The following is a 109,369-nucleotide window of genomic DNA, read 5'->3' as shown; positions in this document are numbered from 1 at the left end:
TCGCCGCGGTCCAGGACCTGGTGCACAGTCTGCACGACGCGGCGCGCGCGGCGGTCCGGCCGGGCGCGCGGGCGGGCGACGTGTTCGCCGCGGCCAGCCGGATCTACGAGCAGGAGACCGGCACGCCCTACTTCCGACGGGCGGGGGATCGATGGGCCTCACGACGTTCGGTCTGGACCTCGTCGCGGGCAACGACGCGCAGCTTCAGGTCGGCACTCCGCTGTTGATCCAGACGCTGGTCACCGAGCCCTACCTGGTCTGCTGCGGCACTACCGTCCTGGTCGGCGAGGAGGGGTTCGAGGCGTTGACCCACCGGCCCGACGACCCGTTGCTCACCGAGAGGCCATGAGCGGCGTCACGGTGCTGCTGACCGGTGGGACGATCGGCCAGCGCAGCAGCGGCGGTGTCGCAGCGCCGGCTGCCGATGCCACCGCCGCGCTGGTCCAGCGCGTCTGCCCGGCCGGCATCGAGCTCGAGCTGGTGCGTGCCATGCAGCGCGACAGCCCGGACATCGGGCCGGCCGAGTGGGAGCAGTTGGCCCGCGAGGTCGCTCGCGCGGTGCGCCGCGGCGCGGATGGTGTGGTGGTGCTGCACGGCACCGACACGCTTGCCCACACAGCGGCCGCGCTCGCACTGGCGCTGCCCGGTATCGGCGTGCCCGTCGTCCTGACCGGCTCGATGAGACCTGGCAGCGACGACGATTCCGACGCCGAGTCCAATCTGCACAGCGCTTTCCTGGTCGCCACCTCGCCCCTGCGCGGGGTCGCGGTCGTCTTCACCTCCCCGGACGACGGCGCCACTGCCGACATCCTGAGAGGCACCCGGGCGGTCAAGCGCCGTACCAGCGAGGCGGCGGCGTTCGAGAGCGTGGGTGCACCGCTCTGGGGGCGGGTGGCCGATGACGAGGTGCGGTTGGACCGTGACGCGCCGCGACGCACCGCGGCGACGCTGCCCGACGGCGAGTGCGCCTTCAGTCCGCACGTCGACGTGGTGAAGGTGAGTCCGATGACCACCGGCGATCGGATGCGCCGGCTGCTCGCAGGCCTGCACGGCGTGGTCGTCGAGGGATTCGGCGCCGGGCACGTGCCCCGCGCAGCGCTCGACGCGCTCGCCGCGTTCGACGGCCCCGTCGTGGTCTGCTCGCAGGTCTCGACGGATCACGAACGGCTGGGCATGTACGCCTCGGACCGGCGTCTCACCGACATCCCCAGGTCATCCCTGCCGGGACGTTGACGAGCTCGACCGCGCTGGTGCAGCTGAGCTGGGCGCTCGGCCAGGGCGGCGACGTGCGTGCGAGCATGAGCGCCGACCGGGTGGAGGAGTGCGCTGCCGCGGACGTCCCTGGGTCCGAACGAAGCCGGACAGGGGTCTCCGGTGAGCGACGGGCCAGCAGTGCCGGCGCAGGGGCGTTCATCTCGCTGCTCGACCAGATCGAGCAGAACGTCGACCGGTACGGCGACCGGGTCGCCGTCGCCGACCCGGAGGGCTCGATGAGCTACCGGGAACTGTGGGACCGCGCCCTGGACGTCGCGGGTGGCCTGCGCCGCGACGGGTGCGTCCCGGGCAGCCGCGTGTGCGTGGACCTGCCCAACGGGTCGCGCTGGGTGCAGGCCTTCCTCGGCGCTGCCCTGGCGGGGGCGGTCGTGGTGCCGCTGGACCAGCGGACGTCCGCCGAGCACCGAGCGTTCATCCGGGAGGACGCCGGGGCACGCACGAGCATCACCGACGTGCTGCCCCGGCCCGCCGAGCCGGTGCGGCACCGGCCGGCACCCGACGATCTTGCGGTGCTGCTCTACACCAGTGGCACGACCGGGACGCCGAAGGGCGTGATGATCACCCATGCCAACGTGGCCGCCTACCGGGCGATCACGCGGGACTACCTGGGTGCCGAGCTGGCGGACGCGCCGTTCCGCAACCTGATCGCGATATCGCTGGCGCACTCGGCGGGCTGCAACACGCAGCTGTTGCCGACGCTCGCCCTCGGCGGGACCGCGGTCATCGCCGGCGGATCGGGCCCACCGAACGTGGTGAAGATGCTGGAGGCGTGGGAGCCCGAACTGATGTTCGCGGTGCCGGTCGTCTACAAGCGGCTCCTCGAGCACACGGCGGGCGACCGGTCGGTGCTGCGCTGCCTGCGCGACGTGCACTTCGGGGCGGCAGTGACCCCGAGCTCCCTGGTTCGCGAACTCCGGGAGGAGCTGCCGTGGGTCCGCCTGGGCAACGCCTTCGGTATGACGGAGATCAGCAACGTCGCGCTCTTCCTCCCTGACGAGCACATCGAGGCGTACGCCGGCAGCGTCGGCTTCCCGGTGGCGGGCGTGGAGTGCGAGATCCGCGATGCCGACGACAGCGGGCGGGGCGATCTCTACCTGCGCGGGCCCAACATGGCCCGCGGGTACTGGCGGCGCCCGGAGCTCACCGAGGAGGTGTTCGGCACCGGCTGGGTGCGCTCGGGCGACGTGGCGCACATCGGCCCGGACGGCGCGGTGTACCTGCACGACCGGAAGGACGACGTGATCAACCGCGGCGGTGAGAAGATCTACTCCACGGCTGTGGAGGATGCGCTGCTGGACCTGCCCGGCATCCGGGAGGCCGGCGTTGTCGGGGTCCCCGACGACGACCTGGGCGCCCGGGTGGGCGCGGTCGTCGTCACCGACCGCGCCTACGACCTGGGGAGCTCCGCGACCTGCTGGGTGCGCGGCTGCCCGCGCACTCCCTCCCCGAACGCCTGGTCGTGCAGACCGAGCGTCTGCCGCGCGGTTCGTCGGGCAAGGTGCTCAAGCGGCTGCTCGAGGAGCAGCTGGGCTACTTCCGGGAGAAACCTCGCCGTAGGGGTGGAGCTGTAACATGGCTGAGATGAACACGGGGTCCGCGACCGCCCTGGCTGCCGAGGGCGGCGTCTCCGTGGAGGCACCGAGCCCCCAGCGCGAACGAATCAGGCTCGCCGCGGTACAGCTGTTCACCCGGCAGGGATTCGCCGGGACGAGCATGAAGCAGCTCGCGCACGCCCTCGACATGGTTCCAGCCAATCTTTACAACTACTTCTCGAGCAAGGAAGCCATCCTCTTCGACGTCCTCCACCACCAGCTCTCGAAGCTGCACGAGCACACGATCCACGTGGTGAAGCGAGACGACCGGCCGAGCGCGCAGCTGCGCGCCTTGGCGGAGAACTTGGTGCTCAGCGACCTCAAGGACCCGATGGCTGCGTTCGTCGGCATCCAGGGCGTGAAGGGACTCTCCCACGGCAACCTGGAGGTCGTCTCTCAGCTCATGCGCGACGTCCGCATGGCCTGGGGCGGAGTGATCCAGCGCGGGGTGGACGAGAAGGAGTTCGACGTTCACGACGTCAAGCTGTGCACGTTGTCCATCCTGACCTTGTGCTCCTCGGTGGCCACCTGGTACCAGCCAGATGGGCCCTACAGCCCGGAGTACGTCGCGAGCGGAATCGCCGATTCCGCCCTGCGGATGGCCGGCGTCCGGATCTGACCCGCAGGCGGAAGGCTCGGCTCCGAGGAACTCCGCCCGTGGCCGGTCGGCACGCCGGTGTGGGTCAGCCTCCTCGGCGCTCGACGCGTCGGTCATCACGGTCGCTCGGCGCTGATGACCCGCTCGGAGCAGATCGACCCTGCCACCTTCCGACGCGAGCACCTGGCCCAGACAGGCCTGCCCCGCCGCATCAGATGCTGATCAGGTTCGTCAACACGTCGATGTCGGCGGAGGCCGACGTGGTCTGCGGCGCGACTGCGGCGAGCGCAGGGTCGAGTGGACCAACGCCGGCAAGGCTGCCGACACCGCGACGTCGAACCACGCCGACAGTCAGGGCCTCCTCGATCCCCGACTTCCGCCCCGGGTACTACTTCTCCGACGTGCAGCGGAGCGCAGCCGATGAGCGGGGCGGGGGTCGGTCACCGTGGTCGCGACCCGCTAGCTGCGCGGTGTCGACCCGGGGATGGAGAAGCTGGTGGAGTACCTGGGGATCATCCGACCGTGAAGCCGCAGGTGTCGGACATGGTCACGCGACGAGGGCGGCTCATCGGCGCCTCGCGCCGTCCTCGATGGCGAGGCAACAAGTCTATAACCGTTCATTGACCGTCCGCACGGGGCTGTGTATACAGATGTCCACATCCCGAGTGGGTGGCGAGAATGCCTCGCTGTCCCAAACGGACCGTGCCCCGGCTTATCCGGTGCCGACTTCGACAGGGGACTTCCATGCATCGGTTCGGCAAGCGGCACGCCACGGCGGCCCTCCTCGTCAGCGCACTCCTCGCAGCCGGCTGCGGCGACGACGGTGGCGATGGCGGTGGTGGCGGCGGCGGGAGTGAGGAGACGCTGAAGGTAGGGCTGTTCCTGCCCGAGGTAGGGCCGTTCGCGGGGAACGCCGATGCGCAGGAACAGGGCTTCCGGCACTACGTCGAGAACGTCAACGACGGCATGCTGTCCGGCTACGAGGTCGAGATCGTGACCGCCGACACGGCCAACGACCCGGCGGTCGCCCGGGAGAACGTGCAGCGGCTGGTCGAGCGCGACGAGGTCGACGTCATCGTCGGCGTGATCAGCAGCGCCGTCGCCTACGCGATCGCCCCGTACCTGGCCGAGTCGGGCGTGCCCACGATCTTCACCGCCACGGCGGCGGACGACCTGACCCAGCGCGACCACACACCGAACATCTTCCGCACCAGCACCGCGGCCTCCCAGATCATGCTGCCGGCGGGTACGTACGCCTGTGAGGTCCTAGGCTACGAGACGGCGGCGATGGTGAGCCTGGACTACGCGTTCGGCTACGAGTCGAACGGCGGGTTCGCGCGCGCGTTCGAGGACGCCGGTTGCGAGGTCGTCCAGGAGATCTACTCGCCGCTCGGCACCGCCGACTGGGGACCCGTGGTCCAGAACATCGACGAGAATGTCGACGTCATCGTGCAGACGACGTCCGGCTCCGACGCCGTGAAGCTGCTGCAGGCCTACCGGGACTTCGGCCTGACCGACATCCCGATGCTGGCCAACGGCTTCGGCACCGATCCCTCGACCCTGCCGGAGCAGGCCCAGCGCGAGTTGGCGACCGGCATCCAGAGCGTCCACTACTACTCCGAGGGTGCCGACACCCCTGCCAACCAGGAGTTCCAGGAGGGATTCCGCGAGGCCTACGGACAGACGGCAGGCGCGTACGCGGAGGCCACCTACGTCGCGGCCATGGTGCTGGAGGCCGCCTTGGCGGACATCGACGAGCTCAGCTACGAGTCCCTCATCGACGCGATGGCGGACGTGACGTTGGACGACGCCCCCGGGGAACGCTCGCGTTCGACGAGTACGGGCAGGCGATCTTCCCGGTGTCCCTGCGGGAGATGGCGCCGGGGGCGGACGACGAGCTGATGAACCAGACCGTCGAGACCATCGACGACGAGGTCAACCAGTTCTGGACGTACGAGCCCGAGGACTACTTGGAGAACGAGACGTACGTCGACCTCAAGGGCACCTGGGCGCAGTAACGCCGAAGGCAACTCACCAGCAGATCACGGGAGGAGGTGCCGCGGTGGATGTCACCGAGATCCTGGCGCGCGGGCTCAACGGGCTGTCGTTCGGCGCACTGCTGTTCCTGGTCGCCAGCGGACTGACGCTGACGTTCGGGCTCATGCGCACGTTGAACCTCGCGCACGGCGCCTTCTACCTGCTGGGCGGCTACATCGCACTGGATGTCCTGCGGCGCACCGACAGCTACTGGCTCGGCCTCGGGGCCGCGCTCGTGGCGGTCGGCCTGCTGGGGCTGATCTTCGAGCGGCTGCTGCTGCACAGGTTCATCGGGCGGGAGCTGCCACAGATCATCATGACGATCGGCTTGGCCTTCCTGATCTCGGATCTCGTCCTCGGTCACTACGGCGGCGCGCCTGCGACGCCGCCACGTCCACCGGGCCTGCAGGGAGCTTCACGGTCGCAGGGATCACGTTCCCGTGGTTCCGCCTCGGCCTGATCGTCATCGCTCTGCTGGTGTGGGCCGGCCTCTGGCTCCTCGTGAACCGAACTCGCACCGGTGCGGTCATCCGCGCCGCGGTGGACGACCAGGAGATGGCGAGAGCCATCGGTATCCGTGTGCCGCTCATCTTCATGGTCATGTTCGCGTTCGGGGCGGTCCTCGCCGCCTTCGCGGGTGTGTGGGGCGGCGCTTTCACCGGCCTCGCCCCGGGTGAGGAGTTCCAGATCCTCATCCTGGCCCTGGTCGTGGTCGTCGTCGGAGGGTTGGGGTCGGTCAACGGCGCACTGTTGGCGGCGGCGCTGGTCGGGCTGGTGGACGAGTTCGGCAGAGCCCTGTTTCCCGAGTTGGCGTTCTTCACCATCTTCGCGCCGGTGGCACTGCTCCTGGCCTTCCGGCCGCGAGGCCTGTTCGGAAAGGTTGCCTGATGGGGGAGCACGTCCTTCGGTACGTCCGGTCCCATCCGTTTGCCCTGGCACTCGGTGTGGTCGCCCTGGTCCTGCTCGTCGCGGCGCCGACGTTCTTGGCGACGTACTACGTGTCGGCGGCGACCCGGATCGTCATCATGGGGACCTTCGCAGTGGCCTTCGGCATCGTCTTCGGGCTCGGGGGATGCCGTCTCTCGGCCACGCGGCGTTCTTCGGGACGGGCGGCTACGTCGTGGCTCTCGGGCTCACGCGCTGGGACTGGGGCTTCGGGACGATCCTCTTGGTGGTCCTGCTGGGCGGTGCGGTGCTCGGGCTCGTGTTCGGCCTGCTCAGCCAGCGTCTGGACGGTATCTATCTGCTCCTCATGACCCTGGCGCTCGCTCAGGCCATCTGGGGGCTGGCCTTTCAGATGGTCGACGTCACCCGGGGCGACACGGGGATCAGCGGAGTCGACCGGGGCACCATCCCTTGCCGGTGGACGACCGCGACACCTTCCACTACTTCGCGCTCACCGTCTGCCTCATCATCGTCGCACTCCTGTGGTGGGTCACGAGGTCTCCGGTGGGCCGGGCGATCGACGGCATGCGCGCGAGCCCCACGCGCATGGCCGCGCTCGGATACAACATCGGTGCCTACAAGGTGAGCGCTTTCCTGATCTCCGGCGTGGCATCGGCGCTCACCGGAGCACTCTTCGCCTATCAGCAACAGTTCGTCGGCGTGGAGATGCTCGACTGGACCACCAGCGCCACGATCTTGCTGGCGGCCATCGTCGGCGGTGCCCGGCACTTCCTCGGACCGGCCCTGGGCATCGGGGTGCTCATCGCGGCCGAGACGGTGCTCGCCGAGTACACCGATCGCTGGACCGCGGTCCTCGGGCTCCTCTACATCCTCACCATCCTGCTGCTGCCCGAGGGCATCCTGGGTGTGAACCGTTGGTTCAGGCGACGCTCGCGACCTGACGAGTCGATGGCGGGGAGACCGGCGACGCACTCCCGGCGCGCGAGTCCCAGGCGGCGGGGAGCCCTCGTGGTTGAGCCGGCGATCGAGGTCGAGGACATCCGGGTCAACTTCCGCGGAGTGACGGCCCTGGACGGTGTCAGCCTCTCCGTGCCAGCAGGTCAACGCCGGGCTCTGATCGGTCCGAACGGCGCCGGGAAGACAACCTTGTTCAACGTCCTCTCCGGCAGCCTCAGGCCGACCACGGGGCGAGTGTCCCTGTTCGGCGAGGAGATGAGGCGGACGTCCGTCCAGGCCCGCGCCCGCAAAGGCCTGGCGCGGACCTTCCAGATCACCAACCTGCTGTCCGACCTCTCCGTGCGCGAGAACGTCCTGCTGGCAACCGCGGCGGTGAAGTCCTCGACGCGCATCACGTTCTGGCGGCCCCTGGTCACCATTCCGGGCGTCAGCGACAGGACCGAGGAACTGCTGCGGCGATGGGAACTCTGGTCCGTCCGGGACCGGACCGTGTCGGAGCTCGCCTATGGTCAGCAGCGGGTCCTCGAGATCGTGATGGCCCTGGCGAGCGATCCGAAGGTCCTGCTCCTGGACGAGCCGACGGCCGGGCTCTCCAAGAGGGACGCCGCCATGCTCACCGACGTGGCTGCGGCGCTTCCCGAGTCGCTCTCCCTGCTCGTGATCGAGCACGACATGGATGTCGCTTTCACCCTCGGTGAGGTCGTGACCGTACTGGCCGACGGCAAGGTGCTCGAGGAAGGGCCTCCGGACGCGATCCGGTCGTCGCCGGTCGTCATCGAGACGTATCTGGGAGAGCACGACGATGCTGCTTGAGGTCCGCGATGTCGACACGTTCTACGGCGACAGCCAGGCGCTGAACGGCGCGTCGATCGCCGTCCAGGAGGGCGAGCAGGTCGGAATCCTCGGCCGCAACGGCATGGGGAAGACGACGCTCGTGCACACGGTCATGGGCTTCCTGCGCCCTCGCCGGGGAGATCCGCTTCGACGGGCGCGGGATCTCCGGTTCCCCGCCGGAGAAGATCGCGCGACGCGGTGTCACCCTCGTTCCGCAAGGACGACGCGTGTTCGGGTCGCTGACAGTGGGTGAGACCCTGCGGGTCAGCTACCAGCAGCGCGGCGCCGAGCCGTGGACCGTGGACGAGGTCTGCCAGCGCCTGCCCATCCTGGGGGAGCGATGGAACCAGCAGGCGGGTTTGATGAGCGGGGGCCAGCGCCAGATGCTCGCGCTCGGTCGCGCCCTCGTGGGCAACGGTCGCTTGGTGATGATGGACGAGCCCAGTGAAGGGCTCGACCAGCACCACCTGGCCCTCGTGGTCGAGACGGTGCACGAACTGCGCCGCCGTGGGACTGCCGTGGTGGTGGTGGAACAGAAGCTGCGCTTCGTCCTGGATCTCGTCGACAGTCTGCACATCATGGTGCGGGGGCAGTTCGTGGAGTCCTTCTCTTCGGCCGACGTGCGCGGCAACCCGGCTCCGGTCCTCCGGGCTCTGGGGTTTGCAGGCGGAGACGCCGCGACCACCAACCGACCGTCCTGATCGCTCCTTCCACGAGCCGTGTGGCCGGCAGTCGTTGGGAGGGAAGCATCGATCGTGGTGTCCGGAATCGGCATGCGAGGGGTGCCGGCCGCTCTTCTTCTGCGTGGAGGAGGGACGGGTGCCATCGCTGCCGAGCCGGACGTGCCCGCTCGAGTGGTGGCGCGCGGCGATGCAGGTCGTCGAGTCGGGAACTGCGAACCATCGGGTGGTGTTGGAGCCCCGATCGTGACGGGCGTAGGGATCACAGGCAGCGCAGGATGTCGGCCAGCTCGTCCAGGCTTGCCAAGTTGTGGCCGCTCACGAATCGGTCGAGGTGGGGGAGCGCGGCCGCCATGCCGCGGGCCAGCGGCTGGTAGCGGCTGTCGCCCTTGAGCGGGTTCACCCACACCAGCCGGTAGGCGTAGCGGGCGGTGCGGGCCATCTCGTCGCGGATCTCTTGGGGATCACCGCGATCGAGTCCGTCCGAGCAGATGACCACGACTGCGCCGCGGAGCATCCCGCGCCGCCCGTACGAGCGGTTCAGCGTGGCCAGCGACCGGCCGATCAACGTGCCCCCGTCCCAGTCCACGACACGTTCGGCCGCGGCCGCGAGCGCCCGGTCCACATCGCGATCGGCCAGCTCGTCGGTGAGGTGGGTGAGACGGGTGCCGAATGCGAAGACCTCGACGTCCGCGGTGTTGAACCGCGCCGCGTAGGCGAAGTGGAGCAGGGCGCGTGAATACCCGGCCATCGAGCCGGACACGTCCAAGATCAGGACCAGCCTCCGGGGTCGCACCTTCCGTCGTCGGCGCGGGCGCCGCAGGAGCTCGCCGTCGGTCTGGATGGCCGCGCGCACCGAGCCGCGAAGATCGGTGATCGGTCCCCGGCGGGCCGGCCGCGTGCGCCGTGACAGCCGGTGCGGAACCGCGACCACGATGTTCCCCATGAGGTCACGGATGGCCTGCAGCTCGTCCTCGGTCGCCTCGCTGAACCGGCGCCGGCGCAGCGCCTCCACCGCGGAGGCGATCGCGCCGGCCAGGCTGTCGTCGGCCTCGCCGTCCACTTCGCCGGAAGGCTGGTCGACGCGTCTGCTGGCCTGGTGCTCGGCGGAGTCGTCCGAGTCCGCGCCCCCGCCTGACCGGCGGGTCCGGGCGACGGCGTCCGGCCGGGAGCCCCGGCGTGCCCGCCCGGCGGCGACTCGCGGGCCCCGGACGGTACGGCGTCCTCGGATGGCGTGCCGTCGGGCACGGTGTCGCCGGAGTCGGACGCGTGACTGGACAACCAGGCAGCGAAGCCGCGGTCGTAGGCCGGTAGGTGCTCGTGGTGGACGACGACCGTCGTGCGCCCGGCCCAGTAGAGGTCCCCGACGGTCGCGTGCGGACCGAGCTCCCGCAGCGAGGCCACCAGCGTGATCGCCTGGTGTGCGCCCACCTCCAGGCCGGAGCCGCGCAGCTGGTGGCAGAGTGCGGCGACCTCGTCTCGCAGGTCGGTCAGCGGCTCCGGATCACGCACCGAGGACGTCCCGCAGGGCCGACCTCACCCGTACGACGTCCTCGCGCTCCTTGACGATGGTGGTGAGGGTGTCCTGAGCGGTGGCGAGGTCGATGTCGTCGACGCCGAGCAGGTCCAAGGCCCGCGCCCACTCGATCGACTCGGCTACGGCCGGCGGCTTGAAGAGGTCCATGGCACGCAGCCTGGCGACGGTCTCGGCGACACGGCGGGTCAGCTGCGCGTCCACCTCGGGGGCCCGCATCCGGATGATGCGGCGTAGGCGGTCCACGCTCGGGTGCTCGATCCAGTAGTAGAGGCAGCGCCGGCGCAGCGCCTCGTGGATCTCCCGCGTGCGGTTCGACGTGAGGATCACCACGGGTGGTTCCTCAGCGGCGACGGTGCCGAACTCGGGGATGGAGACCTGGAAGTCCGCGAGGATCTCCAGGAGGAACGCCTCGAACTCATCGTCGGCGCGGTCGATCTCGTCGATGAGCAGGACGCCCCGGGAGCCGGCCCGGATGGCCTTGAGGAGCGGGCGCTCGAGAAGGAACTGCTCGGTGTACAGGTCCGGGGCGACCGGCTCCCCGGCGTGCGCGGATGCCTCGACCATGCGCAGGTGCAGGAGCTGGCGCGGATAATCCCATTCGTAGAGGGCCTGGCTGGCGTCGATGCCCTCGTAGCACTGCAGTCGAATGAGGGGGACACCGCGGAGGTCGGCGAGCACCTTCGCCATCTCGGTCTTGCCCACCCCGGCGTCGCCCTCCAGCAGCAGCGGGCGACCCAGGCGCAATGCCAGGTGGACGGCCATGCCGAGGCCTCTGTCGGCGATGTAGTTCCGCTCCTGGAGAGCAGCCAGGACGGCGTCCACCGTGTCGAATCCTGCCGTCTCCACAGAGTGCCCCTCGTCCGACCCGGACGTCTGCGATCCGATGCCCGGGAACGATGCTTCCTGGCGGGACCACCTGCCCGTCAGCGTGCAGGACACCTCTGCCCAGTGCAGCGGGAGGCGCGTGCGGCACCAGTATGGACAGCGATGTATGCGGACGTATACCTTTCTGTCGAGCCTGGGCCGGCTGCGGCCAGGGCCATGATCGACTCGCGAGGTGGGGCGTGCCCGAGATCACCGGAACGGACCTCGTCGGCGGCACGGGCAACGCTGCACGGTGTGCCGCGCTCGCCGCCCGCGAGAGCGGCGCCGAGGTCCGGGTGGTCGAGCGCGCCGACGAAGCGCAGCGCGGTCGGAACATCGCTTGCACGGCAGTGGCGCCGGCCCGGCCTCCGACTCGGTCTTCGCCCGCATCGCCAGTTCGCAGGCGGCCGCGCACGCGGCGGTCCGAGCCGCAAGGACCGACCATGAGACAGGGCGCGGTCGACACGCGCTCGGCCAGGTGAGAGGAGGTCCATGAAGCCGGCACCCTTCGAGTACGTTGCTCCGACGACACTCGCCGAGACCCTGGACCTTCTCGACGCGCACGGCGACGAGGCGAAGGTCCTGGCGGGCGGGCAGAGTCTGGGACCGCTGTTGAATCTGCGCCTGGCCGTTCCGTCGGTGCTGGTCGACATCAATCGTGTCCCCGGGCTCGACTACCTCGAGGCCGATGACGGGCACGTACGCCTGGGCGCGCTCGTCCGCCAGCGTGTGGCCGAGCGTTCCACAGTCCTCGTCGAGGCAGCGCCCATGGTCGTCGAGGCGTTGCACTCCGTCGGCCACATCGGGATCCGGAACCGGGGAACGCTTGCCGGCAGCATCGCGCACGCCGATCCCTCGGCCGAGATGCCGGCGGTCCTGACCGTGCTGGGCGGCTCGGTGCGGGCGGTGAGCCGGGACGGGGACCGCACCATTCCTGCCGCTTCCTTGTTCCAGACGTACTTCACCACGGTCCTCGAGCCCGAGGAGATGGTCGTCGAGGTACTGCTGCCCCGTCGGCCCGCGCGCACCGGCCATGCCTGGCTGGAGTTCGCACAGCGACACGGCGACTTCGCGATCGTCGGTGTGGGTGCCGTCGTGACCCTCGACGAGGACGGCAACTGCCTTGCCGGCCGTGTGGTCTGCACCGGCGTGGACAGCGTCCCGTACGACGCCAGCACGGTGGCGGCCGCGCTGGTCGGCTCCCCGTGGACGCCGACGCGTGTGCCGCGGTGGCCGACACCATCGCCAGGACGTGCGAGCCGGGGTCGGATGTGTTCGCGGACGCGTCCTACCGGCGGCGGCTCATCCGTTCCCTCGTGCCGCGTGCACTGCAAGCGGCGAGTCGACACGCCCGAGGAGGAGCAGGTGGAGAGTGAACGACTCGTACAGATCGAGGTGAACGGAGCGCCCTACCGATCCTCGGTCCCGGTGCGCACGAGTCTCGCCGACTTCCTGCGCGAGCATCTCGGGCTGACCGGTACCCATGTGGGGTGCGAGCAGGGGTGTGCGGCGCCTGCACCGTGCTGCTCGACGGGCGGAGCGTCCGTTCGTGCATCGTTCTCGCCATCGGCGCCGACGGATCTCGCGTGGAGACCGTCGAGGGTCTGGCCGGCGACGACGGGATGCATCCCCTGCAGGAGGCGTTCCAGCAACACCACGGTCTGCAATGCGGGTTCTGCACTCCGGGCTTCCTGATGACTCTCGTCGAGGTGCTCGGCGAGCGGCGCGGTCTGGCGGACGACGAGATCCGTGAGGCCATCTCCGGCAACGTCTGCCGCTGTACCGGGTACCAGGGCATCGTGGACGCCGCTCGGACCGCCGACCGGACCTGGGAGCGCCGAGTCGAAGGTGACCCGGAATGACCCCGAGACAGACCGCCGAGTCCATGCTCGGGGTCCAGCGTGGACGCGACCACGCTGTCGTGGGTGCCCGCATCCCGCGGCGGGAGGACCGACGCCTGCTCACCGGGGCCGGTCGCTACGTCGGCGACATCACCCTGCCGCGGATGTGCCATGCCGCATTCGTGCGCTCGTCACAGGCCCACGCATTGATCTCGGCCATCGACGTGGCGGATGCCCGAGCCGCGGACGGAGTCGTGGCCGTCCTCGCCGCGGCCGACATCGATCCGGTGACCTTCGTGGACTACGCGACGGCTCCGGCGTTGAAGAAGACGCCGCAACCCGTGCTCGCGTCCGAACGTGTCCGCTTCGTCGGCGAGCCCGTGGCCATCGTGATCGCAGAGACGCGCGCGCTCGCTGAGGACGCCGCGGAGCTGGTCGACGTGTCCTACGAGTCGCTCATCGCTCACGTCGACGTCGACCGTGCTGCCGTCTCGGCGGAGGACCCACTCTTCCCCGAGCTGGGCTCCAACGTGGTCTTCCACGAACACGTGGTGAACGGCGACCCTGCCACCGCCTTCGCCGAGGCCGCCCATGTGGTGACGGGCCGCTACCACGGCAACCGGTACGTGGCCGCCCCGATGGAGGGCGCCGGCATCGTCGCGAGCTATGACCGCGGGTCGGAAGAGCTGCAGGTGTGGGCGGGCACCCAGTCACCGCACGTCATGCGGAACCGCCTCGTGGACGCGACTGGACTCCCAGCTCACCGGGTTCGCGTCCAGGCGCCGGACGTCGGAGGTGCCTTCGGGCAGAAGATTCCGATTCGGGTGGAGGAGGCGGCGGTGTGTCTGGCCGCCATCCGGGTGGGGCGACCGGTGCGGTGGCTGGAGGACCGCTACGAGAACCTCGTCGCCGCGCCACACGGCAAGGAACAGGTCATCGATGTCGAGCTCGCGATGGCTGCCGACGGCACGTTCCTCGGGCTCCGATCCCGCATCGTCGGAGATGCCGGCGCCTACTCGCACAACAGCGCAAGTGCCCTGATCGAGCCGCTCTGGTCGTCTCGCCTCATGCCCGGTCCCTACCGGATCGCACACTACGAGTACGACATGAGCGCCGTCGTGACGAACAAGTCGCCGGTGGCGCCGTATCGCGGCGTGGGCATGACTGCCGGACACACCGCGCGTGAGCTCGTGGTCGAGCGCGCGGCGAGGCTCATCGGCCGGGACCCTGCTGATCTCCGGATGCAGAACCTCGTGCCGCCAGACGCCTTCCCGTACACCTCGTGCACCGGCATGGTCTACGACAGCGGCAGCTACCAGGAGTGCATGCAGACGGTGCTGGAGCGCATCGGGTACGAGGACTTCCGGAAGGAACAGCGAACCGCCCGGGCGGAGGGCCGCTATCTCGGGATCGGCGTCAGCCCGTATGTCGAACCGGGAGGGTTCGGGACCGAGGGCGCACGTCAGGTGGGATCGTCCTCCTTCCCCTCCCACGACTCCGCACGTGTCTCGATGGACCACACCGGCAAGGTCCTGATCGCCGCGGGCACACCGTCGCAGGGTCAGGGCCACGCCACGGCCCTCTGCCAGGTCGTCGCCGAGCAGCTGTCCGTCGACATCGACGACGTCGACCTGCTGCCGGTCGACACCGCCACCTCGCCGGTCAGCATGGCCGGTACGCGGGCCAGTCGCGTGGCCGTGGTCACCGGCGGAGCCCTCACCCTGGCTGCGTCTGATGTGAAGGACACGATCCTCGACCTCGCCGGCGCCATGCTGGAGGTGGACCCCGGCGACCTCCGGCTGGAGGACGGCAGGGTCAGCGTCGTCGGGGCGCCCGAGCACTCCGTCACCGTCCGTGATGTCGCTCATGCGGCGCACTTCAACCCTGAACTCCGCAGCACCGTGGCCGAACCGCAGCTGACGAGCACGCGGTTCTACGACCCCAAGGCGTCGTACAGCAACGGCTGCATCGCCGTGACGGTGGAAGTCGATCCAGAGACGGGCGAGGTGCGACTGCGTGACGTCGTCGCTGCCGAGGACTGCGGCACGGTGATCAATCCGCTGATCGTCGACGGACAGGTCCACGGCGCAGTCGTCCAGGGCATCGGCGGCGCCCTCTTCGAGCACCTGCTCTACGGCTCGGACGGGCAAGTCATCACCAGCACCCTCATGGACTACCTGCTGCCCACCGCTCCGGAAATACCCGACATCGACGTCGTGCACGTCGAGTCGCCGTCTCCCAACAGCATCGGCGGCGCCAAGGGCATGGCGGAGTCCGGGGCGGTCGCCACACCCGCTGCCGTGGCCAATGCCGTCGCCGATGCGCTGGCCCCCTTCGGTGTCGTGGTCGAGTCGCTGCCGCTGTCACCACAAGCCGTCGTCCGCCTTCTCGAGACGGCCGATCGAGAGAATCGGACATGATCGAGCTCCGGAACACCTCCATGTCCCCGCCCCGCAGGAGGAGGCGTGGCGACTCCTGATCGACATCGAGCGGATCGCACCGTGCGTACCCGGCGCGAAAAGGCCAGCGCCGTGCCGGATTCGTCTCCGTCGGCAGACGACGGTGGCCCGTCCGCTGGCCAGTCCCCACGGCTGAGTTCCCCGAGGTGGGACCGGAGGTCCCGTCCGATTCGTCGGCGGAACCCTCCCAACCGCTCCGACCGGCACGCGAGAGCGATGAGCCGATCGACCTCCTGGCCGTCGCCGGCGGGGCGGACGCAGACCGCGCGGGCGCCCTCGCGGGTCGGCCTGCTGCTCCTCGCGATCCGTGCCCTCAACGGCAGGTCCTCCACCGGTCGGCGCTCAGTGATGACTCGTGGGGGCTGCGGTGTCCTGCTCGTGCGGCCACGAGAGCCGGCTGCTCTGACGAGCGCAGGGGCAGCGCTCGTCACAGTCGGCGTCCTAGCGCTGCGCGACGACGGCACCCACGCGCACAGACCTGATCGTCGCGCCACTCGTGGGAGCCGCCACCTGCTGGCCGACCACGAAGTGGCCGGCGGCGGTCCGGGCGGCGTCCTCGCTCTCGAACAGGACGAACCCGACTGCCTCGTCGCCGTCGACGGTGACCCAGATCTCGCCTCGGATGTCCAGTCCCGGTGCGCGGCTCAGCAGGTCGTCAGGAAGCCGCCGAGCGGCATCGGCGTCGAGAGAGGTCACGTCGAGCTGGAGGCAGAGGGCGTACACGGGTCTCCTCTCGCAGTGGAGTGAGCAGCATCCCCTTCGCCCGGCGAACTCACAAGCGAGCGCCGGGACCGTACGCACTGCACGCGGAACCCGGGGTGACTCGCTGGCCGCCCGGATGACGCGTGCGCGACGGGCTGCCTTCGGCGCCACGCTGACGTTCGCCACGAGCACCCCCGATTCCTGACGCAGACGCGAGTGGAGATCAGCGACCCGCACAGATGAGCGACGTGGCGGTTCCGCGAACATCTCCGAGACGGGACGGGTGCCGGAGGAGGCGGGCGTCCGGCAGGCACCGTCCGGAGACATCTGCCGGTTCATCGGGCCGCTGGGAATCTTCGATGGGGCTGCGCCGGGACGACCTGACGGGGATCGGATGAGCGCCGAACGTGCGGGGACCGCGTCCGCGACCGACCCGCTGGGCCTCCGTGGCAAGGTCGCCGTCGTCACCGGCAGCACCAAGGGGATCGGCCGGGCCGTCGCCAGCCGACTGGCCGCCTTCGGCTGCCACGTGGTGGTGACGGGGCGCGACGAAGGCGTCGTCGCTCGGACCGTGGTGGAGCTGCGTGCGACGGGCGGCTCGGCAACCGGCATTCGCGTCGACGTCCGTGACGCCGAGGACGTGCGCGTCGCCTTCGCGCGCGCGGCCGAGGAGGTCGGCCCGGTCGACGTCCTGGTGAACAACGCGGGTGCCAGCTTCGGCGACGACTTCCGGCGCGGCCCGCTGCTCGAGCTCTCCGAAGAGGACCTGCTGGGGGCCTTCCGGATGAACGTCCTCACGGCCTTCCGCTGCAGCAGGGCCGTGGTGCCCGCCATGCTCGAGCGCGGGCAGGGGGCCATCCTGAACATCTCCTCGGTGGTGGTGAAGGCACCGATGAAGCAGTTCGGTGCGTACTCAGCGGCCAAGGCGGCGCTCACCAATCTCACGGAGGCCATGGCGCTGGAGTGGGCGCCGGCCGTACGGGTCAATTCCCTCCTGGTCGGGCACATCAGCACCGAGCGGGCCGACCTGAGCCGGTCACCGGAGGACGTCGCCCAGCTCGAGCGGCACATCATGCTCGGCCGGCTGGGCCTTCCTGAGGACGTCGCGACCGCGGCGGCCTTCCTGGTGTCCCCGGGAGCCCGGTGGGTGACCGGGACGGCGGTGAGCGTCGACGGCGGCGTGCGCAACGTCTGACATCGACGATCGAAGCGGTGGTCGAGGGCCTCCTGTATGCGAACTGCTGGCGCCCCTGCCGTCGCACGACCGCTGCTCACGGTCACGGCGGGACGGCCCGCGAGAGCATGCCACAGCCGGACATGACGACGGCGACTGGCACCAGGCCGGCCGATGCGGGATCCCCTCGTCGGCTGGTCAGCCGTGGCGCGCACGGCCATGTGCCGGCGGCCGTGGACGAGGTGGCGCGTGACCTCACGGCCGACAGCCGCGCGGCGGCAGCGGGCCTGCCGGTGCGGAGGACCACCTCGATGTGCTCGGTCGCTGCTCCGGCCCCATCACGCGAAAGGGGCGACCACCGCCCACTGGGCGGATTGACAACTGAATGTTCATAAGTAGGCTGGAAGTCGCGCTGCGGTCGGTGGGCGCCGTGCTCGAGCGAACGCAGCAAGAGTTCCGTGCGACCACAGCCGGGAGGACTCCGACGCATGGCCATGAGCGCGGGTGTGAGATCCACGCCGGCCGATCCGGAGGGGCCTCCCGCTGCCCGGCTCCCGCGTCGTGAACGACCCCGGACGCGCGCCGCGGTCCGCACCCTGCGAGGCGCCACCGCCAACTGGCCGGGAGTCGTGGTCGCACTCGTCCTGTGGGAGCTCCTGCCCCGGATCGGCGTCCTTCCTCCGGAGAACATCCCCCGGCCTCGGAGGTCCTTCCGCGATTCGCGGGTCTGCTCGGTGACACAGCCTTCTGGTCGGACGTCGGCTCCACCTTGCAGGGATGGGCGATCGGACTGGGCATCTCCATCCTGCTGGCCGCGCCGCTCGGCGTGCTCATCGGCAGCAACGCGTACCTGGACCGCGCGACGCGGGCGACGGTCGAGTTCCTGCGCCCGGTCCCGTCGGTGGCCCTGCTGCCCCTGGCAATCCTGGTCCTGGGCATCAGCATGGACATGAAGATCTTCCTCGTGGCATTCGCGACCTTCTGGCCGATCCTCGTCCAGGCCATCTACGGGGTGCAGGACGTCGACCCCGTGGCCCGGGACACCGCTCGGTCCTTCGGCGTGGGGCGCGTTGCCATCTTCTTCCGCGTGACGCTGCCCAGCGCAGCCCCTACCTGGCAACCGGCCTCCGTGTCGCCTCCGCGCTCGGCATCATCCTGGCGATCACCGCCGAGCTCGTCGCCGGCGTGCCCGGCCTGGGGCAGGCGATCCTGCTCGCGCAGAGCGGCGGTGCCAACGACCTCATGTACGCCCTCATCCTGGCCACCGGGCTGATCAGCCTCGGGCTCAGCGCGGCGTTGCGCCGGGGCGAGAGGCACGCCCTCCGGTGGCACGTCAGTCACCGGGAGGTGACGTCGGCATGAACCGCAAGATCGTCCTGCTCGCCATCGAGATCCTGTCTCCGCTCGTCCTGCTCACGCTCTGGTACGTCTGGTCCGCGAACTCCACGAGTTTCTACTTCCCACCTCTGTCGCTGATCCTCGAGCGCTTCGGCGAGGTCTGGCTGGGCGAGGGCCTGGTCGAGCACGCGCTTCCGAGTCTCGGTCGCATGGCCACCGGCTACTTCGTCGGCGCCGTCGTCGGCGTCGTGCTGGGAACCGCTCTCGGGCTCTCCACATGGGCGAGACGTCTGCTCGGGCCGACCGTCGAGTTCCTGCGCGCGCTGCCTGCGGTCGTGCTGATTCCCTTCGGCATCGTCGTGTTCGGCGTCGACACCACGATGAAGGTGTTCATCATCGCGCTGGGGTGCTGCTTCCCCGTAGTGCTCAACACGGCGGACGGCGTCCGGTCCGTGGAACCCACGCTGATGGACGTCTCGCGCAGCTTCGGCTTCACCAGGGCCGAGCGGCTCTGGCGGGTGACGCTGCCGTCGGCGAGTCCGCAGATCTTCGCCGGTCTCCGGACCAGTCTCGCCCTCGCCCTGATCCTGATGGTGGTCAGCGAGATGGTCGCCAGCACGAACGGGGTCGGCTACTCCATCCTGCAGGCGCAGCGGCTGTTCGCCACGGCGGACATGTGGGCCGGGATCCTGCTCCTGGGCCTCCTCGGCTACCTGATCAACCTCGTCCTGGTTCTCGTGGAGAGGCGCGTCCTCGCCTGGCACCGCGGCTTCCGGGGCAGCGAGCTGGGGTGGCGGCGCCGACCAAGGCGGCGCGGTCCCGCCGAACCTCGGCTGCCCGATAGGCAGACGGCGCCGGTCCTGCGGTTTCACTAGGAAGGAGTGTGCAGGTGATTCTGGAAGTCAGCGGGATCCGCAAGTCCTACGGTTCCGGCGAGACCGCCCACCTGGCCATCGCGGACGTGAGCTTCGCGGTGGAGCAGGGCGAGTTCCTCTGCATCGTGGGACCGTCCGGCTGCGGGAAGACGACGTTGCTGCGGTGTCTCTCCGGGCTCATGCCACCGACGAGCGGATCGGTCGAGCTCCAGGGCCGGGTGGTGCGCCAGCCCCCGAGGAGATGGCCCTGGTCTTCCAGGAGTACAACCGCTCGCTGTTCCCCTGGATGTCCGTGCGCGGGAACGTGGAGTTCCCTCTGAAGAAGAAGCTCAGGTCGAAGGCAGAGCGACGGGCCGCCGTGGAGGACGCGCTGGCTGCGGTGGGACTATCCGGTGCGGCGGACAAGTACCCATGGCAGTTGTCGGGGGCATGCAGCAGCGAGTCGCCATCGCGCGCGCGATCTCCTACCGGCCCGAGATCCTGCTCATGGACGAGCCCTTCGCGTCGGTCGACGCACAGACGCGCATCGAGCTCGAGGACCTGATCCTGAGGGTCCGCGACAGCTTCGGCATGACCGTCCTGTTCGTCACGCACGACATCGACGAGGCGGTCTACCTGGCGGACCGGGTGATCATCCTGACGCGCCCGCCGACGCGCGTGCAGGAGGTCCTGTCCGTGCCCCTGCCGAGGCCGCGCCACCAGACCACGACGAAGGAGCTGTCCGATTACGTGCGCCTCCGGGGCATGTCTTCCGGGCGATCATGGGCGCGGACGATCGCCCGGCCGAAAACGCGCAGGTCCGACGAGGTGCGGACGACTAGACCGCGCGCACTGACAGGTCGCGGCGCCGCCGCGGACCGATCATCCTCCAGAAGGGCGTGAGCCATGCGCAGCAACATCCCTCGTGGAACAGGTCGTGGTAGCCGTCGGTCGGATGTGGGCCGCAGCGCAGCTGCGTTGCTCCTCGTCGCAGCCCTGGCCGCGTGCGGTGGCGGGGACGGCGGCTCCACCGCATCCGAGGGGAGGAAGGCGGCGGCGGTGGAGAGCTGACCAAGCTCGACGTCGGCATCCTCCCCATCGTCACCCTCGCCCCCTCGCGCTCGGTGTCGACCAGGGCTTCTGCGAGGACGAAGGCCTCGACGTGGAGCTCCACCTGGCCCAGGGCGGATCCGCGCTGGTGCCGGCGGTGGCCAGCGGGCAGTACGGCTTCGGGTTCTCCAACAACCTGTCCCTGATGGTGGCACGAGGCCAGGGCCTGCCCTGCGCATCGTCGCCGCCGCCAGTCGCGAGACGCGGCCCCCGGACAGGTTCGTCGAGGCACTCGTGGTCGGGCCAGACAGCGACGTCCAGTCGCCGGCGGACCTGGCCAACTCGACCATTGCCGTGAACACGCTCAACAGCCTCCAGCAGGCCGCGGTGCAGGCGACGCTGGAGGAGGCCGGCGTCGATCTGTCGACCGTGGAGTTCGTGGAGATCGGGCTGCCCGACGTCCCCCTCGCCCTCCGCGAGGGACGGGTGGACGCGGGCCACACGGGCGAGCCGTTCGTGACGCTGGCGGAGCAGGACGGAAGCCGGGTCATCGCCGACTCCTATGAGGCCATCGAGGAGGGGCTGGACATCTCCTCCTGGTTCACGACCGACACGTTCTTGGAGCAGAGCCCCGATGTCACGGAGAGTTTCCTCGCCTGCATGGACACCGCCCGGGCGTACGCCGAGGAGAACCCCGACGAGGTCCGGTCCTTCCTGCCCGGCTTCATGAACGTGGATCCCGAGCTCGCCCAGGAGGTCCAGCTGGGGAGTGGCCCGAGGGCCTGCCCAAGGAGTCCTCGCTCCAGGGCATCTACGAGGCTGCGGTCAAGTACGGGATGCTCGAGCAGGACGCCCTCTCCGATCCCACGGAACTCCTCTACGAGCCGGAGGACTGAGGGCCGGGCCGGTTGGCTGGGCGTGTGCCTCGGAACATGACGACGGCGTGCACTGACCAGTCATTCACGAGGAGCGCGCTGGTGCGGCGACCGTCCAGGGCTGCCGAGCAAGTCCGCGGCCCCCTGCGAGCCGGAGGAAGTCCTTGATCGGTCATCGACGCCGCCCATGGCATGAGCTGCTCAGCCATCGGAGCACCAACACCCACGAACAGTGGGCCTCGACGCCCGTACCGCGACGCTCGGGGACCGCGGTGTCCGCCGCCCTGATCCATCCGCTTCTCCGGCCCGTCCTACCGACGGTTCACCGCGAGGCGCCCCATCCCTTCTCCCAGTGAGGACGTGACATGTCCGAAAGAACGCTCATCCGCAACGGTCAGGTGTACGAGCACGGCGGCGACGTGCACCGGCCACGCGTCGCCGACGTGCTCGTGGAGGACAGCAGGATCGTCGAGGTGGGGCCCCAACTGGTGGCCCCGGACGCCACCGTGGTCGACGCGTCGGGCAAGCTCCTCGTCCCCGGATTGATCAACTCCCACTACCACTCGCACGACACCTTGTGCCGCGGCATGTTCGAGGAGCAGACACTCGAGACGTGGTTGCTCTACACGTTGCCGATGGGAGCGGGACGCAGCCAGGAGGAGATCAGGGCGCGCACGCTGGTCGGGGCCCTGGAATGCCTCCGGTCGGGGATCACCACGGTCCAGGACATGCTGGGACTGGTCCCGCTGACCGAGGAGAGCGTCGACGTCGTCCTCTCGGCGTACCGGGAGGTCGGGATTCGCAGCGTGTTCTCGCCCATGGTCTGGGACATCCCGCCCGTGGCCATGGTCCGGCACCGGGACACGCTTCCCGAGGATGTGCAGGAGATGCTCGGTACGCGGGCCCAGCCCGCGAAGGAGCAGCTCGACTTCCTCCGGGCCCAGCTGGACCGGCGCCCGGCCGCCGGCGCGCATCACTGGGCGGTCGCGCCCTTCGCGCCGCAGCGGTGCACGCCGGAGCTCCTCGAGGGGTGCGCGGAGCTGTCGGCGGAGCGCGGCCTCCCGGTGTTCACGCACGTGTACGAGACGCGCGGCCAGGTGCTGATCGCACGTGAGCTGTTCGGGCAGCACGGCGGTTCCCTGGTGACCTTCCTCAGGGACGTCGGGCTGCTCAACCCACTGCTGAACATCGTGCACAGCGTGTGGATCTCGCGCGGGGAGATCGACCAGATGGCGGCGGCCGACGCTGGGATCGTGCTCAACTTCCTGAGCAATCTCAAATTGAAGAGCGGCGTCGCGCCGGTCCTCGACATGCGGGAGGCGGGAGTCCGCCTCGCGCTCGGGTGCGACAACTGCAGCGGGACGGACGTGCAGAACCTGTTCCAGGCGATGAAGCTGTTCTGCCTGTTCGCAGCGGTGAGCGACCCCGAGCCCGGGCCGCCCCTCGCACACGAGGCGCTCCGCCACGCGACCCTGGGCGGCGCTCGGGCGGTGGGGCTGGGTGACCGGATCGGGGCCATAGAGCAGGGGCGGGAGGCCGACATCGTCTTCGTCGACCTGGACGATGTCGCTTACCTGCCGTACAACAGCGCGGCCCGCCAGTTGGTCTACACCGAGACCGGCCGCGGCGTGGAGAGCGTCATGGTCGCCGGTCGCATGATCCTCGACCACGGCACGGTCACGACAGTGGACGAGCAGGCGCTGCGCGAGGAGGTGGCCGGCCTCATGCGCCACTTCGTGGACGACTACGAGCAGGTCGTGAAGTCCCGCGAGCGCGCGTTGCCGTACATGGCTGAGGCGCAGCGGCGGGTCTGGAGCCAGGACATCGGGATCGACCGCTTCCTCCAGCGCACGCGGACCTGACCCCGGTTCGATCCGGGCCGGCGTCTGCGGCGTCGAGCCGGATGCAGCGAGGAGCGCGGCGTCGGCGACCCCGTCGGGCGCTGGTCGCGGGCATCCGGGTCCGGTTGCGGCGCGCCTCGCAGGAGGGACCGCCGTTGCCGACGGGCAGGATCGTGCCGGTGACGTGGGTCGCCTCGCTGAGGCGCTGTTCTCGGGGGCCGGGCTGGAGTCCGCGTCACGACCCACGTGGCGTGCGCCGTGATCGGTGTGGCGGCCGTCCGGCAGCGTGGGCGTGGTCGTGCACGGTCCACCGATCGACCCAGCTCCGCAACGCCATCCGCCGAGCCGAAGCCATCGACGGGGCCGGGATTCCCCGGCCCCCGGCACCGGTTGACGCATGGACGTTCGTTCAGCAAGCTGTGTCATCCGTGGCTCGACATGTCGAGCATGCCGTCGGGCTGACGGGGGTGGTCGCGTGGACGGATGGCTTCGGGGCGGGACTGGAGGCAGAGGATCGTGGAACGAGCAGGGTCGTGGCGTCACGCACTGCCAGAAGCCGAGCGGCAGATCTACGCGAGCGCAGGATTCGGACAGCGAAGCGAGCTCAGCGGAGATCTGGCCGTGCTGGTCATCGACGTCACCTACGGCTTCACGGGGCAGCGAGGCATGAGCCCGGAGGAGTCGCGAGCGGTCTACCCCAACTCATGTGGTGACACCGCCTGGGCGGCGGTCGACGCCATTGCCGAGTTGACCGGAGCGGCCCGCGCTTCAGGACGACCGGTGATCTACTCCCGCGATGAGTCGGGCGACTTGGTCGGCGGCGGCGTGTGGCAGCACAAGCATGGCCGGTTGGATGCGCGGCCCGCTGACGACGCGCAGATCGTCGACGACATCTTCCCCTGGCAGGGGACGAGGTCGTCGTCAAATCAGCTCCGAGCGTCTTCTTCGAGGGAGACCTGGCCGAACGACTGAAATCTGCCGGTGTCCGGGATCTGCTGATCGCAGGGACGAGCACGAGCGGTTGCGTTCGCGCCAGCGTGGTCGACGCCTTCTCCCACGGCTTCGGCGTAGGCATCGTCGAGGAGTGTGTCTTCGATCGGGTTCCGACCAGCCATCGCGTGAGCCTGTTCGAGATGGACCAGAAGTACGGCAACGTCATCCCGTTGACGGAGGTGCTGGACCACCTCAGGACTGAGGGTTCCTCTCGCTGACCATCAGGCCTGCCGTGCGCCTGGTGCCACGGCCGTCATGGCCAGGCGGCGGCTCGGTGGCGTCGTCGAGGCGCGTCGGCACCGGCTTGTGCCCGTGACCGACGGCGGACGCTCCGGACGTGTGCGCGCCAGCCGCCGCCGTCGGGATGCCGGCCGGCTGCGTGGCGTCCGTGTGGACCAGCTCGCCGGGCACCGACTGCTGGCGCTCGACCGCGGGCACCTTCGAGCCCCGGATCAACGGTCCGGTCATCGGATCCACCGCCGTCAGGTCGCCCGAGGATCACGGGTGGCGCATCTACGTGGATGCCCGTTGTCGCGCACCAGCTTGGGTGGACGCTGCGAGCGAGGGCACGGAGCCGTTGACAGCTGACCGTTCATTCAGGCATGCTGTGGCACCCGTCACACGGTGCGACGTTTAGGTGGTCCAGTCGATGAAGACGCACTCCAAGTCCCTGATCGCGAGCGCCACATGCCTCGCCCTGGTCACCCTGGCTGCGTGCGGCGGTGATGATGCCGGGCCGGCAGACGCTGCAAGCGACGCTGGCGACTACGAGAGCGGCACGTTGGTCATCCAGGGCAGCTCGCCCGACATCAACTCCGCATGGCAGGCAAACGTCGACCGGCAGTTCACCGAACGTACCGGCGCGACGATCGAGTGGCTGCCGGGCGCGGCTCCGACGAATCTCACCAAGTTGCTGCAGTCGAAGGGCGGAGAGCCCCCGGCCGACGTGGTGTTCCTGGACACGCCTACCCAGACCCAGGCCATCGCGGCGGACTTGCTGGAGGAACTGGACCGCGACCTGCTCACGGAGTCGGGTGAGTTCCTACCCGATGAGGTCTACCCCAACGAAGGCTACGGGCCTGCCAACATCGTGATTCGTCTCGGAACGTGCGTGAACACGGAACGAATTCAGCAGGCAGGCATCCAGTTGCAGGGATCCATCGACGACTGGTTCGACCCCGCACTCGCGGGTCACTTCTCGATGCCCGACATCTCGACCTTCTATACGCAGGCCACACTTCCCGCGCTGGCGGCGCACTTCGACGTCGACTTCGATGACCCGGCCGGTCTCCTCGACAAGATCGAAGAGGCACAGCCGGTGTCCTTCTGGACCAGTACCGCCGACGTGCAGCAGAGCCTGCAATCGGGTGACGTGTGGGTGACGCCGATCCTGGATGGCAGGTGCCTCAACTTGACGCTCCAGGGGAGCCCATCGAGTTCCAGCCATTGAACGTGACCATCGACGGGGAGTCCTACCGTTACGTCGGCCTCTACGACACGTGGGACCTCGTGAAGGGAACTGACAAGCCGCAACTGGCGCATGCCTTCATCGATATCGCTGCCAATGAGGCCTCCATGTCGGAGTTGCAGGAACAGTTCGGCTACCTCCCCGCGCGAACTGATCTGCTCGAAAAGGCCAAGCAGGATCCTGAGCTCTCGGACATGGTCGGCGACTACAACCTCGAGGACCTCTACGTCCCCGATTATCGCGAGTGGTTCTCGACCTATGCCGCCCCGTGGGTGGATGCGTGGAACCAGCGCTTCAAGAACTGACCCGGCGTCCCGTGGAGGCTCCCGCGCTAGGAGAATCAGTGACATATCCGCGCCGCGCCCGCATAGGCATCAGCGATCTGACGGTCAAGTATGGCAACGTCGTGGCCGTCGATGATGTCTCGTTGGAGATCGAGCCGGGGAATTCGTCTCGCTGCTCGGACCCTCGGGGTCCGGTAAGACGACGATCCTGAAGACGGTGGCGGGATTCGAGTCTCCGGCCGTCGGCCGGGTCACCGTCGATGGAACTGTGATCAACGATCGGGCACCCCGCTTCCGGAACTTCGGGATGGTGTTCCAGAACTACGCTCTGTTCCCGCACATGAACATCGAACGCAACGTCGCCTTCGGGCTGCGAACCCGGAAGATGTCCAAGCGGGAAGCGCTCCTGGCCGTCGGCGAGATCCTGGAGCTCGTGGGTCTGACCGACTACGCCACGAGGTACCCCGATCAATTGAGCGGTGGCCAACAGCAACGAGTGGCGCTGGCGCGGGCGATCGTGATCCGACCGCAACTGTTGCTGATGGACGAGCCTCTGGCAGCGCTCGACCTCAAGCTGCGTCAGCAGCTCCAACTGGACATTCGGCGGATCCAGCAACAGCTCGGGATCAGCACGCTGTACGTCACTCACGACCAGGAGGAGGCGCTCACTCTCTCGGACAAGGTCGTGGTGATGGCTGACGGGCGTATCTCGAGCCAGGGGCGACCTCACGATGTGTACCACGAACCGACAACGCACTTCGTCGCGACCTTCGTCGGGAACAAGACCGTCATAGAGGTGGATCCGGACGCGGCGGCGTCGGGCCGCGCGTCTGGTCTGCCAGGTCAGCTCGGTACGGTCGAGCTCGGACGCGATACCACGCGCGGCCGAGTGTATGTGGTCCTTCAGCCCGAGGACATCGAATGCTCGCGTCACGAGGTCGAAGGGTCGGTCTCGGGAATCGTCACCGGCCGCCGCTTCCTGGGCAAGATGGGTCTGATCACGGTGGCGACCGAGCATCACGCATTCCATGTCAATGACCGTGAACTCGACGCCCAGCAGGGGAGACCGTCTACCTCGCATGGAGGTCCGACAACGCCCACGTGATCCACGAGGAGCGTTGAGTGCGCGAAGAAAGAATGCCTTCGCCGCAGTCACCAAGACGGCGGACGGCAGCCGGACGCCCAGACGGGGAGTGGTGCCGTCCGGCAGATGTGGTCGTGGAGGATCGCCGGCGTCAAGGTTGCGCCGTTGCTCCTGCTCTACTTGGTCTTCTTCGTCATCCCGCAGATATATTTCTTCAGGCTCGCGTTCTATCGGCCCGGCCTCTACGGCGAGGTGACCGGCCCGGTCGGGTTCGACACCTTCGCGGGAGTGCTCGGAAGCGAGTTCTACCGGTCAGCCATTGGGCAGACAATCCTGTTGTGTTCTCTCGTGACGGTATTCGCACTGCTGCTTGCTTATCCCGTCGCCTACCTCATCGTCCGCTTCAAACGCTTGGGTGGCTTCCTCTTCACGGTGACGGCCGCCACCATGTTCAGCAGCACGGTTGCCATGATTCTCGGATGGCGCGTCCTGTTGTCCAGAGACGGCCCGGTCAACACGCTCCTGGTGGGTTCCGGCCTCATAGACAGCCCCTGAACGTGAGCAACAACTTCACCGCGGTCGTGATCGGTACTGTCCACGCGGTTCTGCCGATCGCCGTGATCGGACTGATGCCTGTCATGCAGCGGGTGCCGGCGAGCCATGTCATGGCGGCGCGCAGCCTGGGTGCCAGTGAATGGACGACCTTCTTCCGCATCTTCCTGCCGCAGACCGTCAATGGGTGCGTGGCCGTCGGGATGCTCGCGTTCGCGACCACGGCGGGGGCGTTCACCACACCGGTGCTGCTCGGCGGTGGCCGCGTCGGTGTGCTCTCGATCCTCATGTACTCGGACGCCACCACGGCGCTGAACTATCCGCGCGCCGCGGTACTGGCGGTGATCCTCTTCGTGATCGTCCTCCTCACCGTGGCGGTATCCCTGGGCTACGCGCGGCTCAGAGTGGGAAGAAGGGAGAGGTCCTCGTGACCGCGACGGAGACAGGTGCTCGCCGCACGTTGCCGGGCGGCTCCACCGCGCTCGTCGGCGAGGTCCCCGAGCTCCGACCGGGTCGGGCCCAGTGGATTCTGGACCGTTTGTCCCACTCGGTGGTGTGGATCGCCGGCCTGCTGTCGGTGATCTTCTTGCTGGCACCCATGGTCATCATCGTCATCGCCTCCTTCAACCGGGCGCCGGCTCTCGACGTACCGCCACGGCAGTGGACTCTGTCCGCCTACGCGAACATCTCGCCGGCGTTGTACGAGGCCTTCGTGCTGAGCCTTCAGTTGGCCGCCATGGCGGCTGCGCTGAGTGTCGCACTCGCAGTGCCGGCAAGCTTCTGGGTGGCCCGGACCCGGGGGTGATGCCACGGATCGTGGACACCTTCTTCCGCAGCCCGCTGCAAGTCCCACAGATCATCCTCGGAATGGCCCTGTACCAGTCCTACGTGATGTACCAGGTGATCAGTGGGGCGTCTCTGCGTGGAACCTTCCTGGGGCTGCTGGCCGCCCACGTCATCCTGGTGACGCCCTATGTCATCGTCACGTGTGTCGCCAGCATCGAAGGACGTGGTCAGGACCTGGAGCTCGCGGCCGCCAGCCTCGGTGCCTCACCTTTCCGCGTCTTCGTCCAGATCAGTCTGCCCGTCATTCGGCAGGCACTCATCGCGTCCGCGGTGCTAGCCATTCTCATCAGCTTCGACAACGTGCCCCTGTCGCTCTTCTTGGCCGGCGGTGGTGTCACACCTTTGCCGGTCCAGCTGTTTGCACTCAGTGAGCAGAATCTGACACCGTCGCTCTACGCCGCCGCGACACTGACGGTCGCCTTCTCCATAGTCATCACCATTCTCCTGGAGAAGTTCGTCGGACTGCGCAAGGCGCTGCAGCGCTGACCCGTTCGTCTCCGCGAGGAGGGGCGGTCCTCAGCGAGCGGCTTACCACTCCGAGTCATCAACCGTCGTTGCCGGAGCCGCCACCGGCCGGCCGAAGCATGCCAGCGTCAGGAGAACGATTCATGAGTGAGTTGCAGGCAGCGATCGCGAACGGGGACGCAGATGCGGTCTCCATCGAGGCGCGGGCGGCCACGCTGCTGGGCGAGCAGCGCCGGCTGTTCATCGGTGGCGAACTGGAGGAGGCCAGCGGTGGACGTACGTTCTCCAGCATCAGTCCCTGGACCGAGGAGGAGATCGCTCGGGTTCCGGACGCCGATGCCGGCGATGCGACTCGGGTCGTGGACGCCGCTTCTGCCGCCGCGCCCGGCTGGCGTGCCGTGCCGGTTTCGGAGCGGGCCCACCTGGTGCAGCGGGCGGCCGATGTGCTGGAGGAGCGGCTGGACGACTTCGCCCTCCTGGACACCGCGGATGCCGGGTCGCCGATCACGCTGGCTCTACAGGACGGGTGTGCGGCCGTGAAAGCGATCCGGCGACTCGCCGGCATCGCGCCGGAAGTGCGCGGCGCCACGATCCCCGCAACGGGAAACCTGCACCTCACGGTCCGGGAGCCCTACGGGGTGACCCTGCGCATCGTGGCCTACAACCATCCGTTCATGTTCGCGGCTACCAAGATCGCGGCCCCGCTCCTGACCGGTAATACCGTCATCATCAAACCCTCGGAACTGGCGCCGCTCTCCGCGCTACTGATGGGCGAGGTGCTCAAGGACGTCTTTCCGCCCGGTGTCCTCTCGGTGGTGACCGGTCGGGATGCCGCACTCCCACGGGCGATGGTGCGTGACCCGAGAGTGCGGCGGATCGGCTTCATCGGGAGTGCACCCACAGGGCGGTCCATCCAGCGGGACGCCGCTGACGGGGCCGTCAAGCACGTGACCCTGGAACTGGGTGGCAAGAACGCGCTCATCGCCTATCCGGACGTGGACCCCGCCGAGGTCGCCCGCGCCGCGGTCGAGGGCATGAACTTCACGTGGTCGGGTCAGTCCTGCATGTCGACCTCCAGGCTGCTGGTGCACGAGTCCATCGCAGACGAGGTGGTGGCCCGTGCCGTGGACATCATCGAGGCACGCCGATCCGGCTCGCCGTTCGATCCCAGCAGTGAGCAGGGGACGATCGTCTCCCGCGGTCAGCACGACAAGATCCTCGATCTGATCGGACGCGGGGTCGCCGAAGGAGCCCACGTACGGACCGGCGGTCGGCGACCGGACGGCTGTGAGCAGGGGCTGGTCATCGCGCCCACGGTGTTGGACCACGTCCGTCCTGGCCAGATCATCGAGCAGACGGAGGTTTTCGGCCCGGTGCTGTCGGTGGTCCGGTGGGGGACGGCGATGATCCCGTGGCGATCGCTAACGGCGTCGAGTACGGACTGACGGCGAATGTCTGGACCAATGACGTGACCCGCGCGATCACCGTCGCCCGACAGCTCGACGTCGGATATGTCTGGATCAATGGCTGGCCGCGACTCTTTCCCGGTGTGCCCTACGGGGGCGTGAAGAATTCCGGGGTCGGCCTCGAAGACGGTCTCGAGGAGCTCGAGAGCTACACGACCTCGAAGGCGATCAACGTCATCCTCGGGAGAACGGCATGAGCTCTGAAGCGCAGGTCGAGTGGGGAGCGATGCCATCGCCGAGGCGCTGCGGCAGTCAGGGTGCCCTACATCACCCTCAACCCGGGGGCGAGCTTCCGCGGCCTGCACGACAGCCTCGTCAACCATCTCGGCAATCAGCAGCCGGAGATGCTGGTGTGCCTCCACGAGGAGCATGCCGTGGCCATCGCGCACGGGTACGCGAAGGTCACCGGCGAGCCCTCGGCGTCCTGCTCCACAGCAACGTGGGGCTCATGCACGCCTCGATGGCGATCTTCAACGGCTTCTGCGACCGAGTGCCCATGCTGTTGATCGGTGCCACCGGGCCGCTGGCGGCCGACAGCCGGCGGCCCTGGATCGACTGGATCCACACCGCCTCCGACATGCCGGCTCTCGTTCGGGATTTCGTCAAGTGGGACGATCAACCGACCACCGTCCGGGCGTCGGTCGACTCCATCTTGCGGGCCAACCAGTTGACCCGCGCCTATCCCCATGCGCCCACGTTCGTCTGTGTCGATGCTGCCGTGCAGGAGCAGCGGGTCGCCTCCTGGAAGTCCCGCGATGCCCGCAGGTATCGGCCCCCTCGCGATCCGCTCCGGACGCGGACGCGGTCGTCGAAGCGGCGGGTCTGTTGGCCCGCGCCTCCAGCCCGGTCATCCTGGCCGGGCGCGTGAGCCGTGACCCGGAGGCATGGCGGCGTCGGATCGAGCTTGCCGAGCGCATCGGGGCCCGGGTGGTCACCGATCTGAAGATGGCGGCCGCCTTCCCCACGGACCACGAGCTGCACGGGGGCAGCCCGGGCAACGTCCTGACCGGCTCCGATCGGGCGATGCTTTCCGCTGCCGATGTGCTGCTCGCGCTGGAGTGGGAGGACCTGGGCGGGACGCTGGCCACGGCGTTCGGCGATCGTGAGCCCGACGTCACGGTGATCGCCGCCGGCAGCGAGCATGAACTGTTCAACGGGTGGACGAAGAACGACTATGCGCTCGCCCCCGTCGACATCTCACTGAACTGTCATCCCGACGACGCGGTGCACGCCCTGGCCTGCGCGTTGCGCGTGGACACCGTTCCACGCGAGATGCCGCACGGCTCGCCGTCCGCGGAGCGGGCGCAGCCACCCTCCGACAGCGGCGGGCGCCGCGCTACGGTCGCCGAGTTGGGACAGCGCCTCCACGCCGCGGTGGGCCACCTGCCGACGACCCTGGCACACGTGCCGACATCCTGGCAGGCCGAGTACTGGCCGATGGGCGAGCCGCTCTCCTTCCTGGGTTCCGATGGTGGTGGTGGGATCGGGTCCGGACCCGGGATAGCTGTGGGGGCGGCCTTGGCGTTGAAGGGCAGTGGTCGCTTCACGATCGCGGTGCTGGGCGACGGCGACACCCTCATGGGACTCACTGCACTGTGGACCGCCGCGCGCTACGAGATCCCATTGTTGGTGGTGGTGGCGAACAACGGCTCCTACTTCAACGACGAGCTGCACCAGGACAGGATCGCGATGGTGCGGGGACGGCCGCGGGAGAACGCCCACATCGGCATGCGCACCGAGGAACCGCAACCGAACATCGCGGGTATGGCGGAATCCATGGGGCTCGTCGGTATCGGGCCTGTCGGCTCCCTGGACGAGGTCGACGAGGCCCTTGCCCGCGCGGTGGAGCAGGTCGAGGCAGGCCGACCCGCCGTGGTGGACGTCTTCGTCGGGCGCGGCTACCCCTCCCACGCCGGGGCCGGCGTGCTCAGCGAGCGCCCAGGCGTGAGCGGGTGACGGCTGGGCCGGCCGATCAGCGCGAAGCGCGAAGAATGGCGCCGCAGACGGGGCGCTCGACGAGCGCCCGAGCCGGTGTGCCGTTCGGGACCTCGGTGTCGGCCGAGCTGCTGACGTGGGCGGTCACGAATGACGAGGTCGCCTGTGGCCAGGCTTGATCGCTGTGCGAGCATCGATGATCTCCGGTCGCTGGCCGAGGCGCGCCTGCCGACGGGCATCTTCGAGTTCCTCGACCGAGGGCCGAGGACGAGATCGCGCTTCGGGAGAACCGACGTGCCTTCGAACGGGTCCGCCTCGAGCCGCGGTACCTGGTCGATCTGCGAGATCGCAGTCTGGGAACGAGCATCTTCGGTCTTCCCGTGGCGGCCCCTTCGGGATCGGGCCTACCGGGGCGGCTGGGCTGCTCTGGCGTCAGGGAGAACTCGCCTTGGCGGAAGCGGCCGCTGCCGCCGGTATTCCGTTCACGCTGGCTACTCCGTCGATGACGTCGATGGAGACCGTAGCCGCAGTCGGCGGCCGTCAGTGGTACCAGCTGTACCTCTGGGAGGAAGTCAGACACTCGTACGAACTCATCGCCCGCGCCCGGGACCTCGACTTCGAAGCGCTGGTGGTGACGATAGACCACGGGTTGGGGCATCTGCGGGAACACAATGTGCGCAACGGCTACCAGTTCCCGTTCCGCCCGAACGTGGTGGCCTTCCGGGACATGGCTCGCCATCCGCGCTGGCTCTACGACGTCATCCTGCGCGCCGGCTTGACGACGGGGTTGCCGGCGAACGTCAACTACCCCGAGGGGTATCGCCGCATCGTGGCCCTCGATACGGGGACGGCCCCGACTCCACCGATGAAGATCTCGATGACGTGGGGCGACCTGGAACGGATCCGCACCATGTGGCCCCGAAAGCTGGTGGTGAAGGGCGTGATGAACCTCGGTGACGCCCGACGCGCTGCGGCGCACGGAGCGGATGGGGTCGTCCTGTCCAACCATGGCGGTAGGGCGATGGACAGCTCGCGCGCCCCACTCGACGTGCTGCGCGAGGTGGCGCCTGAGCTGGGCGGGTCCGTGACGGTGATGGTGGACGGAGGTGTCCGTCGCGGTAGCGACGTGCTCAAGGCGTTGGCACTCGGCGCTGATTTCGTGCTGCTAGGACGAGCGACGCTGTACGGGCTGGCGGCCGCCGGCCGATCCGGTGTCGACAAGGCCATCGAGATCCTGGGCGACCAGTTCGAGAAGACGATGAGCTACGTGGGCTGCTGCCGGCCGACCGAGCTGGGCAGGCACGTTCTCGCAGAGTGAAGTTCCCTCGGGTCCTGCCCCTAGGAGTCCGCTGGCATCTCCGGGTCATTCCGACCCGTGGCGCAGGCGATCTGGCGCGACGATGAGGTCATGCTGGGCCTTCCCCGGGCCCAGCACGGGGGCGATGGACGCCGAGCAGTGGTCGGAAGGTCTGCCGTCAGGGCGTGGCTTCGTCGGCGATGGTGTTGCAGGCTGGACGCGGTGCCACGCAGGACGACGTGACCCGGTCGATCGCACCCATCCGCCGGGTCCACGGCGCAGCGCGGCCCGCGCGACCGCTTCGGCGTCGATCGGGAAGGACACGCCCGGTTGGCGGCCACCTCGGCAGGCGCCAGCCGGGAGGGCGTCGATCCGCTCTTCGAGATGGCACTCGTCCGCCGCAGGTCGCGGCTCCATCTCTCCAGTTCCGCGAGCCTGGCCCCATCAAGGGTCGTGGTGTCCGGCCGGCGGGCCACCTGATCCCGGCCTGGTCACTCAGGTGCGCCGCGTCCCGGGATCGATCCACAGCCGGTTTCGGACCCGCCCGGGCCCCTCCCGGCCGGGTTGCGCTCGCTGCCGCCATGGCGCACCTCCTCACCTGGATCGAGTGTCTCGAGCAGACCCGGGGCGGGACGCCCCGATCAGCGCCCGCTCGGTGCGGTGCGCCCACAGGGCCAGCGCCGCGGCTACCGCTGCTACGCCGGCAGCCGATCCCCAGGCGACCGTCTGTCCGGCGTGGTGGAGCACGAGGCCGAAGATCACCGGGCCCACTGTCGCGCCCGCTGAGGTGCCGGCTTGGACGGTCGCCGTGGCCCTTGTCGTCGCAGATCCTGCAACCCGGCCGACCACGTAGTGGACCAGCCCCGGAAAACCCCATGCGCCGCCGAACGCGAGCAGGCATCCGATCACGAACGTCAAGCGGGCGTGGTGGGCCATGGCGAGCAGGCCGACCGCCCCCGCGGCGAGCATGATCGAGACCATCCGCATCGAGCCGCCGATGCCTCGGTCCGCCGCCGCTCCGACCGCGAGACGACACGCGGCGCAGATGACGCTGCCCGCAGCGAGGAGCAGGCCGGCCTGGGCGGGCGGGATGTCGTGCGCCACCGCCGACAGCACGACGAAACCACCGATGGAAGTGTTCTGCGCCGCCGCCAGTCCGGTCGTCAGAGCCGTGATGCGCAGGAATCTGCGCAACAAGGGGGTAATGGGGCGGGTCGGTGCGCCCGTCGGGACGCCATAGGTCGCCTGTGCTGCCGTCCGCGATCGACTCCCCGCAGCATGAGTAGCGGGAGCAACGCCAGTACCGCCGCGGACACGAACGCCCACCGCCAACCCACGGTCACGGCAAGGGCGGGCACTGCGAGGCCCGCAAGCAGTGTGGCGAGGGGAATGGCTGCCTGTTTGATGCCGAATGCAAGGCCGCGCCGGCGGGTCGGCACAGCTTGTGTGAGCAACATGTTGCTGTACGGGTGGGCCGCCGCGTTGGCGACGCCGGCCACGGCCAGAGTCGACGCGAGCCACCACGCCGACCAGCCGAGCACCGCTGTACCCATCAGGCTGAGAGAAGCCAGCACGGCACAGAGGCCCAGGCCGGTGCGGACCCCGACGAGGTCGCCGAACCGTCCCGCGGCGACGGAGAACAACGCGGACGTCCCCCAGAAGGTCGCCACGATGGTCCCGATCGCGGCGCTCGAGAGGTCCAGGTCCCGCCCGATCTGCACGGACAGCGCGCCTACGAGGTAGACGGGAAGGGCGCCGACGGTGGTGGCACTGGCGGCCGCCCCGACGGCGTTCACTCCCCGCCGCCGATCGAGCAGGGAGCGGTCAGCCACTCGTGGCCCTTCTCGTCCGTTCTGTGCGTTGGCCGCCAGCCGAGGGCTTCTGGAGCACGGGGCGACGTGGCTCGCTGACCCTAGTCTGCAGTGCGGCGTCCCGATCAGCGATCCGGTCGACCCGGCTGCGCGGGAACACGCCGATGGCAGCTGCTGACGCGTTCTGTGGCGCCGACTACGGCACCTGAACGGCCGAGCGCACCAACACCCGAAACGGCCGCCAGGCTGCTGGAGCGCCGCCGCTGGCGCCGAGAGCGAACCGCTGTCGTCGCGATCTGGTTGCCTGCCCGGGGAGCGCCCGGCGGATGGCGGAGCTCGTCGAGTCTCTGGCAGCACGCGACTCCCGGAGTCGCAGGTCAGTGCGAGGACCGAGGATCTCGGCGCGCACGTCGTGGAGCTTCCGGCACCGGTAGCTGGGCGCCACTTCGTGGCTGATCGTCGCCGCGGACGCGCGCGTGCGCCAGGTGTCGGAGGGTGGCAGGTGATCAACGCGCTCGCGACGACGCGCGGGTGAACGGCGACGAGACTTGGGAGATCCTGGGTCTCCAGGTCACCTCCATCGCGGACGGTGCCGGGCCGGCCGGCATCCATCTGCGGGATGACCGCCCGCGGCCTCCCCGCGGCACGGTCCCTCCCGTTGACTTATGAACGATCATTCGTCAGTCTGGGATGCATCAGCGAGCAGAGCCGCCATGCTCAGCTGCTGGGCCGCGGCGACGTTCGGAAGTATGTGTTCCATCGTGACCGCGCTCCGCTCGAGAAGATCGTCGGGGCTCGCAACGCTCTTCCGCGTTGACCCGGTCACCTACCTGGGGAGACATTGCATGCGTCTGCATCTCACCTTCGCCAGCTCACGCAATCCGCGCGTCGCTGGTGTCCTGGACGACCTGTGCCCAGTCGAGGGTGTCGATCTGACTCCGTGCGAACTGCAGGCGCCGGACATCTTCTGGCGTCAGTTGCGTTTCGCCGAGTTCGACATCTCCGAGATGTCGCTGTCCTCGCTCCTGATGTTGCTGGACCGCGGCGACGACACGTGGGTAGCGCTCCCGGTCTTTCCGGACCGCCGCTTCTTCCACACGTTCGCCATGGTGCGCACCGACGCGGGAATCTCGGAGATCTCCGACCTCAAGGGTCGCCGGGTAGGTGTGCCCGACTACCAGCAGACTGCGGCGCTCTGGACGCGCTACGCCCTTTCGGCGTTCTATGGCGTCGAAGCCACGGACATGCAGTGGTTCATGGAGAGGACCCCAAGCTCAGCCACGCGGGCGGCGTCGGTTATACCGGCCCGGAGGGCGTGTCCATGGAGTTCATCCCCGAGGACGAGAGCATCGGCTCGCGGCTCACCGACGGCACGCTGGACGCCGCCATCGTCTACGAGCCGGCGCTCCTGTTCAACGACGAGCCGACTACGGTCGACCGCAGCCCGGTGACGTTGCCGCCCTCGGTGGCCACGTGGATGTTCCCGGACCGCGTGGCGGAGACGAGCCGCCGCTTCGACGAGGTCGGCTTCACTCCGGCCAACCACTGCATCGTCGTACGCCGTGCGCTGATCGATCGGCACCCCTGGTTGGCACTCAACCTCTTCGAGGCGTTCCGCGAGAGCAAGCGTCGCTACGAGGAGAGTCTGGTCGCCGGCCTGACCCTGCACACCTCGATGGGCTACGCGACGTTCATCCGTGACGGCGAGATCGTCGCGGACCTCTACCCCTACGGCGTCAGGCAGAACCGAGCGATGCTCGAGAAACTCGTGGCCGAGTCGCATCGGCAGGGGCTCAGCCGCGGGTCGGTGCCGTTGGAGCGCATCTTTGCGCCTGCCACCCTCGAGCTGTGACGCGAGCGTCGTTCGGTACGAGGCATGCCTGGACTCGACCGAGGTTCATGCGATGCTCACGGAGCCGCAGCCCCGTGGCGGAGCTCGTGATCGGCGGTCCAGGGCCGCAGCGGGACCCAGAGCGGCCGGCCCGTCCGTGTTGATCGACCTGCGGCGGGTGTCCGCGCTGACGGAGCCGGGGCACGTGCAGCGGGCCGTGCTCCGGACCACGGCGGCGCCACTCCCTCCGTCTTCCGCCACGTGCAGGCCAGCGTGACGTGACACCCGGGTATGGAAAGCGTCGCCCGGGGAGGCTGCCGGCGGCGAGAACAGGTTGCGGCTCGACGCGGCATCGCCAGCTCCAGCTCCGTCCGCGGCGTCGTGCGGCGAAGCTGCACGGCGTCGGGCTCGGCACCGGTGTGTCCGTCGACGAGGCAGTCACCGATGTCGGCCTGCACCAGGGCCGCACGGACTCGACGGAGACGTCGCACTCGGCGGCGACATCGGCCTGACTCCGGGCACCGCGGCGGGCGACCTCCACGACGTCACGCCTGAACTCCGGCGGGAACTCCTCTCGGTCACAGCGACATCCTCTCCGGGAGGAAGGAGCAGACCGAGTGTCGACCGATGTCGCAGCAGTCCCGTCTGATGGACGCCGAGGGCGTCCGCCGAGAAGCGAGTGGCACGGCGTCGACGAAGACACCTGGCCCGTCAACCAGGGAGTGTCTCGGAGAGGCTCGGGCAAGGACCCCGTCGGAAGTGGATGGTCATGTTCTCCAAGGTGTTGGTCGCGAACCGAGGCGAGATCGCGGTGCGGGCGTTCCGCGCGGCCTACGAGCTGGGCGCCGAGACGGTTGCAGTCTTCCCGTGGGAGGACCGCAACTCCGTGCACCGGCTCAAGGCCGACGAGAGCTACCCGATCGGTGAGGTGGGGCATCCGGTCAGGGCGTATCTGTCGGTCGACGAGATCATCGGTGCCGCCCGGCGGGCGGGCGCGGATGCCGTCTACCCGGGCTACGGCTTCCTGTCGGAGAATCCGGAGTTGGCCGAGGCGTGCGTGCGCGCGGGGATCACCTTCGTCGGCCCGCCCGCGAAGGTGCTGGAGCTGACCGGCAACAAGTCGCGGGCGATCACCGCGGCGCGGGAGGCTGGTCTGCCGGTGCTGGTGTCCAGCGAGCCGAGTGCTGACCTCGTCGCCCTGCTGGCCGCTGCGGAGTCGTTGCCCTTCCCGTTGTTCGTCAAGGCAGTCGCTGGCGGCGGGGGCGCGGCATGCGCCGAGTGGAGGATTCGGCGGAGCTGCCGACCGCGGTGCAGGCGGCGATGCGAGAGGCCGAGTCGGCGTTCGGCGACCCGACGGTGTTCCTGGAACAGGCCGTCGTCGAGCCGCGACACATCGAGGTGCAGGTCTTGGCCGACGGTAGCGGCGGGGTGGTGCACCTGTTCGAGCGCGACTGCTCGGTGCAGCGCCGGCACCAGAAGGTCGTCGAACTTGCCCCGGCGCCGAACCTGGATCCGGAGTTGCGCGAACGAATCTGTGCCGACGCGGTGGCGTTCGCTCGGGCCATCGGATACGTGAACGCCGGTACGGTGGAGTTCCTCCTCGACACCTCCGGCCGGCACGTGTTCATCGAGATGAACCCGCGGATCCAGGTCGAACACACGGTCACCGAGGAGGTCACGGACATCGACCTGGTCCAGTCGCAGCTGCGGATCGCCTCGGGAGAGACACTCGCCGACCTCGGCCTCGCGCAGGACAGCATCGTGCTGCGGGGTGCTGCTCTGCAGTGCCGGATCACCACCGAGGACCCGGCCAACGGCTTCCGTCCGGACACCGGCCGGATCACCACATACCGTTCGCCGGGCGGGGCAGGGATCCGGTTGGACGGCGGCTCGTCGCTCGGCGCGGAGGTCGGCGCGCACTTCGACTCGATGCTGGTGAAGCTGACCTGTCGTGGCCGGGATTTCGCCACCGCCATGACCCGGGCCCGGCGGGCGGTCGCCGAATTCCGCATCCGGGGCGTGGCCACCAACATCCCGTTCCTGCGGGCGCTGCTCGACGACCCAGACTTCGCCGCTGGGCGGGTCACCACTTCCTTCATCGATGAGCGACCGAACCTGCTGACCGCGCGCACCTCCGCCGACCGCGGCACCCGGCTGCTGACCTACCTGGCAGACGTCACGGTCAACCAGCCACACGGCGAGCCCCGCAGCGGGTCGACCCGGTCGACAAGCTGCCTGCCGTCGATCTCGCCACCGCACCACCGGACGGATCCCGCCAGCGACTCCTGGCCGTGGGGCCGGAGGCCTTCGCCGCCGAGCTGCGCGGCCAGACGGCGCTGGCGGTCACCGACACCACCTTCCGCGACGCGCACCAGTCGCTGCTGGCCACCCGCGTGCGCACCAAGGACCTGCTGGCGGTCGCCGGGCACGTCGCCCGCATCGCCCCGGAGTTGTTCAGCCTGGAGGCGTGGGGGAGCCACCTACGACGTTGCGCTGCGCTTTCTGCACGAGGACCCGTGGGACCGGCTCGCGGCCCTGCGCGAGGCGGTGCCGAACCTATGCCTGCAGATGCTGCTGCGCGGCCGCAACACCGTCGGATACACGGCCTACCCCCAGGCGGTCACCGACGCCTTCGTCCGCGAGGCCGCGACGTGCGGCATCGACGTCTTCCGGATCTTCGACGCGCTGAACGACGTCGCCCAGATGCGCCCGGCGATCGACGCCGTCCGCGCGACCGGGACGGCGGTCGCGGAGGTGGCGCTCTGCTACACCGGTGACCTGTCCGACCCGGGGAGGACCTCTACACACTGGACTACTACCTGCGCCTGGGCGAGCAGATCGTCGACGCCGGCGCACACGTGTTGGCCGTCAAGGACATGGCCGGCCTGCTGCGCCCGCCGGCGGCCGCGCGACTGGTGACGGCGCTGCGCGAGCGCTTCGACCTGCCGGTGCACCTGCACACCCACGACACTGCCGGGGGCAGCTCGCCACGCTGCTCGCAGCCTGGTCGGCCGGTGTCGACGCCGTGGACGGCGCCGTCGCGTCCATGGCCGGCACGACCAGCCAGCCGCCGCTGTCGGCGATCGTCGCCGCGACCGACGCCACCCCACGGGCCACCGGCCTGGACCTCGCCGCGATCAACGACCTGGAGCCCTACTGGGAGGCGGTACGCCGCCTGTACGCGCCGTTCGAGTCCGGGCTGCCGGCGCCCACTGGTCGGGTCTACACACACGAGATCCCCGGCGGGCAGCTGTCCAACCTGCGCCAGCAGGCCATTGCGCTGGGGCTCGGACAGCGGTTCGAGGAGGTCGAGAACGCCTACGCCGCCGTCGACCGCCTCCTCGGGCGGTTGGTCAAGGTCACCCCGTCGTCCAAGGTGGTCGGTGATCTGGCGCTACAGCTGGTGGGCTCGGGGGTGGACGTCGATGCCTTCGCCGCCGAGCCCGGCAAGTACGACCTGCCCGACTCGGTCATCGGGTTCCTCCGTGGCGATCTAGGGGATCCGCCGGGGGCTGGCCCGAGCCGTTCCGGAGCCGGGCGCTGGAGGGACGCCGTCCCGCCGAGCCGTCGGTGGAGCTTTCTGTGGACGACGAGCGCGGACTGGCCGAGCAGCCGCGGGCGACGCTCAACCGGCTGCTCTTCCCGGGTCCCGCCCGCGAGTACGACGCCCACCAGCACCAGTACGGCGACGTCTCTCTGCTGCCCACCAAGGAGTTCCTCTACGGGCTGGAGTCCGGCCTCGAGCACAGTGTCGATCTGGAGCCGGGCGTCACCCTGCTCATGGGCATCGAGGCCATCGGCGCCCCTGACGAGCGCGGCATCCGCTCTGTCATGTGCACGCTGAACGGGCAGCTGCGGCCGGTCTCAGTGCGCGACCGCTCGATCGATGCCGTGGTCAAGACCGCGGAGAGAGCAGACCCTGACCTGCCAGGCCAGGTTGCCGCACCCTTCGCCGGCGTGGTCACCCTGTTGGTCGGCGAAGACGACAGCGTGGACCCGGGGCAGGTGGTCGCCACCATCGAGGCCATGAAGATGGAGGCCTCGATCACCGCCCCGGTCGCCGGCACGGTCACGCGGCTGGCCATCGCCGGCGTCCAGCAGGTGGAAGGCGGTGACCTGCTCGTCGTCATAAGTTGACATCGCCTACACCAGTGCGCCCAAGGCGCGTCTCTTCACCCGCCTAGTGGTCCCCGTCGTTGGAACATCGGGGGTCGAGTTCGGGTCAGGCGGTCGGGTCGTTGAGGTAGAGGGGCTCTTCACGATCCAGGCCCTCGACCATGTCCAGAAGCCTGGCCGGCCCGGTGCCCTCGCGGATGCCGGTGAGGTCGATGATCACGGCGACGTACGTACTTGTCGCCGCGGCGGGTGTGGCGCCAGACGTGCTCGTCGACGCCGATCACCTTAGACGCCGTCGAACCGCGTGACGTCGTCGATGAGGACGCGCTGGCCCTCGGCGAGCACGGCGTCGTTGGCGGTGTTCCAAGCGACCCCGAGACCCTCGGCCACTCGGGCGGCCGTGAGGTGACCGACCCCGATCCCCTCGAGCGCCCACCGCAGGCCGCGGCGCGACAGCTTCGCCCGCGGCTGTGCAGCCTTGTTGGTGTCTTGGCGCCACACATGGCCGCATCCGGTACATCGGTAGCGGCGGACCCTGACCACCAGCAGGGTGGGTCGCCAGCCCAGCGGTTGTGCGCCAGCCCTCGGGTCACTGTGTCGCGCGGGACGCCTGCACAGCCGCAGCGGCGGCACCACTGGTCTGGCTCGACGACCCGGCACGCCAGGACCGATGGTCGACACCGCCACCGCCCGCCCGCGGGTCGGTGCGCACGGCTCACACGCCGGGCGCAGCTTCCGGGCCCGCAGCTGGCGGGTGAACGTCGAGTAGGCCCGGTCGTAGCCCAGCCCGACGACCTCGTCGAAGAGCGTCATCGCCCACAGGTGTGGGTCTTCGGTCAGCCGGGCCCGGCAGTAGTCGACGAACGGGTCGAACCCGTCCGCAGCGGCCGGGGCGCGGATCCCGGCATGGCGGCCGTTGAGGTAGGCGCGGATGGTCTTGCGGTCGCGACCCAGGTGCCGGGCGATCGCCGAGATCGTCCAGCCCTGGCGACGTAGCGCGTGCACGTCGATGTCGTCCTCCCGTGTGAGCATGAGAGGCAGGGCTCCTTCGAGGTGGTGCGGTGGTCAGAGACCGCCATCCTCGGAGGAGCCCCGCCGTCTCGGCGGAGCTCCACGAGTGGGGATTTTCAGTGAGCAGGTCTGGAGACTTTCAGCTGAGCGCCGTCACTAGTCCGTTCAGTAGGCACACACGTTCCCGGAGCCGCGTCCGGAGTCGTGGTCCATGCGTTCGACGGCAATACCTGTCACCTCTCCTGAGTGCTGTCACGCTACAGCCATGTGCGGCACTCGCCCCCGACTTGCGGGAAATTGCGGCGGTGCCGGTCGCGCGCTACAGTCCGCGCGTGCCCAACTTCTACGAATCGGTACTTCGCCCCACCCTTTTCCGGTTCGACCCCGAGCTGACGCACGCTGCCGCTTCCAAGGCGCTCCGTCTCCGCTCTGTCGGGAGGGCGCTCGGCGGTGTTACTCGATCCGATCCGCGACTCAAGGTGAGCGTCGGATCTCTCGAACTCCCGGGGCCCATCGGGCTTGCGCCCGGGTTCGACAAGTACGGGGATCTCATCAATGGCACGAGCCGTCTCGGCTTCGACTATCTGGTGCCCGGGACCATCATGGCTCGGCCTCAACCAAGCCATCGGCGCAGGGAGCTGGCACGTCTTGTCGATGAGCGAGCGCTCATCAATTGCCAGGGCCTACCGAGCAATGGCACGGAGTACAGTGCGCGGCGGATCGAACAGAGCCGAAGTCCTGTGCCGCTCATCATCAGCATAGGTGCGCATGACAAGGATGGATTCGTACAGGGCCTGTCGCGGATGGAGCCATTGGCGACTGCGGTCGAGCTGAACGTGCAATGTCATAACGAGGAGAAAGGCCCGTTGAGCGAAGCAGGTGCAATGGCTGATCTGCTGACCACGGTGATCGGGCTCGCACACAAGCCGATATTCCTCAAGATAAACGGTTACCAGTCCGAAGCGGATCGGAAGCAGCGACTGGGTCTCGTGGAGTACGCATATTCGATCGGCATCAGAGGGTTCAGCGCGACCGGCACAGCGATGACGCGTCGGGACCGACGGCTGGCAGCGGGCCACGGTACCGTCACCGGGCCACCGATCCGAGAGTACACGTTACGTGCGATCCGGGACATCTGGGACATCACCGAGGGCAAGGCGATGATCCGTGCCCGAGGTGGTATCTCGACCGGTGCCGACGTCTACAACGCGATCGCAGCCGGCGCAGCCAGCGTCGAGGTCTTCACGAGCTTCGTGTACCGGGGTTGGTCGGTAGCGCGCGCGCTGAGGACTGAACTGCTGGAAACGATGCGGCTCGAATCCGTTGCGTCGCTCGAGGACCTTCGCGGATCACGCAGACTGGTGCCCGTGCTCACCTGACAGGGCGGGGCGCCCCCGTCGAGGCGGACCGTCCCGCGGGTCCTGAACAGTCGCGATGGCGCCCCGAGCGCACGATCGGTCCGCTAATCGGCCAGCTCCACGACGACCGGGGCGTGGTCGCTGGCGCCCTTGCCCTTGCGTTCCTCCCGGTCGATGAGCGTCCCGGTGGTGCGCACGGCCAGGGCGGGGAGCCCAGGACGAAGTTGATCCGCATGCCCTCGCGGCGCGGGAACCGCAGCTGGGTGTAGTCCCAGTACATGCGGGTGGCGCCCGTTGGCCAGCGCGAAATCGTGAACTCTCGTTCAAGCGCGGCTTCGGGTTCCACCCGTTGTCGGCGTTCGTCGACCACGGCCCCGAGGGCAACGGGGAACCGCTGGCCGTTCAGCTGCGGGCCGGGAACGCCGGCTCCAACACCGCCGCCGACGACATCACGCTGATCCGCCAGGCGCGCTGGCCCAGCTGCCCGGCCACCGGCCGGGCACCCGGCCCGGCCGCAAGATCCTTATCCGCACCGACGGCGCCGGGACCGGGGCCAGCCACGCCTTCCTGACCTGGCTGCACGGCCGCCGGTTGTCCTACTCGATCGGCTTCGGCCTGCCGGCCGCCACCGCCGACCTGCTGAAGGAGATCCCCGACAACGTCTGGACGCCGGCCTACGACGCGAACGATCAGATCCGTGACGGCGCCTGGGTCGCCGAACTCACCGGCCTGCTGGACCTCACAGGCTGGCCGCCGGGGATGCGGGTGATCGCCCGCAAGGAACGCCCGCATCCCGGTGCGCAGTTGCGGATCGCCGACGCCGACCCGGCTGCGGGTCACCGCGTTCGCCACCAACAGCACTCGCGGACAACTGGCGGATCTGGAGCTGCGGCACCGCCGCAGGGCCCCGGGCCGAGGACCGGACCCGCTGCGCGAAGGACACCGGGCTGACCAACCTGCCGCTGCACGACTTCGCACAGAACCAGATCTGGTGTGCCCTCGTCACGCTGGCCTGTGAGCTCACCGCCTGGATGCAGACCCTCGCGCTGCACGGTCACCCCGCCCGGCGGTGGGAACCGAAACGGCTGCGGACCAGGCTGTTCACCGTCCCGGCGACGTTCGCCCGCACCGGGCGCCGACGGCTGCTGTACCTGGCCGCGCACCCACCCGTGGCCGCCGTCGTCCGCGACGCCGTCGCGCGGCTGCGCGACCTGGTCCCGAGACCGATAGCAGTCCCCGGCTGACCCAGGCACCTTCGTCCCGACGACCTGCACGACCCCGGACCGTGAAACCGGGGAACTGGCGCCCACCCGAGCGACATCGGACGAACCGTCACACCCCAATGCCAAGATCAGCCTCCGCAGCCCACCGAGGCGCATCCTGATGATCACTGGCGGGCGGACGAAAGATCCGGCTAGTCCGTTCAGTAGGCATCGCTCGGCTTGCGCCTGTCCGATAGCATGAATGAATGATCGTTGACCGAGCCGCGTTCGATGCCGGCGTTCCGGTTAACGATCAACTACAACTTGTCCTGGGAGACGACACGTGACCATTATCGAGAATTGCCGGCGCGACCTGGCCATCGCCAACCGTATCATGGCGCGGGAAGAGGTCGTAGATCATCTAGGTCATGTCAGTGCCCGTCACCCCGATAGGCCGGACCGCTTCCTCCTGTCGCAGTCTCGCAGCCCCGAATTAGTCACGCCGGGGGACATCAAGGAGTACGACCTGGCGGGAAGTCCGATCGAAGAAGCGCCTCACCCGATGTATGTCGAGCGCTTTATTCACGCCGCAATCTACCGGGCCCGGCCCGATGTCAACTCGGTGGCGCATAACCATGCCTACGACCTCCTGCCGTTCACCATCGCCTCTGACGTGAAGCTGAGGGCCGTCGTGCATCCGGCCTATGCCATCGGCACCGAAGCGCCGGTGTGGGACTTTCGCGACAAGTTCCCGACCGCTACGCCACTGGTGCTCGACATGGCGCAGGGCGACGATCTCGCCGCGATACTGGGCAACCACTCGGTGGCACTGATGCGCAACCACGGATGCGTGGTTGCCCTGGACTCGATCGTCAGCACGATCTACGCCTGTGTCTATGTGAAGGTGAACGCTCGCATCCAGAGCGAAGCCACGCGCTTCGGCGGTGACGTGTCCTATCTCAGCGCGGTGGAACTGGAAGCGATCGGCGCGCTCTACAACAATGCGCCGCACACCGTCGACCGGGCCTGGGAGTACTGGGTGCGCCGCGCCGATCTGAGCGGTATCTAACGCGGGGCTTTATAGGCTCTTCGCAGTTGAGGGTGTGGAGCCGGTCGGCGCGTCGGTCGCCGGATGAGGGTCGAGGTCTTCCGAAGATGGAAGGTCTCACGCTCCCCATCTGGAAGATCTCGACGTGCCCGACGCTACCTTCGTTCGCCCTGACCTGACCATGTTCGGTCTCGAAGTCGTTGGCCAGCGGCTCCGCCCCGACCGTGCGGTCCTGGCGTGCCGGGTCGTCGAGCCAGACCAGTGGTGCCGCCGCTGCGGCTGTGCAGGCGTCCCGCGCGACACAGTGACCCGAGGGCTGGCGCACAACCGCTGGGCTGGCGACCCACCCTGCTGGTGGTCAGGGTCCGCCGCTACCGATGTACCGGATGCGGCCATGTGTGGCGCCAAGACACCAACAAGGCTGCACAGCCGCGGGCGAAGCTGTCGCGCCGCGGCCTGCGGTGGGCGCTCGAGGGGATCGGGGTCGGTCACCTCACGGCCGCCCGAGTGGCCGAGGGTCTCGGGGTCGCTTGGAACACCGCCAACGACGCCGTGCTCGCCGAGGGCCAGCGCGTCCTCATCGACGACGTCACGCGGTTCGACGGCGTCTAAGGTGATCGGCGTCGACGAGCACGTCTGGCGCCACACCCGCCGCGGCGACAAGTACGTACGTCGCCGTGATCATCGACCTCACCGGCATCCGCGAGGGCACCGGGCCGGCCAGGCTTCTGGACATGGTCGAGGGCCTGGATCGTGAAGAGTCGGTAGAGGCCGCAGGCGGTGGCGAGGGCGTCCTCGGCTGTATCTGAGGGTGCGCCAGCCTCCGAAGTGCGCAGGCGCTGGCCATCACGGCCGTCGAGGACCACACTGCTCATCGCGGCCACCGCCATTCCTGCGAAGCGCCGGAACTCGAAGCGTCCTGCGGTGGCCGCCCTCATGTCAGCCGGTGTCAAGCCTATCCATCGGCGGCGACCTGGGCGCTGCACCCAACCTCAGAGGAAGAGACCCTCTGGCTTGGGCAGGGTGAGCAGCCACTCGAAGACGGCGTAGAGGACCACCCCGACCACGACGGCATAGGTGACGCTGAGCCGCCACGAGGCCCGCACGGTCAGGCGGAGGTAGGACACGGTGAACAGCGGGGCCGTCACGTATACGCCCAGCACGTAGAGGGCCAGGAAGAACGCCGCGATCCATGCCAGCGACACCGTCCATGCCCGCCGACCCGCCGTGGCGAAGGCGTAGTCGAGGGGATCGTCCTCGGCGTCGCTGATCGGCGCCACCCCGTGGTCGCCGGTGGCACCGCTGCCGGCACGCCACCGTGCGAGCAGCAGAATCAGGTGGAACAGCGCGAGAGCAAGCCCGAAAGCGGTCACCATCCGCGGGAAGAGCGCCGCCCGGAGGGACCACTCCGTCGAGGCCCAGAGCGCCCAGGCGAACAGGGCGACCAGGGCGACCGTGGCGACGAGATCCGCCATGGGCCATTTCCTGAGCGACCGCTCGCTGTCCGAAGTCACAGGCCGACCTCCTCATGGTTGGCGGGAGACTTCTTCGCTGTCCTGAATCGCCGCACCAACGGCTGAAGCAGTACGAGCAGCAGAAGAACACCTACGCCGACGACGATGGGCCGCGTCAGCCAGGACCAGCCGAACAGCGAGTACGACAAGAAAAGGTAGCGTTCGGCGATGCCCCTAGGACGACGGCGAGTAGGAACGGTACCCGCGGCCAATCCCACCGGAGGCAGGCCACCCCGATCGCTGCGGCGCCGAGCATGACGAACACGTCGCCGAAAGAATTGCTCGAACTGTAGGACCCTAGACCTAGTAAAAGCAACAAGAAAGGGACCAGGAGTGGTCCCGAAATGAAGGACAGACGCGTGAGAGGTCGGAGACACATAAATGCCACCGCTACGGCGATCGCGTTGGCGATGACGATGACCCACACCATGGAGAATGTGACGTCGAGATTTGTCGTCAGCATCTCCGGCCCAGGGTTCAGGCCTACGATCAGGAAGGCGCTCAGCAGGACGGCGGTCGAGGCGCCACCTGGAATGCCGAAGGCGATCGTGGGAATGAGGCTGGCGCCGTCCTTCGCGTTGTTGTTGGCCCCACTGGCGATGACGCCGTCGATGGCGCCCTTGCCGAACATCTCCGGGTTCTTGGAGGCCTGGCGCGCCTGCCCGTAGGCGATGAACTGCGAGACGGAGCCGCCGAGCCCGGGGATCATCCCGACGATGGCCCCGATGCTGCTCGCGCGGAGGACGACCCGCCAGTGGGTCAGGGTGTTCCGGATCCCCAGTCCGACCCCGACATCTTGGTCGGCACGTCGCTGCTGCCTCCGGCGATGCTCTTCTTGCTCAGCATCAGCTGGAGGAGCTCAGCGCCGCCGAAGAGACCGATCACCAGCGGGATGAGTCCGATGCCGTCCCACAGGTAGAGCTGATCGAACGTGTACCTCGGCACCCCTTCCTGGGCGTCGACTCCGATCAATGCCACGAAGAGACCGAGTGCCGCCATCAGGAAGCCCTTGAGCACCTGATTGCCCGATAGGGTTACGACGAACGTGAGGCCGAGGAGGGTGAGTGCGAAGAACTCGGGTGCGCTGAGCGCGAGCACCACCGGTCTCACCACGGGGATGGAGAGGGCCAGGATCACGGCGCCGAAGAGGGATCCCAGCGCCGAACTGAACAGAACAGCCCCGAGTGCGCGCCCCGACTCGCCACGCCGGGTCATCGGATAGCCGTCCAGTGCCGCCGCCGCCGATGTGGCCTCACCGGGGATGCCGAAGAGGACGGACGTGATGTCACCGGTCGTCGCCGTGACGACCAGCATGCCGAGCAAGAAGGCGAACGCCTCGATCGGTTCCATGCTGAAGGTGAAGGGCAGCATGAGCGCAAGGGTCACGGGCCCGCCCAGGCCCGGAAGAATGCCGACGACGAAGCCGATCGCCACGCCGAGGAGCATCAACACGAACGTCCCTGGCTCGAGGACCTGCATCAAGCCGGAGAGAAGAGCTTCTCCCACGCGCACTCCAAAAGTTGAGCTGTGTCTCCGGTCCTGGCGCACGTCGACGGGGAGCGAGGTCCGTCGCAGAGTCCCACCAGCATGCCTGGAGCGCAACGGCCGGTGGGACCTCTGACAGGCAAGCGTTCGACCTGCCGCGGCACCCTTGCAGGGTCGTGTACGACGGTATACCGTTCCGCCCCATCGACACCAGCGGTATCTCTGCGAAGCTAGCAGTCGCGTTCTGAATGATCAGTCGTTGACGTCGCACCAGCGTCGTCCGCGTCGCGTGTGACACCGATGAGAGCGGAGCCCGGGTGATGATGCAGGGCGGTAGGGCGGTAGGTAGGTCGATGTCCCGCGTGATCGGCGGTGGGGCACTGGCCGTCGCCCTCGCCGCGTGCGGCGGGGACGCGGAGGAGCAGGGCGGTCCTGGCTCGGGAGGTGAGGAGGCTGCGTCGTTCTACGCGAACGAGACGGTCGACCTGGTGGTTCCCTATGACCCGGGGGCGGCTTCGACGTCTACGCCCGAGCCATCGCTCCGTACCTGGGTGAGTGCCTGGACGCTCAGGTCGTGGTCAAGAACGAGCCGGGCGCCGGCGGCCTGCTGGCTACCAACGCGACGGCTGTCGCCGACGCGGACGAGCGCCGCATCATGATCATGAATACGGCGGGATTTGCTGCCGCGCAGATCGCCGGTGCGGACGGCGTCCAGTTCGACCTCCTCGAGTTCTCCCACGTCGGCCGCATCGCGGGCGCACCCACGGCCCTGGTCGTCGCGGCCGACAGCGACATCCAAACGTTCGACGACATCCTCGAGTCCGAGGATCCCGTGCGCTTCGTCGCGACCGGACCGGGCAGCGAGGGGTACATCGCGGCCACCGGGCTCGCGGAGGCTTACGACTTCCCTATCGAGGTCATCACGGGCTTCCCGGGTTCCGGCGAGGCGCGCACCGCCGTCGTGGCAGGGGACGCCGACGTCATGCCTCTGACCTTCGACAGCCTGCTCGGAGCCATCGAGGCCGGCGAGGTGCGTCCGGTGGTCCTGGTGGACGAGGAAGCGAACGAGCTGCTCCCGGACACTCCCCGATCACTGACTTCTCGGCACCGGACGACCGCGCGCAGGCTCTCGTGGAGAGCCTCGTCGAGCTGGGGAAGAGCGGCCGTTCCATCGCTGCGCCTCCCGGTCTGCCGGAAGAGCGGCTCAGCGAACTGCGGGACGCGTTCACGTGCGCGTTGGAGAACGAGGAACTCCTCGGGGAGTTCGAGTCCCAGAAGCGCCCGGTGGACGTCGTGGACGGCGAGGAGTACGCGCAGCAGGTGCAGGAGCTGCTCGACGCGTCCCCGAGTTCGAGGCAACTCTCAAGGAGTCGTTCTGAGCAGCTGATCGCGTGGTCTCGCAGTCGGCACCCCGTCGGTACGCGCCCGTATGCGTGCCACCTGTACATCAAGCGGAAGGACCTGGGCACATGGCGAAGTACGGGAACAACAGGCACCTCTCACGGCGTAAGGCGCTCGGCGTCGGCTCCGTGGTTCTCATCCTCGCAGCCTGCGGCGGCGGATCCGAAGGTGACGAGGGATCCGGTTCCGGGGAGTCCTTCTACGAGGGCGAGACGATCGACCTGGTTGTGCCGTACGACGCCGGCGGTGGCTACGACGTCTTCCTGCGGACCCTGGCCCCGTACCTGGGGACTGCCTCGGCGCCCAGATGGTCGTGCGGAACGAGCCCGGCGCCGGCAGCCTGCTGGCCACGAACGCGACGGCGAACGCCAGTCCCGATGAGCTCCGGGTGCAGATCGTCAACGTCGGAGGGACCGCAGCCGCCCAGATCGCCGAGGCGGAAGGCGTCCAGTACGACCTCGCGGAATTGTCCTGGATCGGTCGACTCGCCAACGCTCCCGACGTCGTCACCTCTGCGCCGGACGGGAACTACGCCACCTTCGAGGACATCCTCGACGCCACAGAGCCGGTGCGCTTCGTCTCCACGGGCCCCGGCAGTCAGGAGGGCATCGCCGCGAGCGTCCTGGCGGCGGCGTACGGCTTCCCGCTCGAGCTCATCACCGGCTTCGCCGGGTCCGGTGAGGCGCGCAACGCCGTCATCGCGGGCAACGCCGACGCCCATGCCCTTGTTCTTGACAGCGTGATCGCCAACATCGAGTCCGGCGAGGTGGAGCCGCTCGTGGTGGTCGACGACGAGGCGGCCGAGTCGTTGCCTGACGTCCCCCTGTCTCGGAGTTCGAGGCGCCGGATGCCGAGGGGAAGCGTTGGTGGAGAGCCTCATCAGCCTCGAGCAGCTCGGTCGCGCCCTGGCGGCGCCGCCCGGACTTCCTGAGGAGCAGCTGTCCGAACTCCGTGAGGCGTTCCAATGCGCCGTGGAGGACGAGGAGCTGCTCAGCGAGTACGAGTCCCAGCAGCGTCCCGTGAACATCCTGAGCGGTGCAGAGTTCGCCGAGCTGCTCGACGGCGTGCTGGATCCGTCGCCCGAGTTCGAGACGGCCGTCAAGGAGTCGTTCTAGCCGGCCGTCCCGCACCGGGAGAAGCGCTGACGGTACAGCCGTCTCACAGTTCGGTCCGGCACGAAGGTCGTCAGAGCGTGGAGGGTTCATGAGAGTGCAGTTCGGAACTATGTCAGGCCGGTCGTGGCCGCGGGCCATCGGAGGTGCGGCGATCGTCGTGGGGCTCGCTGCGTGCGGGGGGCTCCGGGGGCGAGAACGCTTCCGGCGAGACGGCCGCCGAGGAGGAGGGTTTCTACCAGGGGAGACCGTCGACCTGGTGGTTCCGTACGACCCAGGCGGTGGCTATGACGTCTACGCCCGGGCCTTGGCCCCTACCTGGGTGAGTGCCTCGGCGCGGACATCGTGGTGAAGAACTCACCAGGTGCCGGAGGGCTGCTGGCAACCAACGCGCTCGCTGTCGCCGACGCCGAGGAGCCGCAGTTGCTGATCACGAACACCGTGGGTTTCGCAGCCGCGCAGATCGCCGACGCCGAGGGAGTGCAGTTCGACCTGGCGGAGATGTCCTGGGTGGGTCGGGTTGCCGACGCGACGCCAGCGGTGACCGTCGGCGCCGATAGCGAGATCAGCGGGTTCGCCGACATCGTCGACGCTTCCGAGCCTGTTCGGTTCGTCGCCACCGGTCCAGGCGGCGACGACTACATCGTTCCCACGGTCCTGTCGGCCGCGTACGGCTTCCCCGTCAACGTGATCACGGGCTTCCCCGGTTCCGGGGAGGCACGGAACGCACTCGTGGCGGGTGATGCGGATGCTCAGTCGCTCTCCCTGACCAGCCAGGTCTCCTCCGTGCAATCCGGTGAGGTGCGGGCAATTCTCGTCATGGAGGAAGAGCCGAACGAGCTTCTGCCGGACGCTCCGCCGATCTCCGAGTTCCCCGCTCCCGATGAGGAGGCGCAGGAAGTCGTGGACAGCTTGGTGACCCTCGGTGCGAGCGGCCGCGCGATCGCCGCGCCCCCGGGTCTCCCGGAAGAGCGCCTGGCTGAGCTGCGTGAGGGCCTCGACTGCGCCTTGAGCAATGAGGCGCTTTGGAGGATCTCGGGCCCGATCGCCCGGTCAACCCGATGGGGGCGCCGAGTACGCCGAGGAGGTGGAGGCCCTGTTGGACGCCTCTCCCGGGTTCGAGGCGGCGATCAAGGCGTCGTTCTAGGACGCATGCCGACGCGGCGGCCATGGCGGCGGTCCGGCCGTCACCCATGCCCGCAGGACACGGACCGGCAAAGCGACATGCGCATGCGGGCTCCACTCCACGACCGACTGATCTCTGACGGAGGTTTCTATTCATGAGCAAGTTGAGCCTGTCCCTTGCCTGCTGGGACTATGACCGCACGCGCGCGCTCCAGGACGGTCGCGTCCAGCCGGAGGGCATCGACCTCAACTTCGTCCCGCTGAGGGTCGAGGAGATCTTCTTCCGCCAGCTCCGCCATGCGGAGTTCGACGTCGCTGAGATGTCGCTGTCGTCCTATGTGATGACGCTGAGCCAGGACGATCCGCCGTTCGTCGCGATCCCGATCTTCCCGTCGAAGTTCTTCCGCCACGGAAACATCTACATCAACGGCAACTCCGGCATCGAGAGCCCCTCAGACCTCGTGGGCAAGAAGGTCGGCGTCGCGGAGTTCCAGATGACCGCCGGCGTGTGGCAGCGCGGTGTGCTCGCCGAGGAGTACGGCGTCCCGGTCGACAGCGTGACCTACTGGACGGGCGGGGTCGAGGAGCCCGGCCGTATCGAGAAGCTGCCGCTGGACCTGCCGGACAACCTCAGCGTCACGCCCATCCCGACCGATCGGTCGCTCTCGGACATGCTGGAGAAGGGCGAGATCGACGCTCTCATGGCCGCTGTGGCGCCGTCGTCCTTCCTGCGCCGGAGCGAGGGCTCGCCGGTCACGCGGCTGTTCCCGAACTTCGTGGAGGTGGAAGCGGACTACTACCGGAGGACCGGGATCCACCACATCATGCACACCGTCGTCATCCGGCGGGACGTCTACGAGGCGAACCGGTGGATCGCGCAGTCCCTGGTCAAGGCGTTCGAGGCGGCCAAGAACATGGTCTACGCAGACCTGAGCGAGACAGGGGCGCTCAAGTACATGCTTCCCTGGGTCATCGCCGAGGCCGAGAAGACCCGCGAGATCTTCGGTACGGACGACTTCTGGTCCTACGGCCTCGAGCCCAACCGCAAGACGCTCGTGAAGTTCCTGGAATACTCGCAGGGGCAGGGCCTCGCCAAGCGTCACTACGAGCCGGAGGAGCTCTTCGCGCCGGAGTCGCTGGAATCGTGGAAGAAGTAGCCGGGCAGCGCAGCCGCGGCTCGGTGTCCCCGGCCGCCTCCCCGGGCGCGTTCCGCCCGGCCGCAGCGCACGAGGGGGTGTGCGCGGTGAAACCGGTGCCGTTCCGTTACCTGCGCCCGGACTCGCTGGAGGAAGTGCTCCGGATCCTGGCCGAGCACGGTGACGAAGCCAAGATCATGGCCGGCGGCCAGAGCCTCGGGCCGTTGCTGAACCTGCGGCTGGCGACCCCGGCGGTCATCGTCGACATCAACAAGGTCGCCGAGCTCGATGGCGCCCCCGCGAGGAGGGGAAGCCGTCACGCTGCCGTCGCTGACCCGCCAGCGGGACGCAGAGCGGTCCGCGCTCCTTGGCGACACCTGCCCCATGATCACCCAGGCGCTGCCGTACGTGGCCCACTCGACCATCCGGAACCGCGGCACGGTGGGTGGCAGCCTCGCCCACGCCGACCCGGCGGCGGAGCTTCCGGCCGTCGCCACCGCCCTCGGCGCGGAGTTCACCGTGCAGAGCGCTCGCGGGTCCAGGGTCATCGCCGCCGATGACTTCTTCGAGAGCTACTTCACCTCGGCCCTGGCCGAGGACGAGGTCCTCGTCTCCGTCACGTTTCCTTCGCTGAGGTCCGGAGAGGGCACGGCCTGGGAAGAGTTCGCCCCCGGCACGGTGACTTCGCGATCGTCGGTGTGGCAGCGACGATCTCGCTGGACCCCGAGGGCGTGGTGAGTGCGGCGCGCCTGGCCTGTTCGGGGTGGCCGAGAGCCCGCACCGGGCGGTCGAGGCAGAGCAGCTCCTGGTCGGGCAGCAGCCCACCGTCGAGGTCGCGGCAGCAGCGGGAGCGGCGGCTGCGGCGACCTGCCGTCCACCGGCCGACCTCGTCGGCTCGTCCCAGTACCGGCAGAACCTGATCAGCCTGTTGACGGCGCGTGCGCTGGCGAATGCGGCCGAGCGCGCGCAGAGGAGGATCGAATGACAGAGCCTGGCGAAGATGTGCGCATCGAGGTGACGGTCAACGGGAAGACCTACCGTCGCACTGTCGAAGCGCGGATGACGGCGTCGGACTTCCTGCGGGACGTCCTGCAGCTGACCGGTACGCACGTGGGCTGCGAGCACGGCGTCTGCGGAGCGTGCACCGTGCTCATCGACGGACGATCGGTCCGGTCGTGCATCGCGTTCGCGGGCCAGCTGGACGGTGCCACGGTCGAGACCGTGGAAGGACTGGCGGGGCCGGAGGGACTACACCCGCTGCAGGAGGCCTTCCGGCAGTGCCACGCCCTCCAGTGCGGGTTCTGCACCCCGGGCTTCCTGATGGTCGCCCAGGAGTACCTGCGCGAGGTGCGGGACCCCGGCGAGGAGGAGATCCGCGACGCCCTGTCGGGCAACATCTGCCGGTGCACCGGCTACCAGAGCATCGTGGACGCCGTGCAGCTGGCCGACCGCACCTGGCAACGCTGAGATGGGAGGGCACAGCCACCGCTGCCGAGCTCGACGACCGTCACGACTGGACGACGTCCCCACCGCCCGCGCGCAGCGGGAACGGAGCTCAGGACCGACGTCCACGGACAAGACCCCGATCTCGGAGGCGTGAAGCGATGAACCGGAGCGAGGCTGCCGGCCCGATCGGCACATCGGTCCTGCGAGCCGAAGATCCCCGGCTGCTGACCGGCCGCGGGCGATTCGTCGGTGACGTCACGCTCCCGCGCATGCTCGAGGCCGTCTTCGTGCGGTCCGGGCACGCCCATGCGCGGCTGCTCGGTGTCGACTCCGACGCCGCCCGCGGGATGCCCGGCGTGGATGCCGTGCTGGACGCCCGCGACCTACCCTCCGTCACCCTCAGCTCCAACCGCCATCCGGCGTTGCTCCAGACCCCACAGCCGGTGCTCGCGACCGACCGGGTCCGGTTCGTCGGTGAAGCGGTGGCAATCGTCCTCGCCGACAGCCGCTATGCGGCCGAGGACGCGGCTGAGTTGGTGGACGTGGACTACGAGGTGCTGTCCCCGTCGCTTTCTGCCGACCGTCAGGGCGAACCGCTCTTCGAGGACATCCCCGACAACGTGGTGTTCCGCGATCAGCAGGTCTACGGCGACGTGGAGGAGGCGTTCTCGCGTGCGACGACGGTTGTCACCAAGACCCTGCGTTTCCTCGGCAGTCCGCGTCACCGCTGGAGCCGCGCGGGTGTGTCGCCGACTACGACCCCTCGTCGCAGAAGCTGACGGTCTGGTCCTCCACGCAGGCTCCGCACCGCCTCGCACGGGATCTCTCTTCCGTGACCGGTCTGCCGGAGCACGCCATCCGTGTGGTCATGCACGACATCGGCGGCGGGTTCGGCCAGAAGATCCCGACCCAGCTGGAGGACGTCGCCGTCGTGTTGGCGTCCATGGCCTGCGGGCGTCCGGTCAGGTGGATCGAGGACCGGCAGGAGAACCTCATGGCGGCGCCGCACTCCCGCGACCAGGAGCTGGAGCTGGAGCTGGCGCTGGACGAGCAGATGCGGTTCACCGGGATGCGCGCACGAATCGTGGGGGATGCCGGTGCCTACAGTTTCAACGCCGCCAGCCCGCTGACGGAGGCCTACCGCGGGGCGAGATCTGTGCCCGGTGTGTATCGGATCGACAACTTCACCTATGACATCACGATCCGGCTGTCGAACAAGTCCCCGATCGCGCCCTACCGGGGCGTGGGACTCGTGGCGGCGCAGTGCGCCAGAGAGCTGCTCATCGACGAGGCCGCACGCCGTCTGGGAGTCGACCGGTTCGAGCTCAGGGCGCTGAACATCATCCAGGCGTCCGAGATGCCCTACACCACGTCCACGGGGTGGGTCTTCCAGGACATGAGCTTCCAGGAGACGCTGGACAAGGCGCGCGAGATCCTGACGGACGGCGCCACGGCCCCGCGGCCGGGGATGCTGCGCGGGGTGGGCATCAGCCCGTTCGCCGAACCTACGGGATTGGGTGGTTCGGGAGGCATGCAGCTGCACGGGTTCCTCTCGCCCTCGCACGACTCGGCCCGTGTGGTGGTCAACACGTCCGGCAAGGCGACCGTCAGCTTCGGGACGCCCTCGATGGGACAGGGCCTGGAGACCACCATGGCGCAGGTGGCGGCGGATGCCCTCGGGCTCCCCGTCGAGGACGTGTCGGTCACGTGGAGCGATACGTCGCAGGCGCCGATCAGCCTGACGGGGTCCAGAGCGAGCCGCGGAGCCGTGGTCAGCGGCGGAGCCGTCGGGCTGGCGGCGGGAGACGTGAAGAAGCAGCTCCTGGCGGTGGCCGCACGACTGCTGGAAGCCGACGAGCAGGACCTCGACGTCCGTGACGGTCAGGTGTGGGTGGCCGGCGAAACCGAACCCCGGCTGTCGGTACGCGAAACGGTCACTGCGGGCTTCGGCCGTGACGACCTCAGGAGTGCCGACCAGGAGCGCAGCTTCGAGGCGACCAGGCTCTACGACCCGCCGGCGAATTATTCGAACGCCTGCGTCGTCGCGGTCGTCGACGTCGACCCCGGTACCGGCGGCGTGGAGATCCAGCGGCTGATCGCCGCGGAGGACTGCGGGGTCATGATCAACCCGATGATCGTGGAAGGGCAGTTCCTGGGCGCGTCAGCGCAGGCCATCGGTGCTGCGCTGTTGGAGCAGGTGGTCTACAACGAGGACGGTCAGCCGATCACCTCCACCCTGGTGGACTACCTCCTCCCCACCGCGGGCGACACGGTCCGCGTGGAGCTCGAGCATGTCGAGACGCCGTCGACGGCGACGTGGGGCGGGCTCAAGGGCGTCGGGGAGTCGGGCGCGATCGGTTCGTTGGCTGCCGTCGTCGCCGCGGTGGCCGACGCAGTGGCCGTCCGAGGCGCTGTGGTCGAGAAGCTCCCGCTCCTGCCGGGGACCGTCTGGGCTCTGCTACAGGAGGCGGGTGAGGGGCATCCCGAGGACGCCCGCACGGCCGGAGGAGCTTCCGAGGCTGCCGACGCCTCCCCACGTAGGCCGGTTCCGGTCGTCACTCGCGAGCCGATGTACCCGGGCCATCCGGCCCTCGTGTCCAGGAGGACGCCATGGATGTACTGCACTCACACGTGATGCCGCCGAAGTCCGGCCACTCCGTCATCGTCAAGCGGGGCCAGCACCTCCGCGTGACGGATCTCGAGGGCAAGCAGGTGGTCGACATGGCGCTGTTCAACGCGGAGAACTACCGAGAGAAGTTGTCGACGTCCTACTCGCGGACGAGGTACACCCCAAGCCGGGGCAGCCCTACGTCCCGCGCGACGGCCTGACCGAGGGGACACCCTCATGTCGACGATCTGCCGGCCCATGATGACGATCGTGAAGGAGACACCAGAGCCGAAGGGCGTCCACGACGTGCACAACCGCATGTGCAACACGTGGAACTACGAGGCGTACGGCGTCGACTCCCGCGACGGGTGCCACGAGATCATCAGCAAGGCGGTCGCCGCGTACGGGATTCTCCCGGAGGACATCCCCGACACCATGGACCTCTTCATGAACTACCACCACGATTGCGAACGCAGGAGGTGGGTCACGGAGGAACCCGTCAGCAGGCCCGGCGACTACATCGAGTTCCGAGCCGAGATGGACTGCCTGGTGGGACTGTCGAACTGCCCCCAGGACGTCCTGAATCCGTGCAACGCCTACCACTGCACCCCGATGAGGATCGAGGTCTTCGCCGGCGCCGACGCCGGTTGACGAGGCGGATCGCGGTGTTCTCGCCTTCGGCCCGAGGGCCGATGCGGCGAACGTGCCCGCGCGCCGTGCACGGACGGAGGAGGAGCAGGTGACCGAGGATGCGCTGACCCGGCTACGCGCCGAGATCGACAGGTGCCCCTTCCACGACCTCCTGCGTCCCCAGGCGCTGCACGCGGACGCGGATGCGGGGACGGTACGGGTCGGACTGCCGTTCCGAACCGAACTGGGCATCCGGGAGGACGGTGACACCTTTCACGGAGGCGTCATTGCCTCCCTCGCCGACCTGGCGGGTCATGCCGCCGTCGCTGTTCGGACGGGGCGCGTGTCCCCGACCATCGACCTGCGCATCGACTACCTGCGTGCCGCGCGGGGCGAGGCGCTGGTGGCCACGGCCACCGTGCTCAGGGCCGGCCGCTCGATCGCTCGGGTGGATGTCCACATCCACGACCCCGGGGGTGCGCTGGTGGCGGTGGCTCGGGGACGTTCAGCACCGTCGCCTGACCCGACCCCGAGACCGGAGGCCCATCAGGCGGCGAAACGACCCTTGATGGGCGACAGCAGGCGGCGGTTGTCGACGGCGGGGACGTGGCGGTCCTCGACCGTCGGCTGGTACTCGGCCGACTCAACGAGGTAACGGTGCAGAACTTCGCGGCGCGCGGCGTCGGAGCCGGCGTTGTCATAGGCCCGTGCCGTGCGGACGGAGTGCAGCACCATGCCTCCGAAGTTCGCGATCATCCGGGTGAAGGTGGTCGTCACGTTCTTCTCTCTTCTCTGCGCGCGCGAGGCGTCTTTCTTTCGTTTCGATGACGTTAACGCGGTCGGGGCGCAACAGATGCCCATGATCGCTGTGACAACTGCCACGCGCCACGGGCGTTCCGCACGCAATCGGCGGCGCCGAGTGACCTACGTCGCAGGAGTCCTTCCAGGTAGGCAGTCTGCGGGCCGCAGTCCGGTCGAGGCGGGCGGTGACGCCTTTCCTTCCAGGAATGGCGTGAAATGACTCTGGTCATGCCGCCCTAAAAAATGAAAGTGGCCCTTTTTGGACCGGTGGGTCAGTTGCGAAGTAATGGGAACGACCCTGACGTGGGTCTACCGCTGGCGTTCCTGGTCGGTGACGGGCTCCCTCCGTCGGCGTGTTGGGTGTGGTCGTCACCCCGTGGGCGCCGACATCGTCGAGCAGGGTCCTCCACCGGCCGCTTCCCACGGCGAGCAGCCGCTGCGAGGTCGGCCCTGCGGTGAACCGCCTGTGGCCCACTGCGCACACATGGGATGCTGGGGCTGTGAGCAACACCACCGCACTGCCCGCTGCGGCAGGTGCTGCCGACCCCGGGTTCACCGATCCCGACCAGTTGGCCGTGGCCCTCGAAGGGACGGGATACCTGCCGGACCAGGGTTTGGCGACCGCCGCCTATCTGGCGCTGGTCATGCACCGGCCGTTGTTCCTCGAGGGCGAGGCGGGCGTCGGCAAGACCGCGCTGGCGCACGCGCTCGCGCAGATCACCGGGCGCCCGATCTACCGGCTGCAGTGCTACGAGGGCCTCGAGGCCAGTCAGGCCCTCTACGACTGGGACTTCGGTCGGCAGCTGCTCCACTTGCGGGCCGCCGAGGCGGCACATGCGGCCGAGGACACCGAAGAGCTGGAGGCCTCGCTCTACGACCGGCGGTTCCTCCTGGCGCGGCCGCTGATGCAGGCGCTCGAGGACTCCCCGAGCGTGCTGCTGGTCGACGAGGTGGATCGTGCCGATGACGAGTTCGAAGCCTTCCTGCTCGAGGTGCTCTCCGACTTCACGATCTCCATCCCGGAGTTCGGGATCGTCCGTGCGCTGACCCCGCCGCTCGTGGTGCTCACCTCCAACCGGACACGGGAGGTGCACGATGCCCTGAAGCGGCGTTGCCTCTACCACTGGTTGCAGCACCCCGATTTCGAACGCGAGGTGGCGATCCTCCGCCGGCGGCTCCCGCAGGTGACCGAGCAGCTCGCCGGTGAGGTCGCCCGGGCGGCGGCGACGTTGCGGACGTTGGACCTGCTCAAACCCCCGGTATCGCGGAGTCCCTGGACTGGGCGACGGCCCTCCACACGCTCGGCGCCCGCGAGCTCGATCCCGACCTCGCTGCCCGCACCCTCGGTGCGGTGCTGAAGTATCGCGAGGACACGGAGCGGGTTCAGTCCTTGGCGCCCGAGGTCCTCTTCGGTGGGTGATGACGTCATGGCCAGGAGCGGAGGCGGGCCGCGAGACGTCGTCGACACCGTCCTCGGCTTCGCCCGGACTCTCCGCTACGCGGGGTGCCCGCGACGCCCGACCGGGTCGAGGCGACGCTGGTCGCGATCGGCGCGCTCAGCGTCCTGGACCCGGGGGCCGTCTACTGGGCCGGCCGGCTGACGCTCTGCGGCGGTCCCGAGGACGTCGACCGCTACGATGCCGCTTTCGCCGCGTACTTCGCCGGCGAACAGCCGTGGGTTCCGCTGTCCATGAGTCGGCAGGACCCGCAGATGGCAGCCGCTGCCCCGCTGGATTCCGATACCGGGGACGGCGACGACGAGACCGAGGCACCTGACCTCACGGTGCAGGCCAGCGCCGACGAGGTGCTCCGTCACCGGGATGTCGCCGGCCTGACCGCGAGCGAGCGTGAGCACCTGCGTCGACTGTTCGCCCTGCTCGTGCCCGCAACCCCGATCCGTCCGACCCGGCGACGGCGGCCCAGCCTGCAAGGGCCCGTCCACCCCGCTCGGACGGTGCGCCGCGCCCTGCGCAGCGGTGGCGAAGTGACCCGGCTGCTGCACCACCGCAGGCGGGCACGGCCGCGCCGTGTGGTCCTCCTGATCGACGTGTCGGGGTCGATGACGCCCTACGCCGATGCCCTGCTCCGCTTCGCGCACGCCGCCGTCCGCGCCCGACCGATGAGCACCGAGGTGTTCACGATCGGCACGCGCCTGACCCGGGTCACCCAAGAGATGCGGCTGCGGGACCCGGACCGGGCACTAGCCGCGAGCGGCTCGGCCATCCCGGACTGGTCCGGCGGCACCCGCCTCGGTGAGGTGCTCAAGGCGTTCCTGGACCGCTGGGGGCAGCGCGGCACCGCCCGTGGCGCGGTGGTCGTCGTCTGCAGCGACGGCTGGGAGCGCGGCGACGCCGCGCTGCTGGGCGGGCAGATGGCCCGGCTACGGCGGCTGGCCCACGCCGTCGTCTGGGTGAACCCGCACAAGGGGCGGTCGGGCTACGAGCCGCTGACCGGGGGATGCAGGCGGCCCTCCCGTCGGTCGACGCCCTCGTGGCCGGGCACAGCATGGCCGCGTTCGAGGACCTGACAGGGGTGATCCAACGTGCGTGATGTCCTCGAGGACCTCGTCGGCTGGTGGCAGGCCGGGGAGACCGTCGGCATGGGCACCGTGGTGGCCACCTGGCGCTCGGCGCCCCGGCCGGCCGGCGCCTCCATGCTCGTCGGCCCCGACGGCACGGCGGTCGGCAGCGTCTCCGGCGGCTGCGTCGAGGGCGCGGTCTACGAGGAGGCCAAGGACGCCGTCGAGACCGGCGTCCCCACGCTGGAGCGCTACGGCGTGAGCGACGACGACGCGTTCGCCGTCGGGCTGACCTGCGGCGGCATCCTCGACGTCTTCGTGGAGTCGATCTCGCGCGAGTCCTTCCCGGAGCTCGGTGAGGTCGCCGAGTCGGTGGACCGGCACGAGCCGGTCGCCGTCGTCACCGTGGTGAAGGGCCCCGACGACCGGCTGGGCCGGCGCCTGGTCCTGTGGCCCGACCGCTCGTCCGGGACCCTCGGCCTGCAGCGCCTGGACGACGCCGTCGCCGCCGACGCCCGCGGGATGCTCGTGGCCGGCCGGACCGGGCTGCTGCACGTCGGCCACGACGGCGAGCGGCGCGGGGACGACCTGACGCTGTTCGTGAACTCCTTCGCGCCCCCGCGCGGATGGTCGTCTTCGGCGCGATCGACTTCGCCGCGGCGGTCGCCCGGGTCGGCGCCTTCCTGGGGTATCGGGTGACCGTGTGCGACGCCCGGCCGATCTTCGCGACGCCCAAGCGGTTCCCCGACGCCCACGAGGTGATCGTCGAGTGGCCGCACCGCTATCTGCAGGCGGAGGTGGACGCGGGCCGGATCGACGAGCGCACGGTCCTCTGCGTGCTGACCCACGACCCGAAGTTCGACGTCCCCTGCTCGAGGTCGCGCTGCGCATCCCGGTCGCCTACGTCGGCGCGATGGGATCGCGGCGCACGCACGAGGAACGGGAGACGCGGCTGCGCGAGGCCGGGCTGGCCGAGGCCGAGATCGCCCGGCTGTCCTCGCCGATCGGGCTCGACCTGGGTGCCCGCACGCCCGAGGAGACCGCCGTCTCCATCGCCGCGGAGATCATCGCCGGGCGGTGGGGCGGTACAGGTGAGCGGCTGGCCGGCATCGAGGGCCCGATCCACCGTACGGCCGACCGCTGACGAAGGACCCGTGAGCGACGACCTCCCGTTCGTGTACGCCGTCGAGATCGTCGGGCTGCTGGCCTCGCCCGAACACCGGTACGACGGCCGCCCGGGCAGCACGGTGCCCGAGCAGTCCGCCGACCGCCGGGAGCGGCTCGAGGTCCGGGCGGGGTTCGGCATCGTGGGCGACCGCTACGCGGGAAGCCGGCGCACCGGGACGCCTCGGTCACGGTGCTGGGAGCGGAGTCGCTGGAGTCCCTCGCCGCCGAGCTCGGGGCCGGGCCGCTGGACCCGCTGCTGACCCGCCGGAACGTGGTGCTGCGCGGCACGGAGGTGGAGGCCCTTCGCGGAGAGGTGTTCACCCTCGACTGCGGAGAGGGTGCCGTCGTGCTGCGGGGCGGCCGACCGGCCAACCCGTGCGCGTGGCTGGACACCGTCCTGGCTCCCGGTGCGCACCGCGGTCTTCGGGGCCGAGGTGGCATCCGCTGCGCCCCGCTCGCCGACGGTGCGCTCCGGCTCGGCCCGGCGGTCCTGCGCTGCGCCGTCCCGCTCGACCCGTCGCGGGCCGGCGCGGCGGTCCGCCCGGCGCCGACGCGCCGGCCCCGGAGGCGCGCGACACGCCGTAGACCCCGGGCGCCGCTCGTGACGGTGCGGTGGACCGCAGGATCTCCACCATGCGCATCCCCCGGCTCACCGCCGTCATCGCGGCCACCCTGCTCCTGGCCGCGTGCGGCGGCAGCCCGCTCGAGGGGAAGACCGCCGAGGAGATCGTGACCGCGGCCGCCGACGTCCTCGAGGACGCCGGTTCGGTGCACGTCTCCGGGGCGATCGACCAGGACGGCCAGGAGGGCGAGGTCGACCTGCACCTGCAGGGCGAGGACGCCACCGGCACCATCTCGCTGGGCGGGGCCGAGGTCGAGCTGCTGAGTGTCGACGGCACCTCCTACCTCAAGGCGTCGCCGGAGTTCTGGGCGTCCTTCGGGATGCCCGAGGGCATGACGACGCTCTTCGAGGACCAGTGGATCGTGCTGCCCGGCGAGGCAGCGGGCCAGTTCGGCGACTTCACCCTGGCCGGCATCGTCGAGGAGCTGCGCAACCCGGAGAGCCCGCTCGGGGACGAGGTCCGCACCGACGAGCTCGACGGTGAGGACGTCGTGGTCGTCGAGCAGGAGGACGGCAGCACCCTGACCGTCGCCGACGACGAGAAGCCGTATCCGCTGCGGATGACCGGCGACGACACCCCCGACGGCATCACCTTCAGCCGGTTCGGGGAGACGGAGGACATCACCGTGCCCGACGACGCGCTGGACCTCGAGGACATGATGGGCGGCGCCTGACGTCAGTCCAGCAGCTCGCGGACCGCGCCGGGAGCCGCGGACGGACGGTGCAGCGCCGCGACCCGGCCGCCACCGGCCGCGGCGAGCGCAGCGCACGACGCCGTGGCGTCCGCCTCCGCGGACAGCGCCAGCACGTGCAGCCGCGCCGGCAGCCGGGCCAGCGCCCGGGCGGCGGCGACCGGGTCGGGGCTCTCGGTCGCCAGCCCGTCCGAGAGCAGGAGCACCTGCCGGTCGCCGGCCCGCGAGCGATCCAGCTGCGCCGCGGCGGTCCGCAGCGCGAGCTCCAGGTCGGTGGTGCCGCCGCCGCGCAGGTCGCAGAGCCGGTTCACGACGACGTCGACCCGGGGGTCGGCCGACAGCGGACGCAGGACGACGGCGGTCGACCAGAAGGCGAGGACCCCCAGTTCGTCCCCGGGCGCAACCGCTGCACGAGCGCGGACGCGGTCAGCACCGCGGTGGCCAGCTCGTCGCCGGCCACCGAGCCGGACGCGTCGACGAGCAGCAGCACCGCCCGCCCGGTGGAGCGCCACCCGCGGGTGTGCAGGTGCTCGGCCCGCCAGTGCGGCTCCGCTCCGCGCGCGGCCAGCGAGGCGTCCAGGTCGACGTCGGACCCGGTCGGTTCCCGGCGGGTGACCATGCGCCTGGTGCCGGGCCGGTCGGGGACACCGCTGCGCGGGTGACCGACCACGAGCCGGGCGGCCAGTGCCCGCGCGGCTGCACGCAGTCCCGGGTCGAATGCGCGGGCGGCCTGCGCGAGGACGCGGGCCGCCGCATCCGGGTCGCGCCTGGCCAGGTCGGCGACAGCGGCGGCGTCCAGGCTCCCTGCCTGCGGGGAGACGGCGTCGAAGTCGGCGTTGCTGCGGGCGAGCTGGTCGCGGCTGCTGCGCCGGGCAGCCTGGGAGCGGAGGAGTTCCTCGACCTCGGCCGGGTCGGTGACCACCCGCGGCGGCGACGGCGCCTCGCCCGTGCCGGGGGTGGCGGCGGCCCGGGGGCGCCTCCCGGGCGTCAGGCTTTTCCCAGCTCCTCACCGGCCCGGCGCCAGATGTCGGCGACGACGTCCTCGACCGGCCGGGCCACGCCGTCCCCGCGGGTGACCTTCCCGGTCAGTGCGGCGAGGACGGCGTCGAGGCCGGTCTCCTCCTCGAGGGCCGCCGTGTCGCGCACCCTGCCGAGCTCGACGGCGATCAGCACCGTGTCGATGGCGCCCCGCACCGACGCCCCGATGCGCAGCTCCGGATGGTCGCGGGTGATCCGGACCGCCCGCACGGCCCGGGCGACCAGGTGCGCGTCTGCGCCGGTCACCGACTCGACCACCCGCAGTTCGGCCTCCTCGTCCTGGTAGCCCATGGCCACCCGGCAGGACCGGTCGTAGAGGGCGGGCGTGACGCGGGCGGTCCCCACGGCGTCGAAGGGGTTCATCGCGGCGACCAGCCGGAACGTGGCGCGTGCGGAGACGCGGCCGAAGCGGGGCACGTGCATCTCCCGCTCCGACAGCACGCCGAGCAGGACGTTCATCGTCTCCTCGGGGACCCGGTTGAACTCCTCGACGTAGAGCAGTGCTCCCTCGGTCATCGCCCGGGTCAGCGGGCCGGGCACGAAGTTCTCCGGCCGGTAGTCCTCGGTGAGCACCCGCGACGCGTCGTGGTGTCCGACCAGCCGGGTGGGCGTCAGCTCGGCGTTCCCCTCCACCAGCACCAGCGGGACACCGGCGCCGTCGGCCAGCGACCGGAGCAGCGTCGTCTTCCCGGTGCCGGGCGGTCCCTCCAGGATGACGTTCCGGCCGGCGGAGAGGGCTGCGGCGACCACCTCGGCCTCGCGGATCCGGGCCACGACGCGCTCCCGCGCCACCCGCACCATCCCGCCGACGTCGAGGTGTCCGGCCGTCCGGCTGGTGGTCACGTTCCTCCTGCTCGGGGGCATAGGAACCTTCACCTACGGAAATGCGCTCCTGGACGGAGGTGAAGGTTCCTATGCCTGGGTGGTGCGGGCTCAGTCGTAGATGATCACGCCGCGGAGGTTCTTGCCCGCGTGCAGGTCCTCGTACCCCTGGTTGATGTCGTCGAGCTTGTACCGCTTGGTGATCAGCTCGTCGAGCTTGATCTGGCCCTCCTGGTAGAGCCGCAGCATCTTGAGCATGTCCGCGCTGGGGTTCTGGTCGCCGAACAGCGCACCGCGGATCTCCTTGGTGAACAGCGCCAGCATGCTGGGGTTGATCGGGATGCCCACGTCGGTCAGGTCGCCGAGGCCGGTGATGACGACGCGTCCGCCCTTGCCGATCGCCTCGAACGCCTGCGCGACGTGCTCGCCCTTCAGCACGCCGACGGTGACCAGCGCCTTGTCCGCGCCCTGCCCGTTGGTGACGCTGCGGCCGAACTCGGCGGCCTCCTCGATGCTGGCGTAGGAGTGGGTGGCCCCGAGCTCCATCGCCTTCTCCCGCTTGAAGGCGATCGGGTCGACGGCGATGACGTGGCTGGCCCCGGCGTGCGCGGCGCCCTGCACCGCGTTGATGCCGATGCCCCCGACGCCCATCACGATGACGGTGTCCCCGGCCCTGACCTCACCGGCCTGCACCGCCGTCCCCAGCCGGTGCCGACGCCGCAGCCGACCAGGCAGGCCACCTCGAGCGGGATGTCGTCGGGGATCTTGACCGTGGACCGGACGTCGACGGTGGTCACCTCGGCGAACGTCCCCAGACCGCACATCTGGCCGACCGCGGTGCCGTCGGAGGTCTGGAAGCGGAAGCTCTCGGCGTCGTCCCAGCGGGATCCCACCAGGAGGTTCGCACCGGAGTCGCAGATGTACTGCTGACCGTTCGCGCAGTACCGGCACCGGCCGCAGCCGGGCAGGAACGAGAAGACGACGTGGTCGCCCTCCGAGAAGCCGGGCGTGCTCGGGCCGACGGCGGTGACCACGCCGGCGCCCTCGTGGCCGCCGAGGAACGGGTAGTGCCCGACGGGCATGTCGCCGGTGGCCACGTGGTCGTCGGAGTGGCACAGCCCGGAGGCGGCCAGCTTGACCTGGAGCTCTCCGGTGCGGGGGTCGTCGGCGACCAGGTCGGTGACCTCCCACTGGCCGGGGGCGGAGCGCAGGATCGCGCCGCGGGTGTTCACGGGCACAGAAGCCTCCTCGTCGAGGGCTGTTCGTGCATGCGCGAACGCGCACGCCTGAGGCGCACCGTATGGCGCACGTCACATCGGCGGAAGGGCATGCAACGTTCGCCCCGTCGCGATGCAACGCACGGCGGGCCTCGGCGAAGATGGCGGGGTGTCCGGCGCCCCGGTGGTCGTGGTCGGCGCCGGGCCCGTGGGGCTGACGGCGGCGCTGCTGCTGGCCGCGCGCGGCCTCGACGTGCGGGTGCTGGAGCGGCACCGGCGTCCGTATCCCCTGCCCCGGGCGGTCCACCTGGACGACGAGGTCTTCCGGGTCCTGCAGGCCGCAGGCGTCGCCGATGACGTGCTGGCCCGGTCCCGGCCTCTCGCCGGGCTGCGGCTGCTGGACGGTCGGCATCGCGTGCTGGCCCAGTTCGCCCGACACCCCGACGCCGGCGGGCACGGCTGGCCGCAGGGCTCGCTGATCCACCAGCCGGACCTGGAGGAGGTCCTCGCCGCCGCCGCGGCCGCGCACCCGCGCGTCACCGTCGGCCGTGGGCTCGAGGTGGTCGGGCTGGAGCAGGCCGACGGCGGGGTGACGCTCGCCGTCCGGCCGCGGGACGGGGAGCGGACCGGTCCGTCCGGGCGGGCGCCGTGCTGGGGTGCGACGGCGCCAACAGCACGGTGCGCGGCCTGGTCGGGGCGTCGATGCGGAACCTCGGGCCGGCCGACCGGTGGCTGGTGCTCGACGTCCGCTCGCCGGTGGAGCTGCCGGTCTGGCCGGGGTGCACCAGGTGTGCGACGCCCGGCGACCGGCGACGTTCATGCCGGTGACCGGCGACCGGTACCGCTGGGAGAGCCGGTTGGCTCCGGGCGAGACCGTGGCGGAGGCGACGGCGCCCGACCGCCTGGCAGAGCTGCTGACCCCCGTCGACCCGGCGGCGGTCGAGATCGTGCGGGCCGTCGAGTACACGTTCCGGGCGCAGGTCGCCGATCGCTGGCGCTCCGGCCGGGTGCTGCTCGCCGGCGACGCCGCGCACCTCTCGCCGCCGTTCGTGGGGCAGGGACTCGGGCTCGGGCTCCGCGACGTCCACCAGCTGGCCTGGAAGCTGGCCGCCGTCCTGGCCGGCGAGGCCGGGGACGACCTCCTCGACACCTACCAGGCCGAGCGCGAGCCGCACGCCCGCGCCCTGATCCGGCTGGCCCAGCTGCTCGGAGGGCTCATGACCGGCGGGGGACGGGGCGGCGACGTCCTCCGCCGCGGGGTGCTGGCCGCCGTGCGGCGGATCCCCGCGGTGGCGCGGCTGGCGACCGACAGCCGGACGCCGCCGCTGCGCCGCGGGCCCCTCGTCGAGCGCCGGGGCCGGGCGGGACGGCGGCTCGCCGGAGCGCTGGTCCCGCAGCCCGAGGTGCTCGTCGACGGGCGCCGCTGCCGGCTGGACGACGTCCTCGGTAGCGGCTACGCCGACCTCACCGCGGACCTGCTGGTGCGGCGGGCGGACGGCACGCAGCTCCGGGTCGAGGACCCGTCGGGCGGTCTGCGGAACTGGCTGGGCGGGGCCTCGTCGGTGCGGATCCGCCCCGACCGCATCGTCGGCTCCGTCATGCCCTGAGCGGCGTCGTGTCCTGGCCGGCCGGGTGCGGTCCGGCGCGCCCGGTACGCCCGGACGGGTGGCTCCCGTGCCCGACCGGCTGGTGCGGCTGGTCCGGACGTCCGGTGCTGGTGATCATCGTTCGGTGAACGACTGGTTGACCCGTGCACCACGCTGGCAGCTCGGCCTGGTGATGGGACTCTGCTGCGGGCTGGGCACGGGATTCGGAATCGCCGTCATCGCCGGGGACGGCTGGGCCGATGCCGTCCCCGGGCTCGTCGGTGCCGGGGTGGGTGGGTTCATCGTCGGGGCGACGTTGCTCCACGGGCAGATCCGGCGCCGGACCGAGGCGGTGGCGGGGCTGCCGGCAGCTGACCGGCGAGCTGCTGAGCGGGCGTTCCTCCGCGGACCGGTGCCGGAGGATCCCGAGACCCGTGCTGCCGCGTACGCGCTGACGCAGAACGCGCTCGCGGAGCAGCGGCGTCGCCGGGTGGTCGGTGTCGTGGGCTCGCTGGTCATCGTCGCGATGCTGGTCAACCTGGCCGTCCAGGCCTCACCGTGGTGGTGGGTCGGGGTGGCCGCGACCCTCGGACTCCTGGTGTACGGCTGGTTCGTGCTCCCGCGGCGGCTGCGACGCCGGGCCGACCTGCTCCGGCCATGAGTGTCTGCCGGCGCGAACGCGCGTCGCACCGGTCGACGCGGGTACCGCTGCGGCCATGAACATCGACAAGGACCAGATCCTGCAGCTGCTGCGCTCGCAGGGTGACGACGCCAAGGCCCAGCAGGCCGACCAGGAGCTCCCGAACCAGGTCGACACCGAGAAGGACGCCGGCCTGCTCTCGAAGTTCGGCATCGACCCGATGGACCTGATCAAGAAGTTCGGTGGCGGCGGACTGGGCGGCCTGCTCGGCCGCTGAGCGGTAGCCGGGCGCGACTGTGCGCCTGTCGGGCTCTCCTCGGATCGGAGGACCCTGGGGTGCACGGTCGCGCAGGGCGTCGCGGCGCCGGGCCGCCGTCCGGACGCCCGACCGGGTGACGCGATGGCTCTGACGCGCCGTCGCCCGGCACGATCTCCGGATGCGCGAGCGTCTGATCCATGCGCCGGTCTGGGCGCTGGCCGCGGTCTTCGGTGGGTTCTTCGGCCTCTCCTGGGCGGTGTGGTCGCGCTTCCTCGAGGGTCAGAGCTGGACCCGCGCGCTGGTGACGGCCGCCATCGCCGGCGTGCTCTTCGGCGCGATGATGGGGCCCGTGACGCACCGGCAGTGGCGAGGCGCGCGGGAGCTCGCAGCGCGTTCGCCCGGCGGTCTGTCGCGGGAGGTTCGGCGGGCCGGCTGGCGCGGACCGGTGCCCTCGGATCCCGTCGTGCGCCAGGCCGCGCACGACCTCCTCCGCGCCCAGCTCGAGCCGATGGAGCGTCAACGGCGCTGGGCGTCCCCGTTCTTCGCCCTGATGGCCGTCCTGGCCCTCTACCTCGCGCTCACCGACAGCGCCTGGTGGTGGTGGGCGGTCGCCGCCTGGACCGGCATGGCCGTCGCCCATCCGTTCACGCGCCGCCGACTGCGGCGGCGGGCGGTCCTCCTGGGGGACACCGGACCGCGCCCCTGAACGCAGGAACCCGCGGCGTCTCAGGCCTCGCGGCGGCGGCGCGCGGGTGAGGTGCCCAGGAGGGCGTTGTCGACGGCGGCGCTGCCGAGCTGGCGCTCGAAGTCGGCCGGGACGACGAGGTCGTCGCGGCTGAGGTCGGAGACGTTCGGGCGGCCGAGGCCGACCATCGCCGAACCGAGCCCGTCGCGCAGCAGGTCGAGCACGTTCTCGACGCCGGCCTGGCCGTTGGCGGCGAGGCCCCACAGGTAGGCGCGGCCGATCAGGACCGCCTTCGCGCCCAGGGCGAGGGCCTTGGCGACGTCGCCGCCGCGCCGGATGCCGCCGTCCAGGAGCACCTCGATCTGGTCGCCGACCGCCTCGGCGACGGCGGGCAGCGCCCGCACCGAGGCCGGCGTGCCGTCGAGGTTGTTGCCGCCGTGGTTGGAGACCGAGACGGCGGTGACACCGGCGTCGACGGCCCGCTTCGCGTCGTCGACCCGCATGACGCCCTTGAGCATGAACGGCCCGTCCCACTGCTCGCGGAGCCAGGCGACGTCCTCCCACGACGGCATCGGGGAGGCGTTCCACATGCCGTAGGCGCCGAAGAAGGTCGGCGCCGGGTCGCCGGGGTTGGCCACCATGTTCGGCACGGTGAGGTCGGGGATCGTGCCGGTCCGGGCGAAGTCGAGCAGCCAGCGTGGCTTGACCAGCACCTGGGGTGCGTACCGGCGGGCCGCCTCGAAGTCGATCTTCTCCGGGATGAAAGGGCTGCCCCAGTCGCGGCCGTAGGCGAAGGACCAGTCCAGCGTCGCGATCAGCCCGACGGCCCCGGCCTTCCGCGCCCGCTCCATGCGGGCGAGCATCTCCTCGCGGGTGCCCACCCAGTACATCTGGAAGAAGGTCTGCGGGTTGGCGGCCACGACGTCCTCGATCGGCTTGCTCGCGAAGGAGGAGAGCCCCATGGCCACCCCGCGCGCCGCGGCGGCGCGCGCGACGGCGACCTCGCCGTCGGGGTGGACCGCCTGCACACCGGTCGGGCTGATCAGCACCGGCATGGACATGGACTGGCCCATGACCGTGACGCCCATGTTGCGCTCGTTGGCCAGGCCGGCGGTGTGCGGCGCGAAGCCGACCTCGGCGAAGGCGGCGAGGTTGTCCTCCAGCGTCAGCCCTCGCTCGGAGCCGGCGACCAGAGCGCCGTACACGCCCTTGGGCAGCCTCTTCTTCGCGCGCCGCTGCGCCTCGGCGACGGACTCGAACCAAGCGTTCGCCATGGGAGACCTTCCTCGTGGACCCGCCCGGGTCGATGATCCGGCTCTCGACGCCGGATGGCACTGAGTGCCATGCTACGGCCGGCGGTGAGACGGCCGCCACAGTGGGCGGCGTCGAGTGGGTGCGTCGCCATCCGAGAAGGAGCTGAGCCCGTGAGTGGACGGCTGGACGGCAAGGTCGCATTCATCACCGGTGCAGCGCGCGGGCAGGGGCGGGCACACGCCGTGCGCCTGGCCCGCGAGGGCGCCGACGTCCTCGCCCTCGACCTCGCCGGACCGCTGCCGGGCGTCCCCTACGACTCGGCCACGCCCGACGAGCTCGCGGAGACCGCCGCGGCGGTCGAGGCCACCGGCCGCCGGGTGCTCACCCGCCAGGGCGACGTGCGCGACCTCGACGGCATGACGGAGTTCCTCGCTCGCGGCGTCGAGGCCTTCGGCCGGCTGGACCTGGTCGTCGCGAACGCCGGCATCTGCATCCCGCGCACGTGGGACGAGACCACACCCGAGGTGTTCAAGGACACCATCGACATCAACGTCACCGGTGTGTGGAACACGGTGATGGCGAGCGCGCCGCACATCATCGACGGCGGCAACGGCGGGTCGGTCGTCCTGACCAGCTCCTACGCCGGCAAGAAGATGCAGCCGTTCATGATCCACTACACGACCAGCAAGCACGCCCTGGTCGGGATGACCCGTGGTTTCGCGGCGGAGCTGGGCAAGCACCGCATCCGGGTCAACTCCGTGCATCCCGGTGGTGTCGCCACGCCGATGGGCAGCGGCGACATGATCACCGCGATCGAGCACACCAACGCCAGCAACCCGAAGCTGGCCGGGATGGGGACGACGTTCATCGACCCGCCCTACGCCGAGGCCGACCAGATCGCCGACGCCGTGGCCTTCCTGCTCTCCGACGAGGCCTCCTTCATCACGGCCGAGCACCTGTCGATCGACGGCGGCGCGCAGTACTTCTGAGCACGGGCGAGGGGCTCGGTCACCGCCGGGCCCCTCAGCGGCCCAGGCTCGGGAATCCCCGGGTCAACTCGTCGAAGGCCCGGTTGAGGTGCTCCCGCAACGGCACCCGGTCGTCGGTCAGCCACACCGCGAAGGCGGTCATCGCCGCGGCCCGCGTGCTCGCCCCCACCAGCCGCGGCACCAGGGTGGCGGGTTCGTCACCCGTCCGCCGGGCGACGTACTCGGCGACCACCCGATCGATCTCGGCGTAGCGCAGCTGGGAGTGGGCCAGCAGGGCCGGCTCCCCAGGATCAGCTGCATGCGCTCCCGCAGCAGCGGCAGCTCCGACGGGGGTAGTCGTTCACCTCGACGTAGGCGGCGCAGACTGCGGCGAGGACGGGCGTATCCGGATCGGTCGCGGTCAGCAGTTCCTCCAGCCGTGCCACGTGGCCGGCGAAGTCACCCCACACCGCGTCGGCCTTCGTCGCGAAGTAGCGGAAGAAGGTGCGGCGGCTGATGCCCGCGGAGTCGGCCACCTCGTCGCTGGTGACGTTCTCGAAGCCGCGGAGGGTGAACAGGTCGAGGGCAGCCCGTTCGACCCGCGCCCGAGCGGACCCGGCGGGCGCGGTTCCCGTCGATGTCACGCGCAGATCATGCCGGTCGGCTCCCGCGGGTGGATGCTGACCACGGGCAGGTAGCCCACCTTGTCCGGTGACACTGGGTGCCACTAGCCTCGCCCCATCCATCCGTGACCGCGATCACCTGGAGTGCCTCGTGCCCGAGACGAACACCGCCGTCGAGACCGTTCCGCTCCGGCCCCGCGGTCGCGGAGGCGGAGGAGGTCGTGGAGGAGTCGCTCGTCGAGGAGGTCTCCATCGACGGCATGTGCGGCGTCTACTGACCGACGCCGGGAGATGACCACCGCCGTCGCCTTCGACGTCGACCTGCCCTGGCGGAAGGCCCGGTCGGTAGCCCTGCGGCCCGAGCCGTTCGGCGCGCTCGTCTACCACTTCGGCAACCGCAAGCTCTCCTTCCTCAAGTCGAAGCAGCTGGTCGCCGTCGTCGAGGCCCTGGCCGACCACCCGACCGCCGCCGTGACCCTCCTCGCCTGCGGCGTGACGGAGGCCCAGCGGCCCGCCTACGTCAAGGCGCTGGCCGACCTCGCCCGCTCGCACATGATCGAACGCCGGGTGAAGGACCCCGCTGCTCCCCACCACTCGCACGCTCGCGGCGGGCCCCTGCACCGGGGCCACCCCACCGGAGAAACACGGAGCACCCTGTGACCGCAGTCGTCCCCGATCGCCCCGTGGGCGGCCGCCTCGTCGACCAGTTCGAGTACGGCCTCGACGCCCCCATCTGCCTCACCTGGGAGCTGACCTACGCCTGCAACCTGGCGTGCGTGCACTGCCTGTCCTCCTCGGGACGGCGGGACCCGCGCGAGCTGTCCACCGCCGAGGCCGAGGCAGTCATCGACGAGCTGCAGCGGATGCAGGTCTTCTACGTCAACGTCGGGGGCGGCGAGCCGACCGTCCGCCCGGACTTCTGGCACCTGCTGGACTACGCCATCGGCCACGACGTCGGCGTCAAGTTCTCCACCAACGGCATCAAGCTCGACACGGCCCGCGCGCAGCAGCTGGCCCGCACCGACTACGTCGACGTCCAGATCTCCCTGGACGGCGCCACCGCCGAGGTGAACGACGCCGTCCGCGGAGCGGGCTCCTATGCCACCGCCACCCGGGCGCTGGAGAACCTGGCCGAGGCCGGGATGACGGACTTCAAGGTCTCCGTCGTCGTCACCCGGGAGAACGCCGGCCAGCTCGACGAGTTCAAGGCGCTCACCGACCGCTACGGCGCCCAGCTCCGCATCACCCGCTTCCGGCCCTCGGGCCGCGGCGCGGACGTGTGGGACCGGCTGCACCCCACCCAGCAGCAGCAGCGCGACCTCTACGCGTGGCTGCTCGCGAACGGCGACCAGGTGCTCACCGGCGACTCGTTCTTCCACCTCTCCGCGCTGGGGAGTCCCTGCCGGGCCTCAACCTGTGCGGCGCCGGCCGGGTGGTCTGCCTGATCGACCCGGTCGGTGACGTCTACGCCTGCCCGTTCGCCATCCACGAGAACTTCCTCGCCGGCAACGTGCGCGAGGAGGGCGGCTTCCAGCGGGTGTGGCAGCAGAGCGAGCTGTTCGCCGACCTGCGCAACCCGCAGACCGGCGGCGCCTGCACGAAGTGCGCCCACTTCGACGCCTGCCGCGGCGGGTGCATGGCCGCGAAGTTCTTCACCGGCCTGCCCCTGGACGGACCCGACCCGGAGTGCGTGCAGGGCTACGGCGAGACGGCGCTGGCCGCCCGAGGCGTGGACGTGATAACCCCCGCAGCCACATCGACCACTCGCACACGGGTCCCGTCCGCGGCCAGCCGACCCTCCTGGGCATCCCGGCCATGCCCAGCAAGATCTGTGACGAGTCGCCGCTGGTGGGCCTCGACCTGCGCTGACCCCACCCCGGAAGGGGCAGAGGCGTTTCAGTTCCATGTCGGATGGGCCGATGCGGCAGACGTGATGCTCTTCCGACTGCGGGACCGTGCCGCCCGCCTGCTGCCCCAGGGGCGTTCGCTGCCCGAAGGGGTGTGGCAGCGACGACACCGCACGATCGTCCGGATCGCCTTAATCTCGGCCGGCTTGCTCGTGATCTTCGGCTGGCTGCGCGGCTACGGGCAACCGGCCGCAGTCGCAGTGCTGGCCGCCGTGGCCGGCCCGGTCGGGCTCGCGGTGCTCCCCGGCTCAGCCGCGACGTCCGGGCGGTAGCGACCACCGGCAGCCTGATGGCGGCCTGCGTGGCCCTCGTGCACCTCTGGGGCGGCGTCACGGAGTCCCACTTCAGCTTCTTCGTGATGATCGGCGTGGTCGCGCTCTACCAGAGCTGGATCCCCTTCGGGATCGCCCTCGTCGTCGTCACCTTGCACCACGGACTGTTCGGCACGGTCTTCCCGCACGCGGTCTTCGGCCACGACGCCGCCTTCGCCAACCCGTGGGTGTGGGCCGGCATCCACGCCGCCTTCGTGCTGGCGGCAAGCCTGGCCCACCTCGCGTCGTGGCGGCTGAACGAGGACCAGGTGCTCAGCGACCCGCTGACCGGCTTGGCCAACCGCACGCTGCTCGAGGAGATCACCCACCGCCTGCTGGCCCGCGGCGGCGCGGTCAGCCTCCTGTTCATCGACCTCGACGACTTCAAGGCCGTCAACGACAGCCGCGGGCACGCGGCCGGCGACGAGCTGCTCCTCGTCCTCGCCGAGCGGCTGCGCGGGTGCGTGCGGCCGGGCGACGTCGTCGCCCGGATCGGCGGCGACGAGTTCGCGGTCGTCGTCAACGGCGGTCCCGACGTCGCCCGTGCGGTCGGTGAGCGTGCCCTCATCGCGCTGTCGCTCCCGGTGCCCCTGTCGGACGGCACGCTCACGGTGCACGGCAGCGTGGGTGTGGCCGCGTCCACCGACTCGTCGGACCGCACCGCCGACGCTCTGCTGCGCAACGCCGACCTGGCCATGTACCTGGCCAAGGCGCAGGGCAAGAACCGGCTGGTCGTCTACGCCGACGGGATGGCCGAGGCCGCCCGCCGCCGGGCCGGTCTCGCCCAGGACCTCGCCGGCGCCGCCGACTCCGGCCAGCTCGAGGTCCACTACCAGCCGACGGTGCGGCTGACCGACGGCCGGACGACGGGCTTCGAGGCGCTGGTCCGCTGGAACCACCCCGAGCGCGGCCTCGTGCCCCCGGTGGAGTTCATCCCGCTCGCCGAGGAGACCGGCGCGATCACCGGCATCGGCCGCTGGGTGCTGCGCGAGGCCCTGCGCCAGGGCGCGGCATGGATCGCTGAGACCGGTCTGCCGCTGCGGATGGCCGTGAACCTGTCGCCGCGCCAGTTCCACGACGGGAGCGATGTCCTCGCCGACGTCGTCGCCGCCCTGGAGGAGACCGGCTTCCCGGCAGAACAGCTGACCCTGGAGGTCACCGAGGGTGTGCTCGTCCGGGACGGTGACTCGGTCGTCGCCGCGCTCGAGGCGTTGCGCAGTCTCGGGATCCGCATCGCGATCGACGACTTCGGCACCGGCTTCTCCGGGCTGTCCTACCTCCGCCACCTGCCGGCGGACATCATCAAGATCGACCGCAGCTTCGTCATGGACCTCCCGCGCGGCCGGTCGGCGACCACGTTGATCACCTCGATCGTCGAGCTGGCCCGCACGCTGGGCCTCGACGTCGTGGCCGAGGGGTCGAGACCGAGGGGCAGCGCCAGGCGCTCGCCGACCTCGACTGCGGATCCGCGCAGGGCTACCTGTTCGCCCGGCCGGAGCCGGCCGCGCAGGCCGGGGCACGCCTCGGCGCGGTGCGGATCCCGGTGCAGCCGGGCCCGCCCGCGATCGAGCGGTTGGCGGAAGCCCCGACCCGCTGAACGGCTCTAGGAGAGGTCGACCTTCTGGTTCTCGCCGCCGTCGATCCGCTCGCCGGTGACCTTGGCCTTCACGAAGCTGAACGCCGTCGCCAGTCGGCCGCCGGGCGAGTCCCAGTACTCGGCGGAGTCGGCCACCACCTTGAGCAGGACGACGCCGTCGTCGTCGGGACCCTGGGGGAACCAGGCCTCGACGGCGCTGTTCCAGAGCTCGCGCTTCTTCGCCGCGTCGGTGACGACGACGGCGTCGCCGCTCAGCGACACCCAGGTACCGCCCGAACCGACCCCCACGTTCACCTGCGGGGAGTCGGTGACGTGCCGGACGGGGTTGGAGTCGCGCTCGGCGAAGAACCACAGGTCCCCGTCGAACTCCACCTCCTGCAGCGTCATCGGCCGGCTGGCGAGCCGCCCGTCCTTCATGACGGTGGTGAGGAAGCCGAACCGCTCGCCCTTCAGGAGTTCGGCCACCCTGCGGGTCTGGTCGTCGGTGCTGTCGCTCATGGGGTCTCCTCGCGCTCGGGGTCGGAGGCCAGGTGCCCGTCCGGGCCGCCCCGAACACCTCAGCCTCCGACCACCGCGATCGGGGCACGTGCGTCGGGCGCGCCCCACTCGTGCCGCTCGGCTGCCGAGGGCGACGTCGCCGACGTCGCGGAGCCGGCCCGCGAGCTCGGCGGGCAGCTGGCGCAGATCTGTCAGGTCTTCGCCGAGCTCGCCAAGGAGCTGGAGCAGGACGCGCTCGTCTCCGACGACGTCCCGTCCGCCTCCTGAGCAGCGGTCGGCGTGCAGCTGCTGCCGTCGCCGTCCTCACCCTGGGCCTGGTCACGCTCGGGGCACGGGTCTGCACGACGACCGAGTGAGCCGCCCTAGGCTCGCCGGGTGAGTTCCCTCGCCGGCGCCGTCTGGCCGGAGATCCCGGGCGCGCCGTTGCTCGTCGTCCCGCTGGGCTCGGTCGAGCAGCACGGCCACCACCTGCCGCTGGGCACCGACACGGCGGTCGCCTGCGCGGTCGTCGACGCGGCGGCGGGGGCGCTGGACGGCGCGCTCGTGGCGCCTGCCCTGGCGTACGGGGCGAGCGGTGAGCACGAGGGCTTCCCGGGACGATCTCGATCGGCACCGAGGCGCTCACCGGCCTGCTGGTCGAGTACGGCCGCTCGGCCGGCCGCTGGGCGGGTCGCGTGCTCGTCGTGAACGGGCACGGCGGCAATCTCGACGCCCTGCGCGCCGCCATCCCGCTCCTGCGGTCCGAGGGTCGGGACGTCGCCTGGTTCCCGTGCGGGGTCGCCGGCGGCGACGCGCACGCCGGCCGCACGGAGACGTCACTGATGTTGCACGTGGAACCGGACGGGGTGCGTGCGGACCGTGCGGCGGCCGGGGAGACGACCCCGATCCGTGAGCTCCTCCCGCGGCTGCGGGCCGAGGGCGTGCGCGGGGTCAGCCCGACCGGTGTCCTGGGCGACCCCGCCGGCGCCACCCGCACCGAGGGCGAGGCGCTCCTTGCGGAGCTGACCGGCCGGCTGGTCGCCGCGGTCGGCACCTGGGCCGTGGACGACGACGGGCGGCTCCGGTAGCTGCCCGGAACCGCCCGTCGAGGGTGAAGGATCAGCCGCCGAGCGCGTCGGCGAACATCGGCACCGTCGCGTCGATCGCGTAGAGCAGGCCCGGCGCCGAGGCGCTGGAGAACGCGTTGAGCACGGTCAGGTCGTCGAGGACGACGGCGCGCCCCTCCTGAACGGACGGCAGCGCCTGCCACAGCGGGTTCCCGGTGAACTCCGACGACTCGACGAAGATCGGGAAGACGACGGTCAGCTCGGCGTCGAGCAGGCCGAGCTGCTCCTCGCTCACCGGCACGAAGAAGTTCTCGGTCGCCAGGTCCTCGATGGCCTGCTTGTTCTCGAAGCCGAGCTGCTCCATGAACGCGACGCGGGCGTCGCCGCTCACGTAGGCGCCGAAGCCCTCGGAGGTGTAGGCACCGACGGCGACCTCGGTGCCCTCGAACTCCGGGTGCTCGGCGGCGGCGTCGGCGAACGCCTGCTCGACCTCGGCGGCCAGCTCGTCGGCCTCGTCGGTCCTGCCGAGCGCCTGGCCCACCATCTCCAGCTGCTGCTGCCAGGTGGTCTGGTAGAGCCCGACCCCTCGGGCTGGCTGATCGTGGGGGCGATCGCGCTGAGCAGTTCGTGCCGCTCCTCGGTGCCGGCGGAGCGGGTGTCGAGGATGAGATCCGGCTCGAGCGCGGCGATCGCCTCGTAGCTCGGCTCCAGCGTCTCGATCAGCTCCGGCGCCTCGTCGTAGCCCTGCTCCACCCAGTCGCCGAGGCCGTCGTCGCCGCCGACCGCGAGCCAGTCGCTGGCGCCGACCGGCTGCACGCCGAGGGCCAGCGCCGTCTCGGCGTCGGACCAGCCCAGAGCCACGACGCGGGTCGGCTCCTCGGGAACCGTCACGTTCCCGAAGGCGGTGCCGATGGTGACCGGGAAGGCGTCCGAGGAGCCCGCCGCCGATCCGCCGGACTCGGGGGCGGGGTCCTCGCCGGAACCGCAGCCGGTGACGACGAGCGCGGCGGCCAGGAGGGCGGCACGGCGGAGGGCGGGACGGGCGGACATGCGTGCTCCTTCAGGTGGTCAGGTAAGGCTGACCTAAGCACACCGGCCTGTCCTCGCCGTCACCGGTCCGTGCGGCTCCGCTGACGGCGCGCCGGTCGCCGTCGCCCAGGGGCTGATGGCCCTGCGCGGCTCGACGTTCCTGTCCGGTCCCACCCGCTCAGGGTCCCGGCCGGACCGTGGGCGCGACGTGGAGGGAGGATCGGCTGGTGAGCGCACCCGCATCGGCAGCCGCTCCCGAGGGTGGCCTCCCCGCCGGGTTCGCGGTCCGGCTGGACCCGCGGACCCGTCTGCGGGAGGACGGTGCCGTCCTGCTCGGGGGCTCGCCGCTCCGGCTGCTGCGGCTGTCCCCGCGGGGGCGCGGACTGCTCGCCGGGAGGCGGCTGGTGGTCCGCGACGCGACGACGGCGGCGCTCGCCGCCCGGTTGCTCGACGCCGGGCTGGCCTTCCCGGACCTCGGGCCCGCCACCGCCGCGGACGACGTCACGGTGGTGATCCCGGTCAGGGACCGGGCGGCGGCCCTCGCCCGGCTCCTGGCGACGGTGCGCGGCGACCCGGCGACCGCCGGCCTGCCGGTGGTCGTCGTGGACGACGGCTCGGCGGTCCCGGTCTCCGCGCCCGGGGCGGAGGTCGTCCGCCACGGCACCGCCCGCGGTCCGGCGGCGGCGCGGAACGCCGGCCTGCGGGCCGCCGGCACACCGTTCGTCGCGTTCCTGGACTCCGACTGCGTGCCGTGCCCGGGCTGGCTGCAGCGGCTCCGGCCGCACCTCGACGATCCGCGGCTGGCCCTGGTCGCCCCGCGGATCGTGCCGCTGGGGGTGGCGGCGGCTGGTTCGCCGCGTACGAGGCGGCGGCCGGCGCCCTCGACATGGGCGAGCACCCCGCGGCAGTCAGGGCCGGTTCGTCGGTCTCGTACGTGCCGAGTGCGGCGCTGCTGGCCCGCCGGGCCGCGCTCGGCACCGGCTTCGACGAGGCGATGCGGGTCGCCGAGGACGTCGACCTGGTCTGGCGGCTGACCGGCGCGGGGTGGCGCGTCCGCTACGAGCCGGCCGCGCAGGTCGCGCACGACCATCCGGCGACGACGGGCGACTGGCTGCGGCGGCGGGCCTTCTACGGCACCGGCGCCGCGCTGCTGGCCGCCCGGCACGGCAGCGCGGTGGCGCCGCTCGTGATCTCCCGGGAGACGGCGCTCGCGTGGGCGCTCGCGCTGTCGGGCCGGCGCAGGGAGTGGCCGCCGCGGTGGGGATCCTGGGGACGACGGCGGCCCGGCTCGCTCCCCGGCTCGCGGCGCCAGGAGGGCCACCCCGGTCGGCCTCGCTGCGCTGCTGGTCGCCCGCGGCGTGGGCGCCTCCGGGTGGGCGCTGGCCCGGTCGGTCACCCGGCACCACTGGCCGCTGGCGATCTCGGCGGCGCTCGTCTCCCGCCGGGCCCGGCGCCTGGTCCTCGCGGCCGCAGCTGTCGACGCGTCCCTGGCGTGGTGGCCGCACCGGCAGCGGGTGGGACCGGTCCGTTTCACCGCGGCGCGGCGGCTGGAGGACCTCGCGTACGGCGCCGGCCTCTGGCGCGGCGCCGTCCGGGCGCGCAGCGCGGCGGCGCTCCTGCCGTCGCGCCCCCGGGGAACGTGCGGATGAACACTCCGCCGGTTCGTCCGGGACCGGAATGAGCCGGTAGCCCGCGGACTTGTCGCCCTCGTAGTGCGGCACGGCCAGCGTCGGTCCCCGCTTCGTCGACGATCGAACGAGGGACCTCGTGACCACTCTCCAGCACCGTCCTGCCGCCGTGTCCGCGCCCGTGCGCGCCCCGGCGCCGGCCGCGCCGCGCCCCGGCGTCGCCCGCACCGCACTGGTCCTCGGCGGGTTCGTGGCCATCGGGCCGCTCACCATCGACATGTACCTGCCGGCGCTGCCGACGATCACCGGTGAGCTCGAGACGACGTCGGCCGCGGTGCAGCTCACGCTGACCGGCACCCTCGTCGGCCTGGCCGTCGGCCAGCTGGTGCTGGGCCCGTTGTCGGACCGGTACGGCCGGCGCCGGCCGCTGCTGGCCGGCACGGCGCTGCACGTGCTCGCGTCGCTGCTGGTGATCGTGGCCCCGAACCTGGCGGTCCTCGGCGCACTGCGGGTGCTGCAGGGGTGGGGACGGCGGCCGGCGCGGTGATCGCCATCGCCATCGTGCGCGACCTCTACGACGGCCGGGCCGCGGCGACGATGCTCTCGCGGCTGTTCCTCGTCCTCGGCGCGGCGCCGGTGCTCGCACCCACGATCGGCGGCGAGCTGCTGCGGTTCACCTCGTGGCGGGGATCTTCGCGGTCCTGGCCGCGTACGGCGTCCTGATGGTCGTGGTGGGGTACCGCGTCCTCCCCGAGACCCTGCCCCCGGAGCGTCGGCAGGGCAGCGGTGTCCGGGGCACCCTGCGCGGCTACCGGGACCTCTTCTCCGACCGCGCCTACGTCGGGCTGGTGCTGGTCGCCGGGCTGACCATGGCCGGGCTGTTCAGCTACGTCTCCGGATCGGCCTTCGTCTACCAGGGCCAGTTCGGCCTCGACGAGCAGCAGTTCGGGCTGCTCTTCGGCGCCGGAGCCGTCTGGCTGATCGCGGCCACCCAGCTCAACCCGGTCCTGCTTCGCCGCTGGTCGCCGCAGCAGCTGCTGGTGGCCGGCACCGCCCTCGGCGCCGCCGCCGGGGCCGCCCTCGTGGTCCTCGCCGGGACCGGGACCGGCGGCCTGCCCGCCGTCGCCGGCTCGCTCTGGGTGGTGCTGTTCGCCTGCGGGCTGGCGCTGCCCAACGCGCCGGCGCTGGCCCTCTCCCGCCACGGCGACGCGGCGGGGACCGCCGCGGCCCTGCTCGGGGCCATCCAGTTCGGGGTGGGTGCCGTCGTCTCGCCGGTGGTGGGCCTGCTCGGCAACGACGCGGTGGCCATCGGCACCGTCGTCGTCACCGCGCTGGTGCTGGCCCTGGCGGTCCTCGGGCTGGTCGTCCGCCCGTGGGAGCTGCCGGTCCCCGACGACGCCGGGCCCGTCGCGGCGCACTGAGCGTGCGCGATCCGGCCTCGCGCGACCGGATCGCTGGTGGAAACGTCGCCGACGGGCCACGATGGCCGTGACATGAGCCACCGTCGCCGGAGCCTGCTGTGCCGTCGGCCGTGAATCCCTGGCTCGCGCCCCCGCGGGGCGCCCGGGCCCGGACCACGACCGGCGGCTGCGCGCTGCCCACGAGCGGATCGTCGGCGGCTGGGCGAGGCCCGAGGGCCGCCCCGACGCCGCGGTGCGCCGGGTGGTCCACGACTCGTGGCGGCGCTCCTCGGCAGCGGCGTCGACCCCGACGGCGGGGCGCCCCCGGTCGATCTCCTGGACGACGACCTGCTCGCCTACCGCGAGGCGCACCCCTGGCGCCGGTGATGCCGGTGATCCGGCGGTTGCTGGTCGAGGACGCGGAGGACGATCGCATGATCGTGGCGGTCACCGATGCCGGCGGCCGGATGCTCTGGGTGGAGGGCGACTCCGTGCTGCGCTCGCGGGCGGCGGGGATGCACTTCGTGGAGGGCGCCCGCTGGGCCGAGGAGGTCGTGGGCACCAACGCGCCCGGGACGGCGCTGGCCGTCGACCACGCCGTCCAGATCTACGGCAGCGAGCACTACCGGCGGCCTGTGCAGCCGTGGAGCTGCTCGGCCGCACCGGTGCACGACCCGGTCACCGGCGTGCTGCTGGGTGCGATCGACGTGACCGGTGGGGAGCACGTGGCCAGCCCGCACGTGCTCACGCTGGTGCGGGCCACCGTGGCCGCGGTCGAGTCCGAGCTGCGCTGGCAGCACCGCGAGCACCTGCAGCGGAGCGCGGGGCGCCGCCCGCCGCCGCTGCAGCGGCTGGTCCCGCGGCTCGACGTCCTGGGGCGGGAGCGGGCGCGGCTGACCCTGCCGGCCGGTCCGGTGGAGCTGTCGCTGCGGCACTCCGAGCTCCTGCTCCTGCTGGCCGAGGCGGCTGCGGCGGGCGAGGGCCGCACGGCGGTGCAGCTGGCCGCCGAGTGCCATCCCGGCGAGGCCGCGGAGGTGACCGTGCGTGCCGAGCTGTCCCGGCTGCGCCGCCTGGTGGGCGCCGACCTCGTGGGCTCCCGCCCCTACCGGCTGCTCGGACGGGTGGACACGGACCTGGACCGGGTGCGCCGGCTGTTGGCCCGGGGCGCCGTCGGCGAGGCGCTGGAGCGCTATCCCGGTGCGGTGCTGCCCGGGTCCCGCGCGCCGGGGTCGCCGTCGCCCGGGAGCGGCTGGGCGCGCTGGTCCGGCAGGCGGTCCTGCGCAGCCGCCGCCCCGAGCTGCTCCTGCGCTACGCGCAGCTGCCCGAGGCCCGCGACGACGTGCCGGTGTGGCAGACCTGCCTGGACTGGCTGCCCGCGAGCTCCCCGCGCCGGGCCGCGGCGGCCGAGCACCTGCTGCGTCTCCGGCGAGGACCCCGGCTCCGCTGAGCCGCGGCTCGCCGGGAGCGGGAATGCCGTCCGGCGACGGGCACTTGGCAGTCCGCGTGAGTGCTGCGCCCCCGTCCGTGCCGTCCGCCGTGGATGCCCCGTCCCTGAGCACCGTCAGGACCGTGGTGGCCATCGTCGCGCTGGCGCTCGGCGGGTTCGCGATCGGCACGACCGAGTTCGTGACGATGGGGGTGCTGCCCGACATCGCCGACGGCGTGGGTGTGAGCATCCCCTCGGCCGGCCACGTCATCTCCGCCTACGCCGTCGGGGTCGTGATCGGCGCTCCGGTGATCGCGGCGCTGAGCGCCCGCCTCCGCGGCGCGCGCTGCTCGTCGGGTTGATGGCGGCCCTCCTGGTGGGCAACGTGCTGACCGCGCTGGCGCCCGGCTACCGCACGCTGCTGGTCGCCCGGCTCCTGGCGGGGCTGCCGCACGGCGCCTACTTCGGGGTCGCCTCCCTGGTCGCCGCCTCGCTGGTCGCCCCACGGCTGCGCGGTCGAGCGGTCAGCTCGGTCATGCTCGGACTGTCCGTCGCGCTGGTCGCCGGCGTCCCGGCCGCGACGTGGCTGGGGCAGACGGCCGGCTGGCGATCGGCGTACTGGCTGGTCGTCGTCCTGGCGGCGGCCACCATGGCGGCCGTGCTCGCGGTCGTCCCGTCGACGCCGGGGCGTCCGGAGGCCACCGTCCGCGGCGAGCTGGGCGCCCTGCGCCGGCCGCAGGTGCTGCTGACCCTCGGGATCGGCATCGTCGGCTTCGGTGGCATGTTCGCGCTCTACAGCTACATCGCCCCGCTCGTCACCGACGTCGCGGAGCTCTCCCGCGGCACCCTGCCCGTGGTCCTGTTCGTCTACGGGATCGGCGGGGTGGTGGGAACGGCCCTGGCCGGGCGGCTCGGCGACTGGGCGCTGTTCCCGTCCGTGGCCGGCTCCCTGATCGCGCTGATGGTGGTGCTCGCCGTCACCGCGGTGGTGGCGCCCTGGGCGCCCGGCCTGGTGGTCGGCGTCCTCCTGGTGTCGATCAGCGGCTCGACGCTGGCGATCCTGCTGCAGTTGCGGCTGATGGAGACCGCGGGGAGGCCCAGATGCTCGGGGCCGCGCTGAACCACTCCGCCCTCAACCTGGCCAACGCCCTCGGTGCCTGGGTCGGCGGTCTGGTGATCGCCGCGGGGCTGGGCTTCCGGGCGCCCAGCGCCGTCGGCGCCGGGCTCGCCGCCGCCGGGCTGGTCCCGCTGGCCCTCTCCGCCGTCCTCCGCCGCCGCGAGCGCCGCGCCGTCGCTCCGGTGGCCACCGTCCCGGCGAGGTCCGGCGTCCCGGTCGGCTGAGTCCGCGCGCGCCTGCCTCCGGCCCACCGGGCGCGCGTGGTCGCTCGATCCGGCGCGTCGGCGCGTGTCGTCGACCTCGACTGCCCACGCGACCTGCCACGGCCCCCGTCGGCGCAACGAGGGTGCAACGTTGCGCCGGTCGCCCCGGGCGCCTGTCGGACGCGCGAATCGCCCGGCCGACCGGCCATTTCGCCTCTGCGGCGGCGGCTGAGCGGACCCGGCGGCGGTGACCCGATCACTAAGCCTGGCCTAAGTCGCGCTCCGCGGTACAGACTCCGCTGGTACGCCGGTAGTGACCGGGGCCACACCTCAGAGCGGAGGGCCATGACCCAGATCAACGTGCGGGTCGACGGGGCGTCCTACAGCGACGACGTCGAACCGCGGACACTGCTCGTCCACTACCTGCGGGAGCAGCTCGGCAAGGTGGGCACGGTGGTCGGGTGCGACACCAGCAACTGCGGGGCCTGCACCGTGCATCTCGACGGCGAGGCCGTGAAGAGCTGCACCGTGTTCGCCGTCCAGGCCGACGGCAGCGAGGTCACCACGATCGAGGGCATCTCCTCGAACGGCACCCTGCACCCGATGCAGAAGGCCTTCCACGAGATGCACGGCCTGCAGTGCGGGTTCTGCACCCCGGGGATGATCATGGCCTCGATCGACCTGGTGAACGACAACCCCGACCCCAGCGAGGACGAGGTCCGCGAGGGGATCGAGGGCAACCTCTGCCGGTGCACCGGTTACCAGAACATCGTCCGCGCCGTGCAGCAGGCCGCCGGTGAGATGAACGGCCGCCCCGCCGCTGCCGACACCCTCGGAGCGCAGTCATGACCCTCCTCGAGGAACCGGCCGCCGCGACGCCGGAGAAGGAGATCGGCAAGGCGCGTCGCCGCAAGGAGGACGCCCGGCTGATCACCGGCCGCACCACCTGGACCGACAACATGGTCCTGCCCGGGATGCTGCACCTGGCGTTCGTCCGCAGCCCCGTCGCGCACGGCAAGATCACCAACATCGACGTGAGCGTCGCCCAGCAGGCACCCGGCGTCATCGCCGTCCTCACCGGGCGCGACGTCGCCGACGAGCAGGGCTCGCTGCCGTGCGCCTGGCCGGTCACGCCGGACATGGTCAACCCCGGGCACCCGTCGATCGCCGTGGACGAGGTCAACCACGTCGGCGAGGCCGTCGCCGTGATCGTGGCCCGCAGCAAGACCGCCGCGCAAGACGCCGTCGAGCTCGTCGACGTCGACTACGACCTGCTGCCCGTCGTCCTCGACATGGAGGAGGCGGTCAAGGCCGAGGCGGACCTCTGCCACGACCACACCGAGTCCAACACCAGCTACCACTTCGTCTTCGACGCCGGCGACGCCGGCACGGGGGCCGACACCGAGCAGGCGTTCGCCGACGCCGAGGTCGTGGTCAGCCGGCGGTTCGTGCAGCAGCGGCTCATCCCCGCGTTCATGGAGCCCCGCTCGGTCGTGGTCCAGCCGCAGGGGACAACTACACGCTCTGGTCCTCGACCCAGATCCCGCACATCCTGCGGGTGATGCTGGCGATGGTCACCGGCGTCCCCGAGCACAAGCTCCGGGTCATCGCGCCCGATGTGGGCGGTGGATTCGGCGGCAAGATCACGCCGACGCCCGAAGAGGTCATCACGCTGCTGGTGGCCCGCCGGCTCGGGAAGCCGATCAAGTGGACCGAGACCCGCAGCGAGTCGCTGATGACGGCCCACCACGGCCGGGACCAGATCCAGTTCATCGACGTCGCCGCCGACCGCGAGGGCAACGTCAAGGGCCTGCGCGTGCGGCTGCTGGCCGACATGGGCGCCTACCTGCGGCTGATCACGCCCGGGGTCCCGGCGCTCGGCGCCTTCATGTTCCCGGGCATCTACAAGTTCCCGGCCTACCGGTTCGAGTGCGACGGCGTCTTCACGAACAAGGTGCCGACGGACGCCTACCGCGGGGCCGGCCGTCCCGAGGCGACCTTCGCGATCGAGCGGATCATGGACGAGCTCGCCGTCGAGCTCGGCATGGATCCCCTCGAGGTGCGCCGGAAGAACTGGATCAACGCCTCGGAGTTCCCGTTCACCACGGTCGCCGGGCTGCAGTACGACAGCGGGGACTACGAGAAGGCCACCCAGGACGCGCTGGACCTGCTCGGCTACGACGAGCTGCGCGCCGAGCAGCAGCGCCGCCGCGAGTCGAACGACCCGGTGCAGCTGGGCATCGGCTTCTCCACCTTCACGGAGATGTGCGGGCTGGCTCCCTCGCGGGTGCTGGGCTCGCTCTCCTTCGGTGCCGGCGGCTGGGAGTCGGCGTCCATCCGGATGCTGCCGACCGGCAAGGTCGAGGTGGTCACCGGGTCCACGCCGCACGGGCAGGGCCACGAGACGGCGTGGAGCCAGCTCGTCGCCGACCACCTCGGGGTGCCGTTCGAGGACGTCGAGGTGCTGCACGGCGACACCGCGATCTCCTCCAAGGGCCTGGACACCTACGGGTCGCGGTCGCTGGTCGTCGGCGGCACGGCCGTGGTGAAGGCGGCGGAGAAGGTGGTGGCCAAGGCGCGCACGATCGCCGCCCACCTGCTCGAGGCCAGCGAGGACGACCTGGAGTTCGCCGACGGGAAGTTCGCCGTCCGGGGACGCCGGGCACGGGTCTGGGCATCCAGGAGATCGCCCTGGCGATCTTCGCCGCGCACAACTACCCGGAGGGCGTCGAGCCCTCGATCGACGCCGAGGCGACGTTCGACCCGGAGAACTTCTCCTTCCCCCATGGCACGCACCTGTGCGCCATGGAGGTCGACACCGAGACCGGCTTCGTCAAGATCCGGAAGTACGCCTGCGTGGACGACGTCGGGACGATCGTGAACCCGCTGATCGTCGAGGGGCAGGTGCACGGCGGGCTGGCGCAGGGCATCGCGCAGGCCCTGTACGAGGAGGCGATCTACGACGCCGACGGCAACCTGACGACCGGCACGTTCGTCGACTACCTGGTGCCCTCGGCCGCCGACCTGCCGCACTTCGACACCGGCAACACCGTGCACACCGCACCCAGCAACCCGATCGGCGCCAAGGGCGTCGGGGAGGCCGGCTGCATCGCCAGCACCCCCGCCGTCGTCAACGCCGCGATCGACGCCGTCCGGCACCTGGGCGTCAGCGACATCCGGATGCCGCTGACCCCCGAACGGGTCTGGCGGGCGATCCACGAGGGCGGTGACGGCGGGGATCGCGCCACCGCCGGCACGAACGCCTACGGCGGCGCCTCCACGGAGAGCTCGTCCGGGGTCTCCACCGACGCGTCGTCCCTCGGAGGTGACCGGTGATTCCCGCACCGTTCGCGTACGCCCGCCCGTCCACCGTCGACGAGGCGCTGCACGCCGTGGCCTCCGGCGGGGAGGACGTGAAGATCCTCGCCGGCGGCCAGTCGCTCATCCCGGTCATGCGGCTGCGGCTGGCCGCGCCGGAGACCGTCGTCGACCTGACCCGGGTCGCCGAGCTGCGCGGCGTGCGGGAGGAGGGGGACGCGATCGTCGTCGGCGCGATGACGACGCACTCCGACGTCCTCTCCGACCCGTTGATCGGGCGGTACGCACCCCTGATCGCCGAGGCGACCGAGACGGTCGCCGACCGGCAGGTGCGCCACCGCGGGACCTTCGGCGGCGCGCTGGCGCACGCCGACCCCGCCGGTGACCTGCCGGCCGTGGCCCTGGCCCTGGACGCGGAGTTCGTGATCGCCGGGCTCGAGGGACGGCGCACCGTGCCGGCGTCGGAGTTCTTCGTCGACTACCTGACCACCGCGCTGCAGGAGGGGAGCTGCTCGTCGAGATCCGTGTCCCCAAGCGCGAGGGCTGGGGGATGCACTACGAGAAGTTCAACCGGGTGGCGCAGGCGTGGTCGATCGTGGCCGTCGCCGCGGCGGTGCGCATGGAGGGCGGCCGGATCGCGGAGGCGCGGATCGGGCTGACCAACATGGGCCCGACCCCGCTGCGGGCGTCGGCGACCGAGTCGGCGCTGACCGGCGGCGAGGCCACCGCTCAGGCGATCGCCGCAGCGGCCGAGCACGCTGCTGAAGGCACCAGCCCCAGCAGCGACCTCAACGCGCAGGCCGACTACCGCCAACACCTCGCCACGGTGCTCACTCGCCGTGCGGTGTCGGCGGCCTGCGGGCTGTAGCGTCAACAAGGACCCCGTGCCACCCGCCGGTCCGTAACCGTCCGTCCCGGCCGGCCCGCCCTCCCGGGGGCGGGCCGGCCGAGCGCACCTCCAGGAGGTCCCCGTGCAGCTGGAGAACTCGTTCACCGTGCCCGTGCCGATCGACGAGGCCTGGCGGGTGCTCCTCGACATCGAGCGGATCGCCCCTGCATGCCGGGTGCGGCGCTCGACTCCGTCGACGGCGACGACTTCACCGGCCGGGTGAAGGTCAAGCTCGGTCCGATCAACCTGACCTACCAGGGCAAGGCGTCCTTCATCGAGAAGGACGAGGCTGCGCACAAGGCCGTGATCGACGCCCGCGGCAAGGACCAGCGGGGCAACGGCACCGCCGCCGCCGTGGTGACCGCCAAGCTGGCCGCCGAGGGGTCCATCACCCGGGTCGACGTGCTGACCGACCTCAACATCACCGGCCGCCCGGCCCAGTTCGGCCGCGGCGTGATGACCGACGTCGGCAACAAGCTGCTCGGGCAGTTCGCCGACAAGCTCGCCGCCCAGCTCGGTGAGGGTGACGCCCAGGGCGACGCCGACCGCGCCGCCGCGGCGGGTGGCAGCGCAGCGAAGAAGACGGCCGCGAAGGCCGCCGCGACCGCGAGCGGCGCCGTCGAGGAGGTCGCCGCCTCCGCCGAGCAGGCGGCGGGCAACGGTGCGGGCGGCCAGGCCGTGAAGAAGGCGCCGCGGGCGCCAAGAAGGCCGCCGCGTCGGCGACCGACAAGGTCAGCAGCGCGGCGGAGCCGGAGAAGGCCGCCCCGCCAAGAAGGCCGCGTCGGCCAAGAAGACGGCGGCCGCCAAGACGGCCCCTATCAAGGCCGTCCCGTCGCTGGCGGACACCGCGTCCGCCGCGGCCGGCACCTCCGCCGCAGACACCGCGCCGGCGGCGAAGGCGCCCAGCGGCCCTCCCGGTGGGCCCACCGCCCCACCGAGCCGGCCCGCCACGGGCGCCCCCGTGCGCAGCGTGCCGTCCGCCGGGCCTCGCACCGTCACCAAGCCGCAGGAGGAGCCCGAGCCGATCGATCTGCTCGAGGTGGCCGGTGGGGCCGCGATGGCGCGCTACGCCGCGCCTGCCGCCGGCATCGCCGGTGTCGTGCTGGTCATCGCGCTGCTCGTCCGGCGGCGGCGCCGCCGCTGACCCCTGCGGCGGAGCTCCGAGCGCCACGAGTGCTACGAACTCGTGGTCATCAACGCCTGATGGCCACGACTTCGTAGCACTCGACCGTTCATGTCCACCTCAGCCGGCGGTGAGTTCGTCCAGCCAGGACAGTGCGGCTGCCGCGACGACGTCGACGTTGCGCTCGAGCGAGTGGTCGCCCGGAACGGCGTAGACCGACGCCCCGGCCTGCCCGGTGAGCACGGCGGCGACCTCGGCCGGCCCGCCGAACGCATCCGTCTCGCCCTGCACCACGACCAGGGGCAGCGGAACGGCGGTCAGCTCGGCCGCGCGGCTCTTCTCGGGCCTGCCCGGCGGGTGCAGCGGGAACGCGAGCGCGAGCACCCCTGCGGCACCCTGGTCGGCCGCCGTCCGGCAGGCCACCCGGGCGCCGGCGCTGCGCCCGCCCAGCACCAGGGGGCCGGTCAGGAGATCTGCGGCGCGGAGATGGCCGAGCACCGCGCTCCAGCCCTCGTCCAGCTTCGGTGGCGCGGCGGCGATGCGCTTACCGGCCACCCGCCATGGCTGCTCCACCCGGACCACCCGCCAGCCGGCTCCGGCCGCCTCGGTGGCGACCTGCACCAGGTCCACCGACTCCACTCCGCCCCCGGCGCCGTGGCCCAGGACGAGCGTGCCCGAGTGTCCACCGGTTGTGACGTGCGCCCGTGCCGGCCCGTGCGGGGTCCCGATCTCGTGGACCTCGCTCATGCGGGCAGGGCCAGCAGACCGTCGACGGCGCCGGCCAGGTCATCCGCGCGGACGTGCGGGGCGTCGAAGACGGCGGGATAGGCGTGCTCACCGCGCGAGAACCAGGCGCCGGTGAGCCCCGCCCGCTGAGCACCCTGGACGTCCCAGCCGTGCGCCGCGACCAGCGCCATCCGCTCCGGAGCGACGTCGCAGCTCCCGGCGGCCCACAGGTAGACCTCACGCGCGGGCTTCCAGGCCCGGATCGCCTCGCTCGACAGGGTGCGCTCGACCAGCGGGGTGATCCCGCCGCGCGCGAGCCCGGCCTCGGCCACACCGGGTGAGCCGTGGGTCAGGGTGACCACCCGGATCCCGGCCTCGGCGAGGCGGCGCAGCGTTGGTTCGACATCGGGGTGCGGGCTCAGCTCCCCGAAGGCGTCGGCGACGGCCGAGCGCCGGGGCGCGTCCAGGTCCGTCTCCTGGGCGAGGGCGTCGTCGAAGGCGTCGCGGAACCGGCACCAGCTGCCGGTGAGCGCCGCGGCGAAGCCGATCAGCAGGGTCCGCCCGAACACCGGGCGCAGGAGCTCGCCCGGGCGGCCCGACTCGATCAGCGCCGCGCGGACCGGGGCCAGGTCGAGCAGCGTCTCGTTGACGTCGAACGCGACGACCTCCGGGCGGAGCCGGCTCATGCCTGGTCGCGCTCGTCGGCCGGCAGCTCGGCGCCCGCGGTCGGCGGCCGGCGCAGCTTCCCCGTCATCTTCTTGTAGACGAACCAGCCCACGAAGAGGACGACGGCGACGACCAGCAGGTAGTCGAGGTACTTGAGGTTGTCCTGGATGAAGTCACCGGCGGCGACCCCACGCCGATCAGGACGCTGTTCCAGATCAGGCTGCCGGCCGCGGTGAACAGCAGGAACTGGCCCAGCGGCATCCGGACGACGCCGGCCGGCACGGAGATGAAGCTCCGCACGATCGGCACCATGCGCCCGAAGAACACCGCCGAGCGGCCGTGCCGCGCGAACCAGTCGAAGGTCTTGTCCACGTCCTCGGTCTCGACCAGCGGCAGCCGGTCGAGGAAGGCGTGCGATCGGCGCGGACCGAGCGCCAGGCCCACGTAGTAGAAGAAGATCGCCCCGAGCACCGACCCCATGGTGGCGAAGATGACCACCGGGACGACGTTCATCCGCCCGTCGTTGATCAGCACTCCCGCCAGCCCGAGCACCGCCTCGCTGGGGATCGGCGGGATGACCGTCTCGGCCAGGATGCTCAGGCCCACCCCCACGGCGCCCAGCCGGTCGACCAGGTCGAGCAGGAAGCCGGTGATCCCGCCCTCGTCGGATGCGGTGGCGGCGAGGAGTGACATGGCGTCCACGGTATCGGCGGGTCGGAACGGCTGCCGCGCCCCGCGCGGGGACCGGTACTAGGTTCGGGTCCCATGCCGCACCGGTTCACCGCCCGCGCCGCTGTCGTCGGAGACCGGGCAGGGACGGTCGTCCCGGACGCCGTCGTGGACGTCGAGGACGGCCTGATCAGCTGGGTGGGGCCGGCCGGCGACGCTCCTCCGCTCGGGGATGCCGAGCTGGTCGAGCTCCCCGGCGCGCTTCTGCCCGGGCTGGTGAACACCCACTCGCACGCGGCGATGGTGCTGTTCCGCGGCCAGGGCGAAGGCCTGCCCTCGATCGCTGGCTGGCGGAGGTCATGTGGCCGCGGGAGGCCCGGCTCACCGCCGACGACGTCGAGGTCGCGATGACCGCCGCGTCGGCGGAGATGCTCGGCAACGGCGTGACCACGAGCGTGGAGATGTACTTCCACCCGGAACGGATCGCCGCAGCCGTCGGCGCCACCGGAGCCCGGGCGATCATCGCGACGCCGCTGATCCCGCTGCCCGGCCTGCCGCCCTCGACGAGCAGCTCCGGACCGCCGTCGACCTCGCCGCCGGCGCGCCCGACGAGGGGACCGTCGAGTTCGGCATCGGCCCGCACGCCGCCTACACGGTCCCGCTCCCGGTGCTCCGGGACGCCGCGGCCGCTGCCCGGGAGCACGGCATGCTGCTGCACCTGCACGTCGCGGAGACCGCCACGGAGGGTGCGGACCTGCTCGCCACGCACGGCCTGACCGTGCCGGCGCTGCTCGCGGCGCACGACGTGCTCGGCGGCCGGGTGCTGGCCGCCCACTGCGTGCACATGGACGACGGCGACCTCGATCTCTGGCACGAGTACGACGTCGCCGTCGCCCACTGCCCGGCGAGCAACGCCAAGTTGGCCAGCGGCATCGCGCCGGTGCGCGCGATGCTCGACCGGGGGTCCGGGTGGGCCTGGGCACCGACGGGCCGGCCTCGAACGACGGGCTGGACCTGCTGGCCGACCTGCGGCTCGCGGCGTCGTTCGCCCGGCTGGCCGGACGGTCGGCCACCGCGCTGACGGCCGCGGAGGCGTTCTGGCTGGCGACCGGGGAGCGGCGGACGCCGTCGGCCGGCCGGACCTGGGGCAGCTGGTGGCCGGCCGCCGGGCCGACCTCGTGCACGTCGACACCCGCGACCTGGTCTTCGAACCGGTCGGCGACCCGGCCGACCTGCTGGCCCACCTGGTGTGGTCGGCCGGCGGTCGGCATGTGCGGGACGTGTGGGTCGGCGGCCGGCGGGTGGTGCGGGACGGCGGATCGACCACCGTGGACACCGAGGCGCTGCGCCTGGACGTCGCGGCTCGCGCCGCCCGGCTGGCGGCCGGCTGATCAACCCCGAGTGTGCAGAAACCGGTCCCTGACCGTCCTCCAGACCCCGGTTTCCGCACGCTCGCCGGGTGGCAGAGACTTTCTTCAACCGAATGGTTGACCAATCGCTGGACCGAGCCCTAGCCTCGTGCTCAACCGAAAGGTTGAGCACGAGGAGGATGCAGTGGCGGCAGATCCGCTCTCCCGGGTGTTCTCGGCGTTGGCCGACCCCACCCGACGGGACATCGTGGCGCGGCTGTCGGTCGGCGACGCAACGGTCAACGAGCTCGCCGCGCCCTACGACGTGACCGTCCAGGCCGTCTCCAAGCACCTCAAGGTGCTGGAGGACGCCGGCCTGGTGAGCCGGAGCCGGGAGGCGCAACGCCGCCCGGTGCACCTCGAGGCGAACGTCTTCGACCTGATGACCAAGTGGATCGAGCGGTACCGGCGGCAGGCCGAGGAGCGCTACCGCCGCCTGGACGACGTCCTGGCAGCGATGCCGGACGCCACGACACCACCCCCGGAAGGAAGCCCGTCATGACCACCACGACCCACCCCGAGACCCAGATCGTCGTCGACCCGGACGTCCCGCTCGTCCGGATCGTGCGCGAGTTCGACGCCCCGCCCGAGAAGGTCTTCCGAGCGCACGTCGACCTGGAGCTGTTCGCCCGGTGGACCGGGCCGAAGGGCATGGAGATCCGGATCGACCGCCACGACTGCCGCACCGGCGGCGCCTACCGCTACGTGATGTCGCAGGACGGCGAGGACTACGGGTTCAACGGCGTCTTCCACGAGGTTCGGCCGAACGAGCTGATCGTCCAGACGTTCGCCTTCGAGGGCATGCCGGACGACGTCGCCCTGGAGCGGCTCGTCCTGGAGGACCTCGGGAACGGCCGCACCCGGCTGACCTCGACGTCGCTGGTCGACTCGTTCGAGGGCCGCGACGGCTTCGTCGCCAGCGGTATGGAGGTCGGCGTCAACGAGGGCTACGAGAAGCTCGACGACCTCCTCGCGCGCGACGAGGGCGGCGCGCGGTGACCAGCACGACGGCGGCGTCGGCGCGGGGTCGGCGACCGCCCGCGCCGGGACCGTGGCCGTGGGGCTGCTCGTCCCCGGGCCGGCCGGGGCGGCGGCACTCGGCCTGGTGGGTCTGATGACCGGGGCGACGCTGGCGAACGTGTTCGTCCTCGAGGTCATCACCCCGGCGCTGACCATCGCGCTCCTCGTGGCGGCCGCAGTGGTCGCGTGGAACCGGCGGGATGACGTCCGTGCGCCGCTCGCGGGACGGCGTCCCCGACCGGTCGTCGGCTGAGATCCAGCGATCCAGCAGGCCCGATACCGTGCCGGGGCGTTCCCGCGGGAACGCCCCGGCCGGCCTGTGCAGAGGAGTCCCTCCATGGAGATGAAGCTCGAACTGGTGCCGATCCCGGTCACCGACGTGGATCGGGCCACGGCGTTCTACGCCGACCGGCTCGGGTTCGCCCTCGACGTCGACGTGACCCCCGCCGAGGGGGTGCGGGTGGTGCAGCTGACCCCGCCGGGCTCGTCCTGCTCGGTCGCGTTCGGCACCGGGCTCCCCGCCTTCGCGGGCACTCCCGGCTCGATCCGCGCGCTGCACCTGGTGGTCGCGGACATCGAGCGTGCCCGCGAGGAGCTGATCGGCCGGGGCGTCGACGTCGGCGAGGTGCAGGACGTCGGTGGCGGGGTCCGCTACGCAGGCTTCGAAGACCCGGACGGCAACACGCTGACCCTCCAGGAGATGGCGTGGCGGACCGGGGACGCCTTCTGACGCACTAGGCCCACAGCGAGATCGTGTCGCCGCGGCCGACCGTGCGCAGTTCCCCGGGCAGCTCGCGGCGGCCGACCTCGGCGAGGAAGTCGCCGAGCGGGGACCGGAACAGCGTGTAGTCGTCGTAGTGGACCGGCACGGTGACCGGCGGCTTCAGCAGCTCGACGAGGTCCGCGCCCTGGCGGGCGTCCATGGTGACGGTCAGCCCCAGCACCTTGGTGCCCCCGAGGTGGGGGATGAGGACGTCGAGCGGGCCGCACCGCTCCAGCACCTCGCCCAGGTAGGGCCGGTAGAGCGTGTCGCCGCTGACGTAGCCCCGCCAGGTCACCTCGCCGCCCCGGATCAGCTCGATGACGCTGCCCATGACGGCGGGCAGCACCGTGGCCAGCGGGCCGGGCCCGTGGACGCCGGGCACCGAGGTGATCCGCACCGTGTCGGTGCCGCGGGTGAACTCGTGCGTCTGCCACGGCTGCAGGTCGGCGGCGGCGGTGAAGCCCCGGTCCGCCAGGCACTTCGCCGCCTCCGGCGTGGTGACCACCGGGGTCACCTTGGGCAGCGACCTCGTGGCGATGCGGTCCCAGTGGTCACCGTGCATGTGCGAGAGCAGGATCCCGTCGAGCGCCGGCAGCTGGGTCGGCTGCAGGGCCGGCTCGGTCAGCCGCTTGGCGCGCAGGCCGTAGCCGAGGTGCGCCCGCTGTCCGCGGTGCAGGAAGTTCGGATCGGTGAGCAGCGTGAACGGGCCGATGCGCAGCAGCATCGTGGCCGTCCCGCCGAAGGTCATGGTGACGTCGTCCGCGTCGTCGCGGCCGGGTTGCCCTGTGGGGCGCGCGTCCGTCGGTCCTGCCATGGCCACCTCCTCGGGTCCGGTGGTCTCCATGCCCCGGGTGGGATCCGTGCAACCCGACGCCGGCGGACCGGCGCGCCCGCCGCCGGGCGACGACACTGGCGCCATGCCCTCGCTCCTGAGACGCCTCCGCGCGACCTGGCACGGATTCGCCGACCGCTCCCGGCCGGTGCACCCCGAGACGGCCCGCGCGCTGCGCGAACGCTGGGCGGCCCTGCCCGCGCACGTGCAGACCCCGGCTCAGACGCTCGGCCGGCACGCCGTCGGCTGCGAGGGCACCCATGGCGTCTTCCCGAAGTGCAACCTCACCTGCACGCCCTGCTACCACTCGGCCGACGCCAACAAGGTGCGCGTCGACGGCGGGCACACGCTGCGCGAGATCGAGTCGCAGATGTCCTACCTGCGCGGGCGGCGGGGGCCCTACGCCCACGCCCAGCTGATCGGCGGCGAGGTCAGCCTGCTCTCCCCGACGACCACGCAGCCGCCCTGCAGGCCATGCGCGACCACGGCCGCTCCCCGATGTCGATGACGCACGGCGACTTCGACCCCGACTACCTGCGGGACCTGGTCATCGGCCCCAACGGGACGCTGCGCTTCGACCGGATCAGCTTCGCCGCCCACGTCGACTCCCTGATGCGCGGCCGGCGCGGCGCGGTGCGCCCGAGGAGCGAGGCCGAGCTGCACCCCTTCCGGCAGCAGTTCGTGCAGATGTTCCGCGACCTGCGCGCCGCGACCGGCCTGCGCTACTACCTGGCGCACAACATGACCGTCACGCCGGCCAACCTCGGCCAGGTGGCCGAGACAGTACGGGCCGTCGTCCCCATGGGCTTCTCGATGCTGAGCTTCCAGCCGGCCGCCCACGTCGGCGACGAGCGGCGGTGGAAGGAGTCCTACACCGCCGTCGACGCCGACGCGGTCTGGGCCGCGCTGGAGGAGGGCATGGGTCAGCGCATCGCGCACGAAGGCATCGAATTCGGCGACCCGCGCTGCAACCGGCTCGCGTTCGGCTTCCTGGCCGGCGACCGGTGGACGGCGTTCGTCGATCCCGATTCGGCCGCCGACCGTGCCGCCCGGGAGCGGTTCTTCGCCCACTGGGGCGGGCTGGCCTTCAGCGGCACCGCGCCGCTCATGCTGCTGGCCAAGATCGCCCGCGTCCTGCGCCACCACCCGGGCGACGCGGTCGTCGCCGCGCGCTGGTCCGCCCGCCTGCTGCGCCGGGCCGGGGGTTTGCGATCCCTGGTCCGCGCCGCACGTGCCGGCACCCTGGGGCTGATGACTTTCGAGGTGCACAGCTTCATGGACGCCGCCGACGTCGGGCCGGCCTGGGAGCTGATGCAGCAGGGCGTCGAGTCCGACGACCCGCGGATCAGGGCCACCCAGGAGCGGCTGGCTGCCTGCACCTACTCGATGGCCCATCCCGAGACCGGGCAACTGGTGCCCGCCTGCGCCCAGCACTCCGTCCTCGACGTGACGGAGAACGCCCAGCTGCGCAGGCTGCTGCCGCTCACCGTCGTCGGCTGACAGTGGCCCCGGTCGTGGGACTCCCGGTGGTTCCGGCCGCAGCCGCCACCACCCATCGGTCGGTCACCGGCAACCGCAGGCCCACGATGGCGCCCGGGGCACGTCCTCACCCGGGCCGAGCTCGGCGTCCACCGACGCGGCGCCGGCCTCACCCGCGCCGCCGTCCCCGGTCACCTCGACGGTGACCAGTGCGCGCAGGCCGCGTCGCCGCAGCCGGACGACGGTGCCGGCGCAGTCGCCCTCCGCCGCCGGGGTGACCGTCACCGCCTCGTGCCGCACCACGAGCACGGCGGGCCCGTCGGGAATCCGCTCGGGCAGCTCGAGCGCGCCCAGTGGCGACTCGTGCCGCCCGTCCCGCACCATCCCGGCCACCTCCGTGCGCCCGCCCAGCAGGCGGCTGACCGCCAGCGACGCTGGTCGGGCGTAGAGCGAGCGCATCGGCCCGCTCTGGAGCAGGCGGCCCTCGTCGAGCACGGCGACGGTGTCGGCGAGGGCATCGGCCTCCGCGTGGTCGTGCGTGACCAGCAGCACCGTCGGGTCCAGCCGCGTCCGGAGGTCGCCGAGCAGCTCGTGCATCTCCTCGCGCAGCGACGCGTCCAGGGCGCTGAACGCCTCGTCGAGCAGCAGCACCCGGGGCTCGGCGGCCAGCGCCCGGGCCAGTGCCACGCGCTGCTCCTGCCCGCCCGACAGCGCCCGCGCCGGTCGCCCCCGTAGCCGCGGAGCTGCACCAGCTCGAGGAACTCCTCGGCCCGCTGCCGCGCCTCCGTCCGGGGCACCCCGCGCACCCGGTCGGCGAAGGCCACGTTGTCGCGCACGGTGAGATGGGGGAACAGCAGCGGCCGCTGGAACACCATGGCCATGCCCCGCCGCTCGGGGACCACGCCGGCGAGATCGGTGCCGTCGACCCGGACCGTCCCGGCCGTGGGCTCGTCGAGGCCGGCGGTCAGCCGCAGCACCGTGCTCTTGCCCGATCCCGACGGGCCGAGGATGGCCACGCAGGAGCCGGCGGGCACGTCGAGGGAGAAGTCGTCCAGTGCGGGCGCCTGCCCCGGTCGGTGCACCCGGGTCAACGCGGTCAGCTCCAGCGAACCCCCGCTCATCGTCTCCCTCTCCGGGCCAGCAGGCCCACGACTCCCAGCAGGGCCACCGGCGGCAGGATGGAGGTCAACGACAGGACGGCGACCTGGGCGTCGTTGCCGGTGGCCGATGCGGCCGACGCGACCAGCAGCGGCAGCGTCGTCAGCCGGCCGCCACCGATCAGCACGGTGACGATGTAGTCGCTCCAGCCGACGAGGAACGCGAGGAACGCTGCACCCGCCAGGGCGGGGGCCAGCAGCGGCAGCTGCACCGAGCGCACGGTCTGCCAGCGGGTGGCGCCGAGGAGTCGCGCCTCGTCCTCGAAGCCGCGGTCGTGCGCGGCGTAGGCGGCCCGCATGGTGATGGTCGTGTAGGGCAGGGCGGCCACGACCAGCAGGACGACGACGCCGAGCGCGGCCGGCACGCCCAGCCGCAGCAGCAGCACGTCCAGGCCCAGGGCGACGGCGAAGGGCGGGAGCACCAGCGGTGACAGCAGGACCGCCAGCACCACGGTCGACCGGGGCACCTGCCGGGAGGCCAGCGCCCGCCCGGCCATCGCCCCGAGCGGGGTGGCGAGCAGCGCGACGACCGCGCCGAGCAGCGCCGAGCGCAGGAACGCCCCACCGGCGCCGGAGGCAGCGGCCTCGGCCAGCCCCCGGACGCCCCACTCCTGCGGCAGCAGCGCGGGATAGGTCCAGCGGTCGGCGAAGGCCCAGAGCAGCAGCGGGACGGCGGGCAGCACCAGCCACAGCGCCAGCAGCCCGCGGCCCGCGCGCGAGGCGGCCAGCACGGCGCGGGCAGCTCCCACCCTGGCCGGCCGCGGGGAGCGACGGTCACTGCTCAACCGCCAGCCGGCGCAGCGCCCGCAGCGCGAGCAGGACGACGACGAGCGCGAGCAGTGCCGTCGTCACGGCCACCGCGGCCGCCTGGGGGCGGGCGGCGAGGTCGATGGAGGTGAACAGCCGGTACGCCAGCACCGCCAGCGGCTCCGGGTAGGCGCGGCCGAGCAGCGCGGCCACCTCGTAGGAGCCGAGCGTGTAGACGAAGCTGACCGCGGCCGTGGCGCCCAGCGCGGGCGCGGCCAGCGGCAGGGTGACGTGCCGGAGGCGGGCCCAGCGGCCGGCGCCGAGCAGCGCGGCGGTCTCGACGTAGGACGCCGCCCGCGAGGACAACACCCCGGCGACCACCAGTGCGACGAACGCCGACTCCTTCCACGCGTACTCGGCCACCACGGCAACCCACAGCCGACCGCCCACCAGCGGGGGCCACGAGGACGGGTCGACGCCGAGCAGCCGGGAGAGGAAGCCGGCGTCGGCCAGGAGCAGGCCCATGGCCGCCGCTCCCACCAGGTGCGGGATCGGGACGGTGAGCGCGGCCAGGGTGCCCAGGACGCGGCTGCGGCGGACCGCGGCGGTGGCGGCCAGCGCCAGGCAGAGGCCCACGGCGGCGGCGATCGCGGTGGACGCTGCGGCGATGCCCAGCGAGGTGCGCAGCGAGCTGCCCAGGTCGGTCGCGACGGCCCGGTAGGCGTCCAGGGAGAGGCTCGGCTCCCCACCAGGGGCGTCAGCCCCAGGCTCAGCAGCACCGCCGACGTGAGCGCCGCGCCCACGACCGCGACGACCGGCACCAGCGCCGGGAGGACCAGCAGGACGGCGCGGGTCCGGGGGCCGGGTCGGCGACGAACCGCGCCCGCCTGCCCTGACGGGCTCGTCGGGGCGGACGGCTCGGCGCCCCTCGTCGTCGGCATCGCCTTCGGTGGGTCAGCCGGCGGCGATCTGCCGGCGCCACCCTCGTCCAGGGCGGTCACCCACTCGGCCTCGACCTCGGGGTCGGCGTCCTCGCTGAGCTCGGCGTAGGAGGGCAGGACCTCCGACTGCGGCAGCTCGGCGAACTGTGTCTGCACCTCGCCCGGCAGGCGCTCGGGGTCGAGCACGGTGTACTGCCCCACACCTCGGGCCGGGCCTTCGCCAGCTGCTGCTCCGGGAGAGCGCCAGGTTCGCCACGACCATGGCACCCGCCTGGCTGCCGGACGTGGACGGGACGGCCAGGAAGCTGGCGTTGCCGATGGTGCCGTCCTCGACCAGCAGCACCCGCGTGGTGGGCGGGAAGGTGGCCTCCTCCACCAGGTCGGGGAGCGTCGCCGGTCCGTAGGTCATGGTGAAGTCCACCTGGCCGTCGGCGTAGAGCTGATCGAGCTCCTCCAGGCTCTGCGGGTACGTCTGCCCCTCCCGCCACAGCGAGGGCTCGAGCTGATCCAAAGTGCCGAACAGCTCCGGCGCGAGCTCGTCGTAGGCGTCCTGGGAGAACTCGAGGGGCACGTTCTCCACGCCCTCGGCGACCGAGTACAGCACCTGCCGGACGAACACCGAGCCGGTGAAGTCCGGCGGGGCGGGATAGGAGAACCGGCCCGGGTGCTCCTCGATCCAGGTCAGCAGCTCCTCGACGCTGCCCGGCGGGTCCTCGACCCGCGCCTCGTCGTAGACCAGCGCGAACTGGGCCTTGTGCCAGGGCGCCTCGCACCCGTTCACGTCGAGCCCGAAGTCCGTGGCGAGCAGCGGGTCCTCGGGGTCGACGTACTCCATGTTGGGCAGCATCGACGTCCAGTCGCACAGCCACGCACCGGCCTGCTGGCCGGTGGCGAAGTTCTCGCCGTTGAGCCAGATCAGGTCGACCTCGCCGTCGGTGACGCCGGCCTGCCGCTCGGACAGCACGCGGTTGACCGCGTCGGCGGTGTCGGCGATGGGCAGCCGCTCCAGCGTCACGCCCTCCTCCGCGGCGGCCGGGGCCAGGACGTCGTCCACGTAGGCGTTGCCCTTGTCGTCGCCGCCGTACATCCACAGCCGCACGGTCTGACCGTCGGCCGCGGCGAGGACGTCGTCCCAGTCGCGCGCCTCGGCGGACGTCGGCTCGCTGTCGGGTGCGGCGCAGCCGGCCAGCGCGAGCAGCAGCGCTCCGGCGGCCACCACCGTCCTGCGGGTTCGTCGGCTCGCGGGGCGTCGGTCGGCCATCGGCGCTGGTCCTCCTCGGGGTCCGGTCGTGGGCGTCGACCCACCCGGTGGTGTTCGTGCCCGGGCGGGGATCCGGATGCGGCGGTCGGGGAGGCCGTGCGAAATGATCGTGCCCGACCTGATTCCGCCCCGCCACGGGGCTGCCGCCTGCGGAGGTGCCCCGTGCTCGATGCGGCGGCGCGGCGCGTGCTCGACGCACCCCTGGCCCGCGCCGCCCGGGCCCTGGACCGGCCGTGGTTGAGCCCGGACCGGCTGACCGCCCTCGGGTTGGCGTCGGGGCTGGGCAGCGCGGTCGCCGCCGCTGTCCAGTGGTGGGGGCGGCGCTGGTGCTGTGGCTGGTCTCCCGGCTGGCGGACGGGCTGGACGGGCCGCTGGCGCGCAGGCGCCGGGCGAGCGGGGCGCCCGTCGACGCCGGCAGCGGCGGATTCTTCGACATCACCGCCGATTTCCTCGTCTACGGCAGCACGGTGGCCGGGGTGGCCGTCGGCGTCACCTCGGCCTTCGACGCGCCGTGGGAGCCATTCCTCGCCGTCCTGCTCGCCTACTACGTCAACGGGACGGCCTTCCTGGCCTTCTCCTCGATCGCCGAGCGGAGCGGCCGGCAGCTCGACGACGGCCGGTCGCTGTCCTTCCTCGGCGGGCTGGCGGAGGGCACCGAGACGATCGTCGTCCACGCGGTGTGGCTGCTGCTGCCGACGATCGCCTGGCAGCTGGCGTGGGGATGGGCCGCGGTGGTGGCGGTCAGCGCGCTGCACCGGATGTGGGTCGGCTACCGCTCGCTGCGCTGAGCGACGCGGCGGCGGACCCAGCGCGCGACCCGCAGCGCGGCTCTCACCAGTGGATTCGTCAGCCGGGCCCGGACGTCGTCGAGCGCGGCGTCGACGATCGCGTCGTCGTAGGTGGGATAGGCGTGCGTGGTCCCGGCCAGGTCGCGGGCGGTCAGCCGCCGTCGGACGGCGAGGGCCAGCTCGCCGAGGGTCTCCCCGGCGCGCGGACCGACGACGACGGCGCCGACCAGGCGGTGCCGCCGGTCGAGCACGAGCGAGGTGAACCCCTCCGTCTCCCCTCGGCGACGGCGCGGTCGACAGCGGCGTGCTCGGCGCGGCGCACGGTGCAGCCGCGTGCCCCCGCCTCGGCGGGGCTCACGCCGATAGAGGCGACCTCCGGGGAGGTGAAGGTGACCCGCGGGACGACCGGGTCGATGCGGCGGGCCAGACCGAGGACGGCGTTGCTCGCGGCGACGCTGCCGTGCATGCCGGCGGTGTGGGTGAAGAACGGCGGGCCGGTGACGTCGCCGGCCGCCCAGACCCGCCGGTTGGTGGTGCGCAAGGCCGCGTCGACGGTAACGCTCCCGTCGTCGTCCAGGTGCACCCCGGCGGCTTCCAGCCCGAGGTCGGTGGTCCGAGGCCGGCGACCGACCGCGACCAGCAGCCGGTCGAAGGGCAGCGCCGTCCCGTCGTCCAGGTGCAAGATGCCCGGTTCGACGCGTACGCCGTGCGAGCCCAGGCGCAGCTGCACCCCGTCCCGCTGCAGGGCCGTGGCGACGAGCGCCGCGGCGTCGGGATCCTCGGGGCCGAGCAACCGGTCGGACCCGTCGACGACGGTGACCTCCGAGCCGAGCCGGGCGAACGCCTGACCGAGTTCGCAGCCGATGGGGCCGCCGCCGAGGACCACCAGGCGGCGGGGCAGCTCCTCGACCTCCCACAGCGTCTCGCTGGTGAGCGGCTCGACCTGGTCGATGCCGTCGATCGGATGCATGGCCGGCTCCGCGCCGGTCGCCAGCAGGGCAGCGGAGAACCGGATGTGGCGCCCGCCGATGCGAGCGGTGTCGGGGCCGGTGAACATCGCCGTCCCGGTCACCACCGAGACGCCGGCCTTCTCGAGCGCCTCGGGGAGTCCTTCGGCTGCACGGCGGCGATGGCGGCCTGGACGTGGGCCCGGACGCGGGTGAAGTCGACACGCACCTCACCGACGTCGACCCCGAGGCCGGCCGCCCGGCGGGCGGAGGCGGCGGCCGAGGCAGCGGCGAGCAGGGCCTTGGACGGCACGCAGCCGGTCCACAGGCAGTCGCCACCGGTGCGTCCGTGTTCCACCAGCACGGTGCGGACACCGAGGGCAGCGGCGGTGTGCGCGCCGACCAGCCCCGCCGTGCCGCCACCGACGACCAGCAGGTCGACGGGCTCGATCGGGTGGTCCGGCACGCGGGGTCCTCTCGGCTGCAGCGGTGGTCTCGCCGAGCGACGCTACTGCCGTTCGCACGATCCGGCCGCGTGCTGCCGGTCTGCACCGGGCGAGGGAGGATCGGCCCGGTGGACACCCAGGCGGTCATCCGGCCCGAGGTCGAGGTACTGGTCATCGGGGCCGGTCAGGCCGGTCTCGGCACGGCGTACTGGCTGCGCCGGAAAGGCGTCGGTGACGTCCTCGTGGTGGAGGCCGGCGAGGTCGCGCAGAGCTGGCGGGAGCGGTGGGCGAGCCTGGAGCTGTTCACCCCGCGCCGGTTCAGCTCCCTGCCGGGCCGGCGCTTCCCGCCGGGACCGACCCGCAGCCCCTCGCGTTCGGAGATGGCCGACTACCTCGTGTCCTATGCAGCAGGCCTCGAGCGGCCTGTGCGCACGAGGGCGCCGGTGCAGCGGCTGCTGCGCAGACCCGACGGCTTCGTGGCGTCCACGCCGTCCGGGGATATCCGGGCCCGGCACGTGGTCGTGGCCACGGGGCCTTCCGCCGTCCGCGCGTGCCCGCCGCGGCCGGCGACCTGGGCCCGTCCGTGCACCAGCTGCACTCGTCGCAGTACTGCACGCCCGACGACGTGCCGCCCGGCCCCGTGCTGGTGGTGGGTGGCGGCAACTCGGCGGCGCAGCTGGCCATCGAGCTGTCGGACGGGCACGAGGTGACCGTGGCCGCCCCGACGCGGCCGCGCTTCCTCCCCGAGGACGTGCTCGGCATCAGCATCTACTGGTGGCTGCTGGTCGGCGGGATCCTCAACGCCGGCGCGTCGACGCCGGTCGCGCGGTTCCTGCGCAGCCGGCACGAGGCGATCCTGGGCCGAGAGCTGAAGCGGATGATCCGCGCAGGCCGGGTGCGGCTGGTGTCGCACCGGGTGGTCGCGGCCGACGGGGACCGGGTGTGCCTCGCCGACGGCAGCACCGAGCAGCCCCGCACGGTGCTGTGGTGCACCGGCTTCGAGCCCGACACCGCCTGGATCGAGATCCCCGGCGCTCTGGGGGAGGGGGAAGGCCGCTGCACTCGCGCGGGGCCTCGCCGGTGGCGGGACTGCACTGGATGGGCCTGCCATGGCAGACCCGGGTCAACTCCTCGCTGGTGGACGGTGTCGACCGGGATGCCCGCCGGACGGCGCGGCGGATCCACCGGCACGAACGGCAGTTGCCCTAGGGCGACGGCTGGTAGACAGGGGCCGTGTCAGCACGCTCCGTCGACGGGTCCTTCCTCGCCCTTCCGCTGTCCGCGCTCACCGAGGCCGCGCTCACCCGCGCCGTGGACCTGGGCTGCGAGCACGCCGACATCCGGGTCGAACGGATCCGCACCCAGACGATCAGCCTGCGTGACGCCCGCCCCGAGGCCTCCATCGACGGCGAGGACCTCGGCCTGGCCGTGCGCGTGGTGCACGAGGGAACCTGGGGCTTCGCCGCCGGCGTCGTCCTCACCGCGGCAGAGGCCGTGCGCCTCGCCGAGGAGGCCGTCGCCGTGGCGCAGGTGTCCGCGGCCATCAACACCGACCGGGTGGAGCTCGCCCCGAGCCGGTCCACCCCGACGCCGAGTTCGTCTCCGCCTACGACGTCGACCCCTTCGACGTGCCGGACACCGAGAAGGCCGGCCTGCTGACCGACCTCTCCGAGCAGTTGCTGGCGGCCGACGGCGTCGAGCACGTGCAGACCCGGTGCATGCACGTGAAGGAGCAGAAGTACTACGCCGACACCGCCGGGACGCGCGTCCGTCAGCAGCGGATCCGCATCCAGCCGGAGTTCACCGCGCTGACCGTCGACCGGGTGACCGGTTCCTTCGAGAGCATGCGCACGCTCGCCCCGCCCGTGGGCCGCGGCTGGGAGTACCTGACCGGCACCGGCTGGGACTGGCGCGCCGAGCTGGCCGAGATCCCCGAGCTGCTGCGCGAGAAGACGAAGGCGCCCTCGGTCCAGGCCGGCCGGTACGACCTCGTCGTCGACCCGTCCAACCTGTGGCTGACCATCCACGAGTCGATCGGGCACGCCACCGAGCTCGACCGCGCGCTGGGCTACGAGGCCGCCTACGCGGGGACCTCGTTCGCCACGCCCGACTTGCTCGGCACCCTGCAGTACGGGTCATCCCTGATGAACGTCACCGGCGACCGGACGGCGCTGCACGGGCTGGCCACCGTCGGCTGGGACGACGAGGGCGTCGCCGGCCAGCAGTGGGACATCGTGCAGGACGGCGTCCTCGTCGGTTACCAGGTCGACCGCAACATGGCCCGGCTGCGGGGATGCCCCGCTCCAACGGCTGCGCGTTCGCCGACAGCCCCGGGCACGTGCCGGTGCAGCGGATGGCCAACGTCTCGCTGCGGCCGGACCCGGCGGGCCCCTCCACCGAGGAGCTCATCGCCGGCGTCGAGCGCGGCGTCTACGTCGTCGGCGACAAGAGCTGGTCGATCGACATGCAGCGCTACAACTTCCAGTTCACCGGCCAGCGGTTCTACGCGATCGTGGGCGGGAAGCTGGCCGCCCAGCTGCGCGACGTGGCCTACCAGGCGACGACGACGGACTTCTGGGGCTCGATGACGGCCGTCGGCGGCCCGGACACCTACGTGCTCGGCGGCGCGATGAACTGCGGCAAGGCCCAGCCGGGTCAGGTCGCCCCGGTCAGCCACGGCTGCCCGGTGGCGCTGTTCGAGGGCGTGAACATCCTCAACACGGTGCAGGAGGCAGGTAGATGAGCGAGCTTGCGAGCTCATTGAGGATGCAGCGGCGCGCGGAGCGGGGCCGGCGAGCGCCAGCGAGTCGGACTCGTGACGCGGGTGTCCCCGCAGGAGCTGGTCGACAAGTGCCTCGCCGCCTCGACCGCCGACGACCAGATCGCCTTCGTCGTCGAGAGTTCGGAGGCGAACCTGCGCTGGGCGGCCAACAGCCTGACGACGAACGGCTCGATGCGCTCCCGGCAGGTCGTCGTCATCTCCTTCGTCGACGGTGGCGCCGGCATGGCCGCCGGCACGGTGACCCGCACCGGGACGCCGGACGTCGCCGAGCTGGTCGCCGCGAGCGAGCAGGCCGCCCGCGACGCCGGCCCCGCGGAGGACGCCGTTCCGCTGATCAGCGATCCCCGCCCGGGAGCGGCGACTGGGACGCCCCCGCCGCCGAGACCTCGATCGGCGTCTTCGCCGATTTCGCGCCGGACCTCGGACAGGCGTTCGGGGAGGCGAGCGCCCGCGATGAGCTGCTGTACGGCTTCGCCGAGCACCAGCTGGCGACGACCTACCTCGGCAGCACGACCGGCCTGCGGCTGCGGCACGACCAGCCGACCGGCCGGGTGGAGCTCAACGGCAAGAGCCCCGACTTCAGCCGCTCCGTGTGGACGGGCGTGGGCACGCGGGACTTCCGCGACGTCTCGGTGGCCGACCTCGCGGCGGACGTCGAGCGCACGATGGGGTGGTCGAAGCGCCGGCTGGAGCTGCCCGCCGGGCGGTACGAGGCGCTGCTGCCACCATCGGCGGTCAGCGACCTGATGATCTACCTCTACTGGACGATGGGGGCCCGCGACGCCGACGAGGGCCGCAACGTCTTCGCCACGCCGGGCGGTGGCAACCGGGTGGGTGAGCGCCTGGCCGCGCTGCCGCTGACCCTGCGCAGCGACCCGCGCGCCCCGGGCCTGGAGACCGCGCCCTTCCAGGTGGTCGGGGCGTCGTCCGGCTCGGCGTCGGTCTTCGACAACGGGATGTCGGCGCCGGCGATCGACTGGCTCCGCGACGGCACCCTGGTGAACCTGATCCGGCCGCGGGCGTGGGCGCTCAAGACGACCGCTCCGGCCACGGCGGCCGTGGACAACCTGATCCTCGAGGACCCTCGGCGACGGCCGGCCAGGAGGAGATGGTCGCCGCCACGGACCGCGGGCTGCTGCTGACCTGCCTCTGGTACATCCGCGAGGTGGACCCGCAGACGCTGCTGCTCACCGGGCTGACCCGCGACGGTGTCTTCCTCGTGGAGGGCGGGGAGGTGACCGGGGCGGTCAACAACTTCCGCTTCAACGAGTCGCCGGTCGACCTGCTCGGCCGGACCGTCCAGGCCGGCCGCACCGAACGGACGCTGCCCCGCGAGTGGAACGACTGGTTCACCCGCTGCGCGATGCCGCCGCTGCGGGTGCCGGACTTCAACATGAGCTCGGTGTCGCCCGCCAGCTGACCCGGGCCGTTCCCGACCCCATCCGTCCCACCCGTCACCGGAACGAATCCGAACCGTGTAGTTCCGACAATGGAACTCGGCACAGCTGGAGGGTAATGACGGCGACGACGCGTGCTGGGCTCACTACGCTCGGTGTGGAGAGAGCGGTGGTCCCGCACTCCCGCCCGGACGATTTTTCGGTTCAGACATTCAGTCCTCCGCGAGAACTGCCGATATCTCGTTCACGTCATCCGCAGCGTGCAACACGGGTCTCCACACCAGGGGACCGTCGAGGGAGGGCTCCGTGAGCAGGAG

Annotated in this window: 123 protein-coding genes and 26 pseudogenes (2 of these 149 only partly in view); 114 read left to right on the top strand and 35 right to left on the bottom strand. The window is 71.1% G+C overall.

Features of this window, described 5'->3' with window-relative positions:
* The 11 genes and pseudogenes from U6N30_RS28620 to U6N30_RS28570 form a co-directional block, all read left to right on the top strand.
* A protein-coding gene (locus tag U6N30_RS28620) for a M24 family metallopeptidase (protein WP_324274932.1) crosses the window boundary here: on the top strand, nt 1-227 show its end. It extends 793 nt beyond the left edge of the window; the window shows 227 of its 1,020 coding nt (coding positions 794-1,020); its start codon lies off the left edge, out of view; its stop codon occupies nt 225-227.
* Nucleotides 224-349 (top strand): hypothetical protein, encoded by a 126-nt coding sequence (locus tag U6N30_RS28615; RefSeq protein ID WP_324274931.1) that lies wholly within the window; start codon nt 224-226, stop codon nt 347-349. The genes U6N30_RS28620 and U6N30_RS28615 overlap by 4 nt, the downstream gene beginning before the upstream one ends.
* The gene (locus U6N30_RS28610) at nt 346-1,233 is read left to right on the top strand and encodes an asparaginase (RefSeq protein ID WP_324274930.1); all 888 of its coding nucleotides are present in this window, start codon (nt 346-348) and stop codon (nt 1,231-1,233) included. The genes U6N30_RS28615 and U6N30_RS28610 overlap by 4 nt, the downstream gene beginning before the upstream one ends.
* Complete coding sequence (locus U6N30_RS28605; RefSeq protein ID WP_324274929.1) at nt 1,230-2,846, top strand: class I adenylate-forming enzyme family protein; 1,617 nt, start codon at nt 1,230-1,232, stop codon at nt 2,844-2,846. The genes U6N30_RS28610 and U6N30_RS28605 overlap by 4 nt, the downstream gene beginning before the upstream one ends.
* Nucleotide 2,847: 1 nt before the next feature.
* On the top strand, nt 2,848-3,486 hold the full coding sequence (locus U6N30_RS28600; protein WP_324274928.1) for a TetR/AcrR family transcriptional regulator: 639 nt from the start codon (nt 2,848-2,850) through the stop codon (nt 3,484-3,486).
* A 723-nt stretch (nt 3,487-4,209) separates the two neighbouring features.
* Nucleotides 4,210-5,367: an ABC transporter substrate-binding protein gene (locus U6N30_RS28595; protein ID WP_324274927.1), complete on the top strand. Its 1,158-nt coding sequence runs from the start codon at nt 4,210-4,212 to the stop codon at nt 5,365-5,367.
* A 160-nt stretch (nt 5,368-5,527) separates the two neighbouring features.
* Nucleotides 5,528-5,962 (top strand): branched-chain amino acid ABC transporter permease, encoded by a 435-nt coding sequence (locus tag U6N30_RS28590; RefSeq protein ID WP_324274926.1) that lies wholly within the window; start codon nt 5,528-5,530, stop codon nt 5,960-5,962.
* A 17-nt stretch (nt 5,963-5,979) separates the two neighbouring features.
* Nucleotides 5,980-6,390, top strand: coding sequence for an ABC transporter permease subunit (locus U6N30_RS28585; RefSeq protein ID WP_422677994.1), 411 nt, complete (start codon nt 5,980-5,982; stop codon nt 6,388-6,390).
* 184 nt (nt 6,391-6,574) lie between these two features.
* Nucleotides 6,575-6,826 (top strand): annotated as a pseudogene (locus U6N30_RS34790) (ABC transporter permease subunit); the annotation flags it as partial.
* Nucleotides 6,827-6,864: 38 nt separating this feature from the next.
* On the top strand, nt 6,865-8,178 hold the full coding sequence (locus U6N30_RS28580) for a branched-chain amino acid ABC transporter ATP-binding protein/permease (protein WP_324278521.1): 1,314 nt from the start codon (nt 6,865-6,867) through the stop codon (nt 8,176-8,178).
* A pseudogene (locus tag U6N30_RS28570) lies at nt 8,168-8,900 on the top strand (ABC transporter ATP-binding protein). The gene U6N30_RS28580 and the pseudogene U6N30_RS28570 overlap by 11 nt, the downstream one beginning before the upstream one ends.
* A gap of 241 nt (nt 8,901-9,141) precedes the next feature.
* Here the strand turns inward: U6N30_RS28570 and U6N30_RS28565 are convergent.
* On the bottom strand, nt 9,142-9,942 hold the full coding sequence (locus tag U6N30_RS28565; protein ID WP_324274924.1) for a vWA domain-containing protein: 801 nt from the start codon (nt 9,940-9,942) through the stop codon (nt 9,142-9,144).
* A gap of 441 nt (nt 9,943-10,383) precedes the next feature.
* Nucleotides 10,384-11,355 (bottom strand): AAA family ATPase, encoded by a 972-nt coding sequence (locus U6N30_RS28560; protein WP_324274923.1) that lies wholly within the window; start codon nt 11,353-11,355, stop codon nt 10,384-10,386.
* Between the two features lie 417 nt (nt 11,356-11,772).
* Between U6N30_RS28560 and U6N30_RS28555 the strand changes: the two genes are divergently transcribed.
* From U6N30_RS28555 to U6N30_RS28545, 3 genes are read left to right on the top strand one after another with little or no spacing between them, the layout of a single operon-like run.
* Nucleotides 11,773-12,975 (top strand): FAD binding domain-containing protein, encoded by a 1,203-nt coding sequence (locus tag U6N30_RS28555; RefSeq protein ID WP_324274922.1) that lies wholly within the window; start codon nt 11,773-11,775, stop codon nt 12,973-12,975.
* Nucleotides 12,903-13,142, top strand: a complete 240-nt coding sequence (locus U6N30_RS28550) for a (2Fe-2S)-binding protein (RefSeq protein WP_324274921.1) — start codon at nt 12,903-12,905, stop codon at nt 13,140-13,142. Before U6N30_RS28555 ends, U6N30_RS28550 begins: the two co-directional genes overlap by 73 nt.
* Nucleotides 13,143-13,165: 23 nt before the next feature.
* On the top strand, nt 13,166-15,541 hold the full coding sequence (locus U6N30_RS28545; RefSeq protein WP_324274920.1) for a xanthine dehydrogenase family protein molybdopterin-binding subunit: 2,376 nt from the start codon (nt 13,166-13,168) through the stop codon (nt 15,539-15,541).
* A 480-nt stretch (nt 15,542-16,021) separates the two neighbouring features.
* Here the strand turns inward: U6N30_RS28545 and U6N30_RS28540 are convergent, their stop codons facing one another.
* A complete protein-coding gene (locus tag U6N30_RS28540) occupies nt 16,022-16,303 on the bottom strand; it encodes a hypothetical protein (protein ID WP_324274919.1) in 282 nt (93 codons plus the stop codon).
* A 373-nt stretch (nt 16,304-16,676) separates the two neighbouring features.
* Here U6N30_RS28540 and U6N30_RS28535 point away from each other — a divergent pair, with 373 nt between their 5' ends.
* From U6N30_RS28535 to U6N30_RS34780, 10 genes and pseudogenes are all read left to right on the top strand, one after another.
* Nucleotides 16,677-17,477, top strand: a complete 801-nt coding sequence (locus tag U6N30_RS28535; protein ID WP_324274918.1) for an SDR family NAD(P)-dependent oxidoreductase — start codon at nt 16,677-16,679, stop codon at nt 17,475-17,477.
* Nucleotides 17,478-18,225: 748 nt separating this feature from the next.
* The gene (locus U6N30_RS28530; protein WP_324274917.1) at nt 18,226-18,729 is read left to right on the top strand and encodes an ABC transporter permease; all 504 of its coding nucleotides are present in this window, start codon (nt 18,226-18,228) and stop codon (nt 18,727-18,729) included.
* A gap of 85 nt (nt 18,730-18,814) precedes the next feature.
* On the top strand, nt 18,815-19,669 hold the full coding sequence (locus U6N30_RS28525) for an ABC transporter permease (RefSeq protein WP_324274916.1): 855 nt from the start codon (nt 18,815-18,817) through the stop codon (nt 19,667-19,669).
* A gap of 14 nt (nt 19,670-19,683) precedes the next feature.
* Nucleotides 19,684-19,989, top strand: coding sequence for an ATP-binding cassette domain-containing protein (locus tag U6N30_RS28520; protein ID WP_324274915.1), 306 nt, complete (start codon nt 19,684-19,686; stop codon nt 19,987-19,989).
* A gap of 91 nt (nt 19,990-20,080) precedes the next feature.
* Nucleotides 20,081-20,551, top strand: a complete 471-nt coding sequence (locus U6N30_RS28515; protein ID WP_324274914.1) for an ATP-binding cassette domain-containing protein — start codon at nt 20,081-20,083, stop codon at nt 20,549-20,551.
* A 52-nt stretch (nt 20,552-20,603) separates the two neighbouring features.
* A pseudogene (locus U6N30_RS34785) lies at nt 20,604-20,921 on the top strand (ABC transporter substrate-binding protein); the annotation flags it as partial.
* Nucleotides 20,837-21,634 (top strand): ABC transporter substrate-binding protein, encoded by a 798-nt coding sequence (locus tag U6N30_RS28510; protein ID WP_422678155.1) that lies wholly within the window; start codon nt 20,837-20,839, stop codon nt 21,632-21,634. The pseudogene U6N30_RS34785 and the gene U6N30_RS28510, both read left to right, overlap by 85 nt.
* 304 nt (nt 21,635-21,938) lie before the next feature.
* Nucleotides 21,939-23,435, top strand: a complete 1,497-nt coding sequence (locus tag U6N30_RS28505; protein WP_324274913.1) for an amidohydrolase family protein — start codon at nt 21,939-21,941, stop codon at nt 23,433-23,435.
* Nucleotides 23,436-24,035: 600 nt separating this feature from the next.
* Nucleotides 24,036-24,386: a hypothetical protein gene (locus tag U6N30_RS28500; protein WP_324274912.1), complete on the top strand. Its 351-nt coding sequence runs from the start codon at nt 24,036-24,038 to the stop codon at nt 24,384-24,386.
* Nucleotides 24,314-24,517, top strand: a pseudogene (locus U6N30_RS34780) (isochorismatase family protein); the annotation flags it as partial. The gene U6N30_RS28500 and the pseudogene U6N30_RS34780, both read left to right, overlap by 73 nt.
* Before the next feature lie 221 nt (nt 24,518-24,738).
* On the opposite strand, the pseudogene U6N30_RS28495 reads toward U6N30_RS34780, so the two are convergent.
* Nucleotides 24,739-24,881, bottom strand: a pseudogene (locus U6N30_RS28495) (IS481 family transposase); the annotation flags it as partial.
* A 175-nt stretch (nt 24,882-25,056) separates the two neighbouring features.
* Between U6N30_RS28495 and U6N30_RS28490 the strand changes: the two are divergent.
* The 12 genes and pseudogenes from U6N30_RS28490 to U6N30_RS28430 all read left to right on the top strand — a co-directional run bounded on the left by U6N30_RS28490 (nt 25,057) and on the right by U6N30_RS28430 (nt 33,825).
* Nucleotides 25,057-25,857: an extracellular solute-binding protein gene (locus tag U6N30_RS28490; protein WP_324274911.1), complete on the top strand. Its 801-nt coding sequence runs from the start codon at nt 25,057-25,059 to the stop codon at nt 25,855-25,857.
* A gap of 2 nt (nt 25,858-25,859) precedes the next feature.
* Nucleotides 25,860-26,180 carry a hypothetical protein gene (locus tag U6N30_RS28485; protein ID WP_324274910.1) on the top strand — a complete coding sequence of 107 codons (321 nt, stop codon included), beginning with the start codon at nt 25,860-25,862 and terminating at the stop codon, nt 26,178-26,180.
* 145 nt (nt 26,181-26,325) lie between these two features.
* Nucleotides 26,326-27,264: pseudogene (locus U6N30_RS28480) on the top strand (ABC transporter ATP-binding protein); the annotation flags it as partial.
* Nucleotides 27,265-27,408: 144 nt separating this feature from the next.
* Nucleotides 27,409-27,798: a hypothetical protein gene (locus U6N30_RS28475; protein ID WP_324274909.1), complete on the top strand. Its 390-nt coding sequence runs from the start codon at nt 27,409-27,411 to the stop codon at nt 27,796-27,798.
* Between the two features lie 2 nt (nt 27,799-27,800).
* Nucleotides 27,801-28,226: an ABC transporter permease gene (locus U6N30_RS28470; RefSeq protein ID WP_324274908.1), complete on the top strand. Its 426-nt coding sequence runs from the start codon at nt 27,801-27,803 to the stop codon at nt 28,224-28,226.
* Nucleotides 28,223-28,600: an ABC transporter permease subunit gene (locus tag U6N30_RS28465; protein ID WP_324274907.1), complete on the top strand. Its 378-nt coding sequence runs from the start codon at nt 28,223-28,225 to the stop codon at nt 28,598-28,600. Before U6N30_RS28470 ends, U6N30_RS28465 begins: the two co-directional genes overlap by 4 nt.
* An 11-nt stretch (nt 28,601-28,611) precedes the next feature.
* A complete protein-coding gene (locus tag U6N30_RS28460) occupies nt 28,612-29,127 on the top strand; it encodes an ABC transporter permease (protein WP_324274906.1) in 516 nt (171 codons plus the stop codon).
* A gap of 98 nt (nt 29,128-29,225) precedes the next feature.
* Nucleotides 29,226-30,769, top strand: a pseudogene (locus U6N30_RS28455) (aldehyde dehydrogenase family protein).
* 60 nt (nt 30,770-30,829) lie between these two features.
* Nucleotides 30,830-31,078 (top strand): thiamine pyrophosphate-binding protein, encoded by a 249-nt coding sequence (locus tag U6N30_RS28445; protein ID WP_324274903.1) that lies wholly within the window; start codon nt 30,830-30,832, stop codon nt 31,076-31,078.
* The gene (locus tag U6N30_RS28440) at nt 31,033-31,440 is read left to right on the top strand and encodes a hypothetical protein (protein ID WP_324274902.1); all 408 of its coding nucleotides are present in this window, start codon (nt 31,033-31,035) and stop codon (nt 31,438-31,440) included. Before U6N30_RS28445 ends, U6N30_RS28440 begins: the two co-directional genes overlap by 46 nt.
* Nucleotides 31,437-32,528, top strand: coding sequence for a thiamine pyrophosphate-dependent enzyme (locus tag U6N30_RS28435; protein ID WP_324278518.1), 1,092 nt, complete (start codon nt 31,437-31,439; stop codon nt 32,526-32,528). Before U6N30_RS28440 ends, U6N30_RS28435 begins: the two co-directional genes overlap by 4 nt.
* Before the next feature lie 251 nt (nt 32,529-32,779).
* Nucleotides 32,780-33,825, top strand: a pseudogene (locus tag U6N30_RS28430) (alpha-hydroxy acid oxidase).
* A gap of 573 nt (nt 33,826-34,398) precedes the next feature.
* Here U6N30_RS28430 and U6N30_RS28425 read toward each other — a convergent pair.
* The 3 genes from U6N30_RS28425 to U6N30_RS28415 all read right to left on the bottom strand — a co-directional run bounded on the left by U6N30_RS28425 (nt 34,399) and on the right by U6N30_RS28415 (nt 36,712).
* On the bottom strand, nt 34,399-35,001 hold the full coding sequence (locus tag U6N30_RS28425; protein WP_324274901.1) for an MFS transporter: 603 nt from the start codon (nt 34,999-35,001) through the stop codon (nt 34,399-34,401).
* The gene (locus U6N30_RS28420) at nt 34,968-35,636 is read right to left on the bottom strand and encodes an MFS transporter (RefSeq protein WP_324274900.1); all 669 of its coding nucleotides are present in this window, start codon (nt 35,634-35,636) and stop codon (nt 34,968-34,970) included. The genes U6N30_RS28425 and U6N30_RS28420 overlap by 34 nt, the downstream gene beginning before the upstream one ends.
* A gap of 851 nt (nt 35,637-36,487) precedes the next feature.
* A complete protein-coding gene (locus tag U6N30_RS28415; RefSeq protein WP_324274899.1) occupies nt 36,488-36,712 on the bottom strand; it encodes a hypothetical protein in 225 nt (74 codons plus the stop codon).
* Between U6N30_RS28415 and U6N30_RS34775 the strand changes: the two are divergent.
* From U6N30_RS34775 to U6N30_RS28405, 3 genes and pseudogenes are all read left to right on the top strand, one after another.
* A pseudogene (locus tag U6N30_RS34775) lies at nt 36,644-36,802 on the top strand (hypothetical protein); the annotation flags it as partial. The gene U6N30_RS28415 and the pseudogene U6N30_RS34775 sit on opposite strands and share 69 nt — an antisense overlap.
* Before the next feature lie 62 nt (nt 36,803-36,864).
* Nucleotides 36,865-37,467 carry a hypothetical protein gene (locus U6N30_RS28410; RefSeq protein WP_324274898.1) on the top strand — a complete coding sequence of 201 codons (603 nt, stop codon included), beginning with the start codon at nt 36,865-36,867 and terminating at the stop codon, nt 37,465-37,467.
* 742 nt (nt 37,468-38,209) lie between these two features.
* A pseudogene (locus U6N30_RS28405) lies at nt 38,210-38,488 on the top strand (biotin carboxylase N-terminal domain-containing protein); the annotation flags it as partial.
* Here U6N30_RS28405 and U6N30_RS28400 read toward each other — a convergent pair.
* The gene (locus tag U6N30_RS28400) at nt 38,461-38,688 is read right to left on the bottom strand and encodes a hypothetical protein (RefSeq protein ID WP_324278626.1); all 228 of its coding nucleotides are present in this window, start codon (nt 38,686-38,688) and stop codon (nt 38,461-38,463) included. The pseudogene U6N30_RS28405 and the gene U6N30_RS28400 overlap by 28 nt on opposite strands.
* Before the next feature lie 27 nt (nt 38,689-38,715).
* Between U6N30_RS28400 and U6N30_RS34770 the strand changes: the two genes are divergently transcribed.
* From U6N30_RS34770 to U6N30_RS28375, 3 genes and pseudogenes are all read left to right on the top strand, one after another.
* On the top strand, nt 38,716-40,365 hold the full coding sequence (locus U6N30_RS34770) for an ATP-binding protein (RefSeq protein ID WP_422677993.1): 1,650 nt from the start codon (nt 38,716-38,718) through the stop codon (nt 40,363-40,365).
* Between the two features lie 127 nt (nt 40,366-40,492).
* Nucleotides 40,493-41,166: pseudogene (locus U6N30_RS34765) on the top strand (pyruvate carboxylase); the annotation flags it as partial.
* A gap of 60 nt (nt 41,167-41,226) precedes the next feature.
* Nucleotides 41,227-41,583, top strand: coding sequence for a biotin/lipoyl-containing protein (locus U6N30_RS28375; protein WP_324274897.1), 357 nt, complete (start codon nt 41,227-41,229; stop codon nt 41,581-41,583).
* Nucleotides 41,584-41,713: 130 nt separating this feature from the next.
* Here the strand turns inward: U6N30_RS28375 and U6N30_RS28370 are convergent.
* A pseudogene (locus U6N30_RS28370) lies at nt 41,714-42,233 on the bottom strand (transposase); the annotation flags it as partial.
* A gap of 672 nt (nt 42,234-42,905) precedes the next feature.
* On the opposite strand from U6N30_RS28370, the gene U6N30_RS28365 reads away from it, so the two are divergent.
* From U6N30_RS28365 to U6N30_RS28350, 4 genes and pseudogenes are all read left to right on the top strand, one after another.
* The gene (locus tag U6N30_RS28365) at nt 42,906-43,952 is read left to right on the top strand and encodes an alpha-hydroxy-acid oxidizing protein (RefSeq protein ID WP_324274896.1); all 1,047 of its coding nucleotides are present in this window, start codon (nt 42,906-42,908) and stop codon (nt 43,950-43,952) included.
* Nucleotides 43,953-44,250: 298 nt separating this feature from the next.
* Nucleotides 44,251-45,175, top strand: a pseudogene (locus U6N30_RS28360) (IS1380 family transposase); the annotation flags it as partial.
* A 301-nt stretch (nt 45,176-45,476) separates the two neighbouring features.
* Nucleotides 45,477-46,202 (top strand): class II aldolase/adducin family protein, encoded by a 726-nt coding sequence (locus U6N30_RS28355; RefSeq protein WP_324274895.1) that lies wholly within the window; start codon nt 45,477-45,479, stop codon nt 46,200-46,202.
* Nucleotides 46,203-46,326: 124 nt separating this feature from the next.
* Nucleotides 46,327-46,939: pseudogene (locus U6N30_RS28350) on the top strand (transposase); the annotation flags it as partial.
* Nucleotides 46,940-47,173: 234 nt separating this feature from the next.
* Here U6N30_RS28350 and U6N30_RS28345 read toward each other — a convergent pair.
* The 3 genes from U6N30_RS28345 to U6N30_RS28335 form a co-directional block, all read right to left on the bottom strand.
* Entirely contained in the window at nt 47,174-47,695 is a 522-nt protein-coding gene (locus tag U6N30_RS28345) for a tripartite tricarboxylate transporter TctB family protein (RefSeq protein ID WP_324274894.1), read from the bottom strand.
* Between the two features lie 115 nt (nt 47,696-47,810).
* The gene (locus U6N30_RS28340) at nt 47,811-48,458 is read right to left on the bottom strand and encodes a tripartite tricarboxylate transporter permease (protein WP_324278516.1); all 648 of its coding nucleotides are present in this window, start codon (nt 48,456-48,458) and stop codon (nt 47,811-47,813) included.
* Nucleotides 48,455-49,141, bottom strand: coding sequence for a tripartite tricarboxylate transporter permease (locus U6N30_RS28335; RefSeq protein ID WP_324278515.1), 687 nt, complete (start codon nt 49,139-49,141; stop codon nt 48,455-48,457). Before U6N30_RS28335 ends, U6N30_RS28340 begins: the two co-directional genes overlap by 4 nt.
* Before the next feature lie 574 nt (nt 49,142-49,715).
* Here U6N30_RS28335 and U6N30_RS28330 point away from each other — a divergent pair.
* From U6N30_RS28330 to U6N30_RS34755, 14 genes and pseudogenes are all read left to right on the top strand, one after another.
* Nucleotides 49,716-50,567: a tripartite tricarboxylate transporter substrate-binding protein gene (locus U6N30_RS28330; protein WP_324278514.1), complete on the top strand. Its 852-nt coding sequence runs from the start codon at nt 49,716-49,718 to the stop codon at nt 50,565-50,567.
* Nucleotides 50,568-50,888: 321 nt separating this feature from the next.
* Complete coding sequence (locus U6N30_RS28325) at nt 50,889-51,512, top strand: tripartite tricarboxylate transporter substrate-binding protein (RefSeq protein WP_422677992.1); 624 nt, start codon at nt 50,889-50,891, stop codon at nt 51,510-51,512.
* A 40-nt stretch (nt 51,513-51,552) separates the two neighbouring features.
* Nucleotides 51,553-51,696 carry a hypothetical protein gene (locus tag U6N30_RS28320; protein ID WP_324274893.1) on the top strand — a complete coding sequence of 48 codons (144 nt, stop codon included), beginning with the start codon at nt 51,553-51,555 and terminating at the stop codon, nt 51,694-51,696.
* Nucleotides 51,697-52,011: 315 nt separating this feature from the next.
* Nucleotides 52,012-52,977, top strand: a complete 966-nt coding sequence (locus tag U6N30_RS28315) for a tripartite tricarboxylate transporter substrate-binding protein (RefSeq protein WP_324278512.1) — start codon at nt 52,012-52,014, stop codon at nt 52,975-52,977.
* On the top strand, nt 52,974-53,975 hold the full coding sequence (locus U6N30_RS28310) for a substrate-binding domain-containing protein (RefSeq protein ID WP_324274892.1): 1,002 nt from the start codon (nt 52,974-52,976) through the stop codon (nt 53,973-53,975). Before U6N30_RS28315 ends, U6N30_RS28310 begins: the two co-directional genes overlap by 4 nt.
* A pseudogene (locus U6N30_RS34760) lies at nt 53,963-54,238 on the top strand (FAD binding domain-containing protein); the annotation flags it as partial. The gene U6N30_RS28310 and the pseudogene U6N30_RS34760, both read left to right, overlap by 13 nt.
* A gap of 4 nt (nt 54,239-54,242) precedes the next feature.
* The gene (locus U6N30_RS28305) at nt 54,243-54,692 is read left to right on the top strand and encodes an FAD binding domain-containing protein (protein ID WP_324274891.1); all 450 of its coding nucleotides are present in this window, start codon (nt 54,243-54,245) and stop codon (nt 54,690-54,692) included.
* 25 nt (nt 54,693-54,717) lie between these two features.
* A complete protein-coding gene (locus U6N30_RS28300; protein WP_324274890.1) occupies nt 54,718-54,939 on the top strand; it encodes an FAD binding domain-containing protein in 222 nt (73 codons plus the stop codon).
* Nucleotides 54,936-55,421, top strand: coding sequence for a (2Fe-2S)-binding protein (locus U6N30_RS28295; protein ID WP_324274889.1), 486 nt, complete (start codon nt 54,936-54,938; stop codon nt 55,419-55,421). Before U6N30_RS28300 ends, U6N30_RS28295 begins: the two co-directional genes overlap by 4 nt.
* A 137-nt stretch (nt 55,422-55,558) precedes the next feature.
* Nucleotides 55,559-56,179 carry a xanthine dehydrogenase family protein molybdopterin-binding subunit gene (locus U6N30_RS28290; protein ID WP_324274888.1) on the top strand — a complete coding sequence of 207 codons (621 nt, stop codon included), beginning with the start codon at nt 55,559-55,561 and terminating at the stop codon, nt 56,177-56,179.
* The gene (locus tag U6N30_RS28285) at nt 56,128-58,035 is read left to right on the top strand and encodes a xanthine dehydrogenase family protein molybdopterin-binding subunit (protein WP_324278511.1); all 1,908 of its coding nucleotides are present in this window, start codon (nt 56,128-56,130) and stop codon (nt 58,033-58,035) included. The genes U6N30_RS28290 and U6N30_RS28285 overlap by 52 nt, the downstream gene beginning before the upstream one ends.
* Nucleotides 58,011-58,229 (top strand): DUF1989 domain-containing protein, encoded by a 219-nt coding sequence (locus U6N30_RS28280; protein ID WP_324274887.1) that lies wholly within the window; start codon nt 58,011-58,013, stop codon nt 58,227-58,229. The genes U6N30_RS28285 and U6N30_RS28280 overlap by 25 nt, the downstream gene beginning before the upstream one ends.
* Nucleotides 58,230-58,245: 16 nt before the next feature.
* Complete coding sequence (locus U6N30_RS28275; protein WP_324274886.1) at nt 58,246-58,659, top strand: DUF1989 domain-containing protein; 414 nt, start codon at nt 58,246-58,248, stop codon at nt 58,657-58,659.
* Between the two features lie 52 nt (nt 58,660-58,711).
* Nucleotides 58,712-59,293, top strand: a complete 582-nt coding sequence (locus U6N30_RS34755) for a PaaI family thioesterase (protein ID WP_422677991.1) — start codon at nt 58,712-58,714, stop codon at nt 59,291-59,293.
* Here the strand turns inward: U6N30_RS34755 and U6N30_RS28265 are convergent.
* Nucleotides 59,185-59,415, bottom strand: coding sequence for a hypothetical protein (locus U6N30_RS28265; protein ID WP_324274884.1), 231 nt, complete (start codon nt 59,413-59,415; stop codon nt 59,185-59,187). The genes U6N30_RS34755 and U6N30_RS28265 overlap by 109 nt on opposite strands.
* Before the next feature lie 524 nt (nt 59,416-59,939).
* Here U6N30_RS28265 and U6N30_RS28260 point away from each other — a divergent pair.
* From U6N30_RS28260 to U6N30_RS28225, 7 genes and pseudogenes are all read left to right on the top strand, one after another.
* The gene (locus U6N30_RS28260) at nt 59,940-60,797 is read left to right on the top strand and encodes an AAA family ATPase (RefSeq protein WP_324274883.1); all 858 of its coding nucleotides are present in this window, start codon (nt 59,940-59,942) and stop codon (nt 60,795-60,797) included.
* Between the two features lie 146 nt (nt 60,798-60,943).
* Nucleotides 60,944-61,966, top strand: a complete 1,023-nt coding sequence (locus U6N30_RS28255) for a vWA domain-containing protein (RefSeq protein WP_324274882.1) — start codon at nt 60,944-60,946, stop codon at nt 61,964-61,966.
* Between the two features lie 15 nt (nt 61,967-61,981).
* On the top strand, nt 61,982-62,656 hold the full coding sequence (locus tag U6N30_RS28250) for an XdhC family protein (RefSeq protein ID WP_324274881.1): 675 nt from the start codon (nt 61,982-61,984) through the stop codon (nt 62,654-62,656).
* Nucleotides 62,584-63,101 (top strand): annotated as a pseudogene (locus U6N30_RS34750) (XdhC family protein). Before U6N30_RS28250 ends, U6N30_RS34750 begins: the two are co-directional and overlap by 73 nt.
* 10 nt (nt 63,102-63,111) lie before the next feature.
* The gene (locus tag U6N30_RS28235) at nt 63,112-63,384 is read left to right on the top strand and encodes a hypothetical protein (RefSeq protein WP_324278625.1); all 273 of its coding nucleotides are present in this window, start codon (nt 63,112-63,114) and stop codon (nt 63,382-63,384) included.
* Nucleotides 63,315-63,857 carry an MOSC domain-containing protein gene (locus U6N30_RS28230; protein ID WP_324274880.1) on the top strand — a complete coding sequence of 181 codons (543 nt, stop codon included), beginning with the start codon at nt 63,315-63,317 and terminating at the stop codon, nt 63,855-63,857. Before U6N30_RS28235 ends, U6N30_RS28230 begins: the two co-directional genes overlap by 70 nt.
* On the top strand, nt 63,758-64,420 hold the full coding sequence (locus tag U6N30_RS28225; protein WP_324274879.1) for a LolA-like protein: 663 nt from the start codon (nt 63,758-63,760) through the stop codon (nt 64,418-64,420). The genes U6N30_RS28230 and U6N30_RS28225 overlap by 100 nt, the downstream gene beginning before the upstream one ends.
* A 2-nt stretch (nt 64,421-64,422) precedes the next feature.
* Here U6N30_RS28225 and U6N30_RS28220 read toward each other — a convergent pair whose 3' ends face one another.
* From U6N30_RS28220 to U6N30_RS28200, 5 genes are all read right to left on the bottom strand, one after another.
* Nucleotides 64,423-64,788, bottom strand: coding sequence for a hypothetical protein (locus U6N30_RS28220; protein WP_324278509.1), 366 nt, complete (start codon nt 64,786-64,788; stop codon nt 64,423-64,425).
* Nucleotides 64,746-65,360: a vWA domain-containing protein gene (locus U6N30_RS28215; protein ID WP_324278624.1), complete on the bottom strand. Its 615-nt coding sequence runs from the start codon at nt 65,358-65,360 to the stop codon at nt 64,746-64,748. Before U6N30_RS28215 ends, U6N30_RS28220 begins: the two co-directional genes overlap by 43 nt.
* A 65-nt stretch (nt 65,361-65,425) precedes the next feature.
* Nucleotides 65,426-66,319 (bottom strand): AAA family ATPase, encoded by an 894-nt coding sequence (locus tag U6N30_RS28210; RefSeq protein WP_324274878.1) that lies wholly within the window; start codon nt 66,317-66,319, stop codon nt 65,426-65,428.
* A 90-nt stretch (nt 66,320-66,409) separates the two neighbouring features.
* Nucleotides 66,410-66,949, bottom strand: a complete 540-nt coding sequence (locus tag U6N30_RS28205; RefSeq protein ID WP_324278508.1) for a zinc-binding dehydrogenase — start codon at nt 66,947-66,949, stop codon at nt 66,410-66,412.
* Nucleotides 66,949-67,530: an alcohol dehydrogenase catalytic domain-containing protein gene (locus tag U6N30_RS28200; protein WP_324274877.1), complete on the bottom strand. Its 582-nt coding sequence runs from the start codon at nt 67,528-67,530 to the stop codon at nt 66,949-66,951. Before U6N30_RS28200 ends, U6N30_RS28205 begins: the two co-directional genes overlap by 1 nt.
* Nucleotides 67,531-67,648: 118 nt before the next feature.
* Here U6N30_RS28200 and U6N30_RS28195 point away from each other — a divergent pair.
* From U6N30_RS28195 to U6N30_RS28170, 6 genes and pseudogenes are all read left to right on the top strand, one after another.
* Nucleotides 67,649-68,077, top strand: a pseudogene (locus U6N30_RS28195) (FAD-dependent oxidoreductase); the annotation flags it as partial.
* A gap of 86 nt (nt 68,078-68,163) precedes the next feature.
* Complete coding sequence (locus U6N30_RS28190; protein WP_324274876.1) at nt 68,164-68,343, top strand: hypothetical protein; 180 nt, start codon at nt 68,164-68,166, stop codon at nt 68,341-68,343.
* Nucleotides 68,340-69,122, top strand: coding sequence for an FAD-dependent monooxygenase (locus U6N30_RS28185; protein WP_324274875.1), 783 nt, complete (start codon nt 68,340-68,342; stop codon nt 69,120-69,122). The genes U6N30_RS28190 and U6N30_RS28185 overlap by 4 nt, the downstream gene beginning before the upstream one ends.
* 67 nt (nt 69,123-69,189) lie before the next feature.
* Nucleotides 69,190-69,762 (top strand): hypothetical protein, encoded by a 573-nt coding sequence (locus U6N30_RS28180; RefSeq protein ID WP_324274874.1) that lies wholly within the window; start codon nt 69,190-69,192, stop codon nt 69,760-69,762.
* Between the two features lie 55 nt (nt 69,763-69,817).
* Entirely contained in the window at nt 69,818-70,018 is a 201-nt protein-coding gene (locus tag U6N30_RS28175) for a hypothetical protein (RefSeq protein ID WP_324274873.1), read from the top strand.
* Between the two features lie 160 nt (nt 70,019-70,178).
* Nucleotides 70,179-70,706: a hypothetical protein gene (locus tag U6N30_RS28170; RefSeq protein ID WP_324274872.1), complete on the top strand. Its 528-nt coding sequence runs from the start codon at nt 70,179-70,181 to the stop codon at nt 70,704-70,706.
* Nucleotides 70,707-70,726: 20 nt separating this feature from the next.
* On the opposite strand, the gene mftD is transcribed toward U6N30_RS28170, so the two are convergent.
* The gene (gene mftD / locus U6N30_RS28165; RefSeq protein WP_324274871.1) at nt 70,727-71,959 is read right to left on the bottom strand and encodes a pre-mycofactocin synthase MftD; all 1,233 of its coding nucleotides are present in this window, start codon (nt 71,957-71,959) and stop codon (nt 70,727-70,729) included.
* Nucleotides 71,960-72,109: 150 nt separating this feature from the next.
* On the opposite strand from mftD, the gene U6N30_RS28160 reads away from it, so the two are divergent.
* Nucleotides 72,110-72,928: a mycofactocin-coupled SDR family oxidoreductase gene (locus tag U6N30_RS28160; protein WP_324274870.1), complete on the top strand. Its 819-nt coding sequence runs from the start codon at nt 72,110-72,112 to the stop codon at nt 72,926-72,928.
* A 34-nt stretch (nt 72,929-72,962) separates the two neighbouring features.
* Here the strand turns inward: U6N30_RS28160 and U6N30_RS28155 are convergent, their stop codons facing one another.
* A complete protein-coding gene (locus tag U6N30_RS28155) occupies nt 72,963-73,160 on the bottom strand; it encodes an acyl-CoA-like ligand-binding transcription factor (RefSeq protein WP_324274869.1) in 198 nt (65 codons plus the stop codon).
* 58 nt (nt 73,161-73,218) lie between these two features.
* A complete protein-coding gene (locus U6N30_RS28150) occupies nt 73,219-73,551 on the bottom strand; it encodes a TetR family transcriptional regulator (RefSeq protein ID WP_324274868.1) in 333 nt (110 codons plus the stop codon).
* 104 nt (nt 73,552-73,655) lie between these two features.
* Between U6N30_RS28150 and mftA the strand changes: the two genes are divergently transcribed.
* Genes mftA through U6N30_RS28125 form a run of 5 tightly spaced genes read left to right on the top strand, consistent with a single transcriptional unit; the run spans nt 73,656 to nt 77,355 of the window.
* Nucleotides 73,656-73,808 (top strand): mycofactocin precursor MftA, encoded by a 153-nt coding sequence (gene mftA / locus U6N30_RS28145; protein ID WP_324274867.1) that lies wholly within the window; start codon nt 73,656-73,658, stop codon nt 73,806-73,808.
* A gap of 13 nt (nt 73,809-73,821) precedes the next feature.
* Nucleotides 73,822-74,190 carry a mycofactocin biosynthesis chaperone MftB gene (gene mftB, locus U6N30_RS28140; RefSeq protein WP_324274866.1) on the top strand — a complete coding sequence of 123 codons (369 nt, stop codon included), beginning with the start codon at nt 73,822-73,824 and terminating at the stop codon, nt 74,188-74,190.
* Nucleotides 74,187-74,975: a mycofactocin radical SAM maturase gene (gene mftC / locus U6N30_RS28135; protein WP_324274865.1), complete on the top strand. Its 789-nt coding sequence runs from the start codon at nt 74,187-74,189 to the stop codon at nt 74,973-74,975. The genes mftB and mftC overlap by 4 nt, the downstream gene beginning before the upstream one ends.
* Entirely contained in the window at nt 74,963-75,709 is a 747-nt protein-coding gene (locus tag U6N30_RS28130; protein ID WP_324274864.1) for an SPASM domain-containing protein, read from the top strand. Before mftC ends, U6N30_RS28130 begins: the two co-directional genes overlap by 13 nt.
* 29 nt (nt 75,710-75,738) lie before the next feature.
* Entirely contained in the window at nt 75,739-77,355 is a 1,617-nt protein-coding gene (locus U6N30_RS28125; protein ID WP_324274863.1) for a putative bifunctional diguanylate cyclase/phosphodiesterase, read from the top strand.
* Here U6N30_RS28125 and U6N30_RS28120 read toward each other — a convergent pair.
* Nucleotides 77,352-77,843, bottom strand: coding sequence for a pyridoxamine 5'-phosphate oxidase family protein (locus U6N30_RS28120; protein WP_324274862.1), 492 nt, complete (start codon nt 77,841-77,843; stop codon nt 77,352-77,354). The two genes, U6N30_RS28125 and U6N30_RS28120, sit on opposite strands and share 4 nt — an antisense overlap.
* A 375-nt stretch (nt 77,844-78,218) precedes the next feature.
* Between U6N30_RS28120 and mftE the strand changes: the two are divergent.
* A pseudogene (gene mftE, locus U6N30_RS28110) lies at nt 78,219-78,910 on the top strand (mycofactocin biosynthesis peptidyl-dipeptidase MftE).
* Nucleotides 78,911-78,941: 31 nt separating this feature from the next.
* On the opposite strand, the gene U6N30_RS28105 reads toward mftE, so the two are convergent.
* The gene (locus U6N30_RS28105) at nt 78,942-79,433 is read right to left on the bottom strand and encodes an ABC transporter substrate-binding protein (protein WP_324274860.1); all 492 of its coding nucleotides are present in this window, start codon (nt 79,431-79,433) and stop codon (nt 78,942-78,944) included.
* 95 nt (nt 79,434-79,528) lie between these two features.
* Nucleotides 79,529-79,939 (bottom strand): annotated as a pseudogene (locus U6N30_RS28100) (iron-siderophore ABC transporter substrate-binding protein); the annotation flags it as partial.
* 176 nt (nt 79,940-80,115) lie between these two features.
* Here U6N30_RS28100 and U6N30_RS28095 point away from each other — a divergent pair.
* The 16 genes and pseudogenes from U6N30_RS28095 to U6N30_RS28020 all read left to right on the top strand — a co-directional run.
* Nucleotides 80,116-80,760: pseudogene (locus tag U6N30_RS28095) on the top strand (glycosyltransferase); the annotation flags it as partial.
* Between the two features lie 44 nt (nt 80,761-80,804).
* Nucleotides 80,805-81,005 (top strand): annotated as a pseudogene (locus U6N30_RS28090) (mycofactocin biosynthesis glycosyltransferase MftF); the annotation flags it as partial.
* A 271-nt stretch (nt 81,006-81,276) separates the two neighbouring features.
* The gene (locus U6N30_RS28085; RefSeq protein WP_324278623.1) at nt 81,277-81,567 is read left to right on the top strand and encodes a hypothetical protein; all 291 of its coding nucleotides are present in this window, start codon (nt 81,277-81,279) and stop codon (nt 81,565-81,567) included.
* A 118-nt stretch (nt 81,568-81,685) separates the two neighbouring features.
* Nucleotides 81,686-82,093, top strand: a complete 408-nt coding sequence (locus U6N30_RS28080; protein WP_324274859.1) for an MFS transporter — start codon at nt 81,686-81,688, stop codon at nt 82,091-82,093.
* Nucleotides 82,090-82,269: a hypothetical protein gene (locus tag U6N30_RS28075; protein WP_324274858.1), complete on the top strand. Its 180-nt coding sequence runs from the start codon at nt 82,090-82,092 to the stop codon at nt 82,267-82,269. Before U6N30_RS28080 ends, U6N30_RS28075 begins: the two co-directional genes overlap by 4 nt.
* Nucleotides 82,227-82,967: an MFS transporter gene (locus U6N30_RS28070; RefSeq protein WP_324274857.1), complete on the top strand. Its 741-nt coding sequence runs from the start codon at nt 82,227-82,229 to the stop codon at nt 82,965-82,967. Before U6N30_RS28075 ends, U6N30_RS28070 begins: the two co-directional genes overlap by 43 nt.
* Before the next feature lie 365 nt (nt 82,968-83,332).
* A complete protein-coding gene (locus U6N30_RS28065) occupies nt 83,333-85,492 on the top strand; it encodes an MFS transporter (RefSeq protein ID WP_324278506.1) in 2,160 nt (719 codons plus the stop codon).
* Nucleotides 85,474-85,713 carry a hypothetical protein gene (locus U6N30_RS28060; RefSeq protein ID WP_324274856.1) on the top strand — a complete coding sequence of 80 codons (240 nt, stop codon included), beginning with the start codon at nt 85,474-85,476 and terminating at the stop codon, nt 85,711-85,713. The genes U6N30_RS28065 and U6N30_RS28060 overlap by 19 nt, the downstream gene beginning before the upstream one ends.
* 324 nt (nt 85,714-86,037) lie before the next feature.
* Entirely contained in the window at nt 86,038-86,541 is a 504-nt protein-coding gene (locus U6N30_RS28055; RefSeq protein WP_324274855.1) for a (2Fe-2S)-binding protein, read from the top strand.
* Nucleotides 86,538-87,254, top strand: a complete 717-nt coding sequence (locus tag U6N30_RS28050; RefSeq protein ID WP_324274854.1) for a xanthine dehydrogenase family protein molybdopterin-binding subunit — start codon at nt 86,538-86,540, stop codon at nt 87,252-87,254. The genes U6N30_RS28055 and U6N30_RS28050 overlap by 4 nt, the downstream gene beginning before the upstream one ends.
* A pseudogene (locus tag U6N30_RS28045) lies at nt 87,254-88,306 on the top strand (xanthine dehydrogenase family protein molybdopterin-binding subunit); the annotation flags it as partial. The gene U6N30_RS28050 and the pseudogene U6N30_RS28045, both read left to right, overlap by 1 nt.
* A gap of 56 nt (nt 88,307-88,362) precedes the next feature.
* Complete coding sequence (locus U6N30_RS28040; RefSeq protein WP_324278505.1) at nt 88,363-89,028, top strand: xanthine dehydrogenase family protein molybdopterin-binding subunit; 666 nt, start codon at nt 88,363-88,365, stop codon at nt 89,026-89,028.
* Nucleotides 89,025-89,669, top strand: coding sequence for an FAD binding domain-containing protein (locus tag U6N30_RS28035; protein WP_324274853.1), 645 nt, complete (start codon nt 89,025-89,027; stop codon nt 89,667-89,669). The genes U6N30_RS28040 and U6N30_RS28035 overlap by 4 nt, the downstream gene beginning before the upstream one ends.
* Nucleotides 89,624-89,878, top strand: a complete 255-nt coding sequence (locus tag U6N30_RS28030) for an FAD binding domain-containing protein (protein WP_324274852.1) — start codon at nt 89,624-89,626, stop codon at nt 89,876-89,878. The genes U6N30_RS28035 and U6N30_RS28030 overlap by 46 nt, the downstream gene beginning before the upstream one ends.
* A gap of 103 nt (nt 89,879-89,981) precedes the next feature.
* The gene (locus U6N30_RS28025) at nt 89,982-90,122 is read left to right on the top strand and encodes a hypothetical protein (RefSeq protein WP_324274851.1); all 141 of its coding nucleotides are present in this window, start codon (nt 89,982-89,984) and stop codon (nt 90,120-90,122) included.
* Nucleotides 90,068-91,120, top strand: coding sequence for an SRPBCC family protein (locus U6N30_RS28020; RefSeq protein WP_324274850.1), 1,053 nt, complete (start codon nt 90,068-90,070; stop codon nt 91,118-91,120). The genes U6N30_RS28025 and U6N30_RS28020 overlap by 55 nt, the downstream gene beginning before the upstream one ends.
* Nucleotides 91,121-91,142: 22 nt before the next feature.
* Here U6N30_RS28020 and U6N30_RS28015 read toward each other — a convergent pair whose 3' ends face one another.
* The 3 genes from U6N30_RS28015 to U6N30_RS28005 form a co-directional block, all read right to left on the bottom strand.
* Nucleotides 91,143-91,769 (bottom strand): alpha/beta hydrolase family protein, encoded by a 627-nt coding sequence (locus U6N30_RS28015; RefSeq protein WP_324274849.1) that lies wholly within the window; start codon nt 91,767-91,769, stop codon nt 91,143-91,145.
* Nucleotides 91,766-92,434 carry an HAD-IA family hydrolase gene (locus U6N30_RS28010; protein ID WP_324274848.1) on the bottom strand — a complete coding sequence of 223 codons (669 nt, stop codon included), beginning with the start codon at nt 92,432-92,434 and terminating at the stop codon, nt 91,766-91,768. The genes U6N30_RS28015 and U6N30_RS28010 overlap by 4 nt, the downstream gene beginning before the upstream one ends.
* Nucleotides 92,435-92,498: 64 nt before the next feature.
* Nucleotides 92,499-93,107: a DedA family protein gene (locus U6N30_RS28005; protein WP_324274847.1), complete on the bottom strand. Its 609-nt coding sequence runs from the start codon at nt 93,105-93,107 to the stop codon at nt 92,499-92,501.
* A 72-nt stretch (nt 93,108-93,179) separates the two neighbouring features.
* On the opposite strand from U6N30_RS28005, the gene U6N30_RS28000 reads away from it, so the two are divergent.
* From U6N30_RS28000 to U6N30_RS27970, 7 genes are all read left to right on the top strand, one after another.
* Nucleotides 93,180-93,494 carry an amidohydrolase family protein gene (locus tag U6N30_RS28000; RefSeq protein ID WP_324274846.1) on the top strand — a complete coding sequence of 105 codons (315 nt, stop codon included), beginning with the start codon at nt 93,180-93,182 and terminating at the stop codon, nt 93,492-93,494.
* Nucleotides 93,445-94,164 (top strand): amidohydrolase family protein, encoded by a 720-nt coding sequence (locus U6N30_RS27995; RefSeq protein WP_324274845.1) that lies wholly within the window; start codon nt 93,445-93,447, stop codon nt 94,162-94,164. Before U6N30_RS28000 ends, U6N30_RS27995 begins: the two co-directional genes overlap by 50 nt.
* A gap of 73 nt (nt 94,165-94,237) precedes the next feature.
* The gene (locus U6N30_RS27990) at nt 94,238-94,474 is read left to right on the top strand and encodes a hypothetical protein (RefSeq protein WP_324274844.1); all 237 of its coding nucleotides are present in this window, start codon (nt 94,238-94,240) and stop codon (nt 94,472-94,474) included.
* 163 nt (nt 94,475-94,637) lie between these two features.
* Nucleotides 94,638-94,994 carry an ArsR/SmtB family transcription factor gene (locus tag U6N30_RS27985; RefSeq protein WP_324274843.1) on the top strand — a complete coding sequence of 119 codons (357 nt, stop codon included), beginning with the start codon at nt 94,638-94,640 and terminating at the stop codon, nt 94,992-94,994.
* A complete protein-coding gene (locus U6N30_RS27980) occupies nt 94,991-95,491 on the top strand; it encodes an SRPBCC family protein (protein ID WP_324274842.1) in 501 nt (166 codons plus the stop codon). The genes U6N30_RS27985 and U6N30_RS27980 overlap by 4 nt, the downstream gene beginning before the upstream one ends.
* A 52-nt stretch (nt 95,492-95,543) precedes the next feature.
* Nucleotides 95,544-95,765, top strand: coding sequence for a hypothetical protein (locus U6N30_RS27975; protein WP_324274841.1), 222 nt, complete (start codon nt 95,544-95,546; stop codon nt 95,763-95,765).
* A gap of 84 nt (nt 95,766-95,849) precedes the next feature.
* Nucleotides 95,850-96,242, top strand: a complete 393-nt coding sequence (locus U6N30_RS27970) for a VOC family protein (RefSeq protein ID WP_324274840.1) — start codon at nt 95,850-95,852, stop codon at nt 96,240-96,242.
* Nucleotides 96,243-96,246: 4 nt separating this feature from the next.
* On the opposite strand, the gene U6N30_RS27965 is transcribed toward U6N30_RS27970, so the two are convergent.
* The gene (locus U6N30_RS27965) at nt 96,247-97,089 is read right to left on the bottom strand and encodes an MBL fold metallo-hydrolase (RefSeq protein WP_324274839.1); all 843 of its coding nucleotides are present in this window, start codon (nt 97,087-97,089) and stop codon (nt 96,247-96,249) included.
* A 103-nt stretch (nt 97,090-97,192) separates the two neighbouring features.
* Between U6N30_RS27965 and U6N30_RS27960 the strand changes: the two genes are divergently transcribed.
* A complete protein-coding gene (locus U6N30_RS27960) occupies nt 97,193-97,615 on the top strand; it encodes a hypothetical protein (protein ID WP_324274838.1) in 423 nt (140 codons plus the stop codon).
* Nucleotides 97,582-98,607: a radical SAM domain-containing protein gene (locus tag U6N30_RS27955; RefSeq protein WP_324274837.1), complete on the top strand. Its 1,026-nt coding sequence runs from the start codon at nt 97,582-97,584 to the stop codon at nt 98,605-98,607. The genes U6N30_RS27960 and U6N30_RS27955 overlap by 34 nt, the downstream gene beginning before the upstream one ends.
* A gap of 63 nt (nt 98,608-98,670) precedes the next feature.
* Here U6N30_RS27955 and U6N30_RS27950 read toward each other — a convergent pair.
* The 5 genes and pseudogenes from U6N30_RS27950 to U6N30_RS27935 form a co-directional block, all read right to left on the bottom strand.
* Nucleotides 98,671-99,300: pseudogene (locus U6N30_RS27950) on the bottom strand (ATP-binding cassette domain-containing protein); the annotation flags it as partial.
* Nucleotides 99,301-99,332: 32 nt separating this feature from the next.
* A pseudogene (locus U6N30_RS34745) lies at nt 99,333-99,707 on the bottom strand (ATP-binding cassette domain-containing protein); the annotation flags it as partial.
* A complete protein-coding gene (locus U6N30_RS27945) occupies nt 99,704-100,474 on the bottom strand; it encodes an ABC transporter permease (RefSeq protein WP_324274836.1) in 771 nt (256 codons plus the stop codon). The gene U6N30_RS27945 and the pseudogene U6N30_RS34745, both read right to left, overlap by 4 nt.
* Nucleotides 100,475-100,517: 43 nt before the next feature.
* On the bottom strand, nt 100,518-101,126 hold the full coding sequence (locus tag U6N30_RS27940) for an ABC transporter permease subunit (protein ID WP_324274835.1): 609 nt from the start codon (nt 101,124-101,126) through the stop codon (nt 100,518-100,520).
* A gap of 318 nt (nt 101,127-101,444) precedes the next feature.
* The gene (locus tag U6N30_RS27935; protein ID WP_324274834.1) at nt 101,445-102,692 is read right to left on the bottom strand and encodes an ABC transporter substrate-binding protein; all 1,248 of its coding nucleotides are present in this window, start codon (nt 102,690-102,692) and stop codon (nt 101,445-101,447) included.
* A gap of 326 nt (nt 102,693-103,018) precedes the next feature.
* Here U6N30_RS27935 and U6N30_RS27930 point away from each other — a divergent pair, with 326 nt between their 5' ends.
* Nucleotides 103,019-103,480 carry a CDP-alcohol phosphatidyltransferase family protein gene (locus U6N30_RS27930; RefSeq protein WP_324274833.1) on the top strand — a complete coding sequence of 154 codons (462 nt, stop codon included), beginning with the start codon at nt 103,019-103,021 and terminating at the stop codon, nt 103,478-103,480.
* Here the strand turns inward: U6N30_RS27930 and U6N30_RS27925 are convergent.
* Nucleotides 103,462-104,537: pseudogene (locus U6N30_RS27925) on the bottom strand (dihydrolipoyl dehydrogenase family protein). The gene U6N30_RS27930 and the pseudogene U6N30_RS27925 sit on opposite strands and share 19 nt — an antisense overlap.
* 11 nt (nt 104,538-104,548) lie before the next feature.
* Entirely contained in the window at nt 104,549-104,893 is a 345-nt protein-coding gene (locus tag U6N30_RS27920; RefSeq protein WP_324274832.1) for an FAD-dependent oxidoreductase, read from the bottom strand.
* A 108-nt stretch (nt 104,894-105,001) separates the two neighbouring features.
* Between U6N30_RS27920 and U6N30_RS27915 the strand changes: the two genes are divergently transcribed.
* From U6N30_RS27915 to U6N30_RS27880, 8 genes and pseudogenes are all read left to right on the top strand, one after another.
* The gene (locus tag U6N30_RS27915) at nt 105,002-105,583 is read left to right on the top strand and encodes an FAD-dependent oxidoreductase (protein ID WP_324274831.1); all 582 of its coding nucleotides are present in this window, start codon (nt 105,002-105,004) and stop codon (nt 105,581-105,583) included.
* Between the two features lie 523 nt (nt 105,584-106,106).
* A complete protein-coding gene (locus U6N30_RS27910) occupies nt 106,107-106,532 on the top strand; it encodes a PmbA/TldA family metallopeptidase (RefSeq protein ID WP_324274830.1) in 426 nt (141 codons plus the stop codon).
* A gap of 59 nt (nt 106,533-106,591) precedes the next feature.
* Nucleotides 106,592-107,137 (top strand): annotated as a pseudogene (locus tag U6N30_RS27905) (metallopeptidase TldD-related protein); the annotation flags it as partial.
* 29 nt (nt 107,138-107,166) lie between these two features.
* A complete protein-coding gene (locus U6N30_RS27900; protein ID WP_324274829.1) occupies nt 107,167-107,616 on the top strand; it encodes a metallopeptidase TldD-related protein in 450 nt (149 codons plus the stop codon).
* Between the two features lie 72 nt (nt 107,617-107,688).
* Nucleotides 107,689-108,402: a PmbA/TldA family metallopeptidase gene (locus U6N30_RS27895; protein ID WP_324274828.1), complete on the top strand. Its 714-nt coding sequence runs from the start codon at nt 107,689-107,691 to the stop codon at nt 108,400-108,402.
* The gene (locus U6N30_RS27890) at nt 108,321-108,797 is read left to right on the top strand and encodes a metallopeptidase TldD-related protein (protein ID WP_324274827.1); all 477 of its coding nucleotides are present in this window, start codon (nt 108,321-108,323) and stop codon (nt 108,795-108,797) included. Before U6N30_RS27895 ends, U6N30_RS27890 begins: the two co-directional genes overlap by 82 nt.
* Nucleotides 108,764-109,075 (top strand): metallopeptidase TldD-related protein, encoded by a 312-nt coding sequence (locus tag U6N30_RS27885; protein ID WP_324274826.1) that lies wholly within the window; start codon nt 108,764-108,766, stop codon nt 109,073-109,075. Before U6N30_RS27890 ends, U6N30_RS27885 begins: the two co-directional genes overlap by 34 nt.
* A 283-nt stretch (nt 109,076-109,358) precedes the next feature.
* Nucleotides 109,359-109,369 carry the start of a hypothetical protein gene (locus U6N30_RS27880; RefSeq protein WP_324274825.1) on the top strand. The gene runs 295 nt beyond the window's last position, so the window shows 11 of its 306 coding nt (coding positions 1-11); the start codon lies at nt 109,359-109,361; its stop codon lies off the right edge, out of view.

Source organism: Blastococcus brunescens (assembly GCF_035320885.1).
Classification (GTDB): domain Bacteria; phylum Actinomycetota; class Actinomycetes; order Mycobacteriales; family Geodermatophilaceae; genus Blastococcus_B; species Blastococcus_B brunescens.
The sequence above is the reverse complement of the archived record's forward strand: the minus strand, read 5'-3'. Positions and strand labels throughout refer to the sequence as shown.

What these genes read in the sequence shown, in the direction of transcription:
- U6N30_RS28610 (WP_324274930.1), top strand. Translation starts at nt 346, where the DNA reads ATGAGCGGCGTCACGGTGCTGCTGACCGGTGGGACGATCGGCCAGCGC.
- U6N30_RS28600 (WP_324274928.1), top strand. Translation starts at nt 2,848, where the DNA reads ATGGCTGAGATGAACACGGGGTCCGCGACCGCCCTGGCTGCCGAGGGC.
- U6N30_RS28595 (WP_324274927.1), top strand. Translation starts at nt 4,210, where the DNA reads ATGCATCGGTTCGGCAAGCGGCACGCCACGGCGGCCCTCCTCGTCAGC.
- U6N30_RS28555 (WP_324274922.1), top strand. Translation starts at nt 11,773, where the DNA reads ATGAAGCCGGCACCCTTCGAGTACGTTGCTCCGACGACACTCGCCGAG.
- U6N30_RS28550 (WP_324274921.1), top strand. Translation starts at nt 12,903, where the DNA reads ATGCATCCCCTGCAGGAGGCGTTCCAGCAACACCACGGTCTGCAATGC.
- U6N30_RS28545 (WP_324274920.1), top strand. Translation starts at nt 13,166, where the DNA reads ATGCTCGGGGTCCAGCGTGGACGCGACCACGCTGTCGTGGGTGCCCGC.
- U6N30_RS28535 (WP_324274918.1), top strand. Translation starts at nt 16,677, where the DNA reads ATGAGCGCCGAACGTGCGGGGACCGCGTCCGCGACCGACCCGCTGGGC.
- U6N30_RS28525 (WP_324274916.1), top strand. Translation starts at nt 18,815, where the DNA reads ATGAACCGCAAGATCGTCCTGCTCGCCATCGAGATCCTGTCTCCGCTC.
- U6N30_RS28515 (WP_324274914.1), top strand. Translation starts at nt 20,081, where the DNA reads ATGGCAGTTGTCGGGGGCATGCAGCAGCGAGTCGCCATCGCGCGCGCG.
- U6N30_RS28505 (WP_324274913.1), top strand. Translation starts at nt 21,939, where the DNA reads ATGTCCGAAAGAACGCTCATCCGCAACGGTCAGGTGTACGAGCACGGC.
- U6N30_RS28490 (WP_324274911.1), top strand. Translation starts at nt 25,057, where the DNA reads ATGAAGACGCACTCCAAGTCCCTGATCGCGAGCGCCACATGCCTCGCC.
- U6N30_RS28440 (WP_324274902.1), top strand. Translation starts at nt 31,033, where the DNA reads ATGGCGATCTTCAACGGCTTCTGCGACCGAGTGCCCATGCTGTTGATC.
- U6N30_RS34770 (WP_422677993.1), top strand. Translation starts at nt 38,716, where the DNA reads ATGCGCCGAGTGGAGGATTCGGCGGAGCTGCCGACCGCGGTGCAGGCG.
- U6N30_RS28375 (WP_324274897.1), top strand. Translation starts at nt 41,227, where the DNA reads ATGGGCATCGAGGCCATCGGCGCCCCTGACGAGCGCGGCATCCGCTCT.
- U6N30_RS28335 (WP_324278515.1), bottom strand. Translation starts at nt 49,141, where the DNA reads ATGCTCCTCGGCGTGGCGATCGGCTTCGTCGTCGGCATTCTTCCGGGC.
- U6N30_RS28325 (WP_422677992.1), top strand. Translation starts at nt 50,889, where the DNA reads ATGGTCGTGCGGAACGAGCCCGGCGCCGGCAGCCTGCTGGCCACGAAC.
- U6N30_RS28310 (WP_324274892.1), top strand. Translation starts at nt 52,974, where the DNA reads ATGAGCAAGTTGAGCCTGTCCCTTGCCTGCTGGGACTATGACCGCACG.
- U6N30_RS28305 (WP_324274891.1), top strand. Translation starts at nt 54,243, where the DNA reads ATGGCGCCCCCGCGAGGAGGGGAAGCCGTCACGCTGCCGTCGCTGACC.
- U6N30_RS28295 (WP_324274889.1), top strand. Translation starts at nt 54,936, where the DNA reads ATGACAGAGCCTGGCGAAGATGTGCGCATCGAGGTGACGGTCAACGGG.
- U6N30_RS28290 (WP_324274888.1), top strand. Translation starts at nt 55,559, where the DNA reads ATGAACCGGAGCGAGGCTGCCGGCCCGATCGGCACATCGGTCCTGCGA.
- U6N30_RS28280 (WP_324274887.1), top strand. Translation starts at nt 58,011, where the DNA reads ATGGATGTACTGCACTCACACGTGATGCCGCCGAAGTCCGGCCACTCC.
- U6N30_RS28275 (WP_324274886.1), top strand. Translation starts at nt 58,246, where the DNA reads ATGTCGACGATCTGCCGGCCCATGATGACGATCGTGAAGGAGACACCA.
- U6N30_RS28225 (WP_324274879.1), top strand. Translation starts at nt 63,758, where the DNA reads ATGCGCATCCCCCGGCTCACCGCCGTCATCGCGGCCACCCTGCTCCTG.
- U6N30_RS28205 (WP_324278508.1), bottom strand. Translation starts at nt 66,949, where the DNA reads ATGGGCGTCGGGGGCATCGGCATCAACGCGGTGCAGGGCGCCGCGCAC.
- U6N30_RS28175 (WP_324274873.1), top strand. Translation starts at nt 69,818, where the DNA reads ATGAACATCGACAAGGACCAGATCCTGCAGCTGCTGCGCTCGCAGGGT.
- U6N30_RS28170 (WP_324274872.1), top strand. Translation starts at nt 70,179, where the DNA reads ATGCGCGAGCGTCTGATCCATGCGCCGGTCTGGGCGCTGGCCGCGGTC.
- mftD (WP_324274871.1), bottom strand. Translation starts at nt 71,959, where the DNA reads ATGGCGAACGCTTGGTTCGAGTCCGTCGCCGAGGCGCAGCGGCGCGCG.
- mftB (WP_324274866.1), top strand. Translation starts at nt 73,822, where the DNA reads ATGACCACCGCCGTCGCCTTCGACGTCGACCTGCCCTGGCGGAAGGCC.
- U6N30_RS28120 (WP_324274862.1), bottom strand. Translation starts at nt 77,843, where the DNA reads ATGAGCGACAGCACCGACGACCAGACCCGCAGGGTGGCCGAACTCCTG.
- U6N30_RS28105 (WP_324274860.1), bottom strand. Translation starts at nt 79,433, where the DNA reads ATGGTGGGCCAGGCGCTCGGCAGGACCGACGAGGCCGACGAGCTGGCC.
- U6N30_RS28065 (WP_324278506.1), top strand. Translation starts at nt 83,333, where the DNA reads ATGCCGGTGATCCGGCGGTTGCTGGTCGAGGACGCGGAGGACGATCGC.
- U6N30_RS28060 (WP_324274856.1), top strand. Translation starts at nt 85,474, where the DNA reads ATGCTCGGGGCCGCGCTGAACCACTCCGCCCTCAACCTGGCCAACGCC.
- U6N30_RS28055 (WP_324274855.1), top strand. Translation starts at nt 86,038, where the DNA reads ATGACCCAGATCAACGTGCGGGTCGACGGGGCGTCCTACAGCGACGAC.
- U6N30_RS28050 (WP_324274854.1), top strand. Translation starts at nt 86,538, where the DNA reads ATGACCCTCCTCGAGGAACCGGCCGCCGCGACGCCGGAGAAGGAGATC.
- U6N30_RS28020 (WP_324274850.1), top strand. Translation starts at nt 90,068, where the DNA reads ATGCCGGGTGCGGCGCTCGACTCCGTCGACGGCGACGACTTCACCGGC.
- U6N30_RS28015 (WP_324274849.1), bottom strand. Translation starts at nt 91,769, where the DNA reads ATGAGCGAGGTCCACGAGATCGGGACCCCGCACGGGCCGGCACGGGCG.
- U6N30_RS28010 (WP_324274848.1), bottom strand. Translation starts at nt 92,434, where the DNA reads ATGAGCCGGCTCCGCCCGGAGGTCGTCGCGTTCGACGTCAACGAGACG.
- U6N30_RS28005 (WP_324274847.1), bottom strand. Translation starts at nt 93,107, where the DNA reads ATGTCACTCCTCGCCGCCACCGCATCCGACGAGGGCGGGATCACCGGC.
- U6N30_RS28000 (WP_324274846.1), top strand. Translation starts at nt 93,180, where the DNA reads ATGCCGCACCGGTTCACCGCCCGCGCCGCTGTCGTCGGAGACCGGGCA.
- U6N30_RS27980 (WP_324274842.1), top strand. Translation starts at nt 94,991, where the DNA reads ATGACCACCACGACCCACCCCGAGACCCAGATCGTCGTCGACCCGGAC.
- U6N30_RS27970 (WP_324274840.1), top strand. Translation starts at nt 95,850, where the DNA reads ATGGAGATGAAGCTCGAACTGGTGCCGATCCCGGTCACCGACGTGGAT.
- U6N30_RS27965 (WP_324274839.1), bottom strand. Translation starts at nt 97,089, where the DNA reads ATGGCAGGACCGACGGACGCGCGCCCCACAGGGCAACCCGGCCGCGAC.
- U6N30_RS27960 (WP_324274838.1), top strand. Translation starts at nt 97,193, where the DNA reads ATGCCCTCGCTCCTGAGACGCCTCCGCGCGACCTGGCACGGATTCGCC.
- U6N30_RS27955 (WP_324274837.1), top strand. Translation starts at nt 97,582, where the DNA reads ATGCGCGACCACGGCCGCTCCCCGATGTCGATGACGCACGGCGACTTC.
- U6N30_RS27935 (WP_324274834.1), bottom strand. Translation starts at nt 102,692, where the DNA reads ATGGCCGACCGACGCCCCGCGAGCCGACGAACCCGCAGGACGGTGGTG.
- U6N30_RS27900 (WP_324274829.1), top strand. Translation starts at nt 107,167, where the DNA reads ATGCCCCGCTCCAACGGCTGCGCGTTCGCCGACAGCCCCGGGCACGTG.
- U6N30_RS27890 (WP_324274827.1), top strand. Translation starts at nt 108,321, where the DNA reads ATGGGGTGGTCGAAGCGCCGGCTGGAGCTGCCCGCCGGGCGGTACGAG.
- U6N30_RS27885 (WP_324274826.1), top strand. Translation starts at nt 108,764, where the DNA reads ATGGTCGCCGCCACGGACCGCGGGCTGCTGCTGACCTGCCTCTGGTAC.